Annotated in this window: 108 protein-coding genes, 2 tRNA genes and 1 pseudogene (2 of these 111 running past the window's edge); 55 read left to right on the top strand and 56 right to left on the bottom strand. The window is 64.9% G+C overall.

The genetic code is table 11. The features are described 5' to 3' along the window. From CAG33_RS06130 to recX, 9 genes are all read left to right on the top strand, one after another. On the top strand, positions 1-332 hold the final stretch of the coding sequence (locus CAG33_RS06130) for a phage tail protein (protein WP_085637361.1). It extends 565 nt beyond the left edge of the window; only the last 332 of its 897 coding nucleotides appear in the window; its start codon lies off the left edge, out of view; its stop codon occupies positions 330-332. After that, positions 333-779 (top strand): phage tail assembly chaperone, encoded by a 447-nt coding sequence (locus CAG33_RS06125; RefSeq protein ID WP_085581512.1) that lies wholly within the window; start codon positions 333-335, stop codon positions 777-779. Between the two features lie 14 nt (positions 780-793). Next, positions 794-1,996, top strand: a complete 1,203-nt coding sequence (locus CAG33_RS06120) for a carbohydrate-binding protein CenC (RefSeq protein ID WP_085637357.1) — start codon at positions 794-796, stop codon at positions 1,994-1,996. Positions 1,997-2,004: 8 nt separating this feature from the next. Continuing rightward, positions 2,005-2,202, top strand: a complete 198-nt coding sequence (locus CAG33_RS06115; protein ID WP_085632121.1) for a hypothetical protein — start codon at positions 2,005-2,007, stop codon at positions 2,200-2,202. A 106-nt stretch (positions 2,203-2,308) separates the two neighbouring features. Further along, a complete protein-coding gene (locus CAG33_RS06110) occupies positions 2,309-2,872 on the top strand; it encodes a glycoside hydrolase family 19 protein (RefSeq protein WP_085581518.1) in 564 nt (187 codons plus the stop codon). Continuing rightward, positions 2,854-3,390 (top strand): lysis system i-spanin subunit Rz, encoded by a 537-nt coding sequence (locus CAG33_RS06105; RefSeq protein ID WP_085581520.1) that lies wholly within the window; start codon positions 2,854-2,856, stop codon positions 3,388-3,390. Before CAG33_RS06110 ends, CAG33_RS06105 begins: the two co-directional genes overlap by 19 nt. Positions 3,391-3,458: 68 nt before the next feature. Then, positions 3,459-3,959, top strand: a complete 501-nt coding sequence (locus CAG33_RS06100; protein ID WP_085581522.1) for a CinA family protein — start codon at positions 3,459-3,461, stop codon at positions 3,957-3,959. A gap of 83 nt (positions 3,960-4,042) precedes the next feature. Beyond that, positions 4,043-5,104 carry a recombinase RecA gene (gene recA, locus CAG33_RS06095; protein WP_085581524.1) on the top strand — a complete coding sequence of 354 codons (1,062 nt, stop codon included), beginning with the start codon at positions 4,043-4,045 and terminating at the stop codon, positions 5,102-5,104. Between the two features lie 8 nt (positions 5,105-5,112). Beyond that, positions 5,113-5,583: a recombination regulator RecX gene (gene recX, locus CAG33_RS06090; protein ID WP_085632123.1), complete on the top strand. Its 471-nt coding sequence runs from the start codon at positions 5,113-5,115 to the stop codon at positions 5,581-5,583. 47 nt (positions 5,584-5,630) lie between these two features. Here recX and CAG33_RS06085 read toward each other — a convergent pair whose 3' ends face one another. Further along, complete coding sequence (locus CAG33_RS06085; protein WP_085581527.1) at positions 5,631-6,746, bottom strand: TIGR00730 family Rossman fold protein; 1,116 nt, start codon at positions 6,744-6,746, stop codon at positions 5,631-5,633. Between the two features lie 350 nt (positions 6,747-7,096). On the opposite strand from CAG33_RS06085, the gene CAG33_RS06080 reads away from it, so the two are divergent. After that, positions 7,097-7,291, top strand: a complete 195-nt coding sequence (locus CAG33_RS06080; protein WP_085581529.1) for a hypothetical protein — start codon at positions 7,097-7,099, stop codon at positions 7,289-7,291. Here CAG33_RS06080 and CAG33_RS06075 read toward each other — a convergent pair whose 3' ends face one another. Next, a complete protein-coding gene (locus tag CAG33_RS06075) occupies positions 7,292-7,717 on the bottom strand; it encodes a PA3611 family quorum-sensing-regulated virulence factor (protein WP_085581531.1) in 426 nt (141 codons plus the stop codon). A 189-nt stretch (positions 7,718-7,906) separates the two neighbouring features. Between CAG33_RS06075 and CAG33_RS06070 the strand changes: the two genes are divergently transcribed. The 3 genes from CAG33_RS06070 to CAG33_RS06060 all read left to right on the top strand — a co-directional run bounded on the left by CAG33_RS06070 (position 7,907) and on the right by CAG33_RS06060 (position 9,963). Then, entirely contained in the window at positions 7,907-8,650 is a 744-nt protein-coding gene (locus CAG33_RS06070; RefSeq protein WP_085581533.1) for a tRNA-uridine aminocarboxypropyltransferase, read from the top strand. A 224-nt stretch (positions 8,651-8,874) separates the two neighbouring features. Continuing rightward, entirely contained in the window at positions 8,875-9,525 is a 651-nt protein-coding gene (erdR, locus tag CAG33_RS06065; RefSeq protein ID WP_085581536.1) for a response regulator transcription factor ErdR, read from the top strand. A gap of 75 nt (positions 9,526-9,600) precedes the next feature. Next, positions 9,601-9,963, top strand: a complete 363-nt coding sequence (locus CAG33_RS06060) for a diacylglycerol kinase (RefSeq protein WP_085581538.1) — start codon at positions 9,601-9,603, stop codon at positions 9,961-9,963. Here CAG33_RS06060 and CAG33_RS06055 read toward each other — a convergent pair. Then, entirely contained in the window at positions 9,960-10,886 is a 927-nt protein-coding gene (locus tag CAG33_RS06055; RefSeq protein ID WP_085581540.1) for a LysR family transcriptional regulator, read from the bottom strand. The genes CAG33_RS06060 and CAG33_RS06055 overlap by 4 nt on opposite strands. 147 nt (positions 10,887-11,033) lie before the next feature. Between CAG33_RS06055 and fpr the strand changes: the two genes are divergently transcribed. Next, positions 11,034-11,813 (top strand): ferredoxin-NADP reductase, encoded by a 780-nt coding sequence (fpr, locus tag CAG33_RS06050; protein ID WP_003222277.1) that lies wholly within the window; start codon positions 11,034-11,036, stop codon positions 11,811-11,813. A 91-nt stretch (positions 11,814-11,904) separates the two neighbouring features. Here fpr and tsaA read toward each other — a convergent pair whose 3' ends face one another. The 5 genes from tsaA to rimO form a co-directional block, all read right to left on the bottom strand. Beyond that, positions 11,905-12,603 carry a tRNA (N6-threonylcarbamoyladenosine(37)-N6)-methyltransferase TrmO gene (gene tsaA, locus CAG33_RS06045; RefSeq protein WP_085581542.1) on the bottom strand — a complete coding sequence of 233 codons (699 nt, stop codon included), beginning with the start codon at positions 12,601-12,603 and terminating at the stop codon, positions 11,905-11,907. 3 nt (positions 12,604-12,606) lie between these two features. Beyond that, positions 12,607-13,074, bottom strand: a complete 468-nt coding sequence (locus tag CAG33_RS06040) for a DUF1456 family protein (RefSeq protein WP_085581544.1) — start codon at positions 13,072-13,074, stop codon at positions 12,607-12,609. Between the two features lie 69 nt (positions 13,075-13,143). Beyond that, the gene (locus CAG33_RS06035) at positions 13,144-13,854 is read right to left on the bottom strand and encodes an rRNA pseudouridine synthase (protein WP_085581546.1); all 711 of its coding nucleotides are present in this window, start codon (positions 13,852-13,854) and stop codon (positions 13,144-13,146) included. Between the two features lie 216 nt (positions 13,855-14,070). Beyond that, entirely contained in the window at positions 14,071-14,544 is a 474-nt protein-coding gene (locus tag CAG33_RS06030; protein ID WP_085581548.1) for a GNAT family N-acetyltransferase, read from the bottom strand. Between the two features lie 123 nt (positions 14,545-14,667). Further along, on the bottom strand, positions 14,668-16,005 hold the full coding sequence (gene rimO / locus CAG33_RS06025; protein WP_085632127.1) for a 30S ribosomal protein S12 methylthiotransferase RimO: 1,338 nt from the start codon (positions 16,003-16,005) through the stop codon (positions 14,668-14,670). Between the two features lie 347 nt (positions 16,006-16,352). Here rimO and CAG33_RS06020 point away from each other — a divergent pair, with 347 nt between their 5' ends. From CAG33_RS06020 to CAG33_RS06010, 3 genes are all read left to right on the top strand, one after another. Further along, positions 16,353-18,194, top strand: coding sequence for a potassium transporter Kup (locus CAG33_RS06020; RefSeq protein ID WP_371856103.1), 1,842 nt, complete (start codon positions 16,353-16,355; stop codon positions 18,192-18,194). Positions 18,195-18,368: 174 nt separating this feature from the next. Further along, on the top strand, positions 18,369-18,659 hold the full coding sequence (locus CAG33_RS06015) for a Phd-YefM (protein WP_085581554.1): 291 nt from the start codon (positions 18,369-18,371) through the stop codon (positions 18,657-18,659). Between the two features lie 11 nt (positions 18,660-18,670). Next, on the top strand, positions 18,671-18,958 hold the full coding sequence (locus CAG33_RS06010; protein WP_085581556.1) for a type II toxin-antitoxin system RelE/ParE family toxin: 288 nt from the start codon (positions 18,671-18,673) through the stop codon (positions 18,956-18,958). 55 nt (positions 18,959-19,013) lie between these two features. Here CAG33_RS06010 and CAG33_RS06005 read toward each other — a convergent pair whose 3' ends face one another. The 4 genes from CAG33_RS06005 to CAG33_RS05990 all read right to left on the bottom strand — a co-directional run bounded on the left by CAG33_RS06005 (position 19,014) and on the right by CAG33_RS05990 (position 23,574). Then, a complete protein-coding gene (locus CAG33_RS06005; protein WP_085581558.1) occupies positions 19,014-20,309 on the bottom strand; it encodes a virulence factor family protein in 1,296 nt (431 codons plus the stop codon). Beyond that, positions 20,309-22,948, bottom strand: a complete 2,640-nt coding sequence (gene mprF / locus CAG33_RS06000) for a bifunctional lysylphosphatidylglycerol flippase/synthetase MprF (protein WP_085581560.1) — start codon at positions 22,946-22,948, stop codon at positions 20,309-20,311. Before mprF ends, CAG33_RS06005 begins: the two co-directional genes overlap by 1 nt. Positions 22,949-23,226: 278 nt before the next feature. Then, positions 23,227-23,303, bottom strand: a tRNA-Met gene (locus tag CAG33_RS05995). 194 nt (positions 23,304-23,497) lie between these two features. After that, positions 23,498-23,574: transfer RNA gene (locus CAG33_RS05990), tRNA-Met, on the bottom strand. A 281-nt stretch (positions 23,575-23,855) separates the two neighbouring features. Between CAG33_RS05990 and dinB the strand changes: the two genes are divergently transcribed. Further along, entirely contained in the window at positions 23,856-24,917 is a 1,062-nt protein-coding gene (gene dinB / locus CAG33_RS05985) for a DNA polymerase IV (RefSeq protein WP_085581562.1), read from the top strand. Positions 24,918-24,983: 66 nt separating this feature from the next. On the opposite strand, the gene CAG33_RS05980 is transcribed toward dinB, so the two are convergent. From CAG33_RS05980 to CAG33_RS05965, 4 genes are all read right to left on the bottom strand, one after another. Further along, positions 24,984-25,937 (bottom strand): hypothetical protein, encoded by a 954-nt coding sequence (locus CAG33_RS05980; protein WP_085632129.1) that lies wholly within the window; start codon positions 25,935-25,937, stop codon positions 24,984-24,986. Positions 25,938-25,954: 17 nt separating this feature from the next. Further along, entirely contained in the window at positions 25,955-27,670 is a 1,716-nt protein-coding gene (locus CAG33_RS05975) for a proline--tRNA ligase (RefSeq protein ID WP_085581566.1), read from the bottom strand. 130 nt (positions 27,671-27,800) lie between these two features. Next, positions 27,801-29,360, bottom strand: coding sequence for an AmpG family muropeptide MFS transporter (locus tag CAG33_RS05970; RefSeq protein ID WP_085581568.1), 1,560 nt, complete (start codon positions 29,358-29,360; stop codon positions 27,801-27,803). 43 nt (positions 29,361-29,403) lie between these two features. Beyond that, positions 29,404-29,757, bottom strand: a complete 354-nt coding sequence (locus CAG33_RS05965; RefSeq protein ID WP_085581570.1) for an MGMT family protein — start codon at positions 29,755-29,757, stop codon at positions 29,404-29,406. 178 nt (positions 29,758-29,935) lie between these two features. Between CAG33_RS05965 and CAG33_RS05960 the strand changes: the two genes are divergently transcribed. Beyond that, on the top strand, positions 29,936-30,943 hold the full coding sequence (locus CAG33_RS05960; RefSeq protein WP_085637354.1) for a DUF481 domain-containing protein: 1,008 nt from the start codon (positions 29,936-29,938) through the stop codon (positions 30,941-30,943). A gap of 115 nt (positions 30,944-31,058) precedes the next feature. Here CAG33_RS05960 and CAG33_RS05955 read toward each other — a convergent pair whose 3' ends face one another. Continuing rightward, positions 31,059-31,268 carry a cold-shock protein gene (locus tag CAG33_RS05955; RefSeq protein ID WP_017902777.1) on the bottom strand — a complete coding sequence of 70 codons (210 nt, stop codon included), beginning with the start codon at positions 31,266-31,268 and terminating at the stop codon, positions 31,059-31,061. A gap of 353 nt (positions 31,269-31,621) precedes the next feature. Between CAG33_RS05955 and dcd the strand changes: the two genes are divergently transcribed. Further along, positions 31,622-32,188 (top strand): dCTP deaminase, encoded by a 567-nt coding sequence (dcd, locus tag CAG33_RS05950; protein WP_085581574.1) that lies wholly within the window; start codon positions 31,622-31,624, stop codon positions 32,186-32,188. Positions 32,189-32,295: 107 nt separating this feature from the next. After that, complete coding sequence (locus tag CAG33_RS05945) at positions 32,296-32,505, top strand: hypothetical protein (RefSeq protein WP_085581576.1); 210 nt, start codon at positions 32,296-32,298, stop codon at positions 32,503-32,505. A gap of 79 nt (positions 32,506-32,584) precedes the next feature. On the opposite strand, the gene CAG33_RS05940 is transcribed toward CAG33_RS05945, so the two are convergent. The 8 genes from CAG33_RS05940 to CAG33_RS05905 all read right to left on the bottom strand — a co-directional run bounded on the left by CAG33_RS05940 (position 32,585) and on the right by CAG33_RS05905 (position 42,606). Further along, positions 32,585-33,349 (bottom strand): ABC transporter ATP-binding protein, encoded by a 765-nt coding sequence (locus CAG33_RS05940; protein ID WP_085637351.1) that lies wholly within the window; start codon positions 33,347-33,349, stop codon positions 32,585-32,587. Positions 33,350-33,362: 13 nt separating this feature from the next. Further along, positions 33,363-34,481, bottom strand: coding sequence for a succinylglutamate desuccinylase/aspartoacylase family protein (locus CAG33_RS05935; RefSeq protein WP_085581580.1), 1,119 nt, complete (start codon positions 34,479-34,481; stop codon positions 33,363-33,365). Between the two features lie 12 nt (positions 34,482-34,493). Continuing rightward, complete coding sequence (locus CAG33_RS05930; RefSeq protein WP_085581582.1) at positions 34,494-35,204, bottom strand: ABC transporter permease; 711 nt, start codon at positions 35,202-35,204, stop codon at positions 34,494-34,496. Then, the gene (locus CAG33_RS05925; protein ID WP_085581584.1) at positions 35,201-35,929 is read right to left on the bottom strand and encodes an ABC transporter permease; all 729 of its coding nucleotides are present in this window, start codon (positions 35,927-35,929) and stop codon (positions 35,201-35,203) included. The genes CAG33_RS05930 and CAG33_RS05925 overlap by 4 nt, the downstream gene beginning before the upstream one ends. A 56-nt stretch (positions 35,930-35,985) precedes the next feature. Next, entirely contained in the window at positions 35,986-36,768 is a 783-nt protein-coding gene (locus CAG33_RS05920; RefSeq protein ID WP_085581586.1) for a transporter substrate-binding domain-containing protein, read from the bottom strand. A 227-nt stretch (positions 36,769-36,995) separates the two neighbouring features. After that, positions 36,996-38,648 (bottom strand): ATP-dependent DNA ligase, encoded by a 1,653-nt coding sequence (locus CAG33_RS05915; protein ID WP_085637348.1) that lies wholly within the window; start codon positions 38,646-38,648, stop codon positions 36,996-36,998. Beyond that, positions 38,645-39,667, bottom strand: a complete 1,023-nt coding sequence (locus tag CAG33_RS05910) for a ligase-associated DNA damage response exonuclease (protein ID WP_085581590.1) — start codon at positions 39,665-39,667, stop codon at positions 38,645-38,647. Before CAG33_RS05910 ends, CAG33_RS05915 begins: the two co-directional genes overlap by 4 nt. Before the next feature lie 488 nt (positions 39,668-40,155). Continuing rightward, complete coding sequence (locus CAG33_RS05905; protein WP_085637345.1) at positions 40,156-42,606, bottom strand: penicillin acylase family protein; 2,451 nt, start codon at positions 42,604-42,606, stop codon at positions 40,156-40,158. 188 nt (positions 42,607-42,794) lie between these two features. Here CAG33_RS05905 and CAG33_RS05900 point away from each other — a divergent pair, with 188 nt between their 5' ends. Continuing rightward, positions 42,795-43,352: a cysteine hydrolase family protein gene (locus CAG33_RS05900; RefSeq protein WP_085637342.1), complete on the top strand. Its 558-nt coding sequence runs from the start codon at positions 42,795-42,797 to the stop codon at positions 43,350-43,352. 254 nt (positions 43,353-43,606) lie between these two features. Here the strand turns inward: CAG33_RS05900 and CAG33_RS05895 are convergent, their stop codons facing one another. From CAG33_RS05895 to CAG33_RS05880, 4 genes are read right to left on the bottom strand one after another with little or no spacing between them, the layout of a single operon-like run. Then, entirely contained in the window at positions 43,607-43,807 is a 201-nt protein-coding gene (locus CAG33_RS05895; protein ID WP_085581598.1) for an SEC-C metal-binding domain-containing protein, read from the bottom strand. A gap of 5 nt (positions 43,808-43,812) precedes the next feature. After that, the gene (locus CAG33_RS05890) at positions 43,813-44,298 is read right to left on the bottom strand and encodes an LEA type 2 family protein (protein WP_085581600.1); all 486 of its coding nucleotides are present in this window, start codon (positions 44,296-44,298) and stop codon (positions 43,813-43,815) included. Positions 44,299-44,338: 40 nt separating this feature from the next. After that, positions 44,339-44,815 carry a YchJ family protein gene (locus CAG33_RS05885; RefSeq protein ID WP_085632142.1) on the bottom strand — a complete coding sequence of 159 codons (477 nt, stop codon included), beginning with the start codon at positions 44,813-44,815 and terminating at the stop codon, positions 44,339-44,341. A gap of 4 nt (positions 44,816-44,819) precedes the next feature. Further along, positions 44,820-45,317 carry a DUF6231 family protein gene (locus CAG33_RS05880; RefSeq protein ID WP_085581604.1) on the bottom strand — a complete coding sequence of 166 codons (498 nt, stop codon included), beginning with the start codon at positions 45,315-45,317 and terminating at the stop codon, positions 44,820-44,822. 199 nt (positions 45,318-45,516) lie between these two features. Here CAG33_RS05880 and CAG33_RS05875 point away from each other — a divergent pair, with 199 nt between their 5' ends. The 4 genes from CAG33_RS05875 to CAG33_RS05860 all read left to right on the top strand — a co-directional run bounded on the left by CAG33_RS05875 (position 45,517) and on the right by CAG33_RS05860 (position 48,213). Beyond that, positions 45,517-46,212 (top strand): OmpA family protein, encoded by a 696-nt coding sequence (locus CAG33_RS05875; protein WP_085581606.1) that lies wholly within the window; start codon positions 45,517-45,519, stop codon positions 46,210-46,212. A 90-nt stretch (positions 46,213-46,302) separates the two neighbouring features. Beyond that, positions 46,303-47,022 carry an OmpA family protein gene (locus tag CAG33_RS05870; RefSeq protein ID WP_085637339.1) on the top strand — a complete coding sequence of 240 codons (720 nt, stop codon included), beginning with the start codon at positions 46,303-46,305 and terminating at the stop codon, positions 47,020-47,022. Between the two features lie 161 nt (positions 47,023-47,183). Next, positions 47,184-47,462, top strand: a complete 279-nt coding sequence (locus CAG33_RS05865) for a DUF1145 domain-containing protein (RefSeq protein WP_085581610.1) — start codon at positions 47,184-47,186, stop codon at positions 47,460-47,462. Then, positions 47,455-48,213: a collagen pro alpha-chain precursor gene (locus tag CAG33_RS05860; protein ID WP_085637336.1), complete on the top strand. Its 759-nt coding sequence runs from the start codon at positions 47,455-47,457 to the stop codon at positions 48,211-48,213. Before CAG33_RS05865 ends, CAG33_RS05860 begins: the two co-directional genes overlap by 8 nt. A gap of 57 nt (positions 48,214-48,270) precedes the next feature. Here the strand turns inward: CAG33_RS05860 and CAG33_RS05855 are convergent, their stop codons facing one another. Beyond that, positions 48,271-48,735, bottom strand: a complete 465-nt coding sequence (locus tag CAG33_RS05855; RefSeq protein ID WP_085637332.1) for a CopD family protein — start codon at positions 48,733-48,735, stop codon at positions 48,271-48,273. A gap of 99 nt (positions 48,736-48,834) precedes the next feature. Here CAG33_RS05855 and dinG point away from each other — a divergent pair, with 99 nt between their 5' ends. From dinG to pdxH, 5 genes are all read left to right on the top strand, one after another. Next, positions 48,835-50,979 (top strand): ATP-dependent DNA helicase DinG, encoded by a 2,145-nt coding sequence (gene dinG / locus CAG33_RS05850; protein ID WP_085637329.1) that lies wholly within the window; start codon positions 48,835-48,837, stop codon positions 50,977-50,979. A 95-nt stretch (positions 50,980-51,074) separates the two neighbouring features. Further along, the gene (locus tag CAG33_RS05845; protein ID WP_085637325.1) at positions 51,075-53,435 is read left to right on the top strand and encodes a beta-galactosidase; all 2,361 of its coding nucleotides are present in this window, start codon (positions 51,075-51,077) and stop codon (positions 53,433-53,435) included. Between the two features lie 210 nt (positions 53,436-53,645). Beyond that, the gene (locus CAG33_RS05840) at positions 53,646-54,791 is read left to right on the top strand and encodes a serine hydrolase domain-containing protein (RefSeq protein WP_085637322.1); all 1,146 of its coding nucleotides are present in this window, start codon (positions 53,646-53,648) and stop codon (positions 54,789-54,791) included. Positions 54,792-54,904: 113 nt separating this feature from the next. Next, positions 54,905-56,005 (top strand): OmpA family protein, encoded by a 1,101-nt coding sequence (locus CAG33_RS05835; protein ID WP_085632152.1) that lies wholly within the window; start codon positions 54,905-54,907, stop codon positions 56,003-56,005. Positions 56,006-56,029: 24 nt separating this feature from the next. Beyond that, positions 56,030-56,677, top strand: a complete 648-nt coding sequence (pdxH, locus tag CAG33_RS05830; protein WP_085637319.1) for a pyridoxamine 5'-phosphate oxidase — start codon at positions 56,030-56,032, stop codon at positions 56,675-56,677. Positions 56,678-56,682: 5 nt separating this feature from the next. Here the strand turns inward: pdxH and CAG33_RS05825 are convergent, their stop codons facing one another. Further along, complete coding sequence (locus tag CAG33_RS05825) at positions 56,683-56,919, bottom strand: hypothetical protein (RefSeq protein WP_085581626.1); 237 nt, start codon at positions 56,917-56,919, stop codon at positions 56,683-56,685. Positions 56,920-57,087: 168 nt separating this feature from the next. On the opposite strand from CAG33_RS05825, the gene CAG33_RS05820 reads away from it, so the two are divergent. Further along, positions 57,088-57,552 carry a glycine zipper 2TM domain-containing protein gene (locus CAG33_RS05820; protein WP_085581628.1) on the top strand — a complete coding sequence of 155 codons (465 nt, stop codon included), beginning with the start codon at positions 57,088-57,090 and terminating at the stop codon, positions 57,550-57,552. A gap of 90 nt (positions 57,553-57,642) precedes the next feature. On the opposite strand, the gene CAG33_RS05815 is transcribed toward CAG33_RS05820, so the two are convergent. The 3 genes and pseudogenes from CAG33_RS05815 to nhaA all read right to left on the bottom strand — a co-directional run bounded on the left by CAG33_RS05815 (position 57,643) and on the right by nhaA (position 60,389). Then, positions 57,643-57,852 carry a hypothetical protein gene (locus CAG33_RS05815; RefSeq protein ID WP_170929959.1) on the bottom strand — a complete coding sequence of 70 codons (210 nt, stop codon included), beginning with the start codon at positions 57,850-57,852 and terminating at the stop codon, positions 57,643-57,645. Between the two features lie 11 nt (positions 57,853-57,863). Beyond that, positions 57,864-59,048: pseudogene (locus tag CAG33_RS05810) on the bottom strand (S-type pyocin domain-containing protein). 159 nt (positions 59,049-59,207) lie between these two features. Then, the gene (gene nhaA / locus CAG33_RS05805; RefSeq protein ID WP_085637316.1) at positions 59,208-60,389 is read right to left on the bottom strand and encodes a Na+/H+ antiporter NhaA; all 1,182 of its coding nucleotides are present in this window, start codon (positions 60,387-60,389) and stop codon (positions 59,208-59,210) included. A gap of 246 nt (positions 60,390-60,635) precedes the next feature. Here nhaA and CAG33_RS05800 point away from each other — a divergent pair, with 246 nt between their 5' ends. Then, on the top strand, positions 60,636-61,730 hold the full coding sequence (locus CAG33_RS05800; protein WP_085632160.1) for a PLP-dependent cysteine synthase family protein: 1,095 nt from the start codon (positions 60,636-60,638) through the stop codon (positions 61,728-61,730). Between the two features lie 126 nt (positions 61,731-61,856). Here CAG33_RS05800 and CAG33_RS05795 read toward each other — a convergent pair whose 3' ends face one another. The 3 genes from CAG33_RS05795 to CAG33_RS05785 all read right to left on the bottom strand — a co-directional run bounded on the left by CAG33_RS05795 (position 61,857) and on the right by CAG33_RS05785 (position 64,877). After that, positions 61,857-63,470, bottom strand: coding sequence for an NAD(P)/FAD-dependent oxidoreductase (locus CAG33_RS05795; RefSeq protein ID WP_085581635.1), 1,614 nt, complete (start codon positions 63,468-63,470; stop codon positions 61,857-61,859). Between the two features lie 94 nt (positions 63,471-63,564). Further along, the gene (locus CAG33_RS05790) at positions 63,565-64,218 is read right to left on the bottom strand and encodes a COG3650 family protein (protein ID WP_085581638.1); all 654 of its coding nucleotides are present in this window, start codon (positions 64,216-64,218) and stop codon (positions 63,565-63,567) included. 59 nt (positions 64,219-64,277) lie between these two features. Next, the gene (locus CAG33_RS05785) at positions 64,278-64,877 is read right to left on the bottom strand and encodes a short chain dehydrogenase (protein WP_085581640.1); all 600 of its coding nucleotides are present in this window, start codon (positions 64,875-64,877) and stop codon (positions 64,278-64,280) included. Positions 64,878-64,981: 104 nt separating this feature from the next. Between CAG33_RS05785 and CAG33_RS05780 the strand changes: the two genes are divergently transcribed. Beyond that, positions 64,982-65,890: a LysR family transcriptional regulator gene (locus CAG33_RS05780; protein WP_085581642.1), complete on the top strand. Its 909-nt coding sequence runs from the start codon at positions 64,982-64,984 to the stop codon at positions 65,888-65,890. A gap of 115 nt (positions 65,891-66,005) precedes the next feature. Here the strand turns inward: CAG33_RS05780 and CAG33_RS05775 are convergent, their stop codons facing one another. From CAG33_RS05775 to CAG33_RS05735, 9 genes are all read right to left on the bottom strand, one after another. Further along, positions 66,006-66,479, bottom strand: coding sequence for a DoxX family protein (locus tag CAG33_RS05775; RefSeq protein ID WP_085581644.1), 474 nt, complete (start codon positions 66,477-66,479; stop codon positions 66,006-66,008). Continuing rightward, the gene (locus CAG33_RS05770) at positions 66,476-67,234 is read right to left on the bottom strand and encodes a DUF2063 domain-containing protein (protein ID WP_085637313.1); all 759 of its coding nucleotides are present in this window, start codon (positions 67,232-67,234) and stop codon (positions 66,476-66,478) included. The genes CAG33_RS05775 and CAG33_RS05770 overlap by 4 nt, the downstream gene beginning before the upstream one ends. Beyond that, on the bottom strand, positions 67,231-68,118 hold the full coding sequence (locus CAG33_RS05765; protein ID WP_085637310.1) for a DUF692 domain-containing protein: 888 nt from the start codon (positions 68,116-68,118) through the stop codon (positions 67,231-67,233). Before CAG33_RS05765 ends, CAG33_RS05770 begins: the two co-directional genes overlap by 4 nt. A 25-nt stretch (positions 68,119-68,143) precedes the next feature. Then, positions 68,144-68,449: a DUF2282 domain-containing protein gene (locus CAG33_RS05760; protein WP_085581650.1), complete on the bottom strand. Its 306-nt coding sequence runs from the start codon at positions 68,447-68,449 to the stop codon at positions 68,144-68,146. Between the two features lie 374 nt (positions 68,450-68,823). Continuing rightward, positions 68,824-69,525, bottom strand: coding sequence for an ABC transporter ATP-binding protein (locus tag CAG33_RS05755; RefSeq protein ID WP_085581652.1), 702 nt, complete (start codon positions 69,523-69,525; stop codon positions 68,824-68,826). Continuing rightward, complete coding sequence (livG, locus tag CAG33_RS05750) at positions 69,526-70,293, bottom strand: high-affinity branched-chain amino acid ABC transporter ATP-binding protein LivG (protein WP_085581654.1); 768 nt, start codon at positions 70,291-70,293, stop codon at positions 69,526-69,528. It lies immediately after the preceding gene. Beyond that, positions 70,290-71,543 (bottom strand): high-affinity branched-chain amino acid ABC transporter permease LivM, encoded by a 1,254-nt coding sequence (locus CAG33_RS05745; RefSeq protein ID WP_085581656.1) that lies wholly within the window; start codon positions 71,541-71,543, stop codon positions 70,290-70,292. Before CAG33_RS05745 ends, livG begins: the two co-directional genes overlap by 4 nt. Next, entirely contained in the window at positions 71,540-72,463 is a 924-nt protein-coding gene (gene livH / locus CAG33_RS05740; protein ID WP_085581658.1) for a high-affinity branched-chain amino acid ABC transporter permease LivH, read from the bottom strand. Before livH ends, CAG33_RS05745 begins: the two co-directional genes overlap by 4 nt. Before the next feature lie 228 nt (positions 72,464-72,691). Beyond that, positions 72,692-73,819: a branched-chain amino acid ABC transporter substrate-binding protein gene (locus CAG33_RS05735; RefSeq protein ID WP_085581660.1), complete on the bottom strand. Its 1,128-nt coding sequence runs from the start codon at positions 73,817-73,819 to the stop codon at positions 72,692-72,694. A 351-nt stretch (positions 73,820-74,170) separates the two neighbouring features. On the opposite strand from CAG33_RS05735, the gene CAG33_RS05730 reads away from it, so the two are divergent. Then, entirely contained in the window at positions 74,171-74,476 is a 306-nt protein-coding gene (locus CAG33_RS05730) for a DUF2288 domain-containing protein (protein WP_085581662.1), read from the top strand. Between the two features lie 318 nt (positions 74,477-74,794). Here CAG33_RS05730 and CAG33_RS05725 read toward each other — a convergent pair whose 3' ends face one another. Further along, complete coding sequence (locus CAG33_RS05725; RefSeq protein WP_085581664.1) at positions 74,795-76,999, bottom strand: hypothetical protein; 2,205 nt, start codon at positions 76,997-76,999, stop codon at positions 74,795-74,797. Between the two features lie 196 nt (positions 77,000-77,195). Between CAG33_RS05725 and CAG33_RS05720 the strand changes: the two genes are divergently transcribed. Beyond that, on the top strand, positions 77,196-78,092 hold the full coding sequence (locus CAG33_RS05720; RefSeq protein ID WP_170929958.1) for an NAD(P)-dependent oxidoreductase: 897 nt from the start codon (positions 77,196-77,198) through the stop codon (positions 78,090-78,092). Here CAG33_RS05720 and CAG33_RS05715 read toward each other — a convergent pair. Both CAG33_RS05715 and CAG33_RS05710 read right to left on the bottom strand, forming a co-directional pair. Beyond that, positions 77,983-80,265 carry a bifunctional diguanylate cyclase/phosphodiesterase gene (locus tag CAG33_RS05715; protein ID WP_085581666.1) on the bottom strand — a complete coding sequence of 761 codons (2,283 nt, stop codon included), beginning with the start codon at positions 80,263-80,265 and terminating at the stop codon, positions 77,983-77,985. The two genes, CAG33_RS05720 and CAG33_RS05715, sit on opposite strands and share 110 nt — an antisense overlap. A gap of 219 nt (positions 80,266-80,484) precedes the next feature. After that, complete coding sequence (locus CAG33_RS05710) at positions 80,485-80,853, bottom strand: YkgJ family cysteine cluster protein (protein ID WP_085581668.1); 369 nt, start codon at positions 80,851-80,853, stop codon at positions 80,485-80,487. Between the two features lie 301 nt (positions 80,854-81,154). On the opposite strand from CAG33_RS05710, the gene CAG33_RS05705 reads away from it, so the two are divergent. After that, a complete protein-coding gene (locus CAG33_RS05705; protein WP_085637307.1) occupies positions 81,155-82,501 on the top strand; it encodes an MFS transporter in 1,347 nt (448 codons plus the stop codon). Between the two features lie 164 nt (positions 82,502-82,665). Here the strand turns inward: CAG33_RS05705 and rapA are convergent, their stop codons facing one another. Then, positions 82,666-85,512 (bottom strand): RNA polymerase-associated protein RapA, encoded by a 2,847-nt coding sequence (rapA, locus tag CAG33_RS05700; protein WP_085632172.1) that lies wholly within the window; start codon positions 85,510-85,512, stop codon positions 82,666-82,668. Positions 85,513-85,753: 241 nt separating this feature from the next. Between rapA and CAG33_RS05695 the strand changes: the two genes are divergently transcribed. The 3 genes from CAG33_RS05695 to ccoM all read left to right on the top strand — a co-directional run bounded on the left by CAG33_RS05695 (position 85,754) and on the right by ccoM (position 86,653). After that, positions 85,754-86,095 (top strand): aspartate-semialdehyde dehydrogenase, encoded by a 342-nt coding sequence (locus tag CAG33_RS05695; RefSeq protein ID WP_085581675.1) that lies wholly within the window; start codon positions 85,754-85,756, stop codon positions 86,093-86,095. 132 nt (positions 86,096-86,227) lie between these two features. Then, a complete protein-coding gene (locus CAG33_RS28475; RefSeq protein WP_008016476.1) occupies positions 86,228-86,389 on the top strand; it encodes a hypothetical protein in 162 nt (53 codons plus the stop codon). Positions 86,390-86,536: 147 nt separating this feature from the next. Then, a complete protein-coding gene (gene ccoM, locus CAG33_RS28895; protein ID WP_302471303.1) occupies positions 86,537-86,653 on the top strand; it encodes a cytochrome c oxidase subunit CcoM in 117 nt (38 codons plus the stop codon). A gap of 835 nt (positions 86,654-87,488) precedes the next feature. On the opposite strand, the gene CAG33_RS05690 is transcribed toward ccoM, so the two are convergent. Together CAG33_RS05690 and CAG33_RS05685 are read right to left on the bottom strand one after the other, a co-directional pair. Then, complete coding sequence (locus tag CAG33_RS05690; RefSeq protein WP_085632174.1) at positions 87,489-88,964, bottom strand: inorganic phosphate transporter; 1,476 nt, start codon at positions 88,962-88,964, stop codon at positions 87,489-87,491. A 375-nt stretch (positions 88,965-89,339) separates the two neighbouring features. After that, positions 89,340-89,540 carry a hypothetical protein gene (locus CAG33_RS05685; RefSeq protein WP_007986337.1) on the bottom strand — a complete coding sequence of 67 codons (201 nt, stop codon included), beginning with the start codon at positions 89,538-89,540 and terminating at the stop codon, positions 89,340-89,342. A 641-nt stretch (positions 89,541-90,181) separates the two neighbouring features. Between CAG33_RS05685 and pcaR the strand changes: the two genes are divergently transcribed. The 11 genes from pcaR to pcaC all read left to right on the top strand — a co-directional run bounded on the left by pcaR (position 90,182) and on the right by pcaC (position 101,211). Next, positions 90,182-91,024: a pca regulon transcriptional regulator PcaR gene (gene pcaR, locus CAG33_RS05680; protein ID WP_085581679.1), complete on the top strand. Its 843-nt coding sequence runs from the start codon at positions 90,182-90,184 to the stop codon at positions 91,022-91,024. A 293-nt stretch (positions 91,025-91,317) separates the two neighbouring features. Then, positions 91,318-92,664 carry an MFS transporter gene (locus CAG33_RS05675; protein ID WP_085581681.1) on the top strand — a complete coding sequence of 449 codons (1,347 nt, stop codon included), beginning with the start codon at positions 91,318-91,320 and terminating at the stop codon, positions 92,662-92,664. Between the two features lie 254 nt (positions 92,665-92,918). After that, positions 92,919-93,779, top strand: coding sequence for a CoA transferase subunit A (locus CAG33_RS05670; RefSeq protein WP_085581683.1), 861 nt, complete (start codon positions 92,919-92,921; stop codon positions 93,777-93,779). Next, entirely contained in the window at positions 93,776-94,555 is a 780-nt protein-coding gene (locus tag CAG33_RS05665; RefSeq protein WP_085581685.1) for a CoA-transferase subunit beta, read from the top strand. The genes CAG33_RS05670 and CAG33_RS05665 overlap by 4 nt, the downstream gene beginning before the upstream one ends. Then, the gene (pcaF, locus tag CAG33_RS05660; protein ID WP_170929961.1) at positions 94,552-95,757 is read left to right on the top strand and encodes a 3-oxoadipyl-CoA thiolase; all 1,206 of its coding nucleotides are present in this window, start codon (positions 94,552-94,554) and stop codon (positions 95,755-95,757) included. The genes CAG33_RS05665 and pcaF overlap by 4 nt, the downstream gene beginning before the upstream one ends. 37 nt (positions 95,758-95,794) lie before the next feature. Beyond that, complete coding sequence (gene pcaH, locus CAG33_RS05655) at positions 95,795-96,499, top strand: protocatechuate 3,4-dioxygenase subunit beta (RefSeq protein ID WP_085637301.1); 705 nt, start codon at positions 95,795-95,797, stop codon at positions 96,497-96,499. Position 96,500: 1 nt separating this feature from the next. Beyond that, positions 96,501-97,067, top strand: coding sequence for a protocatechuate 3,4-dioxygenase subunit alpha (gene pcaG, locus CAG33_RS05650; RefSeq protein ID WP_085581692.1), 567 nt, complete (start codon positions 96,501-96,503; stop codon positions 97,065-97,067). Between the two features lie 231 nt (positions 97,068-97,298). Beyond that, on the top strand, positions 97,299-98,594 hold the full coding sequence (locus CAG33_RS05645) for an MFS family transporter (RefSeq protein ID WP_085581694.1): 1,296 nt from the start codon (positions 97,299-97,301) through the stop codon (positions 98,592-98,594). A gap of 46 nt (positions 98,595-98,640) precedes the next feature. Then, positions 98,641-100,005: a 3-carboxy-cis,cis-muconate cycloisomerase gene (locus CAG33_RS05640; RefSeq protein ID WP_085637298.1), complete on the top strand. Its 1,365-nt coding sequence runs from the start codon at positions 98,641-98,643 to the stop codon at positions 100,003-100,005. An 11-nt stretch (positions 100,006-100,016) separates the two neighbouring features. Further along, positions 100,017-100,808: a 3-oxoadipate enol-lactonase gene (gene pcaD / locus CAG33_RS05635; protein WP_085581698.1), complete on the top strand. Its 792-nt coding sequence runs from the start codon at positions 100,017-100,019 to the stop codon at positions 100,806-100,808. Between the two features lie 10 nt (positions 100,809-100,818). After that, entirely contained in the window at positions 100,819-101,211 is a 393-nt protein-coding gene (pcaC, locus tag CAG33_RS05630; protein WP_085637295.1) for a 4-carboxymuconolactone decarboxylase, read from the top strand. Between the two features lie 96 nt (positions 101,212-101,307). On the opposite strand, the gene CAG33_RS05625 is transcribed toward pcaC, so the two are convergent. Both CAG33_RS05625 and CAG33_RS05620 read right to left on the bottom strand, forming a co-directional pair. Further along, positions 101,308-102,114, bottom strand: coding sequence for a methyltransferase domain-containing protein (locus CAG33_RS05625; RefSeq protein ID WP_085581703.1), 807 nt, complete (start codon positions 102,112-102,114; stop codon positions 101,308-101,310). Positions 102,115-102,299: 185 nt separating this feature from the next. After that, complete coding sequence (locus CAG33_RS05620; RefSeq protein WP_085581705.1) at positions 102,300-103,559, bottom strand: OprD family porin; 1,260 nt, start codon at positions 103,557-103,559, stop codon at positions 102,300-102,302. 590 nt (positions 103,560-104,149) lie between these two features. Here CAG33_RS05620 and CAG33_RS05615 point away from each other — a divergent pair. The 4 genes from CAG33_RS05615 (at position 104,150) to CAG33_RS05600 (ending at position 108,127) form a co-directional block, all read left to right on the top strand. After that, positions 104,150-104,410, top strand: coding sequence for an Os1348 family RiPP precursor (locus tag CAG33_RS05615; protein WP_085581707.1), 261 nt, complete (start codon positions 104,150-104,152; stop codon positions 104,408-104,410). Positions 104,411-104,508: 98 nt separating this feature from the next. Next, positions 104,509-104,985 carry a GNAT family N-acetyltransferase gene (locus CAG33_RS05610; RefSeq protein WP_085581709.1) on the top strand — a complete coding sequence of 159 codons (477 nt, stop codon included), beginning with the start codon at positions 104,509-104,511 and terminating at the stop codon, positions 104,983-104,985. A 192-nt stretch (positions 104,986-105,177) separates the two neighbouring features. Further along, positions 105,178-106,161: an HEXXH motif-containing putative peptide modification protein gene (locus CAG33_RS05605; protein WP_256576717.1), complete on the top strand. Its 984-nt coding sequence runs from the start codon at positions 105,178-105,180 to the stop codon at positions 106,159-106,161. Positions 106,162-106,177: 16 nt separating this feature from the next. Next, on the top strand, positions 106,178-108,127 hold the full coding sequence (locus CAG33_RS05600) for a DUF692 family multinuclear iron-containing protein (protein WP_085637289.1): 1,950 nt from the start codon (positions 106,178-106,180) through the stop codon (positions 108,125-108,127). 60 nt (positions 108,128-108,187) lie between these two features. Here CAG33_RS05600 and emhC read toward each other — a convergent pair whose 3' ends face one another. Together emhC and emhB are read right to left on the bottom strand one after the other, a co-directional pair. Then, a complete protein-coding gene (emhC, locus tag CAG33_RS05595; RefSeq protein ID WP_085581715.1) occupies positions 108,188-109,648 on the bottom strand; it encodes an efflux RND transporter outer membrane subunit EmhC in 1,461 nt (486 codons plus the stop codon). Next, positions 109,645-111,068: the final stretch of an efflux RND transporter permease subunit EmhB gene (emhB, locus tag CAG33_RS05590; protein ID WP_085581717.1), read on the bottom strand. 1,741 nt of this gene lie beyond the right edge of the window; 1,424 of the gene's 3,165 nt are visible here — the last part of the coding sequence; its start codon lies off the right edge, out of view; the stop codon is at positions 109,645-109,647. The genes emhC and emhB overlap by 4 nt, the downstream gene beginning before the upstream one ends.

Here is a 111,068-nt window from a genome sequence, read left to right as displayed (position 1 = left end):
GGCGCCTGTACGGCGGTTCGGTCAGCGACCGGTACGCCACGGCCCATTTCGGCGTCTACGGCAATGTCGGGTATCAGCGCTATCCCAGCGGCAACATCGAGCAATGGGGAGTCGGCACCTCAAATGCCGACGGCAACGTTTTCGTCACCTTTCCCATTTCGTTCCCGACGGCGTTTTCGTCCCTCGTGGCCACTCACTCGGGCGGCGATGCGGCGATGGTCGCCCTGGTCGGCGGCAGCGTCACCCAGCAGGGCTGCACGCTGAGAATCCGCAACAGCGCAGGGCAAGTGCAGCAGGGCTGGAGCGTGAATTACTTTGCGAAGGGGTATTGAATGAACGCGTTCAAAGTGTTGTTCAGCGCCAGCACCCGGGGCGTCTATGTACCGGGCATCAACTCGTCGGACATTCCCGGCGATGTCATCGAGATTCCCCAGGACTACTGGATTTCCCTGCTGCAGCAGCAGGCGGTCGTGGCGAAGGTCATCGGCGTCAATCCCAACAACGGCTTTCCGGTGCTGACCGATCCGCCGCCGCTGACGCCCGACGAGGCCGCCGACGCCGAACGCCGCTGGCGCGACGCGCAGTTGGCCGCCACCGACGGCCTGGTGGCCCGTGACCGCGACGAGCTGGAGGACGGCGGCGGCACCACCCTGACCACCGAGCAATACACCGAACTGCAAACCTACCGGCGTGCGCTGCGGGACTGGCCGCAGGGCTCGTTCTTTCCGTTCAGCGAGCATCGTCCGGCAGCGCCGCGCTGGTTGGCTTCGGCGATCTGACCCAGGAGATTCACATGGACTATCCCAAGCGCATTCCCGGCTCAGGGCTGGTGAACGGCCGATTCGTCGACGAAGACGCGATCGCCGGAACGCCGGGTTCCCTGATTCCGGCCAGTTGGGGCAACAGCGTCACTGAAGAGATCCTCAATGCGATCACCGCTGCCGGACTGACGCCGGACGAGGAGCAGACCGATCAGTTGGCCAGGGCCATCCGCCAGCTGGCCAAGCCGGATCCGCTGCAGCAGTTTCCGGTGCAGGTGTACCGCAAGAACGTGCTGATCAACGGCGGTTTCGATATCTGGCAACGCGGGACCGCCAACCCGGCACCGAACATCGGCGGCTTCGTGGCCGACCGTTTCCGTTGCGACTGGAACGGCAATGCCGGTGTCGCGATCAGCCGGCAAAGCTTCGTTCCCGGTCAAGGCGAAGTCGCGGGCGAGCCTCAGGCATTTTTGCGTTGGCAGCAAACGGCGGCCGGCACCGGCTCGACCGTGCATCGCATTTCCCAGAACGTCGAATCGGTCAGGACGTTGGCGGGCAGGACGGCGACCGTTTCGTTCTGGGCCCGTTCCGACGCGGCCCGGCAACTGCGGGTCATGATCTTCCAGAACTTCGGCGCGGCCGGTTCGGAAACGGTCGAGCGAGCGGTCGGCGACGTTCAGGTCGGCACTGCCTGGGCCCAGTACAGCGTTTCATTTCAGGTGCCGGGCCTCGCCGGAAAGATGCTGGGGGCGAACCATCACCTGAGGCTGGCCTTCGACCTGCCGCTCAATGTGCTGCAGACCGTGGACCTGGCCCGGATCCAGCTGGAGGAGGGGCCGGTGCCGACGCCTTTCGAACGCCGCACCGAAGCGCAGGAACTGAGCGACTGCCAACGCTATTTCGAGCGCTCGTTCACGGGGGGACTGCCGATCCGGGCGAACAACGGCTCCGGCACCTGCATCTCGACATTCACTCAAGTCCCGGCCGCCAACACCGGCCAGTACGGCATGACGATCGGCATGCTGGTGCAGAAGCGCGTCCTGCCGACGGTCGTGGCCTACTGTCCAGGTGAAAACAGCGCTCAGGTCTGGAACCAGTCGATCGGCAAATCCTGCACCGGAACGTTCCTGCAGGGCCTGACGGACCGTGCGATCTCGTTCGCCACCGTCACGCCCGTCGGCAGCGCCCCCGGACAGACCCTGCAGATCGAATGGACGGCCGATGCCGAAATCTAGGAGGAACGATGGACTATCGACTGACCGCACAAGGCGTGATGCGCCTGAGCGACGCGGCCTACATTCCGCAGGATCCGGGCAACCGCGACTGGCTCGAGTATCAGGCGTGGCTGGCGGCGGGAGGGCAGGTGCTGCCCCGGCTTGACGATCCCGACGCAGAGGAACCGCAGCGCGGCGTCCTGGGCTTTTTCAAGCGCATCATTTAAACCCTTCATTAAAGGATCAAGCGTGAAAACTCTGGAAAACAACTGGTTGGCGAGTTTCTCCCGCCAACCGTGATTCAATCGCAGTATCCAGGGAGGATCGAACATCATGCCAATCACCGAAAACCAGCTTGTCAGCATCATGCCGAACGCCCGCTCCCAAGCGGGCGTTTTCGTTCCGGCGCTCAACGCCGCCATGGCCCGTCAGCGCATCGACACGCCCAAGCGCATTGCCGCATTCCTGGCCCAGGTCGGCCATGAGTCGGGCCAGTTGCGCTACGTGCGGGAACTGGGCAGTCAGCAGTACCTGAGCAAATACGACACCGGCGCCCTCGCGGCCCGGTTGGGCAACACCCCCGAAGCCGACGGCGACGGGCAGAAATACTGCGGCCGAGGGCTGATCCAGATCACCGGCCGCGCCAACTATCGGCAATGCAGCCTCGGGCTGTTCGGCGACGAACGCCTGCTGGCCCTGCCGGAACTGCTGGAGCAGCCGCAATGGGCGGCCGAGTCCGCCGCGTGGTTCTGGGCGCAGAACGGCTTGAACGAACTGGCCGACCGCGACCAGTTCAACACCATCACCCGGCGCATCAACGGCGGGCTCAACGGCCTGCAGGACCGTCTGGAGCTCTGGGGGCGGGCGAGGGCGGTGCTATGCCCGGTCTCGGCCTGAACCTCTGGCGGCTGGCCGGCATCGCGCTGCTGGCCGTCGCGGCGGCGGCGCTGGCCTGGCGGTTCCAGGACTGGCGCTACGGCCGGCGACTGGCCGAACAGGCCCTTGAACATGCCCAAGTCCTCAATCGACTCACCCTGACGGCCGCCGCCGCGCAACAGGCCGAACAGGACAAGCGCCTGGCCCTGGAGCAACGGCTCCAGGCCAGCGAACAGACCCACTACCGAGCGCTCAATGATGCCCAACGTGATCAGGCTCGCCTGCGCGACCGCCTTGCCACTGCTGATCTGCGCCTGTCAGTCCTCGTCGATGCCGGCGACGTTGCCCATGGCTGCGACCTGCCCGCCGCCCCCGGCGCCGGCGGCGTGGATCATGCAGCCCTACGCGCCCGACTTGACCCGGCGCATGCTCAACGAATTGTCGCCATCACCGACGAAGGCGACCGCGGACTGATCGCCCTGCAGGCCTGCCAGGCCTATGTCAGGACCCTGGCGCCCGCACCTTCACATCTTGAATGAGCCTGCGCCTTGCATGCGCCATGGGCTCGTGTACGGTGGTGCACATCCCATCCGATCCGGAGTGCGCCGTGAAAGAAATCACCCAACTGGCCGCTGAACTTGGCCGGCGCCTGCAGTTGCTCAACGCCCACGTCACCACCGCCGAGTCCTGCACCGGCGGCGGGATCGCCGAGGCGATCACCCGCATTCCCGGCAGCTCGGCATGGTTCGAGGCCGGCTACGTGACGTATTCCAACCGGCAGAAGACCTTGCAGCTGAATGTGCCGGCGGAGCTGTTCCCGACCGTGGGCGCGGTCAGCCGCGAAGTGGTCGAGGCCATGGTGCGCGGTGCCCAGGCCAACAGCCGGGCGCGCTTCGCCGTGGCGGTCAGCGGCGTGGCCGGGCCGGACGGCGGTTCGCCGAACAAACCGGTGGGCACGGTGTGGCTGGCCTGGGGCGCGGGCGATACGGTGTGCAGCGAGGTGCAGCACTTCCCCGGCACCCGTGACGACGTCCGCCGACAAACGGTGAAGGCCGCGCTAGAGGGGTTGCTGCGACTGACGGCACGAGAAATCGAAAATCAGGGGTAGGCGATCCTCGAACGCTGTGGAATAATACTGGCTACTTATACAGGTGTTGGCCGTCAGGCCTTATTGATTACGTGAGGACTTTAATGGACGACAACAAGAAGAAAGCCTTGGCTGCGGCCCTGGGTCAGATCGAACGTCAATTCGGCAAGGGTGCCGTAATGCGTATGGGCGATCAGGACCGTCAGGCGATCCCGGCCATTTCCACCGGCTCTCTGGGTCTGGACATCGCACTGGGCATCGGCGGCCTGCCAAAAGGCCGGATCATCGAGATCTACGGCCCTGAATCGTCCGGTAAGACCACCTTGACGCTGTCCGTGATCGCCCAGGCCCAGAAGGCCGGCGCGACCTGCGCCTTCGTCGACGCAGAACACGCCCTGGATCCCGAGTACGCCGGCAAGTTGGGCGTCAACGTCGACGACCTGCTGGTCTCCCAGCCGGACACTGGCGAGCAGGCCCTGGAAATCACCGACATGCTGGTGCGCTCCAACGCCGTTGACGTGATCATCGTAGACTCCGTGGCCGCGCTGGTGCCGAAGGCTGAGATCGAAGGCGAAATGGGTGACATGCACGTGGGCCTGCAAGCCCGTCTGATGTCCCAGGCGCTGCGCAAGATCACCGGCAACATCAAGAACGCCAACTGCCTGGTGATCTTCATCAACCAGATCCGCATGAAGATCGGCGTGATGTTCGGCAGCCCGGAAACCACCACCGGCGGTAACGCGCTCAAGTTCTACGCTTCGGTTCGTCTCGACATCCGCCGTACCGGCGCGGTGAAGGAAGGCGACGAAGTGGTCGGCAGCGAAACCCGCGTCAAGGTCGTGAAGAACAAGGTCGCTTCGCCGTTCCGTCAGGCTGAGTTCCAGATCCTGTACGGCAAGGGCATCTACCTCAACGGCGAGATGATCGACCTGGGCGTGTTGCACGGCTTCGTCGAGAAGTCCGGCGCCTGGTATGCCTACAACGGCACCAAGATCGGTCAGGGCAAGGCCAACTCGGCCAAGTACCTGGCGGACAACCCAGACGTCGCCGCCGCGCTCGAGAAGCAACTGCGCGACAAGCTGCTGTCTTCGTCGGCCGTTGCAGATGCCAAGGCTGGCGCTTCGGTCACCGAGACCGAAGACGACATGGCTGACGCCGATATCTGATTGCAGCGATGACAACCGCCGTACTCGATACCCTCGTCGCGGTGCGGCGAACCGCCATGGATCTGCTCGCACGACGCGAGCACGGTCGGGTTGAACTGACGCGCAAGCTGCGTCAGCGCGGCGCTCCGGATGAAATGATCGAATCCGCCCTCGACCGTTTGACGGAAGAGGGTCTGCTCAGCGAAGCACGCTACCTCGAAAGCTTTGTCTCCTACCGCGCCCGCGCCGGCTACGGCCCGATGCGGATTCGTGAAGAGTTGAGCCAACGTGGTTTGCAGCGTGCCGACATCGACCTCGCCCTGCGCGAGAGCGGCATCCCTTGGCAGGCGCAACTGGAGGATACGTGGCGACGCAAGTTCTCCGGGCAACTGCCTGCAGACGCCAAGGAACGGGCCAAACAAGGCCGTTTCCTGGCCTACAGGGGATTCTCGATGGAGATGATCAACCGCTTGTTCAGCGGTCGAGGGATGGACGATTAAATGAAAACGGCCCGCTATTTCGATAGCGGGCCGTTTTTTTTTTGCCCTCACGTTGCCTTCGAGGGCTCCCGGCTGCGTTGTGGGGTTTGCGGTCTGGACCGGGCCCAGTTTTCCGGCAGGTTGATGTAGTCCACCAACTCACGCAGCCGTCCGTGGTTCCGGGCGTTGAACGCGAACGTCAGCCGCGCGAGATGGCTGAACTGGGCCTCGTCTTCTTCGCTGTTGAAGGTGTGCTGGTGGAACCGGTCGCTCAGGCACAGGTCGGCGAAGGCGTCCTGCATGTGGGCCAGGGCCTGGTCGCTGAGCCTGTGGTTCATGCGGATCAGGAACTGGCGCTTGAGCCAGCGGCTGGAGTGGAAGTTGCCGTAGAACTGCTGGATCTGCTCCACCGCCTCCTCGGCGCTGAAGACCAGGCGCATCAGTTTCAGGTCGGTCGGCAGGATATAGCGGTTGTCCTCCAGTTGTTGGCGGATGAAGTCCAGTGCGCTCTGCCAGAACGTGCCGCCCGGTGCGTCCAGCAGCACCACCGGCACCAGCGGGCTTTTGCCGGTCTGGATCAGGGTCAGCACTTCGAGCGCTTCGTCCAGGGTGCCGAAGCCCCCCGGGCACAGCACCAGCGCATCGGCTTCCTTGACGAAGAACAGCTTGCGGGTGAAGAAAAAGTGAAACGGCAGCAGGTTGCCGGTGCCGCCCACGGTCGGATTGGCATGCTGCTCGAAGGGCAGGGTGATGTTGAACCCCAGGCTGTGGTCGCGGCCGGCGCCTTCATGGGCGGCGGCCATGATCCCGCCGCCGGCGCCGGTGATGACCATCATGCCCGAGCGGGCAAGCCCGGCGCCCAGTTCACGGGCCAGGGCATACAGCGGGTGCTCCACCGGCGTGCGCGCCGAGCCGAACACCGTGACCTTGCGCCGTCCCTTGAACTGTTCGAGGGTGCGGAACGACTGCTCCAGTTCGCGCAGGGCCTGCAGGGTGATCTTGGCGTTCCAGCGGTTGTGGTCGTCCTGGGCCATGCGCAGCACGGTCAGGATCATGTCGCGGTAGATGGGGAGGTTGGGGCTGTCGGGTGAAACCAGGTTGAGTTGTTCTTCGACCTTGCCGACGAGGTCGTGGCCGCTTTCCTGAAAATGCCGGCTGAGCAGGTCATTCGGTTGGTAAGGCATTCAACGTCTCCTTCTGCACAGAGCCCTTGTGCCCTGACGAGCGGCGTCAGTGCCGCGCTGCAAAACAATGTGGCGGGCAGCTCCTTCCTGCCGCGGAAAAGTGAACGGGAAACACATTCAATCTAGACCGTCGCAAGACAGTTCGTCGACTTCATCATTGCGCCGCAAAGTCTTTGCCGGCAACCGCTTATTGTCGCTTTGCAAGGTGCTTTCACCGCTCGTCCGAAGCCGTGCCGGACGGCCGATGCTCTGATTTACTAAGTTACAGGCGCGGTGCGACAGGTTTGCGTCAGCGGCCGTACACGGGGCGCATGCGATTCAAGGATTTGCGGGTGGCAAGGAGGCGGAACATGGCCAGAGTCATTCTGGAGATCGATACGCAGCTGTATCGGTTGCTCAAAGCGTCGGCCGAGACCAATCATGTGAGTCTCGAGGAGGAGTGCTGCCGACGCCTGGCGGGAGGGGAGCGCCGCTCGCGCTACCTGCAGGCCTTGCTGGCCGAACTGCGCGCCGAGGATGAGCAGCGGCGCGCCAATTCCAGGTGATTACTTCTTCTTGGCCGGGCCGGGTTTCGGGCAATCCGACTCTTGGTAGCTGGCGGAACCGACCGGACGGTTGGTCTTCACTTCGGTGAAGTCGTAGCGCATGACCGCGCCCTTGGCCATCAGCTTGCGGTAGGACGGGTTGTTGCACACCGAGGCGCCCAGCTGGAAATACACGGCCTTGGGGTCGGCGCGCATCTGGTCGGCGTGGCTCTTCTGCACGCTCAGGTGGTTGATCAGCGTGGTGCCCTCGACGGTGTAGCCCTGATCGAGAATGTCTTCGTTGATCGCCCGAGGCGTGCCGACGCTGCTCTGCGTGGCGACGTTGCGCAGCTCTCTGTTCAGGTTCTGCTCACTCAGGGAGGCGGCCTGGGCGCTGAGGGAAGACGCCAGCGCAATGGCAGCGACGGGAACGGTAAGGCGCAGCATGAAACTCTCCTGGTTCAGTGACTGGTGGTTCGACCCGCCACGGGGCTGTGCGTTCAGTGGCGGCGAATTATAGGGGAGCCGGTCGGGAGGGTACAGGCTTGCGCCCACCGCTCTGGTAGACTGCCGGCCTTTATCGCCTTGCCGAGTGCTGTTCGTGTCGAGTTCCCCTGTCTGCCGGCGTCGCCCGCAATGACCCATGCCCCCAACGCCGTGGCCCGCCTGCGCGACCAGCGCGAAGACGAAGGCATCAAGCCGATCCAGGCCCGTGGCTGGCGCGCGCCCCGTTGCCGCGATTGCCGGGTGATCCAGAGCCATTGCCTGTGCGCGTGGCGCCCGAAGGTCGAATCCCGTTCCGGGGTCTGCCTGATCATGACCGGCAAGGAAGTGTTCAAACCCAGCAACACCGGCTGGCTGATCGCCGACGTGGTGCGCGACAACCATGCCTTCATCTGGTCGCGCACCGACACCGACGAACAGCTGCTTGCGCTGCTCAACGATCCGCAGCGGCAACCGTACCTGGTGTTCCCCGGCGAGTACGTCGAGCCGTCCCGGGTGACGCACACCGTGACGCCCGACGGCGGCAAGCGCCCGCTGTTCATCTTGCTGGACGCGACCTGGACCGAGGCCCGCAAGATCTTCCGCAAGAGCCCGTACTTCGACCGGTTGCCGATCCTCAGCCTGCTGCCCGACCGGCTGTCGCGCTACCGCCTGCGCCGCTCCACCCGCAGCGAGCACCTGTGCACCGCCGAAGTCGCGGCGCTGTGCCTGGAGCTGGCGGGCGATTCGGACGCCGCTTCGGCGCTGGACGCCTATTTCGACGTGTTCAGCCAGCATTACCTGGGCGCCAAGCAGCAGCGGGAGGTGAATGTGTCCACCCCGGCCCACGCCGAACTGCTGCCGTTCATTGACGCCGCGCCAGCGGTGCCGGCCTGATACTGGCCCATACTGCTAAAGCAGGGGGCGTTGCGCTTGACCACCCCGTCTTCGCTGGGCATGCTTGGCGCCGGTTCGGGGGCGGCCAAGGTCTGAAACGCCGTTTTTTCCGTGATTGGCGTTGAACGTGCCCCTGTGGATACCGCTGCCTGGCGTTATCTTGAGTTGCCTTGGCATGGCCCGAATGCATCGGGCCAGCCATCAAGAACAGGATCATTTGAAAAATGGCCACATACGACATCCTGATTGCCGATGACCACCCGTTGTTTCGCAGCGCGCTGCATCAGGCGCTGACCCTGGGCCTCGGCCCGGATGTGCGGCTGGTGGAGGTGGCGAGCATCGCCGAACTGGAGGCCCGCCTGACCGAAAAGGCCGATTGGGACCTGGTGCTGCTGGACCTGAACATGCCGGGCGCCTACGGATTCTCCGGGCTGGTGCTGCTGCGCGGCCAGTACCCGCAGATTCCGGTGGTCATGGTGTCCGCCCAGGAGGAGGCCTCGGTGATGGTCAAGTCCCGGGAGTTCGGCGCCAGCGGCTTCATTCCCAAGTCCAGCGACCTGAACGTGATCCAGGAAGCGGTGCGCAAGGTGCTGGACGGCGATGTGTTCTGGCCGCCCCAGGCGTTCGAGGCCGTCAGCGTCTCCAAGGAAGCCAAGGCCGCCAGCGATGGCCTGGCCAGTCTCACGCCGCAGCAGTTCCGGGTGCTGACGATGGTCTGCGAAGGGCTGCTGAACAAGCAGATCGCCTATGAGCTGAACGTGTCGGAGGCGACCATCAAGGCTCACGTCACGGCGATCTTCCGCAAGCTGGACGTGCGCACCCGCACCCAGGCGGCGTTGCTGCTGCAACAACTTGAGTCAATTCCCAGCCAGTGAGGGCTGGCGCCTTCACGCTTTTTTGACTTTCGTTGATCTAGCTTTCCCACTTCTTTTTGGTCGGTTATCTACTTTATGTCACCTTTCAAGGGCCAGACGGGCCTCAAACGCATCCTCAACGCCTCCGGCTACTCGCTGGACGGCTTGCGCGCAGCCTTCAACGGCGAAGCGGCGTTCCGTCAACTGGTGCTGCTCAACGTAGTGCTGATTCCGCTGTCGTTCTTCCTCGACGTCAGCCGGGTCGAACAGGCGCTGCTGATCGCCGTGTGCCTGCTGGCGCTGATCGTCGAACTGCTGAACTCGGCGGTGGAGGCGGCCATCGACCGCATTTCCCTGGAACTGCACCCGCTGTCCAAGAACGCCAAGGACATGGGCAGCGCCGCGCAGTTCGTGGCCCTGAGCATGATCGCCCTGGTCTGGGCGGTGATCCTGCTTTAAGCGATGCTGGGCAGCACGATCTCGTCGCTGCGCTGCACCCCGGCGGTGAAGGCGCGGCACAGTTCGAGGAATTCGCGCATGGCGGAGGTCTGGTACTTCTGCTTGTGCCAGATGAAGTAGAACTGCCGGGCCAGATCCAGGTCCGGTGTCTCCACCGGCACCAGGCTGCCGCGCCGGAAGGCGTCGCGCAGCGCCAGGCGCGAGATGCAGCCGATCCCCAACCCCGACTCCACCGCGCGCTTGATCGCCTCGGTGTGCTCCAGCTCCAGCCGGATGTTCAGCGCGCTGCGGTGATGACGCATGGCCTGATCGAAGGTCAGGCGCGTGCCGGAGCCTTGTTCGCGCAGGATCCACGCTTCCTGGGTCAGTTCGTCCATGGTCACGCTGCCGCGCTGGGCCAGCGGATGCTGCGGGGCGCAGAACACCACCAACTCATCCTCGACCCAGCTCTGCACTTCGATGTCCGGGTGGCTGCAATCGCCTTCGATTAGACCCAGATCAATTTCGTAGTGGGCGACCTGTTGCACGATGTTGGCGGTGTTCTGCACATGCAGCTTCACTTGGCTTTCCGGGTGGCGCTGCATGAAGCCGCCGATCAGCAGGGTCGCCAGGTAATTGCCGATGGTGAGCGTCGCGCCCACCGACAGCGAGCCGAAACCGGACTTGCCGTTGAGCAGGTCCTCGATTTCCTTGGCCTGGTCGAGCATCGCCACCGCCTGCGGCAGCAGTTGCTTGCCCAGGGCGTTGAGGCTCAGGCGCTTGCCGGCGCGGTCGAACAGCTGGCAGCTGGACTGACGCTCCAGTTCAGTGATCGAGGTGCTCGCCGCCGATTGCGACAGGTTGAGCAGCCCGGCAGCCCGGGAAACGCTTTCCTGCTGGGCCACGGCGACGAAGACTTGCAGTTGACGGAGTGTAAATCGCATATCGATATAACCGATAACCGTTATCTTGATAATCCAGTTAACAGATATTGTCGGCGCTATTAGAATGCGATGCAATTGCGCACCGTCGGCGCTCTTCGAGAGCAGTGCAGAGCAAGGCGCAGATCAATCTCCAGGAGTCCCCCGTACATGAGCAACATGAACCACGAGCGTGTCCTCAGTGTTCACCACTGGAACGACACTCTGTTCAGCTTCAAGTGCACCCGCGATCCGGGCCTGCGCTTCGAGAACGGTCAGTTCGTGATGATCGGCCTGCAACAGCCCAACGGCCGCCCGCTTATGCGCGCCTACTCGATCGCCAGCCCGAACTGGGAAGAGCATCTGGAGTTCTTCAGCATCAAGGTGCCGGATGGCCCGTTGACCTCCCAGCTGCAGCACCTGAAGGAAGGCGACGAGATCATCATCAGCAAGAAGCCGACCGGCACCCTGGTGCTGGACGACCTGAACCCGGGCAAGCACCTGTACCTGCTGAGCACCGGCACCGGCCTCGCCCCGTTCATGAGCGTGATCCAGGATCCGGAAACCTACGAGCGCTTCGAGAAAGTGATCCTGGTTCACGGCGTTCGCTACGTCAACGAAGTCGCCTACCGTGAGTTCATCACCGAGCACCTGCCGCAGAACGAGTTCTTCGGCGAAGCGCTGCGCGACAAGCTGATCTACTACCCGACCGTGACCCGCGAGCCGTTCGAGAACCAGGGCCGCCTGACGGACCTGATGCGCAGCGGCAAACTGTTCAGCGACATCGGCCTGCCGCCGATCAACCCGCAGGACGACCGCGCGATGATCTGCGGCAGCCCGAGCATGCTCGACGAGACCAGCGAAGTGCTCGACAGCTTCGGCCTGAAGATCTCGGCCCGCATGCGCGAGCCTGGCGACTACCTGATCGAGCGCGCGTTCGTCGAGAAGTAAGCCTACCCCCTGCAGGAGCGAGCACGCTCCCGCAGACATGAAAAAGCCCGCGTTGCCTTCACCGGCAGCGCGGGCTTTTTCGTTTCCGGGCTCAGGCGCCGGCGGGAACCACTTCCAGGACGCGGATCCGCTCCGGCGTCGGATAATGCCAGCGCACGTCCAGGTCCCAGAACTGCGCACCGTACTCGCGCTCAGGCTGGGGCGTCTGGTAGGCCGGGCGCGGATCCTGGGCCAGGCATTGCCCGATCAGCTCGACCAGCGGTTCGCCGAGGCGCTGGGCATGCCCGTGGGCCTGTTGCAACGCCGCCTCTGCCCATTCCACGTCAATCAGCACCGGCGCGGCGCTGGCGATGCCGTTGCAGGCTTCGGGGACGATGTCGGCGTAGGGCACGTAAGGCTTGATGTCGAGTACCGGCGTGCCGTCCAGCAAGTCGATGCCGGAGATGAACAACCTGCCGGCCTCGACCTTGTCCAGTTTCACCACGGACTGGCCGATGCCGTTGGGCCGATGGGTGGCGCGGGTGGCGAACACCCCCATGGACTTGTTGCCGCCCAGGCGAGGCGGGCGCACCTTCAGCCGTGGCGTGTCCTCCAGCGCCTGATGGAACAGGAACAGCAGCCACACGTGGCTGACCTGCTCAAGGCCCTGCACCGCATCGCCCTGGTCGAACGGCGCCACCAGTTCCAGCACGCCGCGGGCGGCCGGGGCCAGTTGCGGCTGACGGGGAATGGCGAACTTCTCCTTGAAGCAGGAGCGCACGAAGCCGATGGGGGAGACGCTGTAGGCCATGGCTCAGCCGCGCACGCGCAGGGTCAGGCCCTTGAGGAAATTGCGCAGCAACTGGTCGCCGCACGGGCGGTAGTTGTTGTGGCCGACCTTGCGGAACAGGGCGCTCAGCTCAGGCTTGGACACCGGGAAGTCGACGGACTTGAGGATCACATGCAGGTCGTCTTCCTTCAGCTCGAAGGCCACGCGCAGTTTCTTCAGGATGATGTTGTTGGTCACCGGCAGTTCGACCGGCAGCGGCGGGCGGCTGTCGTCCTTGCCGCGCTTGAGGATCACCAGGCCGTCGAGGAAGTGGGCCATGACGTCGTCCGGGCAGCGCACGAAGCCTTCTTCGTCCTCTTCCTTCTTGTCGAGGTAGGCCACCACGTCTTTCAGCGCCACGTCCATGCCGCCCATCTTGGTGATCTCGACGACCTTCTTGTCGCTGATGTCGAGCATGTAGCGCACGCTGCGCAGTACGTCGTTGTGAATCATGTGTGCAATCCTGAGGGTTCGTTGTGGGCACCGCGCAGGCGATGCCGGATGTCGGGAGGCGGCCGGGCGTCAGAACTTCTCTTTGCCGGACAGGTAGCGCCACTGGCCCGCCGGCACCTTGCCGATGGACACGCCGCCGATGCGGATGCGACGGATGCCCAGCACCTTCAGCCCGACCGCTTCGCACAGCCGAGCGAGGAGCCCGGGCTGCGGGTTCTTCATGGCGAAGCGCAGGCGGTTTTCGCTCTGCCAGCTGGCCTTGACCGGCGGCAGTTCGGTGCCCTTGACGCGCAGGCCGTGCTGCATGCGGTTCAGGCCGTGCTCGGTCATTTCGCCCTCGACCTCGACCACGTACTCCTGCTCGATCTTCGCGGCGTCGGCGGTGAGTTTGCGCAGCACTTTCCAATCCTGGGTGAACACCATCAGGCCGCTGGCGCCCGGCTGCAGGTCGGCGCCGGCGGTCAGGCGCAGGAAGTGCCCGCGCAGCGGCCGTTTGCCGAACCGGTGCTCTTCGCTGAGGGTGTCGGCGCCGAGCGAGCGCATGGCGGTCTCGGTGTCCATGCCGGCCGGTACGTTGAGCAGCAGGGTCACCGGCTCCGGCGCGGTGGCCTTGGCGTCCTTGTCGAGCTCGACTTTCTGGTCGCCGACCTTGAACTGCGGTTCGTCGACGACTTCGCCGTCCACGGTGACCCAGCCGCCCTCGATGAACAGTTCGGCCTCACGGCGGGAGCAGCCGACCAGTTCGATGAGGCGTTTGGAAAGGCGGATCGGGTCAGTCATGGCAGGGTCGCAATAAAAAAGGGGTCGGCATTGTACCTCCATGGGGGCGCCAAGGCCCGGATCCATTTCGGTTCGCTGCGTTTCCTGTGCGGATTTGACGCGGGAGCGAGCCTGCTCCCGCCTGGGTCTTGCGGTGCAGCCAAACCTGTGGGAGCCAGCCTGCTGGCGATGGCGTCATTGACGGCGCCGCAAAGCCTGAGCAAGGCAGCCGCTCCTCTAGCCAGTGCTCGAGCGCTGGCGGTTCTGGCGCAGCCGCATGTGCAGCAACGGGTAGGGCTGGCCCATGCCGTCGACGTCCGAACGGCCGATCACCTCGAAACCTTGCTTGAAATAGAAGCCCAGGGCCTGAGGGTTCTGCTCGTTGACGTCCAGTTCGTCGGCGTTCAGGTGTTCCAGGGCGTAGCGCAGCAATTGCTTGCCCAGGCCTTGCCCGCGATGGTCCGGATCAATGAAGAGCATTTCCACCTTGCCCGCCGCCACGCCCGCGAAGCCGGTGATGCGCTGGCGGTGGTCCTTGGTGCAGATCAGCATCACGGCATCCAGGTAGCGGGTCAGCACCAGATCCTTGAGCAACAGGATGTAGCTGTCCGGCAGAAAGTCATGGGTGGCGCGCACCGAGGCTTCCCAGACCCGGGTCAGTTCCGGGTAGTCGCTCAGTTTCGGCGTGTGGATGACCGAAAGATGACGCATGTCCGTTTGCCTCCTCATCAGTGGATTCACCAACAATAGCCGTAAAAAAGCCCCGCATCTCGGCAAAGAGAGCAGGGCTTGGCTTTCAGCGGGCAATTCCCTGCGGGAGCAGGGTTTGCCGAATCAGATCTGTTCGGCCCAGAGGTCGTACTCGTCGGCGTCGGTCACCTTGCACCAGACCTTGTCGCCCGGCTTGAGGTTGCTGCCGTTGTCGATGAACACGTTGCCGTCGATTTCCGGGGCATCGAAGAAGCAGCGGCCGACCGCGCCTTGCTCGTCGACTTCGTCCACCAGCACTTCGATCTCGCGGCCGATGCGCAGTTGCAGGCGCGCCGAGCTGATGGCCTGCTGGTGCGCCATGAAGCGCTCCCAGCGGTCTTGCTTGACGTCGTCCGGCACGATGTCCAGGCCCAGGTCGTTGGCCGGGGCGCCTTCGACCGGCGAGTACTGGAAGCAGCCGACGCGGTCGAGCTGGGCTTCGGTCAGCCAGTCCAGCAGGTACTGGAAGTCTTCTTCGGTTTCGCCGGGGAAGCCGACGATGAAGGTCGAGCGGATGATCAGGTCCGGGCAGATCTCGCGCCAGTTCTTGATCCGCGCCAGGGTCTTGTCTTCGAACGCCGGGCGTTTCATCGACTTGAGGACCTTGGGGCTGGCGTGCTGGAACGGGATGTCCAGGTACGGCAGGATCTTGCCGGCGGCCATCAGCGGGATCAGCTCGTCGACGTGCGGGTACGGGTAGACGTAGTGCAGGCGCACCCAGACGCCGAGGGTGCTGAGGGCTTCGCACAGCTCGGTCATGCGGGTCTTCACCGGCGCGCCGTTCCAGAAGCCGGTGCGGTACTTCACGTCGACGCCGTAGGCGCTGGTGTCCTGGGAGATCACCAGCAGTTCCTTGACGCCGGACTTGACCAGGCGCTGGGCCTCGTCGAGCACATCGCCCACCGGACGGCTGACCAGCTTGCCGCGCATCGACGGGATGATGCAGAAGCTGCAGCTGTGGTTGCAGCCTTCGGAAATCTTCAGGTAGGCGTAGTGGCGCGGGGTCAGCTTGACGCCTTGCGGCGGCACCAGGTCGATCAGCGGGTTGTGGTCCTGCTTGGGCGGCACGACTTCGTGCACGGCGCTGACCACTTGCTCGTACTGCTGCGGGCCGGTCACGGCCAGCACGCTCGGGTGCACGTCGCGGATGTTGCCTTCTTCCACGCCCATGCAGCCGGTGACGATCACCTTGCCGTTTTCCTTGATCGCTTCGCCGATGACTTCCAGCGACTCGGCCTTGGCGGAGTCGATGAAGCCGCAGGTGTTGACCACCACGACATCGGCGTCCTGATAGGTGGACACCACGTCATAGCCTTCCATGCGCAGCTGGGTCAGGATGCGCTCGGAGTCGACCAGTGCTTTGGGGCAACCCAGGGATACGAAGCCAACCTTGGGATTGGCCGGCGCAGGAGTGGTGGACATGTCTAACCTCGGTGTCTGTGACGTCGCTTGCCTGATGCATGAGCCGACGGACGGGCGCTTGAACTGCGCCTCTGATCAAAAAGTGCGCAATTCTAGCGACGAGCAGCGCACTTGACCAGCTTTATACGGGGAAATGCGACGAGTGCTGCGCTATGCTTCGCGCCAATGCGCTTTACCGCTTTTTTATAGTCAACCAATCGACTGTAACAACAGGTAATAAGGGCGCAGGCTGCATCAAAAAGCAAAGTGCTTCGTTCAGAGGCCGGTCTGGGAATCAGGAGTGTTGGATGGGTCACGCAAGTAGTCATGCGGCGGGCGCCGAAGGTTCGGCAACCAAGCCGCTGAGCATGCTGGTCGCGGCGGTCGGGGTGGTTTACGGCGACATTGGCACAAGTCCGTTGTACACCCTGAAAGAAGTGTTTTCCGGCGCCTATGGCGTGCCCGTCAATCACGACGGGGTGCTGGGCATCCTGTCGCTGATTTTCTGGTCGCTGATCTGGGTCGTGTCGATCAAGTACATGATGTTCGTGCTGCGCGCCGACAACCAGGGCGAAGGCGGGATCATGGCCCTCACCGCGCTGGCGCGGCGGGCGGCGGGGCAGCGGGCCAGGCTGCGCACGCTGCTGGTGGTCTGCGGGCTGATCGGGGCGGCGCTGTTCTACGGCGACAGCATGATCACCCCGGCGATTTCCGTGCTCTCGGCCATCGAAGGCCTGGGGCTGGCGTTCGAGGGCATCGACCACTGGGTGGTGCCGCTGTCGCTGGTGGTGCTGGTGGGCCTGTTCCTGATCCAGAAGCACGGCACGGCGCGGATCGGCATTCTCTTCGGGCCGATCATGGTCACCTGGTTCCTGGTGCTCGGCGCCCTCGGGATCTACGGCATCAGCCACTACCCGGAAGTGCTGCACGCGCTCAACCCGGTCTGGGCCGTGCGTTTCTTCATGGTGCATGCCGGCATGGGCGTGGCGATCCTCGGCGCGGTGGTGCTGGCGCTGACCGGCGCCGAAGCGCTGTACGCCGACATGGGCCACTTCGGCCGCAAGCCGATCGCCCGCGCCTGGTTCCTGCTGGTGCTGCCGGCCCTGGTGCTCAACTACTTCGGCCAGGGCGCACTGCTGCTGGAGAACCCGGACGCCGCGCGCAACCCGTTCTACCTGCTGGCGCCTAGTTGGGCCCTGATCCCGCTGGTGGGCCTGTCGACCCTGGCCACGGTGATCGCGTCCCAGGCGGTGATTTCCGGCGCGTTCTCCCTGACCCGTCAGGCGATCCAGCTCGGCTACATCCCGCGCATGTACATCCAGCACACCTCCAGCGACGAGCAAGGGCAGATCTACATCGGTGCGGTGAACTGGTCGCTGATGGTCGGCGTGGTGCTGCTGGTGATCGGCTTCGAGTCCTCCGGCGCCCTGGCCTCGGCCTACGGCGTGGCCGTGACCGGCACCATGCTGATGACCACCATCCTGGTGTCGGCGGTGATGCTGCTGCTGTGGAAGTGGCCGCCGGTGCTCGCTGTGCCGGTCCTGCTCGGCTTCCTGCTGGTGGACGGCCTGTACTTCGCCGCCAACGTGCCGAAGATCGTCCAGGGCGGCGCATTCCCGGTGATCGCCGGCCTGGCACTGTTCATCCTGATGACCACCTGGAAGCGCGGCAAGCAACTGCTGGTCGAGCGTCTGGACGAAGGCGCGTTGCCGCTGCCGATCTTCATCAGCAGCATCCGCGTGCAGCCGCCGCACCGAGTGCAGGGCACCGCCGTGTTCCTGACCGCCCGCTCCGACGCCGTGCCCCACGCCCTGTTGCACAACCTGCTGCACAACCAGGTGCTGCATGAGCAAGTGGTGCTGCTGACGGTGGTCTACGAAGACATCCCGCGCGTGCCGCCGTCCCGGCGCTTCGAGGTCGAGGCCCACGGCGAAGGCTTCTTCCGGGTGATCCTGCATTTCGGCTTCACCGACGAGCCGGACGTGCCCCAGGCGCTGAAGCTGTGCCATCTGGACGACCTGGACTTCAGCCCGATGCGCACCACCTACTTCCTCAGCCGCGAAACGGTCATCGCCTCCAAGCTCGAAGGCATGGCCCGTTGGCGCGAGGCGCTGTTCGCCTTCATGCTGAAGAACGCCAACGGCAACCTGCGCTTCTTCAACCTGCCGCTGAACCGGGTGATCGAGCTGGGGACGCAGGTGGAGATGTAACCCCGGCGTAAAGCGAAAGCCCCGTCGGCCTTGCGGCTGGCGGGGGCTTTTTTGTGGGCGGCGGGAGCGTTCGGTTGCGGGGTGCACGACGGAAGCATCAAGTTGCACTGTGTTTAATACAACGCAATACTCTGTGCATTATCGTGCGCAACAGCAACTGAGCAAGAGGTGAATATGACGGCATTACTAGAGCGTGCTGAACAGGCTATCTCCGTGACTGCCATGGTCCGGGGCTTCAGCGCGAGGCTCAAGGAGATTTCCAGTCGTGCCACCGAACGTCTGGTCATCTTCAAGGACAACCAGCCGGCAGCGGTCATCATCAATGTGCAGGCCTATCAGGAAATGCTGGACGAGCTTGAGAACCTGCGCATCGAAGCGGCAGCCCGTGAGCGTCTGGGCAGCTTTGATCAGACCCGCGCAGTCAGTCATGAGGATATGCGGGCAAGGTACGCCCGGAAGGATTAAGGGAGCGCTGGATGGTTTGGGGAGTGGTTTATCATCCGGAAGTCCAGGGCGATCTGGATCAGCTGGGAGCGGCAGCGGCCAACCGGATTCTCGATGTCATTGAAGAGCGGATCATCCATGGCGAGCCGGACAAGATCGGCAAACCGTTGAGGGCCAGCCTTGCCGGCTGCAGGCGGATCCGAACCGGCGACACGCGGATTGTCTATCGGGTCGACGGTAAGGCCATCCAGGTTCTGATCGTCGCCGTCGGCGCGCGACGCGACGAAGAGGTCTACGACGCCGCAGAGCGTCGCCTTTAAACGAAAGCCCCCGGAGCCTTGCGGCTGCGGGGGCTTTTCATTGAGGCCGCTCAGGTTACTCGGCGGCGGTCTGCTCGCTCGCCTGACGCTTCTCGATCAGATCCACCAAGCGCTTGGCCAGCGCCGGGTAGTTCTCGTCGAAGTGGTGGCCGCCGGGCAGCTTCACCGCTTCGCCCACGGCGGTCTTGTCGGTGCAGCCGCTTTCGTCGGTCTCTTCCTCGCCGTAGATGCACACCACCTTGGCGGCCGGCAGCTTGGCCATTTCCGGGCCGGTGGCGGCTTCCTTGCCGGCGTTGCCGAGCCAGCCTTCGACTTCGATCTCGAAGCTGCCGGTGCGGGCGAAGGCCAGCAGGATGATGGCGTCGACCCGTTGCTGCTCGGTCTCCGGCAGGCGGTTGTAGATCGCCGGCAGCACGTCGGCGCCGAACGAGTAGCCGGTGAGGATGAAGCGCTTGGTGCCCCATTTCTGCCGGTAGTGCTGCATCAGTTCGGTCAGGTCCAGCGCACTCTGCTCGGGGCTCTTGTGCTGCCAGTAGTAGCGCAGGGTGTCGATGCCCACCACCGGGTAGCCGATCTTGGCCATTTCCCCGGCCACGTCGCGGTCCAGGTCGCGCCAGCCGCCGTCGCCGGAGAGGAACAGGGTGACGGTGTCCCGGGCCTGGCCGGCCGGGACTTCCACCACCGGAATCTGCAGGCCGCCGTTGGCCTTGTCGCCGCCGACGAGGAGCTTGCGCAGTTCGTTGTTCAGCACCTGCGGCAGGTTGATGTCGTAGTCGCTGATGCTGGTTTCGGCGTTCGGCTGGTCGCGCACGAAGCCGGCGCTGGTGTCGTCCGGGTTGTCGTTCCACGCCACCAGCCAGTGGCCGTGGGCGGCGGACTTGGGCAGCAGGTGAGTGCAGCCGCCCTTTTCCAGTGCCAGGTCGACGGACACGGCCTGGGCCTTGTCGTCTTTCTGCTCGGACAGCCAGCGCCAGGCCAGCACCGCGCCCGGGCCGATGCCGCTGACCAGGGTGGCCGGCCCGTTCAGCTGGCGCAGGCCGGTCTGCAGGGCACGGCTTTGCTGCAGGCAGTCCTTGGGCAGGATCACCTGAACGATCTGCGCCGAAGCGCTGCGGCTCAGGGTGCTCAGTTGCTTGTCGCTGAGCTTCTGGTCGTCGTTGACCGCCACCAGCACCTGGGCCTTGGGCTTGGTGCCGGGAATGACCCGGGTCATGGCCGGGCCGTCGGCGGGCGTCAGTTGTTCGAGGGTCGGTTCCGGTGCCGGGCGTTTGAGGTACCAGAATCCGCCGCCGGCAATCACGGCCAGCACGATCAGCGTGGCCAGGATGTACTTCAGGGAGCGTTGAATCATCAGCGTTTCACCAATCCAGTCAAGCCGCCCGCGATCAGGGCGGCAGTGTCGGCCAGCGCCACCAGGGGATCGAGTCCGGCGGGCACGGCCATGTAACGGGGTTCCCAATCAGGCTGGAACTTGTCTTTGAAACGGCGCAAGCCTTGGAAGTTGTACAGCTGCTCACCACGGCGGAATACCATCGAGCCCAGGCGCTGGGTCAGCGGTGCCCCGCGCCGGGGCTGCAACCCCGACAGCGGCACCATGCCCAGGCTGAAGCGCGCGTATCCGTGACTCTTATAGTGTTGAATCAGGCCGACCATCAGAAACTCCATGGTCAGCTTCGGCGCATCCGGGTGCGAGCGCATCAGGTCGAGGCTGGCCAGGTCATGGCTGTAGGTCTCGAGCAGGTTGGCGAACGCCACCGGACGGCCTTCGAAGCGGATCACCGCAATGCGGAAATGCTTCAGGTAATCGTCGCTGAAACGGCCCAGGGAGAAGCCTTTCTCGCGCACGTTCTTGCCGGTCAGCCAGGCATCGGAGATGACCTTGAGCTCGTCCATCGGCGCCTGGCCCGGCTCATGGATCTCCAGCGACAGGCCGTCGCGGGTGCCGCGGTTCCAGGTGTAGCGCAGGTCCTTCATCTCCTTGCCCTTGGCGTCCAGGTCAAAGCGATGCAGATCGACCCGGGCCTCTTCGCCGAGCTTGATCGCGGTCAGGCCGATGTCCATGTAGTACGGCAGGTTCTCGGCGCGCACCTGGTAGAACACCGGGCGGGCGTGATGGATGTCGCACAGGTCGCGGAACTGCCAGATCATTTCCGCCCGCTGCTGGCCGGGGCCGATCGGGTCGTACAGGGCCACCAGACTGCGGCCGCGGCGGGCGTACATCAGGAACGCTTCATCGTTGGGGTGGAACAGCAGCGCCTTGTCGCCGGTCAGGGCCAGGCCGCCGTCGGGCTGCGACGAGGCCATGAGGATTTTCGCGGCGCGGTCGAGTTCGTCGGCGGTCGGCAGGTGGATCACCGGGCGCGCGGTGCGCAGCAGCCAGGTCAGGGCGATCACCAGCAGCAGGACGGCGGCGCCGAGCAGCGAGCGCAGGCCGCGCGGGGCATCGGCGTCGAGGGTGAACTGCCACCACAGCTGATGGCTGTACGGCACGTCCTGGTAGGCGAACAGCAGCAGCCAGGTCGATGCGCCCAGCACGCACAGGCTGGCCACCAGGTACAGCGGCGAGAACGGCAGCTCGGTCAGGCGGCTCGGACGATAGAAGGAACGGCGGAACACCCCCAGCAGCGCGGCGGTGAGGGTCATCAGGGTGGCTTCTTCCCAGTCGAACCCCTTGAGCAAGGAGAGCAGGGCGCCCACCAGCAACAGGATGGTGGTCAGCATCCACGCCGCCGACAGCCGGCGGCGCAGGCCCTGGGCGAGCATCAGGCACAGCACGCCGATCAGGCTGGCGCCGAAGTGCGAGGCATCGACCAGGCGGTGGGGAATCAGGAAACCGATGTGTTCCAGGCGCGTGTCGATCTCCGGGGTCGCGCCGGAAAACAGCAGCACCACGCCGGACAGGAACACCAGCACCGCCAGGATCGGCGCCGCCAGGCCGGAGGCCGCACGCAGGGTCTGGGACTGGAACAGGCGCTGGCCTTCGTTGATCAGCAGCAGCACGCACGCCACCAGCATCGGCAGCACCACGTAGATCAGGCGGTACAGCAGCAGCGCGGCGGCCAGCGGCGCGGCGCCGAGCTTGTCGGCGAAGGCGGCCAGCAGGATGGCTTCGAACACGCCGACGCCGCCGGGCACATGGCTGAGCACGCCGGCGGCCAGGGCCAGCAGGTACACCAGCAGGAAGGCGCCGAACGGCGGGGCTTCCGGTAGCAGCAGGTACAGCACGGTGGCGGCGGCGGCGACGTCGAGGGCGGTGATGACCAGTTGCAGGACGGTCAGGCGCCGGCCCGGCAGGCGCAGGGTGCGGCGGCCGGCCTTGACCAGCAGGTTGTCCGGGTAGGGCTGCTCCGGCAGGCGCCGGCGGTAGATGCCGATGACCAGGATCGAGCCCAGCAGCAGCACGGCGCCGGCGATCGTCCCCAGCAGGCCTTCGGACAGGCCCAGGGCCTGCGAGGCGGCGGGCAGGTCGCTCAGGGTGGCGAGGGCGGCCAGCGGCGGCAGGGCGCAACCCAGCGACAGGCTGGCGAACAGGGTCATATGCGCGACTTCCGTCGCGCCCAGCCCGTGGCGCGCATACAGACGGTAGCGCACCGAGCCGCCGGACAGCAGCGACAGGCCGATGGCGTTGCCGATGGCGAACGCGGTGAAGCCGCCGAGGGCGAGGGTGCGCGGCGCGAGTGTCACGCCGGCGTAGCGGCTGGCGGACCACTCGTAGCCCAGCAGGATGATGAAGCCGGCGACCGTCGCGCCGAAGGCGCCGAGCAGGGCCGGTTTCGGTACGTCCAGGATCGAGTCGTGCAGGGCGTCGAGATCGAGCTCGCTCAACAGGTGGCGGCACGCGATCAGCGCGATGGCGAACAGCAGCAGCGTAACCGCCAGGCCGATCGGCTGGCGGTACTTGCTCAGGCGATCCAGCAAGCGCAGGCGCTCGGTCTTGATCGGTTGGGTCGCTGTGACGGTGTCTTGTGGATCAGACGAGTTGGCGCGCATCAATCACCTCGTGGATTGTGCGCGACAGGATGGGGGTATCCAGCCAAGTTACCAATCCCTGTAGAAAAAAATAATCACAAAATACTACGCCTCCCGCCGGATGGCGGCGAGGGCGGTTTCCGGATCGCAGGCACCGGCCCGCGACTCAAGCATAGTCGCTGTGCGGCGGGTCTGAGGATCCTGAAGGGTTCACTGCACGATGACAGATCATTGTTGCGAAAGGACTTTTTCCACAGATACAAAAAAGGCCACTCTTTCGAGTAGCCTTCTTTGATGTTTGGTTGCGGGAGCCGGATTTGAACCGACGACCTTCGGGTTATGAGCCCGACGAGCTACCAGGCTGCTCCATCCCGCGTCTGTGAGGCGGCATTCTACAGACCGGCGGCGCAGTGTCAACCGCTAATCCTGATAAGGGTCAAATTAGTGTGGATTTTGGACAAGCAGTCGCGGGTGGAGCGCTAAGTGGCTCAACCGCAAGGATTTCTGTTGTGCGCGAAAAACACGCGCGCACAAAAAAGGCCACTTTTTCAAGTGGCCTTTTCTGATGTTTGGTTGCGGGAGCCGGATTTGAACCGACGACCTTCGGGTTATGAGCCCGACGAGCTACCAGGCTGCTCCATCCCGCGTCTGATGTGGCGGCATTCTACAGAGGATTGCCGGGGTGTCAACCGGCAATGTGGAAAAAATCTGTTGAGCTTCAACCGCTTAGCGGAATTTCACGGTGGCCTGGAAGGCTGCGGGGCAGGCAGGGCAAGGGTTTCAGCTCTATTGCCCGGCTAATCTCGATTGAAGAAATAAATTCGGTTCGGATTTCCTACGGGTGAAAAAGAACCTTCTGAGTACTGGTGCTATATACAGGTGTCAGTGAGATACTGCCGATCCGGCTTGCCATGTTTTCCTTTCTGTCATGACCCAGCGAAAAATCATCCACATCGACTGTGACTGTTTCTACGCCGCCATCGAGATGCGTGACGACCCGAGCCTGGCCGGCAAGCCTCTGGCCGTTGGCGGCTCGCCGGAGCGTCGCGGGGTGATCGCTACATGCAACTACGAGGCGCGTGCGTACGGCGTGCGTTCGGCCATGTCTTCCGGCCATGCACTGAAGCTGTGCCCGGATCTGACCATCGTCAAGCCCCGGATGGACGCCTATCGCGAGGCGTCGAAGGAAATTCACACGATCTTTCGCGACTACACCGACCTGATCGAACCGCTGTCGCTGGACGAGGCTTACCTCGATGTGTCGGACAGCGCTCATTTTGGCGGCAGCGCCACACGGATCGCCCAGGACATCCGCCGACGGGTGTCCAATCAGCTGCACATCACGGTGTCCGCCGGGGTGGCGCCGAACAAGTTTCTGGCCAAGATTGCCAGCGACTGGAAAAAGCCCAATGGTCTGTTCGTGGTCACGCCGGACCAGGTCGAGGACTTCGTCGCCGGCTTGCCGGTCGGCAAGCTGCACGGCGTGGGCAAGGTCACCGCCGACAAGCTGCACAAGCTGGGCATCGACGACTGCCGGCAGTTGCGCGAATGGGACAAGTTGACGCTGGTGCGCGAGTTCGGCAGTTTCGGCGAGCGTCTGTGGAGCTTGGCCCGCGGGATCGATGAGCGGCAGGTGCACAACGACAGCCGCCGGCAGTCGATCAGCGTCGAAAACACCTACGACGTCGATCTCCCGGATCTGCGTAGTTGCCTGGACAAGCTTCCGGAACTGCTGGAGACCCTCAAGACCCGCATGGCGCGGATCGACAGCAGCTACCGGCCGGGCAAGCCGTTCGTCAAGGTGAAGTTCCATGACTTCACCCAGACCACATTGGAGCAGGCCGGGGCAGGGCGGGATCTGGGCAGTTATCAGTTGATGCTGACCCAGGCGTTCAACCGGGGCGGCAAGCCGGTGCGGTTGCTGGGCGTGGGGGTGAGGCTGGAGGATCTGCGGGGCGGGTTCGAGCAGATGGAGCTGTTTGAGCGCTGATCCGGTGGTGGAGCCTGGCTAAGGCGGCCCGTCAGGCAGACCGCCATGGCCCCCATTGCTTTGTTCTCAGTTCGGCCCCGGATCCGCCACCAGGCGCCCGGCATCCCTGGTCAGGGACTTGAGGAATTCGGTCTGCAGTTCCGGATCGTTGCGGGTCAGCTCGATCAGGCTCTGTTCCAGCTCGCTGGCTTCCTCTTCCAGGCCCAGCTCCGACAGGCGCTTGACCCGGTGCACCCACTGGCTCACTTCGTCGTCTTCCAGATCGTCGTAGATCAGCGCGTGGGCCTCCAGCAGCTTGCCGCGCAGGTGGCCGCTGATCGCCAGCGACGAGTCGGTGTGCACGTCGTCCTTGGCGTCTTCCACGCTGATCTGCAGTTTGCCCAGGTGATTGAGGTCATGCTCGGCGAACGGGCTGTCCAGCAGGTTCAGGCGCAGCACGCCGTTGCGGTCGGTGGTCATGTCGAAGGTCTGCTTGCCGGCCTTGACCTGAACCGGGCGCTCGCTCCACGGCAGGCTTGAGTATTCCGTGCGCTTGTCGCGCTGGACTTCGTCGATGCCGGCCAGGTTCTGTTGCGCACGGCCGTGGGACTGTACGTTCATGAACGGGTTGAGCCCGGCGAAGCCGTAGCTCAGCCAGTCCTTGGTCACGCTGTCCGGCAGGTTGCCCAGGGCGAACACGTTGACCACGTTGGCGCCGACGCCGGCCACCACCGCCACCGCACCCAGCGGGATCTCGTAGATTTCCCGCCAGGGTTGGTAAGGCGTGTAGCGGTCGTAGTGACGGGTGACCTCGAACTCGGTGACCTCGAAGGTCTTCTGCTCGTGGATCTTCACGCGCCGCTGCGGCAGCTCAAGCACCTTGGGCTCGCCGACATCGATCTGCAGGCTGTGATCGAGCAGTTTGCGCTCGACCCGTTCCTCGTGCTCGCTGCGTTGCGACATGTGGTTGGCACAGCCGCTGACCAGCAGGGCGCCGCACAGGGCGGCGCCACCGAGGCCTAAGGTGTTTCGCTTGAACATGACGTCTCTATCTGGTGTCAGCGGCGGATGCGGGCCTGCAGGAAGGACAGCGCGTCAGCGACCGGCAGCGCTTGCGCCTCGGCCTCGGAACGGCTCTTGTATTCCAGGTTGCCGTCGGCGAGGCCACGGTCGCTGACCACGATCCGGTGAGGGATGCCGATCAGTTCCATGTCCGCGAACTTGATGCCCGGGCTGGTCTTCTTGTCGCGGTCGTCCAGCAGCACTTCGAAGCCGGCGGCGGTCAGTTCCGCGTACAGCTTGTCGGTGGCTTCGCGCACCAGGTCAGTCTCGTAGCGCAGCGGCACCAGGGCGATCTGGAACGGTGCCAGGGCGTCGCTCCAGATGATGCCGTTCTCGTCGTTGTTCTGCTCGATGGCCGCAGCCACCACGCGGGACACGCCGATGCCGTAGCAACCCATTTCCAGGGTGACCGGCTTGCCGTTCTCGCCCAGCACTTCGCACTTCATCGCCTTGCTGTACTTGTTGCCCAGCTGGAAGATGTGCCCGACTTCGATGCCGCGCTTGATCTCCAGGGTGCCCTTGCCGTCCGGGCTCGGATCGCCGGACACGACGTTGCGCAGGTCGGCCACGGTCGGAACCGGCAGGTCGCGTTCCCAGTTCAGGCCGAAGTAGTGCTTGTCGTCGATGTTGGCGCCGACGCCGAAGTCGCTCATCAGTTCGACCGAGCGGTCGATGATGATCGGCAGCGGCAGGTTCAGCGGGCCGAGGGAGCCGGCGCCGGCGCCGATGGCGTCACGCAGCTCCGCGTCGCTGGCCATGACCAGAGGGCTGGCCACGCCAGGCTGGTTGGCGGCCTTGATTTCGTTGAGTTCGTGGTCGCCGCGGATGATCAGGGCAATCAGCTTGCCTTTCTCTTCGGCGTGCACGATCAGGGTCTTGACGGTCTTTTCGATCGGCAGGCCGAATTTTTCCACCAGGGCCGCGATGGTCTTGGTGTCCGGGGTGTCGACCAGGCGCAGCTCTTCGGTCGGTGCAGGACGCGAGGTTTCGCGCGGCACGGCTTCGGCCTTCTCGATGTTGGCCGCGTAGTCGGAGCCGTTGCTGAAGACGATGTCGTCTTCGCCGGACTCGGCCAGCACGTGGAACTCATGGGAGCCGGCGCCGCCGATGGAACCGTTGTCGGCCTCCACAGGGCGGAACTTCAGGCCCAGGCGGGTGAACACGTTGCAGTACGCCTGGTGCATGCGGTCGTAGGTGACCTGCAGCGAGGCCAGGTCGGCGTGGAACGAGTAGGCGTCCTTCATGATGAATTCGCGGCCGCGCATCAGGCCGAAGCGTGGGCGGATCTCGTCACGGAACTTGGTCTGGATCTGGTACAGGTTGATCGGCAGCTGCTTGTAGCTGCTCAACTCGTTGCGCATCAGGTCGGTGATGACCTCTTCGTGGGTCGGGCCTGCGCAGAAGTCGCGGCCGTGGCGGTCTTTGATGCGCAGCAGTTCAGGGCCGTATTCTTCCCAGCGTCCCGACTCCTGCCACAGTTCGGCCGGCTGGGTGCCCGGCATCAACACTTCCAGAGAGCCGGCGGCGTCCATTTCTTCGCGGACGATGGCTTCCACCTTGCGCATTACCCGCAGGCCCATCGGCAGCCAGGTGTACAGGCCCGAAGCGAGTTTGCGGATCATGCCGGCGCGCAGCATCAGCTGATGGCTGATCACGACCGCGTCGGAAGGCGTTTCTTTCTGTGTGGCGAGCAAAAATTGACTGGTGCGCATGATTGGCCGTTGTCGGTTGCTGAGACTGGAAATAGACGGAGCATTGTACGGGCGAGATTTGCTGACGTACAGGCGTGCGGCCGGCGGCGGGGCAGAACGGCGGGATTCGTCCCGCCTTTGGCGAAATGCCCTACGACTCTTCCGCGACCGGCGCCTGCACGGGCTCGGGCGTCGGCGTCGGGCCTTCGCGGCGGCTTTCCTGGAACCAGTGCAGGGCGATCAGCACCAGGGTCGGCACACCGAGCATCGCGGTGATCAGGAAGAAGTTGTGGTAGCCGAACTTCTCGACCATCACCCCGGAATAGCCGCCGATCAGCCGCGGCAGCAGGAGCATGATCGAGCTGAGCAGGGCGTACTGGGTGGCGGAGAACTTGAGGTTGGTCAGGCTCGACAGGTACGCGACGAACGCCGAGGTGGCCAGGCCGGAGCTGAAGTTGTCCAGGGAGATGGTCAGCACCAGCATCTTCAGGTTCGGGCCCATGTCGGCCAGCATCAGGAACAGCAGGTTGGTGGCCGCCGAGGCCGCGCCGCCGATGAACAGGATCGGCAGGATGCCGAAACGCACGATCAGCAGGCCGCCCATGCCGGCGCCGACGAGGGTCATGATCAGGCCGAAGATCTTGCTGACGCTGGCGATCTGGTCCTTGGTGAAGCCCTGGTCGATGTAGAACACGTTGGCCATCACGCCCATCACCGTGTCGGACATCCGGTAGGTGGCGATCAGCCCAAGCAGCAGCAGGGCCTGCCAGCGGTAGCGCAGGATGAAGTCGTTGACCGGCGTCAGCACCGGCGCCAGGCCCCGGCGGCCCATGGCCGACAGGCACAGGCAGGTGAGGGTGGTGTAGAGGATCGCCCGCAGGAACGCGCGGTCCTCCAGCAGCAGGTCGAGCAGGCTGACGCCTTCGAACAGCACGCTGGCGAAGTCGGTGTTGTAGAGCTGGGTGAACATCGCCGGCACGGACACCAGCAGGATGATCAGCACGAACACCGACATCAGCTGGTGCATGAACGTGTAGCGGCCGGCCTGCAGTTGGGTGCGCAGCGGCACGGGCGGCTCGCGCATCAGCAGGGAGGTCAGCAGCGCCGGCACCATCAGGACGCCGAACAGGACGTAGGTGCCGGTCCAGGCTGAATGCTGGTAGTTGAAGCCGGTGGAGCCGAAGCCTTCGGCGAAGAACAGTGCACCGGCGGTCGCCAGCAGGGCTGCGACCCGGTAGCCGGACATGTAGCTGGCGGCGAGCGCGGCCTGGCGGTTGTCGTCCGCGATCTCCAGGCGATAGGCGTCCACGGCGATGTCCTGGGTGGCGGAGGCGAACGCGACGAGGACGGCGATGGCGATCAGCCAGGACAGGTGCTTCTGCGGATCGCAGAAACCCATGCCGACCAGGCCGAGGATCACCAGCGACTGCGACAGCACCAGCCAGGAGCGGCGACGCCCCAGTTTGCCCAGCAGCGGCAGGCGCCATTGGTCGAGCAGCGGCGACCAGACCCACTTGAACGCATAGGCCAGGCCGATCAGGCTCGCGTAGCCGATGGTTTCGCGGGCCACGCCGGCTTCGCGCAGCCAGACCGACAGCGTTGAAAACACCAGCATGTACGGCAGGCCGGCGGCGAAACCCAGCAACAACAGCACGAGCGTCGAAGGACTGGCATAGGCGGCGAGCGCGGCGCGCCAGGTTTTACGGGGCATGGGCTGAAGTCTGCCTCAAGATTGCGAAAACAAAGCGCGCACTCTAACCGCTGTGCTCTACCGGACGCCAGCCATGGCGCCGAATATCCACACGATTGTTCAGGACGGTGACCCCTTCCATGCGCAACCGCGCCCGTTGTTCGTCCCCCGATGGGCTGCCGGCCGGGAGGCTGATGCGGCCGCCGGCGCCGAGCACGCGGTGCCACGGCAGCCGGGTGTCGCCGGGCAGTTGGCTCAGGGTGCGGCCGACCCAGCGGGCGGCGCGCCCCAACCCGGCCAGTTCGGCCAATTGACCATAGCTGACGACCTTGCCTTCGGGCACTTGGGCCAGGGTCGAGTAGAGCGCCGTGCGTCGGATTTGCGCCTGGCTTTCGTCGGTTGGGTTCGGGTCTGTCACGTCTGCGGTTCCTGCGCGGTTGTGCAAAACAATCGCCTCGATGCCTTTAAGCCTAATCGGTGCAGGGCCAATTGAGAAATGAACTCAACAGAAATAGTCATGTCAGTCGTTGTCAGGGACTTATTCCTACGGATAATGCCGACCTTTTTTCCCGCAAACTCGAGCCCCCGATTCGCTTATGTTGTCCAGAACCCTGCTGTGCCTCGCTGTCTTCAGCGCATCCACCCCCCTGCTTGCCGATACCGTCTGGTTGAACAACGGCGACAAGCTGAGCGGCAAGATCACGCTGTTCGACGGCGGCAAGCTGTTGATCCAGACCCCGTACGCCGGTGCCGTCACGATCGACTGGAAACAGGTCAAGACCCTGGAGAGCGATCAGGAACTGCTGGTCAAGCAGGATGCCTACAGCGGCGAGAAGGCCAAGTCGCTGAGCGCCGCCGGCGACGGCAAGGTCACCCTGGCCAACGGCGAGGCGCCGAAGACCGTCGAACTGGCGAGCATCCAGCAGATCCTCAAGCCCAAGCCTGTGGTCGAGGATCTGGTGTGGAAGGGCAACGTCGACCTGGCCCTGGATTACCAGCGGGCCGAAAAGGACACCGACGACTACGACATCGGCTTCAAGACCTCTGCGCGCCACGGCCGCTGGCGGCACACCGGTGAAGGCGAATACAACCGCGAGTTGCAGGATGACGTCACCACCACCGACAACTGGCGCGCCGAGTACTCCCTCGACCGCTTCCTCACCGATCAGTGGTTCTGGCGAGGCCGCCTGAGCTACAAGCGCGACCACATCGAAGAGCTGGCGCGCCAGCGGGTGGTCGGCACCGGTCCAGGCTACCAGTTCTGGGACGACGAGCTGGGGGCGTTCTCCCTGGGCTCGCTGTTCAACCGCACCGACTATGAGTACCGCGACGGCAGCAAGGACAATTTCTACTCGGTGGCGGTGAAGTGGGACTACAACCGCTACCTGATCGGCAAGAAGGTGGAGTTCTTCACCAACGGCGAAGTCGGCAAGCCGTTGTCCGATGTCGCGAACTACGCCCTGGATGCGGAGATGGGCCTGCGCTACAAGGTCACCGACTGGGCCTCGCTGAACGTCAAGGCCGAGCGCGACATCATCAGCGGCACCAACGATGCGGATCTGAACAAGACCCGCTACACCGCCGGGTTCGGTGTGGCCTGGTAACGCCGCCCACAAAAAACGCAGCCGTCGGGCTGCGTTTTTTTGCCTGCGCCATAAGCAGGCGCCCACAAAAAAGCCCCGCTTTGAGGGCGGGGCTCTTTTTTGCTAAAGCGACAAGTTAGATAACTTGTACTTCTTCAGCTTGCATGCCTTTCTGACCGCGGGTAGCGATGAAAGAAACCTGCTGGCCTTCTTTCAGGGTTTTGAAACCGTCAGCCTGGATGGCTTTGAAGTGTACGAACAGATCGTCACCGGATTGTGGGGTGATGAAGCCGAAGCCTTTCTCATCGTTGAACCACTTAACGGTACCGGTTTGGCGATTGGACATGGTGAAACTCCTTGGACAAAGATTACTGCGACTCAGGAAGAACCCTGGCCGAGACTGAGTGCAAAGAGCAGGAAAAATTCTTGTAGACGGTTGGATCGAAATTCAACATATCGTGGAGAGATTCTCAGTGACACAAGCAGCACAGTGGCGCCACCTTAACCCTTTTTCATGAACGTGCCAATGCTTCTTGCGAAGGTTTCTCCGTTTTCGGGATCGGCGGTGTGACGGTTCGTCGCCAGGCCCCGTGAAACCTGGCGATGGGGGGATAATCGCGCCCCGGACTTTGAACCCGGCGACGCGCCCGGTAAGATGCCGGACAGATTTTTTCCACCTCGCTATTCAGGACACCCGCCATGAGCATCAAATCGGACAAGTGGATTCGCCGCATGGCGCAGGAACACGGCATGATCGAACCGTTCGTCGAGCGCCAGATGCGCGGCAGCGACGACAGCCGAGTGATTTCCTACGGTGTGTCGAGCTACGGCTACGACGTGCGTTGCACCAATCATTTCAAGGTGTTCACCAACATCAATTCGGCCATCGTCGATCCTAAGAACTTCGACGCCGGCAGCTTCGTCGACATTCACAGCGACGTGTGCATCATTCCGCCGAACTCCTTCGCCCTGGCCAGCACCGTCGAGTACTTCCGCATTCCGCGCAACGTGCTGACCATCTGCCTGGGCAAGAGCACCTATGCCCGCTGCGGCATCATCGTCAACGTCACGCCGCTGGAACCCGAGTGGGAAGGCCACGTGACCCTGGAATTCTCGAACACCACCAACCTGCCGGCGAAGATCTACGCCAACGAAGGCGTGGCGCAAATGCTGTTCCTGGAATCCGACGAGCAATGCGAAGTCTCCTACAAGGATCGCGGCGGCAAGTATCAGGGCCAGCGCGGCGTGACCCTGCCGCGCACCTGATCCGCCCGTCCGGCATTTGCCGGGAATTCTTCGGCGGGTGGACACTCTATGGGGTGTACCGCCCGTTTTGCCTTGCGCAGAGCGGGCCTTCGCCGAGGAGGGCCCCCATGAAGATCGATCCGCGAATCACCGCCGAACTGGCAAGGCTCGAGCCCAATCAGGTCGGGGTATTGGCCTGGTCGTTGCTGGCGCAACCGCCCGTCGGCATGGCCGGGGGCATTCCCGGTCAACCCGACCCCGATACGCCCAACGAACAGCCGACCGAACCCGGTGAGCCCACCTTGCCGGACGAACCGCCGCCGGCGCCTGTCGCTTGAACCGTCGCCCGAATGAACGGCCGGTCAACGGAAGCCGAAAAGGTTTCCGCTGACCGGCCGTTGCGTTTTCAGGGACGGTTCACTTGAGGTTGCCGCTGAGGAACTGCTTCAGCCGCTCGCTCCTGGGGTTGCCCAGCACGTTCTCCGGCGCGCCTTCTTCCTCCACCAACCCTTGGTGCAGGAACAGCACCTGGCTGGACACCTTGCGCGCGAAGCTCATTTCGTGGGTCACCATGATCATGGTGCGGCCCTCGTCGGCCAGGCCCTGGATCACCTTGAGCACCTCGCCGACCAGTTCCGGGTCGAGGGCCGAGGTCGGCTCGTCGAACAGCATCACCTCCGGCTCCATCGCCAGCGCCCGGGCGATGGCCACCCGTTGCTGCTGGCCGCCGGAAAGGAACGCCGGGTACTGGTCGGCCACCCGCGCCGGCAGGCCGACCTTGTCCAGGTAGCGGCGGGCGCGGTCTTCGGCCTCGGCCTTGGCGCAGCCCAGCACCCGGCGCGGGGCCATGGTGATGTTCTCCAGCACGGTCATGTGGCTCCACAGGTTGAAGTGCTGGAACACCATGGCAAGGCGGGTGCGCAGGCGCTGCAGTTCGTCCGGGTCGGCGACGTGCATGCCGTGGCGGTCGGTGGCCATGCGGATCGGCTGGCCGTCGAGGCTCATCGCGCCGCTGTTGGGCTGTTCGAGGAAGTTGATGCAGCGCAGGAAGGTGCTCTTGCCCGAGCCACTGGCGCCGATCAGGCTGATCACGTCGCCGGTCTTGGCCTTGAGCGAAACGCCTTTGAGCACCTGATGGTCGCCGTAGCTCTTGTGCAGGTCTTCAACAGTCAGTTTGTACATGGAACAGGCATCCTCAAGGCGAAAGCAGATAGCCGCTGCGGTAGGCTTCGGCGCCGGCCACATGGGCGACGACCATGCCGGCGGTGGCCATGCGGCGCAGCGAGCGCGCGTACAGCAGGCCGGCGACGGTGCAGTGGACGGGGGTCACGCGGTCGGTGATCGGGTCGATGATGTCGGCGATCTGTTGGCCGGCCTCCAGGTACTGGCCCGGCGTGGCGGTGAACACCAGCAGCCCGCCGACCGGCGTGGCGACCGGCTCGACCCCGGCCAGCGGCGTGGCCGGGAAGGGCAGCGGCGGCAGCGGCGCCGGTTCGCCGGCGATCGCGCCGAAGTGGGTCAGGTAATCGATCAGCGCCTGGCTGTCCTGTTCGGCCAGCGGATGGCTGACGTCGCCCTGGCCGCGCAGTTCGACGGTCACCGAAAAGCTGCCGGGCGGAATGTCGAAGCGTTCGCCGAAGCGCTCTTGCAGCTGCCACCAGAGCAGCGTGAAGCATTCGTCGAACGACTGGCCGCCGGAATCGGTGGCCAGCAGGCTGGCCTGGGAGCCGATGGAGCGCGCCAGCGGTTCGACCTGCGGCCAGGCCTCGGGCGTGGTGTAGAGGTGGGTGACGGCCTCGAAGTCGCAGTGCAGGTCCAGCACCATGTCCGCATCGCAGGCCAGCCGCTGCAGGGTCAGGCGCTGGGATTGCAGCTGGGTGGCGGGGGTCTGGCGATCAAGGGCTGCACGCAGGCTGGCGCGGATCAGTTCGAGGTTGCGCCGGGGATCGTCGCCCAGCCGCTCGGCGATGTCGTTGCCGATCTCTTCGCTGAGGTCGACGAACCAGCGGTTGAAGTTCTGCCCGCTCTCCAGCTCGTAGCGGCCCAGCGGCACGTCCATCAGCACCTGTTCGAGGCCGACCGGGTTGGCCACCGGCACCAGCACGATTTCGCTGCGCAGGCGGTCGGCGGCCTCCAGCTCCGTCAGCCGTCGCTTGAGGTGCCAGGCCACCAGCATGCCGGGCAGTTCGTCGGCGTGCAGCGAGGACTGGATGTAGATCTTGCCTTGGCCCTTCTGCGGGCCGAAGTGGAAGCTGTGGATCTGGCGCGCGGTCCCCGGCAGCGGGGCCAGCAGCTCATGTATCTGATGGCGCATTGCAAAGGTGTCCTAGTGGGTCGGCCCGAGGAAGGCCAGCCATCGGCGTTCGGCGAGGCGGAACAGGCCGACCAGCGCAAAGGTGACGGTCAGGTAGATCAGGGCGGCGATGCCGAACGACTGGAAGGTCAGGAAGGTCGCCGAGTTGGCGTCCCGCGCGACTTTCAGGATGTCCGGGATGGTCGCGGTGAAGGCCACGGTGGTCGAGTGCAGCATCAGGATCACTTCGTTGCTGTAGTACGGCAGCGAACGGCGCAGGGCCGACGGCATGATCACGTAGGCGTACAGTTTCCAGCCGGTCAGACCGTAGGCCTTGGCCGCTTCGACTTCGCCGTGGTTCATGCTGCGGATCGCCCCGGCGAAGATCTCCGTGGTGTAGGCGCAGGTGTTCAGGGCGAAGGCCAGGATCGTGCAGTTCATCGCATCGCGGAAGAAACTGTCGAGCACCGGCTGGGCGCGCACGGCGGCCAGGCTGTAGATCCCGGTGTAGCAGATCAGCAGCTGGATGTAGAGCGGCGTGCCGCGGAACAGGTAGGTGTAGAACTGCACCGGCCAGCGGATGTAGAAGTGCGGCGAGACCCGGGCGATGGACAGCGGGATCGAGGTGATGAAGCCGATGAAGATCGAGGCGCTGAGCAGCCAGAGGGTCATGGCCAGCCCGGTGATGTTGTTGCCGTCGGTATAAAGGAAGGCTTTCCAGTAGTCCTGCAGGAGTTCGATCATCGGATGGCCTCCCGGGCCCCGGCGGCGTAGCGGCGTTCAAGCTTGCGCAGGATGAAGTTGGAGGCGCTGGTGATCAGCAGGTAAATCAAGGCGGCCAGCACCAGGAAGTAGAACAGCTGATAGGTGCTCTTGCCGGCGTCCTGGGCGGCCTTGACCAGGTCGGCCAGGCCGATGATGGACACCAGCGCGGTGGCCTTGAGCATCACCATCCAGTTGTTGCCGATGCCCGGCAGGGCGAAACGCATCATTTGCGGGAACACCACGAAGCGGAAACGCTGGCCGCGCTTGAGGCCGTAGGCGGTGGCGGCTTCGACCTGGCCCCGGGGCACCGCGAGGATCGCGCCGCGGAAGGTTTCGGTGAAATACGCGCCGTAGATGAAGCCCAGGGTCAGCACGCCGGCGCTGAACGGGTCGATCTCGATGTATTCCCATTCCATGTAATCGGTGAGGGAGGTCAGCCAGGTCTGCAGGCTGTAGAAGATCAGCAGCATCAGCACCAGGTCCGGCACCCCGCGGATCAGCGTGGTGTAGAGCTGGGCGGGCAGGCGCACCAGCTTGACCTTCGACAGTTTGGCGCTGGCGCCGATCAGGCCGAGCAGCACGGCCACCAGCAGCGACAGCGCCGACAATTTGATGGTCATCCAGGTGCCTTCCCACAGCAACGGGCCGAAGCCCTTGAGGCTGAAGGCGGAAAGCCCCAGATTCTGTAATAGGTTTTCGAACATGAATCAGCAACCTGAACGGATGAGAAAGGCGCCCATCCGGGATGGGCGCCGTGGCATTACTTGCCGCTGTACAGATTCAGATCACCGAAGTGTTTCTTTTGAATCTCTGCGTATTTGCCATCATCGTGTAACGCTTTGATACCTTTATCCAAAAGCGCTTTCAGCTCGGTGTTACCTTTCTTAATACCGACAGCGGTCTTGGACGGCAGCAGTTTGTCGTCCACCGGCTTGCTCACTTCATAGTCGGCGCCCTGCGGCGACTTCAGGAAACCCAGCTCGGCCTGCAGCATGTCCTGGATCGAGGCGTCCAGGCGACCGGAGACCAGGTCGGCGTACACCTGGTCCTGGTTGGCGTAGGCCTGGGTCTTCACGCCGGCCTTGTCCAGCACGGCCTTGGCGTAGGCTTCCTGGATGGTGCCTTGCTCGTAGCCGACGGTCTTGCCCTTGAGCGACGCGGTGTCGGTGGTGATGCCGGCGCCTTTCTTGTACACGAAGGAGGTCGGGCCGGAGAACAGCTCGTTGGAGAAGTCGATGACCTTCTCGCGGGCCTCGGTCACGGTCATCGACGAGATCACGCCGTCGAACTTGTTGGCCTTGAGGCCCGGGATCATGCCGTCGAAGTCGCTTTCGACCCACTTGCACTTGACCTTGAGCTCGGCGCAGATCGCGTTGCCCAGGTCGATGTCGAAGCCCACCAGGCTGCCGTCGGCCGCTTTCGACTCGAACGGCGCGTAGGAAGGGTCAACGCCAAACCGCAGCTCCTTGTACTCCTTGGCCAGCGTGGAACCGGCAGCCATGCACAACGCCAGTGCAGAAAGGGTCAGCAATGCTTTTTTCATTATTCAATCCCTAAGAACCAATAAGAGCGCTTGTGGGCGCAGAAGTATTGTTACTGGAACGCTTACGACCTATAGAAAGTAGCAATTTCCGAACCAGAGTCCCGAACAAGTGTTTTAAAAGGTGTAGGAAGGGACGGCGCGGGGGATCGGTGCACGGAATCGGGCAGGTGCGATGCGCCGCACCGTTTTGTGACAGCCGTGGTGAGTGATGCAGGTGTGGCGAGGGATCAGGTCAGCAGGTTCTGCAAGGTGGCCAGGTCGTCGGCCTCGTCCACGCTCTTGTCCTGGCGCCAGCGCAGCATGCGCGGGAAGCGCACGGCGATGCCGCTTTTGTGCCGGCGCGAGAGGGCGATGCCTTCGAAGCCCAGTTCGAACACCAGGCTGGGCGTGACGCTGCTGACCGGGCCGAACTTCTCCACGGTGGTCTTGCGCACGATGATGTCGACCTGGCGCATTTCCTCGTCGGTCAGCCCCGAGTAGGCCTTGGCGAACGGCACCAGCGAGCGCTGGCCGGCGCCGGACGGGCCGTCCCACACCGCGAAGGTGTAGTCGCTGTAGAGGCTCGCGCGCCGGCCCTGGCCGCGCTGGGCGTAGATCAGCACCGCATCGACGCTGAACGGATCGACCTTCCATTTCCACCACACACCCATGTCCTTGGTGCGGCCCACGCCGTACAGCGCATCGCGGGCCTTGAGCATCATGCCTTCCACCCCCAGGCGCCGCGACGCCTCGCGCTGGCGAGCCAGGCCTGCCCAGTCGTCGGCGGTGAGGATCGGCGAGAGCCGCAGAACCGGATCGGCGCAGCCTGCGATGACCTGCTCCAGCTGTTCGCGCCGTTGGCTTTGCGGCCGATTGCGCCAATCCTCGCCCTGCCACTCCAGCAGGTCATAGGCGATCATCGCCACCGGGGCGTCCTCGAGGATTTTCTTGTCCAGGCGCTTGCGGCCGATCCGTTGCTGGAGCAGGGCGAACGGCTGCACCGACGGCGACCCCGGGGTGTCTTTCCAGACCACGATTTCGCCGTCGATCACAGTGCCGTCGGGCAAGCCGCGGAGCAGGCCGCCCAGTTCCGGGAAGCGTTCGGTCACCAGTTCCTCACCCCGCGACCAGATCCACAGCCGGCCGTCGCGCCGCACCGCCTGGGCGCGGATGCCGTCCCACTTCCATTCCACCTGCCAACCGGCGGGCGGGCCCAGCAGCGCCTCGAACTGCTCCGGCGGCTGCGACAGGGCATGGGCAAGGAAGAACGGATAGGGCTGGCCGCCGCGCCGGGCGTGCTCTTCGCTGGATTCGGGGGCGATCAGTTGCAGGTAGCGCGCCGCGTCAGGCCGGTTGGCGAGGTCGGTGTAGCCCACCAGCCGCTGCGCCACGCGTTTGCTGTCGAGCCCGGCCAGGGCGGCCAGGGCACGGGTCACCAGCAGCTTCGAGACGCCGACCCGGAAGCTGCCGGTGATCAGCTTGATGCACAGCATCAGGCCCGGCCGGTCCAGCTGTGCCCACAGCGCCGGCAGTTGCCGGGCCAGGTACTCCGGGGTTTCGCCGCGCAGCGGCAAGAGCTTGCGTTCGATCCACTCGGCCAGGCCCTCCTCGGAGATGTCCGGGTTCTGCGGCAGCACCAGCGAGAGGGTTTCCGCCAGGTCCCCGACCGCCTGATAGCACTCTTCGAACAGCCACGGCGCCAACCCCGACCGCTCCACCGCCAGATCCCGCAGGGTCCGCACCGGCACCAGCTGCCGGGGACGTCCGCCGGCGAGGAAATACACGGCCCAAGCCGCATCCTGCGGCGCCGCCCGGGTGAAATACGCTTGCATGGCGGCGAGCTTGGCATTGCTGGAGGTGCTGGTGTCGAGCTCGGCATACAGGCGGGCGAAGTCTTTCATGGCTGCACCTGGGCGATGGCCGGGCTGTCGTCTTCGTCGTCGCCGTATTCCGTGCTGAAGGCTTGGGCGTCCAGCCCTTGTTCGCGCAGGTGCCGCACCAGTGTGCCGACCGCGCCGTGGGTGACCTTCACGCGTTCGGCGCCGGTCTGGCCGATGGCCCAGAGCAGGCCGGGCCAGTCGGCGTGGTCCGACAGCACGAAGCCCCGGTCCACGCCGCGCCGCCGCCGGGGGCCCCGCAGGCGCATCCAGCCGCTGGCGAAGCCGTCGCTGTAGTCGCCGAAACGGCGCATCCAGCTACTGCCGCCGGCCTGGGGCGGAGCGATGATCAGGGCCTGGCGCAGCAACGGGTCGTTCTTCTGCACGTCACCGGCGTAGCGCGTCGGCGGCAGATGAACGCCGGCCTCGCGGTAGACCCGGTTCAGCGGCTCGACCGCGCCGTGGCAGAGGATCGGCCCGAGCGACGGGTCGATGCCGTGCAGAATCCGCTGCGCCTTGCCGAACGCATAGCACAGCAGCACGCTGGCCTTGCCGGCGCAGGTGTTCGCCTGCCACCACCGGTTGATGTCGGCGAACACCTCGGCCTGCGGCTGCCAGCGGTAGATCGGCAGGCCGAAGGTCGATTCGGTGATGAAGGTGTGGCAGCGCACCGGTTCGAACGGGGCGCAGGTGCCGTCGGCCTCGATCTTGTAGTCGCCGGAGGCGACCCAGACTTCGCCGCCGTATTCCAGCCGGATCTGCGCCGATCCCAGCACATGGCCGGCGGGATGGAAGCTCAAGGTGACGCCGTGGTGGGTCAGGCGCTGGCCGTAGGGCAGGGTCTGCAGGTTGATGTCCGGGCCCAGGCGTGCGCGCAGGACTGCGGCGCTGGCGCTGCTGGCCAGGTAATGCCGGTTGCCGGTGCGGGCATGGTCGCCGTGGGCATGGGTGATCACCGAGCGTTCGACCGGCCGCCACGGGTCGATATAGAAATCCCCGGCAGGGCAGTACAAGCCTTCCGGACGCGCGATGACAAGCTCCATGTCGTTACCTCGATAGAGGGGCCTGTCAGCTATGAGGTGAGCGCGGGTCCGAAAGTTCTATCGATTTTGCGGGCGCCGAAAAAGCCGTTTCGGGAGCGTGGTGCGCACAGGCTGCGGGCGTGACAGCGCGGCCCTGCGGCGTCTTGGCGGGACGCCATCGCCAGCAGGCTGGCTCCCACAGTGAAGCGTGGGTGAATGCAGAATCTGTGGTCACGGCAGAACCCTGTGGGAGCAAGCTTGCTTGCGATGACGGCGGCACATCCGGCCTCGATGGACCAGACCGGCCGCCATCGCCAGCAGGCTGGCTCCTACAAGGGAATTTGGGTGGATGCAGAGTTTGTGATCACTGCAAATCCTGTGGGAGCAAGCTTGCTTGCGATGACGGCGGCACAGATGGCCTCGATGGACCAGGCTGTCCGCCATCGCCAGCAGGCTGGCGCCTACAGGGGCCGTGCCCGCCGCCGAGCGGATGCGGCGGCGGGCGGCGTTCATTTGCCTGGGGTGAGGGTCAGGCGGGTCTTGCCGTAGACCCGGTCGAAGTTCTGCGGCTGCATCGGCAGGCCGATGTACTGCCCCTTGAGCCACGGTTCGATCCCGTTCAGGTAGTTCGGGCTGGCCGGGTTGCCGGACTGACCGGTGCCGTTCTGGGCCGACAGCGGTTCGCTTTGGCCGAAGTCGACGATGAAGCGCATCGACGGCGCGCGGCTGACGGCGGCGTCCTGGCCCCAGGCGAAGGCCGCCAGGTTGAGCGTGGTGTGGTCGCCGCCGGCGGCGAGCGGGCCGCGGATCGTCTGGCCGTTGGCGTTTTTCCACTCGTAGCGGTGCAGCTTGCCCCACTGCCAGGCTCTGCGGTCGCCGCCCAGCTGGCTGTCGCCGGCGCTGATGGCGGCGGCCAGGCTGCGGGCCAGGATCGCCGGTTTGTCTTCTTTCTGCGGGGTGCGGACATCGTCCCAGAACGGGCTGTCCTCGCGGCCCAGCAAGTGGTCGGCCTGGGCGGCGTAGGACAGGTCGCCGTTGGCGACGAAGGCTTTCCACGCCGGGCTGCTCTGCGGCCCGAGTTCGTCGAGGAAGATCTGCTTCATGCTTTCCTGCAGGAACAGCTCGTAGATCGCCGCATCGGCGGAGGTCGGGTTGAGCTTGCCGTCGAACGCCATCAGGCGCGTGTAGGCTTCGCGGGCCTTGGCGCGGTCGGCGTCCGGCAGGGCTTCGATCGCCCGCTTGAGCGGCTGGGCCATGCCCGGCGCTTCGAACATCTTCTTCAGTTTGGCGGCGAACAGGGTGGTCTGGTCGTACTGCATGGCAATCACGCTGCGGCTGTCGTGCTTGCCGCTGCCGGCCAGCTCGGCCAGGCGCTCGCCGCGCTCCGGCGCAGCCCAGGAGTTGGACAGCTGCATGCCGTAGCCATGGGGGATGACCCGCTGGTTGGCGGTGCCGAGCCAGCCCTGGGCCGGGGCCTGATCGTAGGGGTGCAGCATCGGGTCGGCGTAGCCGTCCCAATCGTAGCGGCCCTCCCAGCCCGGCGACGGCAACAGGCCTTCGCCCTCGCGGCGGTTCGGGAAGCGGCCGGTGACCTGCCAGCCGATGTCGCTGGCGTCGGCGAACACCAGGTTCAGCCCGATGGCGCGGATTTCCCGGCTGGCGTCCGAGGCGCGCTCGGCGTTCTGCGCGCGGCTCAGGTCGAACAGCGCATCGAGGGACTTGTCGTCGGTGAAGCTCGGCACTTGCAGCGCAAGCCCGAAACCCGAGCCCTGGGCCGCCGCCTGGGCACTGTTGAGCAGCGCACCGTGGCGGGTTTCGTACACCGCTTCGCGGATCGGCCGCTGGCCTTTGACGAAATAGGTTTCCTGGCGCACCGCCAACGGCTGCCATTTGCCGTTGACCTCGTAGGTCAGGCTGCTGCCCTGACGGCGGATCCTCTCCAGGAACAGATCCTGGTTGTCGCCCTGCACGCTGCTGATGCTCCAGGCCACTTTGCCGTTGAAGCCGCCGAGCACCATCGGCAGGCCGGCCACGGTCACCCCGGCGGCCTGGTATTTGGGAGCGCGGATCTGCACGAAGCTCCACAGCGACGGAGCGGCGAGCGGGCCGTGGCTGTCGCTGGCCAGCAGGCTCTTGCCGCTGCGGCTGCGTTGCGGGGCGATGGCCCAGTTGCTCGACGACCCGGCGCCGAGCAGGTTCAACGCCGCCAGTTGCTGGGTGGCGTTGCTCAGTTCGCTCAGGCCCGGCACCTGGCCGTTGAGCTTGATGCCTTGCAGCTTGTCGGCTTCGGCCAGCGGTAGGTTTTCGTCTGGCGCCGACGGGGTCAGCCAGGCCAGCTTGTCGGTGGTGACGGTCTGTGCGAGCACCAGCGAGGCGATCTCTTCCGGCAGGTTGGCCGACTGGCTGAAGTTCAGCAGGCAGAAGATCAGCGCCGAATCCTCAGGCTTCCAGTACTCCGGCTTGTAGCCGCTGGCGGCCAGGTCCCCCGGCAGCTTGTCGGCGTAGCGGAACAGGTAAGCGTTGACGCCCCGCGCATAGACTTCGAAGAAGCGCTTGAGCCGCGGCGACGAGGCCTTGTACAGCTCGTCGGCGCTTTTCTTCAGGTTGACCGCGCGCATGTAGCGGTCGGCATCGAGCAGGGCCGGGCCGGACATCTCCGCCAGACGGCCCTGGGCCAGCAGGCGCAGGGTCACCATTTGGTTGATCCGGTCGCCGGCATGGACATAGCCCAACGCGAAGAGCGCATCGTGGAAGCTGTTGCTCTCGATCAGCGGCATGCCCATGGCGTTGCGCCGCACCGAGACGTTCTGCGCCAGGCCCTTGAGCGGTTGCACGCCGGAGACGGGCGGGAGCGAATCCTGAGCGTTCCAGGTCTGGCAACCGGCCAGGCTCAAGACGCCGGCCACTGCTGCGGCAACGCCGAACCGGGGAAGAAATTGTGTGAGGGCTGGCGAGGCCATGGCAAGGCTCCTGCGGGGGGTAGCGTCAGTAAAGGCGCTACGTTAGTGAGCGGGAAGGGGCCGCGCAAGCGGGTGACACAGTTATTTCCGGGGCGGGGCGCTGCGTGCGACGGAACGGGGTGCTTGCTCTGCAGCGAACGGAGATGTTGAAGTGGTCGATCAACTGACCTTTCGAGGGAAACACCGCCATGGAGCTTCAGGCCAACGCTGCCCTGATCATCATCGACCAGCAGAAAGGCATCCTGCATCCGCGCCTGGGGCGACGGAACAATCCGCAGGCCGAGGCGCGGATCCTCGACCTGCTGGGGACGTGGCGCCGCAGCGGCCGGCCGGTGATCCATGTCCAGCACTTGTCCCGTTCACCGGACTCGGTGTTCTGGCCCGGGCAATCGGGGGTGGAGTTTCAGGAACGCTTCGCGCCGCAGGACGGCGAGCGGCTGGTCCAGAAGCAGGTGCCGGATGCGTTCTGCGCGACCGGGCTTGAAGCGATGTTGCGCGGGGCGGGGATCGGGCAACTGGTCATCGTCGGCGTGGCGACCCACAACTCCGTGGAGGCCACGGCGCGCACGGCGGGCAATCTGGGGTTCGAGGCCTGGGTGGCGGAGGATGCGTGCTTCACCTTCGACAAGGCCGATTTCTTCGGTGCCTTGCGTTCGGCCGAGGATGTGCATGCGATGTCGCTGGGGAACCTGCACGGCGAGTATGCGACGGTGGTCGGCAGCCGCGAGATTCTGGCGGCGGTCTGAGGGCAGAGGCGGTGAATGGGCTGACGTCATCGCTGGCAAGCCAGCTCCCACAGGAAATGTGCGCGACGCGGATTCAATCTGGGAACAGCAGTCTTCTGTCAGTCCTGCGGCGCTCGGTCTGACGCCATCGCCAGCAGGCTGGCTCCCACAGAATCTCGGTTGAATGCAGTGTTTGCGGTCACTGCCGAACAAGGTGGGAGCCAGCCTGCTGGCGATGGCGGTCGGTCAGGCGAAGGCGGTCTTCGCCCCAGGCGTCACGCGCCGTGGCACTTCTTGAATTTCTTGCCGTTGCCGCACGGGCAAGGGTCGTTGCGGCCGACGTCCTTCAGGGCGTTGCGCACCGGCTCCTGGTGGGCGTGGCCGCAGTTCGGGCCGTGGACATGGCCATGGTCGTGGTGGTGATGGTCATGATCGTGGTTGCAGTCAGGGCCATGGACATGAGGTTGCTGGGTCATCGGGGTCACTCCGGAATCAATTCGGCGGGGATTATCACGCCATTGCGCTCCAGGTGCACGTAGTGCGCGATGAATAAACCGGTTTCCATCTCGCCCTGCAGCCGGTAGGGGATCTGCTGGTTCGGGTTCTTCAGCAGTTTCACCACCTCTTTCACCTGGGGCCACAGGTTGGTGCGCACCGGCACCTTATAGAAAGCGCTGCGTTTGGGCCCCACCGTGATCCAGTGTTCGTGCTCGCCCTCGGTCAGCAGCAGGCCGGCCAGGTGCACGCGGTATTCGAGGCCGCGCACGGTCAGGTCGCTGTCGTTGGGGTTGTCGATGCGAAAGTGCAGGATGAACTTCTGTTCCAGCAGCTTGGCCCGCACCACTTCCACCTTCACCAGATGCACCGCCGGATCCGGCAAGTCGTCGGCGAACCACGAGGCGCAGCCGCCCAGGGCCAGAAACAGCAGCAGGCTGAGGAATTGCAGGTTGCGCCATCGACCGGGCATGGAGTCACTCCTTTTCGGCCCAGTCTAGACGCCGCTCACCTCACGCGCCGAAATACCCCGCGCAGCACTTCTTGAACTTCTGCCCGCTGGCGCAGGGGCACGCGTCGTTGCGGCCGGTCTTCATCGCCACGGTCGGGTCGATGAAGTACCAGCGGCCGGCGTTCTGCACGAACGACGAGCGTTCGCGGTGGCTGTGTTCGCCCTGGCTGTCGTGCCAGCGGGCGGTGAAGGTGACGAAGGCGTGCTCCGGCTGGCCGCCGAGCACTTCCGAGCTTTCCACCTCAAGGCCGAGCCAGGTGCTCTGGGCGCTCCAGTCGCTGATCGACTGGCGATCCAGCCCCGCTTGCTGGGCAGGCAGGGTGGTCGCCACCAGGTAGTCGACCAGGCCCAGCACATAGGCGCTGTAGCGCGAGCGCATCAGGGCTTCGGCGCAGGGGGCCGGATGACCGGCGTGATAATGGCCGCAGCAGGCTTCCAGCAGGTTGCCGCTGCCGCAGGGGCAAATGGCTGTACTCATTGCGTCACCACCAATATTTGCCGAAGTTTTCCGGGTTGGCCCAGAACTTCGAGTTGAGCCAGTCGGGGACTTGCTTGTAGTCAAGCAGATCGTAGGTGAACAGGGTCAGCACCTGCTCGTCGCGGGCAAAGCGCTCGCTGGCCTGCAGGGCCAGGGAGTAGAAGTCCGTCTCCTGCCAGCCGCTGGCCGCAAGGTCCGCCAGCACGGCGATGCGGCTGGCGTTGAGGTTGCGGATGCCGCCCAGCAGGTTCAGGCCGTCGCGCTTGGGCAGGTGCTCCAGGCAATCGACCACCAGCGCCAGGTCGAACCGCTGCGCGGCGAGCTCATCGGGCAAGGCGCCGGGAGCGGCGTGGGCGACGCGGGTGTCCGGGTGGGCCTCTTTGAAGGCGGCCAGGGCCGGGAACTCGCTGGCGCCGATCAGCAGCAGGCGGGCCGGCGCGTAGCGGTCGAGCAGGGCGGCCAGCGCCTGCTGCGGCGTACGGGGGGAAAGGGCGACGGTCATGGAAAATCCTCGGTCAGGCCGTCAAGACTAGCGTGCCGGGGCGCCGGAGCCTAGCGCCCTGTTTCGCGGGTTTGCGGCAAGTGCGGCGAAGTCCCGTGAACAGGCGCGCAAACAGCCATCACCTATTGCTGGCGGAGATTAAAACTCCGGTCTTTACTCCCTGAATCGGTTGCAAGCCGATCCCTCAGGAGAAAACTAGATGAGCATAGTTCGGACAGCATTGCCCTTGGTTCTGCTAACCAGTGTGTTGACTGGTTGTGCAGGTTTGCAGAAAACCGACTGGCCGACCTGTGCGGCAGTCGGCGGTGTCGTCGGCGCAGGTCTCGGGGCGACGGAAAGTTCGTCCTGGGCCGGTTACGGCGCGCTGTTGGTCGGTGGTACGGCAGCGGCCTACTGCTGGGTGCACGGTGACGGCGACGAGGACGGCGACGGTGTGCCGGACAGCCGCGACAAGTGCCCCCACACGCCTCGCGGCGTGAAGGTCGACGCCGACGGCTGCCCTCCACCGGCACCTGCGCCAGTGGTGGAAGAAGCGGTCGTGGTCAAGGAAGAAACCATCGTGATCCGCGATGTGCACTTCCAGTTCGACAAGGCCACGCTGACGCCATCCGATAAACAGGTCCTGGACAAGGTCGCCTCGCGCCTGAAACAGGAATCCTCCACCGCGCAGCTGACCGTGACCGGTCACACCGACAGCGTGGGCAGCGATGCCTACAACAAGAAACTGTCGGACCGCCGTGCGCACTCGGTGGTCGAGTACCTGATCCAGCAAGGCGTGCCTCGCGCAAGCTTCGTGTCGGTGACCGGTGCCGGTGAAAGCCAACCGGTGGCGGACAACAAGACTGCGGACGGCCGCGCGCTGAACCGTCGCACGGAAATCAAAATCGTGCGTTGAGCCCCCTCGCATCCGCGGCTTGTGCAGTCGCGGATGCGGGTCTTTACTCCTGTGTAACCGGTATGGGCCGGTGACACAGGAGCTTTCACGATGAGTGTTCTCACAAGGTCCGTCTTGCCGGTTCTGCTGCTGGGCAGCCTGCTGACCGGTTGCGCCACCCACAGCGATGGCACCGCTCCCCTCAATCAACGCACGTGGCCGATCTGCAGCCTCATCGGCGGGCTGGTCGGCGGCGGTCTCGGCGCGCTCGAAAACGGCGGTTGGGCGGGCGGCGGCGCGGCGTTGGGGATCCTCACCGGCGGACTGATCTGTTACACCCAGGACGGCGATGAAGACGGCGACGGCGTGTTCGACCGCCGCGACCGTTGCCCCGACACACCGGCCAACACACCGGTCGACCACCGCGGCTGCCCGCTGCCGCAGTACCCGGCCACCGAGAAACCGGCCCCGGCCCCACAGACCGAAGTCATCACCCTGAGCGATGCCGGCAACGTGCTGTTCGATTTCGACAAGTCCGACCTGACCCCGGCTGCGAAAAGCCAACTGGATTCGTTGATGGACAAGCTGCGCAACGCCGACGTGGTAAGCATCAAGGTCATCGGCCACACCGACAGCAAAGGCACCGACGCCTACAACCAGGCCCTGTCGGAGCGGCGCGCCAGCAGCGTGGCGGCGTACCTGCTGAGCCAGGGGCTGGAGCCCGGCAAGCTCACCAGCGAAGGACGCGGCGAGCGCGAACCGGTGGCGGACAACAACACCGACGAGGGCCGTGCGCAGAACCGTCGCGTGGAACTGCACATCAATCGTTAGGAATTGTCTGTAGTCCGCAGGCTAGAGCTGTCGGCCGCCGAATCACGGCGTGCCGTCGGCCGTCCGGCGGGTGACAGGTTTTTTTCATTTTCCCCTCTGGCTAATCCATCACCGAAGCCGTTACTGTGCGCCCAAAGAATAATTCCGACACGGGGGAGCGTATGAAGCTGTTATGGGGGCTGGGGCGGTTGTTGACCCTGCTGTTCGTTTGCGTGGTGCTGGCCAATCAGTTGGTGCCGTTTGTCCGTCCGCTGCACCTGCTGGTCAACCTGGCCGGCGGTCTCTGGCTGCTGATCCACGTCCTGGAGGCGCTGCTGTGCAACCGCAGCCTCAAGGGGCGTCCGCACCCTTGGCGCGACCGTGGCCGCATCCTGCTGTTCGGCGTTTTCCACCTGCAAACCATCCCGGCCCCGGCCGCCCCGGAGGCTTCCCATGCGTAAACTCTGCCTGCTCGCTGCATTCATCAGTCCACTGGCCTGCGCCCAGGTGGTCAGCGTCGAGACCAACTCCCTGATGCGCCTGCCCAACACCGCCAGCACACTGCAGCTGGAACGGCTGGAGGTCGCCGACTACGGCACCTTGCTGGTGCCGTCCAACGTCACCGAACTGACCGTCAAGGAATTGCGCCTGGGCCACGAAGCGCGGATCGCCATCGTGCCGGGCGAACAGGCGCTGGACATGAAGGTCAGCCGTGCGGACCTGGCCGAAGGCAGCCGGATCACCGCGCGCGGGGCGCCGGGCACTTACGAAAAAGCGGCCCGCGCCGGGCGCAACCTGAACCTGCAGTTCAAGGCGCTGAACGCGCCGCAGCTGTCGGTCGATGCCCGCGGCGGCACCGGTGCGCCCGGGTTCGTCGGGCTGGACGGCGCCAACGGCCAGGATCCGGGCTGCACCTGGGGTCAGGCCGGACGCGGTTTCGACGGCAGCAACGGCAGCGACGGCCAGCCGGGCGCGCCGGGCGGCCTGGTGCGTCTTGAAGTGCCGCGGGACTTCCCGGCGCAGTTGATCAAGGTCGATGTGGCCGGCGGCGCGGGCGGCCCGGCGGGGCCTGGCGGCAAGCCAGGGGCGGGCGGCAAGTCCAAGGGCTGCCTGGTGTACCGCGCCGACGGCGGCAAGAGCGGCCGTCCGGGCGCCGACGGCCAGCCGGGGCCTGTGGGCGCGGCTGGCTCCTTGACCGTGCAGCATCTGTAAGCCATTGCGCTCAGGCCAGGGAGCCGGCTCCCTGGCCTGAGCGGTGTCGCGTGCGGCTCAGAACGTCGGCCGCGCCGCCGCCACCGCCACCAGCGCAATCCCGACCAGCAGGTTGATCCCCACCAGCCGACGGATCCGTCCCAACACCGCCGCGCCCGCCGGCCAGTCCTTCGCCTCCACCGCCGTGCGCAGCTCCGGCAGCATCAAGGCCTGAATCCGGATGAACAGCGCCGTCATGACCACGAACAGCCCCATCATCACCTGCACGTACCGCGGCGCGTTGTCGAAGCCGATCTGCTGAAGGTGCAGCATGCCCACGCCAGTGACGGGCAGCAGGATCACCGCACCCCACACCCAGCGGAAAAAACCTTGAAACACTTCCACCCACAGGGTCAGCCGGCCGGGGCCGTCCAGGGCCTTGACCGCGGCGGGGCGCAGCACCATCCAGGCGAAGAACATGCCGCCGACCCAGACCAGGGCGGCGAGCACATGCACGGGGTAAACGAGGCTAAAAGGTGTCATTGGGGCACTCCGTTCTGCGCGGGACTGATTAGCGGGGTATGATAGCGGCCGATCCGAACCACTGAAAATTTATCCAGCGCTTTTTGCGCCCGACACCCCATGATCAGCACCGAACTCAAAACCACGATCCAGGGCGCCTACTCGCGTTTCCTCGAGGCCAAGAGCCTCAAGCCGCGCTACGGCCAGCGCCTGATGATCGCTGAAGTCACCAAGGTCCTCGGCGACATCGACACCGACGACGAAGGCAAGCGCAGCGGCGACCCCGCGATCGTCGCGGTGGAGGCCGGCACCGGTACGGGCAAGACGGTGGCCTACAGCCTGGCGGCGATCCCCACCGCCAAGGCCGCCGGCAAGCGGCTGGTGATCGCCACCGCCACCGTGGCCCTGCAGGAGCAGATCGTCTACAAGGACCTGCCCGACCTGATGCGCAACAGCGGGCTGAACTTCAGCTTCGCCCTGGCCAAGGGCCGCGGCCGCTACCTGTGCCTGTCCAAGCTCGACATGCTGCTGCAGGAAGGCCACGCGCAGACCGCCACCGCGCAGCTGTTCGAAGAGGAAGGCTTCAAGATCGAGGTCGACGAGGCCAGCCAGAAGCTGTTCACCAGCATGATCGAGAAGCTCGCCGGCAATAAGTGGGACGGCGACCGCGACAGCTGGCCCAACGCCCTGGAGGACGCCGACTGGGCGCGCCTGACCACCGACCACAGCCAGTGCACCAACCGCCATTGCCCCAACTTCGGCCAGTGCGCCTTCTACAAGGCCCGCGAAGGCATGGGCAAGGTCGATGTGATCGTCACCAACCACGACATGGTGCTGGCCGACCTCGCGCTGGGCGGCGGCGCGGTGCTGCCGGATCCGCGCGACACGATCTACGTGTTCGACGAAGGCCATCACCTGCCCGACAAGGCCATCGGCCATTTCGCCCATTACACGCGCCTGCGCTCCACCGCCGACTGGCTGGAGACCACCGCCAAGAACCTCACCAAACTGCTGGCCCAGCATCCGTTGCCCGGCGACCTCGGCAAGCTGATCGAACAGGTGCCGGAGCTGGCGCGGGAGATCAAGGCCCAGCAGCAGTTCATGTTCAGCGCCTGCGAGCAGATCGCCGACTTCCGTCCAGGCGAAGACACCGAAGGCCGCGAGCGGCCGCGCCACCGCTTCGTCGGCGGGGTGATCCCCGAGCACATGCGCGAAATGGGCATCGAGCTGAAGAAGGGCTTCGCCCGGCTCAACGACCTGTTCACCCGCCTGACCGACCTGCTCAAGGAAGGCATGGACGGCGAGGTCAACATCGGCATCGCCAGCACCCAGGCCGAAGAGTGGTATCCGCTGTTCGGCAGCCTGCTGTCCCGGGCCTCCGGCAACTGGGAGCTGTGGACCGCGTTCACCGCCGAGGATCCGGAAGACAACCCGCCCATGGCGCGCTGGCTGACCCTGGCCGAAAGCGGTTCGCTGTTCGACATCGAGGTCAACGCCAGCCCGATCCTGGCGGCGGAGACCCTGCGCCGCAGCCTGTGGAACGTGGCGCACGGCTGCCTGGTGACCTCGGCGACCCTGACGGCGCTCGGCACGTTCGACCGTTTCCGCATGCGCGCCGGCCTGCCGAAGAAAGCCGTCACCGCCGTGGTGCCGAGCCCGTTCCACCATTCCGACGCCGGCGTGCTGCGGGTGCCGGACCTCAACGCCGATCCGCGGGACGCCGCCGGCCATACCGCCGCGATTATCCGCGACCTGCCGGATCTGGTCGAAGGCTCGCGGGGCAGCCTGGTGCTGTTCTCCTCGCGCAAGCAGATGCAGGACGTGTTCGACGGCCTTGACCGCGACTGGCGCAAGCAGGTGTTCATCCAGGGCAACCTGTCGAAGCAGGAAACCCTGAACAAGCACAAGGCGCGGGTCGACGGCGGCGATTCCAGCGTGCTGTTCGGCCTCGCCAGCTTCGCCGAGGGCGTGGACTTGCCGGGGGCCTACTGCGAGCACGTGGTGATCGCCAAGATCCCGTTCTCGGTGCCGGACGATCCGGTCGAGGCCGCGCTGTCGGAGTGGATCGAGGCCCGGGGCGGCAACCCGTTCATGGAGATCGCCGTGCCGGACGCCTCGCTCAAGCTGGTCCAGGCCTGCGGCCGCCTGCTGCGCACCGAAGAGGACCGCGGCATCATCACCTTGCTGGATCGGCGACTGGTCACCCAGCGCTACGGCAAGGCCATCCTCAATGCGTTGCCGCCGTTCCGGCGTGAAATTTCCTGAGGCACCGGTGGGCAGTTTTGCCCGCCGCGTTGTCTATCTCTCAGCCATCGCCTGTCCATTGGCCTTCACGGGTCGCTAGGGAGAATTCCGTTCTTATGATTCGCCGTTCGTTGCCTGCCGCTTTTGCCCTGATGTTCGCCGCCCCGTTGCTGGCGGCGCCAATCGGCCAGCAGACCCTGTTCAATTTCGTCCGTCCCGCCGACGTGGTGAAGGTGACCACCGAAAACGCCGACCTGCCCCAGGCCAACGCCGAGCAGACGCCCGAAGGCGAAGTGCTGCGCCGGGTGACGTTCAGCCCGGCCGCCCGTCCGACCCTGCGTCTGGCCCCGCAGACCGGCGCCTGGGACTGGTCGCAGTCCGGCATGATGAGCCTGCGCCTGCAGAGTGCCATGGACTGGGCCGTCACTGTCTACGTGCAGATCCAGAGCAACGACGGCAAGACCCTGACCAGCCGCGTCGACCTGCCGGCGGGCCCCGCGCAGACCCTACTGGTGCCGTTGACCGCGAGCTCGCCCCTGAGCCAGGGCATGAAGGCCGCGCCGCCGATGCCGATGACCGTCGACGGCCAGCGGATCCTGCTGGCCGGCAGCAGCGGCGAACTGGATCGCAGCCAGGTGGTGTCGGTCAGCCTGTCGCTGGATCGGCCCAAGGCTGCGCAAAGCCTGTTGCTGGAGCGCTTCGGCGTGCAGGACGGCGACGAGGCGGTCAAGGCCGCCTACGGCAACCTGGTGGATGCCTATGGCCAATCCACCCGGGGCAAGTGGCCGGAGAAGGTCGCCAATGACGAACAGCTCAAGGCCGCCGCCGCCAAGGAACAGCAGCAACTCAAAGGCTGGCTGGCGGAACGCGAGAAGGCGCCGCTGGACAGGTTCGGCGGCTCGACCGGCGGCCCGGCGTTCAAGGCCAGCGGTTTCTTCCACACCGAAAAACGTGACGGTCGCTGGTATCTGGTGACGCCGGAAGGCCATCCGTTCTACTCGCTGGGGGTGAACACCGTCAGCCCGGACGTGAACCCGACCTACGTCGCCGGGCGCGAATGGATGTTCGAATCCCTGCCCAAGCCCGACCAACCGCTGGCCAACCATTACGGCGAAGGCGACAACCGCGGCGGCAACGGCGCCGATCAGGGGCGCGGCTACAACGTCGGGCGCTGGTACGATTTCTATGGCGCCAACCTGCAACGCTTGAACGGCGATCCTTGCGCCACGCAGGTGCAGAGCCAACCCGATGCCGAGGCGGCCGCTGCCGCCGCCGTGCCGTGCAAGGCCACGATCGACGAGAAGCGCTGGACCGCCCACACCCTCGACCGCCTGCTGGCCTGGGGCTTCAACACCGTGGGCAACTGGAGCGCTTCTCCATTGGGCAACGCCCAGCGCATGCCTTACACGTTGCCGCTGTCCATCGTCGGCGACTACACCAGCATCAGCACCGGCAACGATTGGTGGGGCGGCATGCCCGACCCGTTCGACCCGCGTTTTGCCATGGCCACCGAGCGCGCCGTGGCCATCGCCGCCCGCGACCACCGCGACGATCCGTGGCTGATCGGCTACTACGCCGACAACGAACTGGCCTGGGCCGGCCCCGGCGACGACCCGAAGTCGCGCTACGCCCTGGCCTACGGCACCCTGAAAATGACCACCGACGTGCCGGCCAAGCGCGCCTTCCTCAAGCAGTTGCGGGACAAGTACCGCAACCAGGAAGGCCTGTCCAAGGCCTGGGGCATCGACCTGCCGGCCTGGGAACTGATGGAGGATCCGGGCTTCGTGCCGCCGCTGCCGAGCGCCGAGCACCCGGAGATCGAGGCCGACTTCAAGTACTTCCAGAAAGTGTTCGCCGACACCTACTTCAAGACCATTTCCGATTCGCTCAAATGGCATGCGCCGAACCAGATGCTGCTCGGCGGCCGCTTTGCCGTCAGCACCCCGGAAGCCGTGGCCTCCTGCGCGCAGTTCTGCGATGTGCTGAGCTTCAACCTGTACACCCTCAAGCCCCAGGACGGCTACGACTTCGCCGCGTTGCGTGAACTGGACAAACCGGTGCTGATCACCGAATTCAACTTCGGCTCCACCGACCGCGGCCCGTTCTGGGGCGGTGTGACGCCGCTGGCCAAGGAAGAGGACCGCGGCCCGGCCTACGCCAACTTCCTCAAGCAGGCCCTGAGCGAGCCGGCGATCGTCGGCGTGCACTGGTTCCAGTACCTGGACCAACCGGTGACCGGACGCCTGCTGGACGGCGAGAACGGCCACTTCGGCCTGGTGGGCGTGACCGACCTGCCGTTCCAGGGCTTTGTCGAGGCGGTGCGCAAGAGCAACCTGGCGACCGTCGGGCAGATCGGCAAAGAGGCTGCGCGACCTGTGAGCGACGCCGGGCATGAAGCCGAAGGCGGGCGCAAGGGCGAGGCCGGCAAGGGGCCGGGCGCCGGCCATGCCGGGGGGCACTCGGGCAACGGCCACTGACACCATCGCCAGCAGGCGGGCTCCCACAGGGATTGCGTTGCAGTCAACGGCTGTGGGAGCCGGCCTGCTGGCGGTGAGGCCGGCCGCAGCCGAAAACCTCCGATCCTCACTTCGGCCGCACAACCGCCCGGCCCGCAGCAGTTCCCAAAACCCTCAAGGGCTGGAACAATGCCGGCCACTTTGTAGAGCGTTTGGGCGGGGGAGTTGCGGGTGCAGATTCAGGGACATTACGAGCTTCAGTTCGAAGCGGTGCGCGACGCCTTCGCGGCATTGTTCGACGATCCCCAGGAGCGCGGCGCGGCGCTGTGCATCCGGGTCGGCGGCGAGACCGTCCTCGACCTCTGGTCCGGCACCGCCGACAAGGACGGCAGCGAAGCCTGGCACAGCGACACCATCGCCAACCTGTTCTCCTGCACCAAGCCGTTCGCCGCCGTCACGGCGCTGCAACTGGTGGCCGAAGGCAAGTTGCAGCTGGACGTTCCCGTCGCCCGCTACTGGCCGGAATTCGCCGCCGCCGGCAAGGAATCCGTCACCCTGCGCCAATTGCTCTGCCACCAGGCCGGCCTACCGGCCCTGCGCGAGCTGATGGCCCCGCAAGCCCTGTACGAATGGCAGACCATGGTCGACGCCCTCGCGGCGGAGGCGCCGTGGTGGACGCCGGGCACCGGCCACGGCTACGCCGCGATCACCTACGGCTGGCTGGTGGGCGAACTGCTGCGCCGCGCCGACGGACGCGGGCCGGGCGAATCCATCGTGGCGCGGATCGCCAAGCCGTTGGGGCTGGACTTCCATGTCGGCATGGCCGACGAAGAATTCCATCGCGTGGCCCATATCGCCCGGGGCAAGGGCAACGTCGGTGATGCCGCCGCTCAGCGCCTGCTGCAGGTGACGATGCGCGAGCCGACCGCCATGACTACCCGCGCCTTCACCAACCCGCCGTCGGTGCTCACCAGCACCAACAAGCCGGAGTGGCGGCGCATGCAGCAGCCGGCGGCCAACGGCCACGGCAATGCGCGCAGCCTGGCCGGGTTCTACGCCGGCCTGCTCGACGGCAGCCTGCTGGAAGGCGAAATGCTCGACGAGCTGACCCGCGAACACAGCCTCGGCGAGGACAAGACCCTGCTGACCCGCACCCGTTTCGGCCTCGGCTGCATGCTCGACCAGCCCGACGTGCCGAACGCCACCTACGGCCTCGGCCCGCGCGCCTTCGGCCATCCGGGGGCGGGCGGTTCCGTCGGTTTTGCTGATCCGGAGCACGATGTCGCGTTCGGTTTTGTGACAAATACCTTGGGGCCGTACGTCTTGATGGATCCGCGCGCGCAGAAGCTGGCGCGGGTGCTAGCCACTTGTCTGTAAAGCATTGCCGGAGGTTCCAGGGCCGGAACCTCATCCGTTTTTTCGATTCAAAGCGTCTGTTTATCCGGGCCGACCCGTGCCGGTTGTTCATCACTTCATTTTGTGGGTTTCCAATGTCTTCCAAACCAACTCTCGCCCTGGCCCTGTGTTTTGCGATCACCGGTTGCGCTCAGACCCCGAAAAGCGACGCCGACGGCGGCAGCTGGTGGCCGTTCGGCTCCTCCGACAAGGTCGCGGCGAAAGAGCCGGCACCGGCCCCGGCACCGCTGAAGCCCGCCGTCACTGCGCCTGTGGCCAAGTCCGAAAGCGGCAGCCATTGGTACTGGCCGTTCGGTTCCGACGACGCCAAGGCCGACGTCAAGGCCGAGGCCAAGCCTGAAGCGAAACCCGAAGCCAAACCGGTCGCCGTGGCCAAGGCCGACGCCGACAAGGGCGGCAAGTGGTGGTGGCCGTTCGGCGGCAAGGATCAGGACACCAGCGCCAAGGCCGCGCCGATGCCTGACCCGAAAGTCACCCAGGCCTGGCTCGACGACTACGAGCCGCGCCTGCGCGAGGCGATCAAGGAAAGCAACCTGCAACTGGAGCGCCGCGAAAACGTGCTGGTGGTGACGGCGCCGGTGGAAGGCTCGTTCAACCCGGATCGTCCGGCGATGCTGCTGCCGGTCACCCTCGGTCCGTTCACCCGCGTGGCGAAGATCCTCGAAGCGGATCCCAAGACCGCCGTGCTGGTGCTCGGCCACAGCGACACCACCGGTGCCGCCCCGGCCAACATCAAGCTGAGCCAGGAACGTGCCCAGGCCGTGGCGGCGATCTTCCGCCTCAGCGGCCTGCAGCGTGACCGCCTGATGCTGCGCGGCATGGGTTCCGAAGCGCCGCGTGCGGCCAACGACAGCGCCGAAGGCCGTGCCCTGAACCGTCGCGTCGAGCTGCTGGTGACCCCGCAGAACACCATGGTCGCGCTGCTGAGCAAATACAACATGCCGGCGCCGAAGCCGGTGACCATGGTCGCCGCGCAAGACGTCAAGCCAGCCGCCAAACCGGTGACGCCGGCCCCGGCCGCCAAGAAAGCCGCCGTGCCGGCCACCAAAAAGGCCCCGGCCAAGAAAGCCGCCGCCAAGGCTCCGGCCAAGAAAACCCCGGTGAAGAAGACCGCACCGGCCAAAGCCGCCACGGCCGACAAGAAAGTCGCCGCGGCCGATACTTCAAAGAAGTGATCCGTTAACGAAAAGGAATGCGCCATGACCCAGGCTCTGGCAGATATGCGTCGTGATTACACCCGTGACGGCCTGACCGAGGCGCAAGCCCCGGCCGAGCCGTTCGCGTTGTTTCACCAATGGTTCGCCGACGCGGTGAAAACCGAACAGGCGCCGGTGGAGGCCAACGCCATGACCCTGGCGACGGTCGATGCGGACGGCCGTCCGCATTGCCGCATTCTGCTGCTCAAGGGCCTGGACGAGCAGGGGTTCACCTTCTTCACCAACTACGACAGCGCCAAGGGCCAGCATCTGGCGGCGAACCCATTCGCCGCCATGACGTTCTTCTGGCCTACCCTGGAGCGCCAGGTGCGGATCGAAGGCCGGGTGGTCAAGGTCACGCCGGCCGAGTCCGACGCGTATTATCAGGTGCGCCCGCTGGGCAGCCGCCTGGGCGCCTGGGCGTCGCCGCAGAGCCGGGTGATCGACGGGCGGGGGGAACTGGAGGATCTGCTCAAGGCCACCGAGCAGCGCTTCAGCGACACCCAGCCGGACTGCCCTGAACACTGGGGCGGTTACCGTCTGCTTCCCGAGCGCATCGAGTTCTGGCAGGGCCGTCCGAGCCGTCTGCACGATCGCCTCAACTATCGCATGCAGGGCGCCGGCTGGATTCTGGAACGTCTGGCGCCGTAGGCAGTCTACCGCTCGGGATAGTCTGCCGCGGCGGCCTTGAGCCACTGCGGCAGATCCCGACGCTTGATCTTCTGTTTTTGAGCCTGTGCCAAGCGTTCAAGCATGAAGGCGCGTTTGCTTTCGTCCTTGCCGGCCAGCGACAATGCCAGATCGCGATCCATCCAGCGTTTGATTCGCACGTACAGCCACCCATGGAAGTACAGACCGGCAACGGTTGTGGCGACGATGATGAAGTAATCCATGAAAATCCTTGGGGCTGTGGCGCGGTTTTCCGATTTTGGCGCTACTGTTGGGTGAATCGTTTGAGGCGCCTGTACCGGGCCTGAATGAAACCAATTTAATCCGGGCGGCGCCGTGACAGGCGTCAAGCTGCGGAGTTTAATGAATACCTGTCCTTTGGAGTTGATCCTATGCGTAAGTCTGTCCTGCTGGTTGCTTCCTTTTCCACGATGGCGATGCTGCTCACCGGCTGCCAGTCGAGCCTGACCGGCGACACCTACTCCCGTGACGAAGCGCGTCGCGTGCAGACGATTCGCATGGGCACCATCGAATCCTTGCGTCCGGTGAAGATCGAAGGCACCAAGACCCCGATCGGCGGCCTCGCCGGTGCAGCGGTGGGCGGCGTCGGCGGCAGCGCCATCGGCGGCGGCAAAGGCAGCATCGTGGCGGCGGTCATCGGTGCCGTGGCCGGCGGCCTGGTCGGCTCCGCCGCCGAAGAAGGCCTGACCCGCACCCAGGGCGTCGAGATCACCGTTCGCGAAGACGACGGCAGCATGCGCGCCTACGTGCAGGAAGTGCAGCCGAACGAAGTGTTCCGCGTGGGCGAGCGCGTACGCATCTCCACCGTGGGTGGCACCAGCCGCGTTTCGCACTAAGCGGATTGCAGTTGAAGAAAACCCCGACCGGGTGACCGGTCGGGGTTTTTCTTTGTGTGCTGATTGTTCACGAAGCGGCCGGGCTCAGCCTTACGACTCTGAGGTCAAATACAAATCGAGATTTCTCGGCAGAGTCAGGGCGGTCGCTTTCTCAATGTCACACATTTGCTGCTCTGTCAGTCGATAGTCATGCATGCTCTCCTCCTGATTGATCCAGCCCATGATGATTTTCAGTTCTGCAGCACCAATTGAAATGCTCTTTTCATACTCCGGGAAATCCTCCCCCTTTTTGACGCCCATTATCCGATGTCTCATGGTTCTACCTTTCTGGTTGGATCTGCAGGTTTGGTCTGAGCACCCGTTTCATGGTTGAACTCACCAAGATGCTTCCCCCGCTTTGTATATGTTTCAACCGCTCCATGCTGGAAGTCTCATTCGTAAATGGTGCCGTCTCTATCTTTCCAACGTGGACGTAACCCTCCACCTCCCTTTATCGGGGTTTTTGGGGTCGCCCAGCGCGCATCGGGAAAGGCAGGTAGAAAACTTGGCTTTTGATGGTAGTTGCCGTGCGGAGCGCTCACCACAATGTAAACCGGCCTGACCCCAGAATCCGCCGGAAACACCAGAATGAAATCCCGATATTCCGGCGGATAGACCGGGTTCACCAGAATGCTGTCCGCCGCTTCCGTCGGCGGGTACACCCAGATGTGCGGCGCCTGCGGGGCGGCTTCCAGGGCCGGGATGCCGAGGGTGTCGGCGCCGTCGTTGGCCGGTGTCCAGATCAGTTCAATGCCTTCGCCAAGGTCTGCGGTGTACTGGTTGCCGCGCGGAGCGAACTGCACGACGTCGACCATTTCCCAGTCGCGGTGCTTGCCGGTGTAGAAGCCGTAACCCTTGAGGTTGCCGTCCTCCTGCTGTTCGATTCGCAGGCGCACGCGGGTGCGGGCCTGTTTGAGGGCGCGCAGTTGGTCGTCGGTGTAGAGCGCGCTGTCGCCCAGGCTCAACGGCATCAGCAATGCCACCAGTCCCGTCAGCGTGGCCGCAGCGGTGCCGGCGGCCACGGTCGGCAAGGCTTCGAACAGGGAACCGGCGAGGGCGAACGTGCCCAGGCCTGCGGGGATGGCCGCGCCGCTGATTTTCCTGAGGGGCACGCCGCCGCTGGCATCGGCCTCGCGGGCGCCGAGCAGGATCAGGTCGCCGTAGTCCTTCAGGCTGTCGGTCGGCACCATGCCGGAGGGATTGGCGTAGTCGATGACCGCGTCCGGCAATTTGCAGGACTTGGCGAACACGCAACCGGCGCGAACCGGTTCAGGCTTGTCGGCGGCTGTCTCGCGGCTGCGTTCGAAAGCCGCCTGCCGCGCAAGCATGGCGTCGTAGGCGCTCTGCCGGGCCTCGCGCTCGGCCAGTTCGGTGGCCGTCATGTAGCGGTGGGTGATGAGATGTCCGTCGCCCGACGGCGGGTTGGGAATCTTGGGGATGTCCTTTCTGCCAGCCACTGATCGTCCTTTCGTTCATGCATCGACAGCCCCGACGAAGGGGCTGCACGACGTTAGCGAAGGGAACAAAGCGTGGCTGTAGGACGTATCTGCGATGAAGTGGGGATTGTTCGCCGTGAGCGTGTAACGAGGGAGCAGGCTCCCTTGTTACAGGTGGGCTCAGGTGAGCGCGGTCTTCCTGCTCGCCGCCGCCGTCACGGCGTAGCCGATCAGCGCCGCGAGGATCGAGCCGGTCAGGATGCCCATCCGGTCCATGCCGACGTAGTCGCTGGCGCCCGGCACGAAGGCCAGGGAGCCGACGAACAGGCTCATGGTGAAACCGATGCCGCAGAGGATCGCCACGCCCAGCACCTGGCCCCAGTTGGCGCCCTGGGGCAGGGCGGCGAGGCCGGTCTTGACCGCCAGCCAGGTCAGGCCGAACACGCCGACGGTCTTGCCCAGCAGCAGGCCGACCGCGATGCCCATCGGCACGTGGTGGGTGAAGCTTTCGACGGTGACGCCGCTCAGGGACAGGCCGGCGTTGGCGAAGGCGAACAGCGGCAGGATGCCGTAGGCCACCCAGGGATGCAGGGCGTGTTCAAGGCTCAGCAACGGCGACGGCTCGGCGTTGCGGGTGCGCAGCGGAATGCAGAAGGCCAGGGTCACGCCGGCCAGCGTCGCATGGACGCCGCTCTTCAGCACGCACACCCACAGGATCAGCCCGACGATCATGTACGGCCCCAGCTTGACCACGCCGAGCCGGTTCATCGCCACCAGCGCCGCGATGCACGCGGCCGCCAGGGCCAGCGACAGGGTCGACAGCGCGCCGGAGTAGAAGATCGCGATGATCACGATGGCGCCCAGGTCGTCGATGATCGCCAGGGTCATCAGGAACAGCTTCAGCGACACCGGCACTCGCTTGCCCAGCAGGGCCAGCACGCCGAGGGCGAAGGCGATGTCGGTGGCGGTCGGGATCGCCCAGCCGCCCAGGGCCGCCGGGTTGTCGCGGTTGAGTAACCAGTAGATCAGCGCCGGCACCACCATGCCGCCAATGGCCGCCGCGCCGGGCAGGACGATCTGCGACGGTTTCGACAGCTGGCCGTCGAGCACTTCGCGCTTCACTTCCAGGCCGATCAGCAGGAAGAACAGCGCCATCAGGCCGTCGTTGATCCACAGGAGCAGGGGCTTGGCGATCTTCAGCGCCCCGACCTGCGCCACCACCGGGGTGTCGAGCAGGCCGGCGTACAGCCACGACAACGGCGAGTTGTTGATGATCAGGGCCAGGACGGCTGCAGCGATCAACAACAGACCGCTGGCAGCTTCCAACTGAAAGAAACGCGTGAAAGTGCTACGCAGAGGCAAGGTCGCTCTCCATCGGATTCGTCAAAAAGGTGGGACACCCTAACCCGTACCGTTAGTTGTTAAAACAAAAGTTATATTCTTTTTTGTTATATGTCGTTACAGAGCGGGATACGGTGCGGGCTGAGCCTAGCAGTTGCCAAAGGTATTGGCGGTCAGCTGTATCTGTTGATCGTGAGGGATTTTTCCTAAGCTTGCGGACTGAGCCTGCGAAGGCGATTCCTGCCCGATTCAACGAGAACGACAGCCATGAGCGACAACCGACAGTGGGCCCGCGAAGCCATCCGGATCATCGAAGCGGACTTCCAGCGCAGCGCCGACACTCACCTGATCCCCTTGCCGCTGCCGGGGTTCCCGGGCATCGAGCTGTACTTCAAGGACGAGTCGAGCCACCCCACCGGTAGCCTCAAACACCGCCTGGCCCGTTCGCTGTTCCTTTACGCGTTGTGTAACGGTTGGCTGAAGCCCGGGGCGCCGGTGATCGAGGCGTCCAGCGGTTCGACGGCGATTTCGGAGGCGTATTTCGCCCGCATGCTGGGCCTGCCGTTCATCGCGGTGATGCCGGCGACCACGTCGAAGGAGAAAATCGCCCAGATCGCCTTCTACGGCGGCCAGAGCCATCTGGTGGACGACCCGACGCAGATCTACGCCGAGTCCGAGCGTCTGGCCCGCGAGCACGACGGCCACTTCATCGATCAGTTCACCTACGCCGAGCGCGCCACCGACTGGCGGGCGAACAACAACATCGCCGAATCGATCTTCCAGCAGATGCGCTACGAGCAGCACCCGACGCCGGCCTGGCTGATCTCCAGCCCCGGCACCGGCGGCACCACCGCGACCCTGGGCCGTTACGTGCGCTACCGTCAGCACTGCACCCGCGTGCTGTGCGCCGATGCCGAGCGTTCGGTGTTCTTCGATTTCTACCGGACCGGCGACGCGAGTCTGCGCCTGAGCCACGGTTCGCGGATCGAGGGCATCGGCCGGCCGCGGGTCGAGGCGTCGTTCCTGCCCAAGGTGATCGATGCGATGGTCAAGGTGCCGGACGCCCTGTCGCTGGCGGCCATGCATTACCTGGCCAAGCGTCTGGGACGGCATGTGGGCGGTTCGAGCGGCACCAACCTGATCGGCGCGCTGATGGCGGCCCAGCAGATGAAGGCGGCGGGGGAGACGGGGTCGATCGTGGCGATCCTGTGCGACGGCGGCGAGCGCTATGCCGACACCTATTACGACCCGGCCTGGCTCAAGGCCCAGGGGTATGCGCTGGACGGGCTGATCGCGGCAGTGGCGGCGAGCGCCGAGCGGGGCGAGGCGCTGCCGGAATCGGTGCTGCGCGCCAACATCTGAGGCAGTCGCACCAAACAAAGTGGGAGCGAGCCTGCTCGCGATGACGGTACATCAGCCAACTCATCCATTGACTGATGCTCCGCCATCGCAAGCAGGTTCGCTCCCACAGGTTTTGCGGTGGCTCCGTCAGGCCTCCAGGCCCAGGATGTCGCGGGCCACGGCTTCGGCGATGCGGATGCCGTCGACGCCCGCCGACAGGATCCCGCCGGCATAGCCTGCGCCTTCGCCGGCCGGGAACAGCCCCTTCACGTTCAGGCTCTGCAACGACTCGTTGCGGGTGATGCGCAGCGGCGACGAGGTGCGGGTCTCGATCCCGGTCAGCACCGCGTCGTGCAGCGAGTAGCCGCGGATCTGCTTCTCGAACGCCGGCAGGGCTTCGCGGATCGCCTCGATGGCGAAGTCCGGCAGCGCCAGGGCCAGGTCGCCCAGCGAAATGCCCGGCTTGTAGGACGGCTCGACCTCGCCCAGTTCGGTGGACGGCTTGCCGGCGATGAAGTCGCCGACCAGTTGCGCCGGTGCCTTGTAGTCGCTGCCGCCGAGGATAAAGGCGTGGGACTCCAGGCGTTCCTGCAGCTCGATCCCCGCCAGCGGGCCGCCCGGATAGTCGACCTCAGGGGTGATGCCGACGACGATGCCGGAGTTGGCGTTGCGCTCGTTGCGCGAGTATTGGCTCATGCCGTTGGTGACCACCCGGTTCGGCTCGGAGGTCGCCGCCACCACAGTGCCGCCCGGGCACATGCAGAAGCTGTAGACCGAGCGGCCGTTCTTGGCGTGGTGCACCAGCTTGTAGTCGGCGGCGCCGAGTTTCGGGTGGCCGGCGTACTTGCCCAGCCGCGCGCGGTCGATCAGCGACTGCGGGTGCTCGATGCGGAAACCCACCGAGAACGGCTTGGCCTCCATGAACACGCCACGGCTGTGGAGCATGCGGAAGGTGTCGCGGGCGCTGTGGCCCAGGGCCAGAACCACGTGTTTCGAGTGCAGGATCTCGCCGCTGGCCAGTTCGACGCCGACCAGTTGGCCGTCTTCGATCAGCACGTCGGTGACGCGTTGCTGGAAGCGCACTTCGCCGCCCAGGGCACGGATCTCTTCACGCATGGTCTCGACCATGCCGGTCAGGCGGAAGGTGCCGATGTGCGGCTTGCTGACGTAGAGGATCTCTTCCGGCGCGCCGGCCTTGACGAACTCGTGCAGCACCTTGCGGCCGAGGAACTTCGGGTCCTTGATCTGGCTGTACAGCTTGCCGTCGGAGAACGTGCCCGCGCCGCCTTCGCCGAACTGCACGTTGGACTCGGGGTTGAGCACGCTCTTGCGCCACAGGCCCCAGGTGTCCTTGGTGCGCTGGCGCACTTCGGTGCCGCGCTCCAGGATGATCGGCTTGAAGCCCATCTGCGCCAGCAGCAGGCCGGCGAAGATGCCGCACGGGCCGAAGCCGACCACGATCGGCCGTTCGCTCAGGTCGGCCGGCGCCTGGCCGACGAACTTGTAGCTGACATCCGGGGCCTCGTTGACGTTGCGGTCGTCGGCGAAGCGCGCCAGCACCTTGGCCTCGTCGCGCACGTTGAGGTCGATGGTGTAGATGAAGCTCAGTTCGGAGGATTTCTTGCGCGCATCGTAGCTGCGCTTGAACAGGGTGAAGTCGAGCAGGTCATCGCTGGCGACCCCCAGGCGCTGCACGATGGCGGTGCGCAGGTCTTCGTCGGGATGGTCGAGCGGCAGCTTGAGTTCGGTGATTCGTAACATGGCAGGATCCGGTTCGCGGGGCGCACAACTGCGCCAGGGCGTTTGAAGGCGGCGATTATACGCCGCATCGGCCGGATCCCGTGAGGTTAAACGATCAGTCGTCGCGGGAGCCGCCGAAATACGCGCAACCGCGCTCGGCCTTGCCGTCGATGCGCAACTCGGCGCTCATGGGCTGCACGCTGCCGGTGCGGCCGTCGACGCAGCGCTGCGGCGCCACCCACAGCTCGATCCGACGGTTGTCGGCCTCGCTGCTGAGGTTGAAGCGGCCGTCGCCCAGTTGCTCCTCGACGTAAGGCACGGCCAGGGGCGGTTGGCCTTCGCGGTCGATGGCCATGCCCTTGCCGCTGACTTTCACGCTCCACTCCGGGCCATGGCCGGCCGCGCGCAGGATCAGCAGCTTGAAGTTCGGATCGTCGCACGCAGTGCCCGAGCGCTCGACGCGGTACAGTCGGGCCAGGTCGAGCCGGTCGCCGGCGACCTTGCCGCGCACGTCGGCGAACAGCTTGCCCTGCTCGTCGGCGAGGGTGGCGGCCTCCTGCAGGACGCTGGTGCCGCCGACGTCGTTGACCTCATAGCGGCGCCGGTCCTGGCAGGACTCGAACATCAGCTTGCCGTCGGCGGCGATCAGTTGGCCCTGCATCCGAACCTGGCCGACGTGCGAGGCGCTTTGCCGCGCCCCGTCGAACAACTGGCACGCGGCAAACAACGGCAGCAAGGCAACAACGATCAACGAACGGGCGACACGCATCTTTGGCTCTCCAGTCAGGTGCCGCCACGTTACGCAGCCTGACCGTTCATCACAAGGGGTCAGCCCACGTGAAAGGTCTGACCTGTCTGCAAGCCCTCGACGCTTTTGGCGTAGGCCAATGCCACGTCCACCGCAGGAACCGGCTTGTAGCCCCGGAAGTATGGGGCGTAGCTGCCCATGGCTTCCACCAGCACGGTCGGGCTGACCGAGTTCACCCGCAGGCCGCGCGGCAGTTCGATCGCGGCGGCGCGCACGAAGCTGTCGAGGGCGCCGTTGACCAGCGCCGCCGAGGCGCCGGTGCGGATCGGGTCATGGCTGAGCACGCCGGAGGTGAAGGTGAACGACGCGCCGTCGTTGGCGAACTCGCGGCCGATCAGCAGCAGGTTCACCTGGCCCATCAGCTTGTCTTTCAGGCCCAGCGCAAAGCTGTCTTCACTCATTTCGTTCAGCGCGGCGAAGGTGACGTTGCCGGCCGCGCAGACCAGCGCGTCGAACTTGCCGGTCTTTTCGAACAGTTGGCGGATCGACGCGCTGTCGCTGATGTCGACCTGGAAATCGCCGCTGCTGCGGCCGATGCGGATGATTTCATGGCGTTGCGACAGTTCTTTGTCCACGGCCGAACCGATGGTGCCGCCGGCGCCGATCAACAGGATTTTCATCGTGGGTTGCCTCAAGTGATTGAACGAGCCTTGAGTCTAGAGTGGTTTTTTCCGCAGATAAGCGCACTAATGGGCAACCTTTGGTTTTCAGGTGGAAACAATCCATGAGCGAAATGGATGATCTGGCGGCGTTCGCCGTGCTGATCGAGGCCGGCAGCTTCACCCTGGCGGCGCAGCGGCTGGGCTGCAGCAAGGGGCAGTTGTCCAAGCGCATCAGTCAGTTGGAGGCGCAGTTTTCCGTGGTCTTGCTGCAGCGCACGACCCGACGCCTGAGCCTGACGGCGGCGGGCGCGGCGCTGTTGCCGCAGGCCCAGGCGCTGGTCGCCCAGGCGGAGCGCGCGCGTCAGGCGCTGGCGCGGCTCAAGGACGACATGGCCGGCCCGGTGCGCATGACGGTGCCGGTGTCCCTGGGAGAGACGTTCTTCGACGGCCTGTTGCTGGAGTTTTCGCAGAAGTACCCCGACGTGCAGATCGAACTGGAGCTGAACAACAACTTCCGTGACCTGGCCCGGGACAGCTTTGACCTGGCCGTGCGCACCGACGTGGCCAACGACGAGCGGCTGGTGGCCAGGCCACTGTTGGCCTGGCAGGAAATGACCTGCGCCAGTCCGGCCTACCTGGAACGCTACGGCGAGCCGGCGACTCCGCAGGCGCTGGCCGAGCACCGTTGCCTGCTCAACAGCCACTACAGCGGCCGCGAGGAATGGCTGTACCACCAGCGGCACGAACTGCTTCGGGTGAAGGTGTCCGGGCCGTTTGCCAGCAACCACTACAACCTGCTGAAGAAGGCGGCGCTGGCTGGCGCCGGCATCGCCCGGCTGCCGTCGTACCTTTTGCCGACGGAATTGGCTGACGGTCGGTTGCGATGGCTCCTGCGGGATTTCCAGACCCGGCGTATGCCCATGTACCTGGTGCATCCGTATCAGGGCGGGCTGCCCAAGCGCACCCAGGTGCTGGCGGACTACCTGGTCGGCTGGTTCAAGCGCAGCGGCGAGGCGCTGGACAGGCTTTAGCGGCCAGGCCGCCATCCCTGTAGGAGCGAGCCTGCTCGCGATGGCGCTGTGTCAGCCGACGCATGTACTGACTGACCCGCCGCCATCGCGAGCAGGCTCGCTCCCACACAGGCAGTCATTTGTTCAGCCGGGCAATCAGGTGGTCGATTGACAGCTTGCCAGGCCCCGTCGCCATCAGGTACAGCAACAGCGCCGCCCAGGTGCCGTGGGTCGGGTAGGCGTCCGGGTAGACGAACAACTGGATGGTCAGGGTCATGCCCAGCAGCGCCAGCGCCGAAAAGCGGGTGGCGAAACCGAGCAGGATCAGGATCGGGAAGAAGTGCTCGGCGAACGCCGCCAGGTGCGCGGCGAGTTCCGGCGACAGCAGCGGCACGTGGTATTCGCTCTGGAACAGCGGCACCGTCGAGTCCGCCAGGTGCGGCCAGCCGGGTTCGAAGGTGCCGTCGATCAGGTCGATGGCCAGGCCTTCGACCTTGGTCTGTCCGGATTTCCAGAACACCGCGGCAATGGAAAAACGCGCGATGAAGGCGATCAGGCTGTGGGGAATCCGTTCCAGCAGCGCGATGGCGCGGGCGATCAAGTGGCTCATGGCGACACCTTGGGGTTCAAGTGGGTGATGGCGTTTCGGCTGATCAGCAGGGCCAGGGTCTGGCTGAGGTCGAAGGCCGGAAGGTCCGCCAGTGCCTGCCCCAGCGGTTGGCCGTGAAGCAGGCGGCGGATGAAGCGGCTTGCGCCGGGCTCGAGGGCGAACACCTCGACGTCAAGGCCGTGGCGCAGGATCAGCGCGTGCTGCGCACAGGCCAGGTCGATCCCGGCTAGCGTTGCGTCCTGCTGGTGCGCAGCCCAGATGTCCACCACGGCGAAGGCCGAATCGAGCAGGTGCAGCGAGGGATGCAGGCCGATGCACAGATCGTTGACGGTGCCGGGATCGGCGAAGGCGTCGGCGATCCGCTCATGGGGCAGCGGCGGGGCATCGGCGGCGTGATAGGCGACGGTGCGCAGGCGTTCCAGCCGGGCGACATCCGCCAGATAAGGCACACCGGCGGCGGGTTCGAAACCCTCGATGAAGTCCGCCAGGCCTTCGCCGTACTCGCTCATGACCGGGCTGCGGGGCGGTTGATCCTGCAGGAACAGCGCGGCCATGGCCCGGAAGAAATCGTCGCCGACCAGTTCGGCCACCACCGGGTAGCTGTCGGCCAGGGCACTGATCAACGAGCTCTGCACGTTGTTGCGGTACACCGCGAAACGGCTCGCCGGGTCGGCGCCGTTGGCGCTGCACAGGCCTTCGGGGCAGGGCCGGCGGCTATCGAGCAAGGCTGCGCTGAACACAGCTTGATCGCTCATGGGTGCCCCCCTGCGGCCAGCAGCATCTCATCGGCCTGGCGCGCCTCGGCCAGCAACACATTGAAGGCCGGGACGTGATTGTCCCGTTCGATGAGGGTCGCCACCGGGCCGGTGCGTTGCAGCGCTTGCCGGTACAGGGCCCAGACTGCCTGGTCGACGGGGGCGCCATGGTCGTCGATCAGCAGGCGGTCGCCGAGGCTGTCGGCATCTTCGGCGAAACCGGCCAGATGGATCTCGCCGACCGCGTGCAGCGGCAGCGCCTCAAGGTAGGCCAGCGGATCGCGCTGATGATTGATGCAGGAAACGTAGACGTTGTTGACGTCCAGCAGCAGGCTGCAGCCGCTGCGCCGGATGATTTCGTGGAGGAAGTCCGCTTCGTCGAAGGTCGAGTGCCGGAAGGCCAGGTAGGTGGCGGGGTTTTCCAGCAGCATCGGCCGCTTGAGGGCGTTTTGCACCTGGTCGATGTGGTCGCAGACGCGGTTCAGCGTCGGTGTGTCGTAGGCCAGGGGCAGCAGGTCGTTGAGGAACACCGGGCCGTGGCTCGACCAGGCCAGGTGTTCGGAAAAGGCATGGGGTTGGTAGCGTTCGATCAGCGCCGCCAGACGCTGGAGATGCCGGGCGTCCAGCGGGCCTTCGCCGCCGATGGACAGTCCGACGCCGTGCAGCGACAGCGGATGGCGTTCGCGGATCAGCCCCAGGAAGTGATGGAACGGGCCGCCGGCCACCATGTAGTTTTCGGCGTGGACCTCGAAGAAGCCGATGTCCGGGCGGGTGTCGAGCACTTCATCGAAGTGCCCGGTCTTGAGCCCCAGGCCGGCACGGGCCGGGAGCCCGGTGAGGGCTGCCCGAGTGCGGGGGAGGGCATGGTCGCAGGATGTGATCATGATCGACACTCGGGCAGCCGTCGGATCAGGCCTTGGCCTTGAACGCTTCGAGCTGGCCGAAGCCGGTCGGCGAGGTCTTGCTCTCGGTGGTGGTGCAGGTGCCCTTCGGCACCAGTTTCCAGGCGTTGGACTGGTAGTCCATCTTGGCGGTGCCGGCGCAGGTGGTGCCTGGGCCGGCGGCGCAGTTGTTCTTGCCTTTCATGGCCACGCCGAAGCATTTCTCCATGTTGTCGTCGGCGGCGTGGGCGGTGGAGACAGTGGCCAGGCTCAGGGCGGAACCGAGGGCCAGGACGAGGGCGGTGGCGGACAGGGTGCGGGTGGTGGCGGTCATGGTGTTTCTCCGGTTGGGTTTGGGTTCTGCAAGCGAAGTGCGCTTGCTTGCCCCACTAGAGAAACGACCTCGCGATGCGTTACACGCGATCCCGAATTTTTTTCGAAAAATCTTCGATGCGCCGATTTTTCCTGTGGGAGCGAGCCTGCTCGCGATGGCGTCGCGTCAGTCGGCGAATTCGTTGGCTGACCCACCGCCATCGCGAGCAGGCTCGCTCCTACAGTGGATTTGAGTCGTATAGAGCACCCGGGCATAAGCGCCGGGCGGTCATCGTGAACGGATCTAGGTACCTGTAATTTCTGACAGTCAAGCACGGTAAATGACAGGCACAAAAAAACGGCCCCGAAGGGCCGTTTCCTGTTCACCGCAACCGCTTACCCCCCCAGATACGCCTCGCGCACCTTAGGATCGGTCAGCAGCGCCTCGCCGGTTCCCTGCATCACTACCCGGCCGTTCTCCAGCACGTAGGCGCGGTCGGCGATCTTCAGCGCCTGGTTGGCGTTCTGCTCGACCAAGAACACCGTCACCCCGTCCTTGCGCAGCTGTTCGATGATGTCGAAGATCTGCTGGATGATGATCGGCGCCAGGCCCAGCGACGGCTCGTCGAGCAGCAGCAGCTTGGGCTTGCTCATCAGCGCGCGGCCGATGGCGAGCATTTGCTGTTCGCCGCCGGACATGGTGCCGCCGCGTTGGGTGAAACGCTCTTTCAGGCGCGGGAAAAGTCCGAGGACCTTGTCCATCTGTTCCTGATAGTCGCCCTTGTCGGTGAAGAATCCGCCCATGGACAGGTTCTCTTCCACGGTCAGGCGGGCAAACACCCGGCGGCCTTCCGGCACCACGGCGATGCTCTTGCGCATGATCTGCGACGAGTCCAGACCGACCAGTTCCTCGCCCATGTAGCGGATGCTGCCGCTGTGGGCCCGGGGCGAGCCGCACAGGGTCATCAGCAGGGTGGACTTGCCGGCGCCGTTGGCGCCGATCAGGGTCACGATCTCGCCCTGGCGGACTTCGACGTTGACGCTGTGCAGGGCCTGGATCTTGCCGTAGAAGGTGGAAACGTTTTCGAACTGCAGCATTTACGCTTCCCCCAGGTAGGCTTTGATCACTTCGGGATTGTCGCGGATCTGTTCCGGCGTGCCGTTGGCCAGGGGCGTGCCCTGGTTGATCACGACGATGTGGTCGGAAATGCTCATGACCAGCTTCATGTCGTGTTCGATCAGCAGCACGGTGACGTTGTGCTCTTCGCGCAGCACGCTGATCAGCGCCTTGAGGTCTTCGGTCTCCTTGGGGTTCAGGCCGGCCGCCGGTTCGTCGAGCATGAGGATCCGCGGACGGGTCATCATGCAGCGGGCGATCTCCAGGCGGCGCTGCTGACCGTAGGCCAGGGTGCCGGCGGGACGGTTGGCGAACTCCTTGAGGTTGACCTTGTCCAGCCAGTAGCCGGCGTACTCCATGGCTTCCTGCTCGCTCTTGCGGAACGACGGGGTCTTGAACAGACCGGACAGGAAGTTGGTGTTCAGGTGGCGGTGCTGGGCGATCAGCAGGTTCTCCAGGGCCGTCATTTCCTTGAACAGCCGCACGTTCTGGAAGGTGCGCACCACGCCCTTGAGCGCGATCTTGTGGCCCGGCAGGCCCTGGATCGGCTCGCCGTCCAGCAGGATGCTGCCGCCGGTGGGCTGGTAGAAGCCGGTCAGGCAGTTGAACACGGTGGTCTTGCCCGCGCCGTTCGGCCCGATCAGCGCCACCACTTGTTTCTCTTTCACGGTCAGGGCCACGCCATTGACCGCCAGCAGGCCGCCGAAGCGCATGCTCAGGTTTTCGACTTTCAGGATCTCGCGGCTCATTTGCGCAACTCCATGTGTGGGCGTTGCATCGGCAGCAGACCTTGTGGACGCCAGATCATCATCAGCACCATCAGGGCACCGAACATCAGCATCCGGTACTCGCTGAACTCACGCATCATTTCCGGCAGCAGGATCATCACCACGGCGGCGAGGATCACGCCCAACTGCGAGCCCATGCCGCCCAGCACCACGATGGCGAGGATGATCGCCGACTCGATGAAGGTGAACGACTCCGGGGTCACCAGGCCTTGGCGCGCGGCGAAGAAGCTGCCGGCGAAACCGGCGAAGCTGGCGCCCAGGGTGAAGGCCGAGAGCTTGATCACGGTCGGGTTCAGGCCCAGCGCGCGGCAGGCGATCTCGTCTTCGCGCAGCGCTTCCCACGCGCGGCCGATCGGCATGCGCAGCAGGCGGTTGATGATGAACAGCGCGCCCAGGGCCAGCAGCAGGGCCACCAGGTACAGGAACACCACTTTGCTCACCGGGTTGTAGGTCAGCCCGAAGAACTCGTGGAAGGTCTGCATGCCTTCGCTGGCCGAGCGTTCGAAGCTCAGGCCGAAGAAGGTCGGCTTGGGGATGTTGCTGATGCCGTTCGGGCCGCCGGTGAGGTCGGTGAGGTTACGCAGGAACAGACGGATGATCTCACCGAAGCCCAGGGTCACGATGGCCAGGTAGTCACCGCGCAGGCGCAGCACCGGGAAGCCCAGCAGGAAGCCGAAGGTGGCCGCCATCAGGCCGGCGATCGGCAGGCACAGCCAGAAGCTCCAGCCGAAGTAGTGCGACAGCAGCGCGTAGCTGTAGGCGCCCACGGCGTAGAAGCCCACGTAGCCCAGGTCGAGCAGGCCGGCCAGGCCCACCACGATGTTCAGGCCCAGGCCCAGCAGGACGTAGATCAGGATCAGGGTGGCGATGTCCACCGCGCCGCGCGAGCCGAAGAACGGCCAGATCAGCGCGACCACGATCAGGCCGACGATGATCCAGCGCTGGGTGCGCGGCAGGGTCAGGAACTGACTGACCTTGGGCGAGACCAGCGGGCCGCGGTCGGTGCGCATCAGCGCACTGAACTGTTCGCTGAACAGCACCCGCAGGAACATCAGCACCGAGCACAGGGCGATGACGGTCAGCGTCAGCGGGCCGGTGCCGTGCACTTCGAGGTTGATGCCGACGATGCTCAGCTTGAGGCCGAGGACAGGGAAGGCGACGGCCCAGACCAGCAGGGCGCTGAACAGCGCTTGTTTAAGATGTTTGCTCATACTTTCTCAACCTCCGGACGGCCCAGGATGCCGGTCGGCCGGAACAACAGGACCAGGACCAGGAGACCGAACGCCACCACGTCCTTGTATTGGTCGCCGAAGATGTCGGCGCCGAACGCTTCGGCCACACCCAGCACCAGCCCGCCGAGCATCGCGCCCGGAATGCTGCCGATGCCGCCCAGGACCGCTGCGGTGAAGGCCTTCAGGCCCACCAGGAAGCCGGCGTTGGGGTTGATCACGCCGTACTGCATGCTCAGCAGCACGGCGGCGACCGCGGCCAGCGCGGCACCGATGACGAAGGTCAGGGCGATGATGTTGTTGGTGTTGATGCCCAGCAGGTTGGCCATCTTGATGTCCTCGGCGCAGGCGCGGCAGGCGCGGCCCAGGCGGGAACGGGAGATGAACGTGGTCAGGCCGAGCATCGCGATCAGCGTCACGACGAAGACCAGGATCTGCATGTAGGAGATCAGGACTTCCTCGGCGCCGCCCGGACCGAAGGAGAAGCTCCCCGGAATCAGGTTGGGGATGGATTTGTCCTTGGAGTCCTGGGACAGCAGCACGGTGTTCTGCAGGAAAATCGACATGCCGATGGCGGAGATCAGCGGGATCAGACGGTTGCTGCCGCGCAGGGGGCGGTAAGCGACGCGTTCGATGCTGTAGCCGTAGGCACTGGTGACGACGATCGACGCGATGAACGCGGCGGTCATGAGCAGCGGCAGTGAGTGGATGCCCATCATGGCCAGCCCGGCAAGGGCGATGAAGGCCACGTAGGAACCAATCATGTAGACCTCGCCATGGGCGAAGTTAATCATTCCAATGATGCCGTAAACCATTGTGTAGCCAATGGCTATCAACGCATACGTGCTGCCAATGGTCAGTCCATTAACCAGCTGTTGGAAAAAATGATAGATCTCAGGCATTACAGCGCTCCTAAAAACCCGATACGCATTTCACTGGTGGAGTCATGTTCCGGCCCTGTGCTGTGTTCTGTGGCCACATTTGCACGGAGCGTTTGCCAGCGAACCGCTGGTGACGGTTTTAAGATTTTCAGGTGAACCAGCGCCCGGATCGCGGGCGACTGGCCCATAAACCTCGTAAAACAAAGCCCACTGCTCGCACAGTGGGCTCACTGACCAGTAATGCCAGGCTTACTGAGGGGAAACTTCGGTCTTGGGCTTGCCGAAGTGCCACTGGTAGACCACGAACTTGAAGTCCTTCAGGTCGCCCTTGGCGTCGTAGGACAGCTCGCCGGTCGGCGTCTTGAAGGTGCCGGCGTGGATGGCTTCGGCCACCTTGGCGGTGTCTTCGGACTTGGCGGCCTTGATGCCTTCGGCGATCAGTTCGACGGCGGAGTAGGCCGGGAACACGAACGGACCGCTCGGATCCTTGCCGTCAGCCTTGATGGCGTCGACGATGGCCTTGTTCGCAGGGTCGGCGTCGAAGGACTTCGGCAGGGTCACCAGCAGGCCTTCGGAAGCGTCCTGGGCGATCTGCGAGATGGAGTCGTTGCCGACGCCTTCCGGACCCATGAACTTGGCGTTCAGGCCCTTTTCCTTGGACTGGCGCAGGATCAGGCCCAGCTCAGGGTGGTAGCCGCCGTAGTAGACGAAGTCGACGTTGTTTTGCTTGAGTTTCTGGATGATCGAGGAGAAGTCCTTGTCACCGGCGTTCAGGCCTTCGAAGACGGCAACCTTGATGCCTTTCTTCTCCAGGGTCTGTTTGACGGCGGTGGCGATGCCTTCACCGTACTGCTGCTTGTCGTGCAGGACCGCGACGACCTTCGGCTTGACGTGGTCGGCGATGTAGTTGCCGGCCGCAGGGCCCTGGGCGCTGTCCAGACCGATGGTGCGGAACACCAGCTTGTAGCCACGGGTGGTGATGTCGGGGCTGGTGGCCGCCGGGGTGATCATGATCACGCCTTCGTCTTCGTAGATGTCCGAAGCAGGCTGAGTGGAGCTGGAGCACAGGTGACCGACCACGAACTTGACGCCGTCGTTGACCACTTTGTTGGCTACGGCCACGGCTTGTTTAGGGTCGCAGGCGTCGTCGTATTCCTTGGCTTCGAGCATCTTGCCGTCGACGCCGCCCTTGGCGTTGATGTCCTTGATGGCTTGCTTGGCGCCGACGAACTGCATGTCGCCGTACTGGGTCACCGGGCCGGTCTTGGGACCTGCGATACCGATCTTGATGGTGTCGGCGGCGAACGAATGGCTGGCCACCCCGGCCAGAACCATAGCGGCAAACAGTTTGGAAATCTGCTTAGTAGCCTTAGTCATAGTGCTCCACTCTTGCTGTTGTATTTTTTAGAGTCCTGGCGCCGTAGCAGCAGAACCGGGTCCGATATCTTTGCGATACCTTCCGGAAATGCCCCCGGCAACTGTACCGGTACAGTGTAGAGCGCCGGTCGTTGGCCTGGGAAGCTGGCGCCAGGGGGCAAATCCTGAGGGTGTCGCTTTGATGAAAGAAAAAGACAGAATTGCGGCGGGGCGTTCAGGGGGCTTATGCCCCAATCATCGGCATTCCTTGGCGTTCCTGCTCTTTTCGTTCGGTACAGCCGTTTCCTACCGGGTTTTTCTGCCGGACCACCGACGTTATCATTCGCGCCGATTTCTTTTCCGGACAGTCCCATGAATCAAGAACCTAGCACCCTCTATGCCAAGCTGCTTGGTGAAACCGCATCGATCCGCTGGAAAGAGCTGGAGCGCTTCTATGCCCAGGGTGCCCTATTGTGGGTCGATCCCGGGCTGGATCTGATCGCGGTCGCCGAGGCCGTGGCGTCGGACGAGGGGGAGAAAGTGGCCGCCTGGCTGGCCGCCGAGAAGGTCGCCAAGCTCTCTGAAACGCGGGCGCTGGACATTTTCGGGCGCGACCCCGAGATGTGGGCAGTGGTGGTGCGGCCGTGGATTCTGATCCAGGAAAGGGCGACGGAGTGACAGCGTGCACCGATTGTGTGCGTGATGTCGTCGGCGAAAAGTGTGTAGCCGAGTAGCGTGATGGCACGTTGCCGTAGAGAAATGCCACAAGCGGAGGTGGCATCACGGTGACGTAAACGTAACGGGAACAGTTCATCGGGCAGCCTGAGGGCTGCTCAATTGTTTCTGGATGTTTGAAGGGCTGAAATTTTGAGGGTGTTGTCTGGCCCCATCGCTGGCAAGCCAGCTCCCACAGGTTTGGTGGCGCTCACAATAATGGTGTTCACCTGGATCTTGTGGGAGCCGGCTTGCCGGCGAAGGGGGCAACTCGGTCTGTAGTCAGGCCGAGTAGGTGCGCCCGGTGTGGCTGTTGAGCGAGATGACTTTGGTCTTGCCGATCCGGTGACGGTAGATCTCGCGCAGGTACTTGATCGCTTTCTTCACGCAATCGCGGGAAAGGCGGATGTCGTTGATCGAGACGAACTTCTCTTTGTCGTTGATCAGCTCGCGGTACTTCTTCTCGTACATCGGTTTGATCGCGTACCAGTTGGTGTCGAGGATCTTCGCCGGGTTCTCGAATTCGTTGAGCAGGTCATCGATCCGGTCTTCGTCGAAGTCCTCGTGGACGATGAAGTCCAGGATCGAGTTGTCCAGGGTCTCGTCGAAGCGGTACGGGTTCTTCGCGAAGCAACGCTTGATGAACGCCACGATCAGGGTCAGGAAGTCGTCCGACAGGCACGGGCTCTTGGCGATCAGGGTGGTCAGCGACAGGTTGGCCGAGGCGCCGATCACCAGCGCGTAGCGTTTGAGCGTGGTGTTGGGGAACAGGCTGTTGAGGTGGGTCTTCAACCGGTTCAGGTCCATGTACGACAGCTTGTAGTCCTTGGGCAGCGAGACGATCGAGACCACCGACGAGCAGTTCTTGAAGAAGTGCAGGTCGTGCAGGGCCGCCGCGTCGTAGCCGGAGTTCTTGTACTGCTCCAGCGAGGCGCGGTAGCGCTTGGACTCGATCGGCAGCAGGCTGATGCCTTCGATGGCCTGGGTGACCTTGTTGAAGTGCGGCAGGTCGATGGAGCGGAAGAACAGGTCGTCGATGTTCAGGCGCTGCGGCTCCTTGTCGAAGACCTTGAACTTGTCGCTGCTCGGCGGCGGGGTCTCCGGCACCACGGACTCGGCGTAGGCGATGGCCACAGGGCCCGCCAGGCTCATGAACAGGTCGTTGGCGTCCAGGCGGATGGTCTCGCCGATGTCGATGCCGGCGCGGCGGAAGTAGTTCTGGTCGTAGTCGGTGGTCACCGCCTGCGCCGTCAGGATGTTGAATATCTGCTGCGAGATGTACTGGTTGGCGTGCTTCTCCATCGCATTGACGTCAATGTTCTGGATATTGCCGTCATCGTTCTCTTCGGCGTAACGCATGATGTCGTTGGAGATCAGCATCATGGCGTTCCAAGGGCGGATGCGGCCCATGACGCTGGCTTCGCTGCTGTCTTCGTTGGCGAAGTTGTACGAGAAATCCCATTCTTCCGACAGGTACTTGCACAGCAGGCGGCCGGCGTTGATGTGCAACGCTTCGGACATCTCGCTGCGGTGGTCGGAGATGTTCGGCAGCACGCAAATGCCGCTGGTGAAGATCGGCTCGAACACGAACGAGTGGCCGCTCTTGCCGTCGTGCTCGTCCATCGGCTTGGTGTCGAACGTCTTGTTCATGTACGAGTGCTGCTGGGCCAGGCCGAATTCCGAGGCCATGCCGGAGCCTGTGCCGCCGCCGGCGCTGAAGATCGAGAAGTACAGGCGCGACTGGTTGGCCTTGATGCCGCAGCTGTCGATCAGGTACGAGTGGATCATTTTCCAGTCGGGGCTGGAGAAGCGCTGGGTGTCCTTGTTCAGGATGATCTTGGCCAGGTACTGGCCCAGGATCGGTGCGTTGCCCGCGCCGCCGGCGTGGACTTCGGACAGGTCCATGATCTTCATCTTGCTGTAGTCGCGCAGGAACCCGGTCTTCTCGCCCTTGCGCGAGAAGCGGATGCGCCCGGCGATGTCCTTGTCCAGGTCGCCGAGCATCACCAGCGGCTCCACCAGGAACACCGGTTTGCTGGCCTTGTTCGGGCCGATCCGCAGGTTGGTGCGGATCCACTGGGCCGGGCTGTAGCCCTTGTCGGCCAAGCGGCGGTCGACGGCCCGGTCCTCGTTGTTGAATTCGTTGAGGTAGAACTTGCGCGCGTTGTACACCAGCTCCGCCACGTCCAGGGCGATGTTGGAGCCGCAGCGGCCCAGGCCGATCAGGCACACCGACGGGAATTCCTGGTCGTTGTGCTGTTCGTTGTCGCCTTCCAGGTGCGGCGGGCGCGGGAACACCAGGTCACGCAGGCCGTCGAGGTTGTCGAGGATTCGGTCGGTGTTGGTTTCGGTGAAGTACAGGTACTGCTGGGTGCCCAGCGGACGCGAGGGTGGCAATGGCTTCGACGGCGATGGCGACGGGCTGTTCGCCGCCGGGCTCAGGGTCAGATCGGATACCGCAGTGGCCGGATTGTTCTTGGAAGTCATTGGGCGCCATTTACCTGGACTGGTTGGCCCGGCGACCGCTGTCGCCGAACCTCACGGAATGGAATCTCGCGTCTGTTTGCTGCGCGTGTTTGGCCCGGATTCCGGGCCGTTGGCCTGGGTGTCGTCCGGGGGAATCCTTTCCTGATTGATGATGGATCGGCCATGATTCGGCGATCTTTAATAAAAAGGAGGCTAAATGATGTCAACGCTACCTTCGTTGGGGTTCGCCGGGATCGGCCTGATGGGCCTGCCGATGTGCCGGCGGCTGCTGGCCGCGGGCTATCCGCTGACGGTGTGGAACCGCAACCCGGCCAAATGCGCGCCGCTGGTGGAAGCCGGCGCCCGGCAGGTGGCGACCCCCGCCGAACTGTGCGCTCAGGCCGATGTGGTGATGCTGTGCCTGGCCGACACGGCGGTGGTGCGCGAGGTGGTGTTCGGCCCGGCGGGCATCGCCGAAGGCGCGAAGGGCGGTCAGTTGCTGGTGGACTTCTCCAGCCTGGAGCCCACCGCCACCCGCGAGATGGCCGCCGAGCTCCGTGGCCGCACCGGCATGGGCTGGCTCGATTCGCCGGTGTCCGGCGGGGTGGCCGGCGCCGAGGCCGGCAGCCTGGCGATCATGGTCGGCGGCGAGGCGGCGGACCTTGAGCGGGTGCGCCCGGCGCTGATGAGCCTGGGCCAGCGCGTGACCCATATGGGCGGCGTCGGCGCAGGCCAGGTGACCAAGGCCTGCAACCAGATGATCGTGGCCTGCAATGCCCTGGTGATCGCCGAAGTGGTGGCGCTGGCCGAAAGTGCCGGGGTGGATGCGGGCCTGATCGCCGAAGCCCTGGCCGGCGGGTTCGCCGATTCCAAGCCGTTGCAGATCCTCGCCCCGCAGATGGCCGCCAGCCGCTTCGAGCCGGTGAAGTGGCACGTGCGCACGCTGCTCAAAGATCTGGACACGGCAGTGAAGTTTTCCCGGGAGACCGGTTCGGCCACGCCGCTCAGCGGATTGGCCGCACAACTGATGCGCCTGCATGGGAGCCAGGGCTTTTTGCAGCAGGATCCAGCGACACTGGTGCAGATGTACCGTGGGCCCGACTCAGCGGATTGACCGTGTGGGCGTGCTTGCGCTGGTCGATTTCCTCCAGCACCGGCCGCAGTTCGCTCAGCGGCACCGGGCGGCTGAGCAGGTAGCCCTGGATGAAATCGCAGCCCGAGCGCTCCAGGAATTCGTATTGCTCCAGGCTTTCCACGCCTTCGGTGACCACCTGCAAGTGAAGGGTGTGGGCCATGACGATGATCGCCTGGACGATCTCCATGTCGGCGGTGGCCTTGGGGATGTCGAGGATGAACGAGCGGTCGACCTTCAGGGTGTTCAGCGGCAGGCGCTTGAGGTAGGCCAGCGACGAGTAGCCCGTGCCGAAGTCGTCGATCGACAGCGACACGCCGAGGGCGCGGATCTGGCGCAGCAGCACCAGGGTGTTGGCGATGTTGCCCATCAAGGCATTTTCGGTGACCTCCAGCTCCAGCCGTTCGGGTGAGACCCCGGCGGTGCGCAGGGCGGTTTCGATCTCGTCGGCCAGCTCTTCCCGCGCCAGGTTCAGCGGCGAGCAGTTCCAGGCGATCTTCAGTTCGTCGCAGCCGTGGCGGGACAACTCGCCCAGGTCTTCGCAGGCCTTGCGCAGCACCCAGTTGTCCAGCTCGGCGATCAGACCGTTGGTCTCGGCGATGGCGATGAACCGGTCCGGGGTCAGTAGGCCGTGCACCGGATGTTGCCAGCGCACCAGCGCCTCAAGCTTGGTGACCCGGCCGCTGCGCAGCTCGAGGATCGGCTGGTAATGCAGGGTCAGGCCGTTCTCCTCGCGCAGGGCCAGGCGCAGTTCCTCTTCCAGCTGCAGTTCCAGGGTGGCGCGGTTCTTCAGGTTGGCGTTGAAGAAGTGCAGGCCGTTGCGCCCGGCGCCCTTGGATTGGTACAGCGCCAGGTCCGCGTGCTTGAGCAGCTCTTCGCAGGTGGTGCCGTCCTCCGGGAACAGGCTGATGCCGATGCTGGTGGTCATCACCATCCGCCGCCCGGCCAGTTCGATCGGCTCCTTCATCTTGTGCATGATGCGCTGGGCCAGGTTGCGCGCCTCCTCACGGTCGCGCAGGCCGATGAGGATGCAGAATTCGTCGCCGCCGAACCGGGCGACCACGTCCTCATGGCTGCGCACCGATCCTTTTATGTGCCGGGCGATGACCTTGAGCAGCTCGTCGCCGGCGTCGTGGCCGAGGCTGTCGTTGATGCGCTTGAAATGGTCGATGTCGAGGAACATCACCGCCAGCATTCCGCCTTCCTTGGTCTTCTGGCTGAGCTTTTCGGCGAAGATCTGATTGAAGCCGCGGCGGTTGATCAGGTTGGTCAACGCGTCGTAGTTGGCCACCTGCTGCAATGACATGCGCGCCTGGTCCAGCTGGGTGAGCAGGGTGTTGACCCGGCGCAGGTCGTTTTCCTTGTGCTGCAGTTTCTTGTCGGCCAGCGCCGCGCTGATGGCGCTGCCGAGGATCAGCAGGGTGATCAGCGCCACCGTGAGACCCAGTTGCATGTGCCCGGACTGCGGCGGCAACGCCGGCAGGCTGTTCTCCGGCAGCACCAGTTGCAGGGCGGCCATGCCGGTGAAGTGCATGCTCAGGATGCCGGCGCCGAGGATCAGCGCCGCCGCGTACTTGAGCAGTTGCAGGTACAGGCCGGCGCCGTCGCGCAGGCGGCCGGCCACCCACAATGCGGCGAAGCTGGCGCCGATGGCGATCAGGATCGACACCGTGAACAGGGTGGGGTCGTACCAGGCCGTGGCGGCGGAGCGCATGGCCGCCATGCCGACGTAATGCATGCCGGCGATGCCCAGGCCGATGACGACGGCGGTCTTGAGGTATTGCAGCAGGCTCGGTTGCGCCTCGCTCAGGGTGTGCATCGCCAGCCACGAGGCGAAGAGCGCGATCAGCAGGGAAAACAGCGTGACGGGCAGGTCGTACTGGATGTCGATCGGCGCCTGGAACGCCAGCATGCCGATGAAGTGCATGGCCCAGATGCCGCCGGCCAGGCACAGGGCGCCGATCCAGCGCCAGAAGCGCTGCGAGGCCGGATCTTCGGCGTGCCCGACGCGTTCGGCCATGTCGAGGGTGGCGAAGCTCGCCGCGCAGGCGACGAGGTAGGCCACCAGCACCAGCAAGGCGTCATGTGTGCAATTGAGGATGACCTGCCCGCTCTGCGGCAACTCGGCAACGAACTGTAAACCAAGCCACTCCATAGCATGCCCCGTCTCTGAGTGCGTCCCGAGTGCGTTCCGGCCGCGTCATGAACGCAGACGAACGACTGGAGTATAGAGGCCGAATGTGGGGCGAATGCGGTAGTGGCACATTGGCGCTAATGATTTCGGCATTAGCGTCATAGCGAACGGAACTATAGCCAACGGAACAATAGCCAACGGAACAATAGCCAACGGAGCGATAGCGAGCGGGACTGAGGCTCAGGCGCTCTGTTCGTAAGGCGTCTGCGCCCAGTGCGGCTCCAGCGGCGGCAGGCCGAAGCGGGCGCGGGCCTTGTCGCAGTCGGTGTTCTGTTCGCCGTTTTCCCAGGACGACTCGAACTCCCGGCAAGGGCTGGAGCGCTGCTCGTAGATCGAACAGTGCACCGTGCTGCCCACCTCGCCGACCAGCGCGGTGCAGCGGGGCGACTTGCAGTCCGTGCCGTTCATCGCCACCCGGCTGGGGCTGATCTGCGTCACCAGCTCGTCAGGCACCGTTCCGCCGGCCGAGGCGCACTCGCCCCAGAAAAAGGACACGCGGAAATGGGAACAGCAGGCACCGCAATTCAGACACGGACTGGCTTCGGACATGGTCAGGCATCAAAGGAGGGATGGGAAGGATCCGGACGGATCCGGCGGCTATTCTAGGCTTCGCCGCAGACTTGGGAAGGGGGGCGCAAAAGTATTTTTTCGTTGCCGGATTTTGCCGCAAAAGCCCCGGTTTCCGGGGGATTCCAGGCAATTCAAGGGCTTACGTTTCGTAACATCGCCATGGCCCGGTATCAGGCCGGCGAATGATCACAGACATCCGCCGAACGGCTGACTAGATTGCAGGTTCCGGGCTCGAACGCGTCGGCCGTGCAGCCCACATAACAATAAAAGAGGCGGACCCATGCAGCACTCGACCCAAGCGGCGAATGCCTGGCGCATTCTGTTCCTGCTGTTCCTGGCCAACCTGTTCAACTTCTTCGACCGCACCATTCCGGCGATCATCATCGAACCGATCCGCATGGAATGGCACCTCAGCGATTTTCAGCTGGGGATCGTCGGCACCGCCTTCACCATCGTTTACGCCATCGCCGGCCTGCCGCTGGGGCGCATGGCCGACACCGGCTCGCGCAGCAAACTGATGGGCTGGGGCCTGGCGGCCTGGAGCGCGTTGACGGCGGTCAACGGCATGGTCGGTAGCTTCTGGAGTTTCCTGCTGGTGCGCATGGGCATCGGCATCGGCGAGGCCAGCTATGCGCCGGCCGCCAACTCGCTGATCGGCGATCTGTTCCCTGCCCACCGCCGGGCGCGGGCCATGGGCATTTTCATGCTGGGCCTGCCGCTGGGGCTGCTGCTGGCGTTCTTCACCATCGGCGCGATGGTCAAGGCCTTCGACAGCTGGCGCGCGCCGTTCTTCATCGCGGCGGTGCCGGGGCTGGTTCTGGCGGTGTTCATGTTCTTCATCAAGGAACCCAAGCGCGGCGCGGCGGAGACCGTGCAGGTGTCGCAGGCGCCCGTCGACAGGCCGATCCGCCGGGTGCTGGCGGTGCCGACCTTCCTGTGGCTGGTGATGGCCGGGCTGTGCTTCAACTTCGCCACCTACGCCTGCAACTCGTTTCTGGTGCCGATGCTGCAGCGCTATTTCCTGATGCCGCTGCAGGAGGCGGCGGTCGCCACCGGGCTGATCGTCGGCGTCACCGGGCTCATCGGCCTGACCCTCGGCGGCTGGGTCGCCGACAAGATCCACCAGCGGGTGGCCAACGGTCGGTTGCTGTTCGCCGGGTTCAGCCTGATCGTTTCCACCCTGTGCACGGCCTGGGCGCTGCATGCCGGGCGCATCGAGATCGGCGTGTTCGTGGCGGTGTTCAGTGTCGGCTGGCTGTTTGCCTACAACTTCTACACCTGCGTCTACACAGCGATCCAGGACGTGATCGAACCACGCCTGCGGGCCACGGCGATGGCGCTGTTCTTCGCCGGACTGTACCTGTTGGGCGGGGGCCTTGGGCCGGTGGTGGTGGGAGCCTTGTCGGATCATTTTGCGCAGTCGGCGATGCTGGCGGCGGGCGCGGGGGAAATGAGCGAAGCGTTCAAGGCCGTCGGCCTGCATGACGCGATGTACCTGATCCCGGTGGCGTTGTTCCTGACGATGGTGTTCCTGTTCCTGGCGGCGCGGTGCTTTGTGCGCGACGCCCAGCGGATGAAGACGGGGCTGGCGGCGGTGGTGCCGCAGGGTGAGGCGGCGACGGCGTGATCGCTTTCGCCGGCAGGCGGGCTCTCCCATTGGAACGCCGTTCAGGCTGTGGGAGCCAGCCTGCTGGCGATGCGGCCGTCCGCAGCGCCTGAAAATCCGACAGGCAAACAAAAAGGCCCGCATCGCTGCGGGCCTTTTCGTTTTTTGCCGGAGGGCAGGGTGGATCAGCCCGCCACCAGCACCCGGATCGCTTCCAGGCGCAGGGCGGCCTTGTCCAGCATCGCCAGGCCTTCCTCGCGCTGCTTGCGCAGGGCGACCAGTTCGCTGTCGCGCACGCTCGGGTTGACCGCCTGCAACGCGGTCAGGCGCGCCAGTTCTTCGTCGGTGTCCGCCGCCAGGCGACGGCGGGCCTCGGCCACGCGCTCGGCGTGGCGCGGGGCGATCTTGTCTTCACCGGCGTTGATCCGTGGCGTCAGCTGGTCGCGCTGGGCCTGGATGAACTTGTTGGCGCTGGCGCGGGGCACGCTTTCCAGCTGGTCGTTGAGGGTGTTGAACGACACCCGCGCCGCCAGGTCGTTGCCGTTGGTGTCCAGCAGGCAGCGCAGGGCGGCCGGCGGCAGGTAACGGCCCAGTTGCAGGGCGCGCGGGGCGACGACTTCGCTGACGTAGAGCAGTTCCAGCAGCACGGTGCCGGGCTTGAGCGCCTTGTTCTTGATCAGCGCCACGGCGGTGTTGCCCATCGAGCCGGACAGCACCAGATCCATGCCGCCCTGCACCATCGGGTGTTCCCAGGTGATGAACTGCATGTCTTCGCGCGACAGCGCCTGGTTGCGGTCGTAGGTGATGGTCACGCCTTCGTCGTCGCCCAGCGGGAAGCTGGCGTCGAGCATCTTCTCGCTCGGCTTGAGGATCAGGGCGTTTTCCGAATGGTCTTCGCTGTCGATGCCGAAGGCGTCGAACAGGGTTTCCATGTAGATCGGCAGGGTGAACTGGTCGTCCTGCTCCAGGATCGCCTCGACCAGCGCCTCGCCTTCGCCAGCGCCGCCGGAGTTGAGCTCCAGCAGACGGTCGCGACCGGTGTGCAGTTCGGCTTCCAGGCGCTGGCGCTCGGTGCGCGCCTCGTCGATCAGGGCTTGCCACTGGCCGTCGTCGGCCTCTTCCAGCAGCGGCAGCAGGCGCGGGCCGAACTGATGCTGCAGGGCGTTGCCGGTCGGGCAGGTGTTGAGGAACGCGTTCAGCGCCTCGTGATACCACTGGAACAGGCGCTCCTGCGGGCTGGTCTCCAGGTACGGCACGTGCAGCTCGATGACGTGCTTCTGGCCGATCCGGTCCAGACGCCCGATGCGCTGTTCCAGCAGGTCCGGGTGCGACGGCAGGTCGAACAGCACCAGGTGGTGGGAGAACTGGAAGTTGCGGCCTTCGCTGCCGATCTCGGAGCAGATCAGCACTTGGGCGCCGAACTCTTCGTCGGCGAAGTAGGCGGCGGCGCGGTCACGCTCCAGGATGCTCATGCCTTCATGGAACACCGTGGCCGGGATGCCGGAACGCACGCGCAGGGCGTCTTCCAGGTCCATCGCGGTTTCGGCGTGGGCGCAGATCACCAGCACCTTGGTGCGTTTGAGCATCTTCAGCTGGTCGATCAGCCACTCGACGCGCGGGTCGAATTTCCACCAGCGTTCCTCTTCGCCGGCGTCCGGCTGGGCCTGGAAGCTGACTTCCGGGTACAGCTCGGCGTGTTCGCCCAACGGCAGTTCGAGGTATTGGTCCGGGCACGGCAGCGGGTACGGATGCAGCTTGCGCTCCGGGAACCCCTGCACGGCGGCGCGGGTGTTGCGAAACAGCACGCGGCCGGTGCCGTGGCGGTCGAGCAGCTCGCGCACCAGGCGGGCGCTGGCTTCGCTGTCGCCGTCGTTGACGGCGGCGAGCAGCGCTTCGCCCTCGGCGCCGAGGAAGTCATGGATGGTCTTGTGCGCGGCGGGCGAGAGGCGGCCCTTGTCGAGCAGTTCCTGCACGGCTTCGGCCACCGGGCGATAGTTGTCGCTCTCGGCGCGGAAGGCGGCCAGGTCGTGGAAACGGTTCGGGTCCAGCAGGCGCAGGCGGGCGAAGTGGCTGTCCTGGCCCAGTTGCTCCGGGGTGGCGGTGAGCAGCAGCACGCCGGGAATCACTTCGGCCAATTGCTCGACCAGCGCGTACTCCGGGCTGGCCTTCTCTTCGTGCCAGACCAGGTGGTGCGCTTCGTCGACCACCATCAGGTCCCAGCCGGCGGCGAACAGGGCGTCCTGGGCCTTTTCGTCGTCGACCAGCCATTCCAGCGCAACCAGCGCCAGTTGGGTGTCTTCGAACGGGTTGGCGGCATCGCTCTCGATGAAGCGCTCTTCATCGAACAGCGCGACCTGCAGGTTGAAGCGGCGGCGCATCTCCACCAGCCATTGGTGCTGGAGGTTCTCCGGCACCAGGATCAGCACGCGGTTGGCGCGGCCCGACAGCAACTGACGGTGGATCACCAGGCCGGCTTCGATGGTCTTGCCCAGGCCCACTTCGTCCGCCAGCAGTACCCGCGGCGCGATGCGGTCGGCGACTTCACGGGCGATGTGCAGCTGGTGGGCGATCGGTTGCGCCCGGGAACCGCCCAGGCCCCAAAGGGTGGACTGCAACTGGCGGCTGGTGTGTTCCAGGGTGTTGTAGCGCAGGGAGAACCACGACAGCGGGTCGATCTGCCCGGCGAACAGGCGGTCGCTGGCCAGGCGGAACTGGATGAAGTTCGACAGCTGGGTCTCCGGCAGGGTGACCGCTTCGTTCTGCCCGTTGAGGCCGTGGTAGACGAGCAGGCCGTTGGCGTCCTCGACTTCGCGCACGGTCATCTTCCAGCCTTCGAAGTGGGTGATGGTGTCGCCCGGCGAAAAGCGTACGCGGGTCAGGGGCGCATTCCTTAGCGCGTACTGGCGGGTGTCGCCAGTGGCCGGGTAAAGCACGGTCAACAAGCGGCCGTCCTGTGCCAGAACGGTGCCTAAACCAAGCTCTGCTTCGCTGTCACTGATCCAGCGTTGCCCCGGTTGATACTGCTGCGCCATGCTGCCTGACTCCCACCTTGAAAAAGCGGGCTATCTTAACGGAATGAGGCTCCGAGGCCAAAGGATTAGGAGCCGTGCCCGGCTTTTAGCTGCCAGCGGCAAACTGAGGGAAGCGTAGGTCATGCATCGGATTCGCGGACGCCGGCGGCACTGTTCGATGCCGATCCGGTCACAAGTTTTCGACCGGTGGCTCAAGGCGTGCCGGGTGCCGCCGATAGCCTGCTGACAGGAGACCCTTCATATGCTGCCACCGATGCTCCCCCTGAGCGCCGTGCCGATCACTTCCCAGCAGGATCCGATCCGCCAGCGGCCGGACATCCCTCCGGTGGTGCCGGTGCAGGAAAGCTCCAACGAAAGCACCATCGACCTGCAAAAGCGCGATCCGGAAGAGGACGGCCTGCTGCTGCGCGAGGAGCAGCGCCGCCAGCAGGAGCGCGACCGCCGCCGGCGCGAGGCCGACGAGGATCCTGAGGAGCACTTGGCCGTGCCCGGCACCGAACTCAACGCCGACAACACCGTGCCGGTGGTGCCGCTGATGGAAGACCAGCCGCGCCAGGGGCTGTGGGTCGACATCGAGATCTGACCCGGGCGGTACATCAATTGTCGAGGTTCATGCGCTGCGGGCTCTGGTCAGCGCCGACGCCAGGCCGCATCATGGGCGCAGTCCTGTCGTTGACGCGGCAGTTGCGATCCTTCCACCCATGCACCGAACGCCATGAGCCAAGACGACAAGCTGATCGACCTCAACGCCGAACGCGCCAAGCGGGTTCACGACCTCAACGACAAGCGCCTGAACGAAGTGCGCCAGGCTTTCGAACAGGCGATGCCGTTGGGCAAAGCCAAGAAAAAGCCGAAAAACAAACCGAAAAAGCGCTGATCTCCCCTGCATCCGTTGATGCAGGTCATTTATTCCCCTTCCTTCCCCCCGCGCATCGACCGGCATTGATCCCGGTCAATTTCTCCCCCCGTCCGATTGGTTAACTTAGCTCCATCGCAACAGAGCAGGGGCCAGGAGGCCAGTGTCATGTTTTTCGATAACGTGGTGTTTGCCGGCGTCCTGACCGTTGGCCTCATGGTTGTGTTTTTTGCAGGGTTTGGAATTTTTATCTGGAAGGATGCGAATAAACGCAAAAAACCGTAGGTCCTTTTGGATTGATGAGCACGCAAGGCATTTTGGGCAACTTCGGTTGCCCTTTTTTTTTGCCTGCGGTTTTTGGGGGTTGGTCTTGGCGGCTTTTGGGCCGACCAGGCTACGGTTTGGTTGAGTACATATCCGTTTCTGCGGTAACGGCGGCTTAGGGTTCCGCCCTTACGGCGGGTCACTTTTTTCAGACGCCAAAAAAGTAACCAAAAACGCTGGCCCCGGCGTTCGGCCCCTCGCTGAGGCTCGGGGTTCCTTCGCTCCGGGATTCATCCGGGGGCATCGGCTACGGTTTGCTTCGCTGCACCTCCTTCCGATGTGTTTGGCTGCGCCAAACGGCGCTGCGCGCCCACCCCCGGATGAACCCCTCCGCTCAGCCTTCCGAAGGGGCCGGCAGATCAAGATCAAAAGCTAGGCGAGCTGACACTCGGCCTTTTGATACGTGCGCGATGGCGGCCTGACAGCCGACCAACCTCTACCTGATTGCACCCGATCCAACTGTGGAAGCTGGCTTGCCAGCGATGGCGGCCTGATAGCCGACCAATCTCTCCCTGACTGCCCCCAATCCAACTGTGGGAGCCAGCCTGCTGGCGATGACGGCCTGACAGCCGACCTGTTTCTGACTGGCCGACACAATTCCCTGTGGGAGCTGGCTTGCCAGCGATGGCGGCCTGACAGCCGACCAATCTCTACCTGACCCCACCCGATCCAACTGTGGGAGCCAGCCTGCTGGCGATGACGCCCTGCCAGCCAACCCCCTCCACCTGACCGCCCCCTCAGGCAACAAAAAAGGCGTGACCCTCTCGGATCACGCCTTCTTCAACACCTGTGACGATCAACTGCCCAGCGCCTTGGACGCCAGCCAGAACAGTCCGGCCGACAGTGCCACGGTGGCCGGCAGGGTCAGTACCCAGGCCAGCAGGATGGTGCGCACGGTGCCGCTCTGCAGGCCGCTCTTGTTGGCGACCATGGTGCCGGCCACGCCCGAGGACAGCACGTGGGTGGTGGACACCGGCAGGCTGAAGATGTTGGCCATGCCGATCATGCACGCGGCGGTGATCTGGGCGGACATGCCTTGGGCGTAGGTCATGCCTTGCTTGCCGATCTTCTCGCCGATGGTCAGCACCACACGCTTCCAGCCGATCATGGTGCCCAGGCCCAGGGCCAGGGCGACCGCCAGGATCACCCAGAACGGGGCGTATTCGGTGGTGGTGGTCAGGTCCTTGCGCAGTTTGTCCAGGTCGGCCTTTTCACGGGCCGGCAGGCCTGGCAGCTTGGCGACCTTCTTCGCGGTGTCGTCCAGGCAGAGCAGGTAGCGGCGCACTTCGATGCGGCTTTCCGACGACAGCGAATGGTAGTCCGCCACGCCCTTGAGGGTGTCGAGCAGGGCGGCGATGGTCGGTTCGGTCTGCTGCGGGTTGCAGCGGAACTTCTCCGGCAGGTCGCCTTCAACGCTCTTGCCCAGGGCCAGGAACTCGCCCAGGGAATCGGCGTTGCGCTTGTAGAACTGGCTCAGGTGCAGGGTGGCGTCGCGGGTGCGCTCGATCTGGTAGGTGGTGCTGTTCAGGTCGAGCACGAACTGCGCCGGGACGATGCCGATCAGCACCAGCATGATCAGGCCGATGCCTTTCTGGCCGTCGTTGGAGCCGTGCACGAAGCTTACGGCCATGGCCGAGATCACCAGCACCAGGCGGTTCCAGAACGGCGGGTGCTTCTTGTCGTCGATCTTGCGGCGCTGCTCCGGCGTCTTGTGCATCTTCGACAGCGGGCGCCACCATTTCAGGCCGATCAGCACCAGGGCCGCGACCAGGAAACCGGCCATCGGCGAGAACACCAGCGAGGCGGCGATGTCGATCGCCTTCTGCCAGTTCACCCCGTCCGCGAGCGGAATGTCGTTGATCAGGGCATTGGCCAGGCCGACGCCGAGGATCGAACCGATCAGGGTGTGGGAGCTGGAGGCCGGGATACCGAAGTACCAGGTGCCCAGGTTCCAGGCGATGGCGGCGGCGAGCAGCGAGAACACCATGGCCAGGCCGTGGCCGGTGTTGACGTTGATCAGCAGTTCCACCGGCAGCAGGTGGACGATGGCATACGCCACGCCGACCCCGCCCAGCAGCACGCCGAGGAAGTTGAACACCCCCGAGAAGAACACCGCCAGGTGCGGCGGCATCGCTTTGGTGTAGATCACAGTGGCTACCGCGTTGGCGGTGTCATGAAATCCATTGATGAACTCGAAGGCGAGGACAAATGTCAGGGCGAGCAAGAGGCTCACAAGCACCCAGGCATCCAGTCCGCTGAATAAATCGATCATGAAGGTTTTCTGGCCCGGTCATAAGGGGGCGCGATTATGCCAGAAAAGACCGGAAATCGATCCCCTACCTGCTCATCGGTAACATTCTTCAACGAATTAATTTGTATCAGGCGGCAAAGTCCGAGCGTTTTGCAGGGTTTTGCAAGTGCTTGATTTGATTGAATAAATGGCTCATCGGCAAGCGTCAGGGCCAAGGCGCGGAGGCCTCGAACGCTTGTGTGAAATATCTCTGAAACGGGTCAGGCCCGTCGTTTCCGCTGTAGGACGGAACGGTTAGGCCGCTGCCCGCGGGTAGCGGGCGCGCAAGGCATCGTCGTGGCACCGCGCTTGTAACCGGTGTCGACGCAAACCCTTGGACAAGTCAATGCCAGAGGCTCATGGCTCTTCGGCTTTGAGTTCCTTTTCCATTTTCTGCAGTTCTTGCTGGAAGACCTGATCCTGAACGGTGGCGCGTTTGCGCCAGGGTTTGCGTTCCGGTTCGGGCTGGGCGGCGTAGGTGGTGACTTCCCCGCCGTAAACTTCCTTGTAACGTTGTTCCTGGCGCTCAAGTTCCGCGCGCAGTTCGTCTTTCGTCACAGTGCTACCTGTTTGAGTTGAGATGAATGTCTGGTGAAACGCACAGCAACGAATCACTCAAGCGAGTCCGCCGAGGGCAACCGGCCTGAACAGGCGACGGTGTTGTCGGCAGAACGCTCGGGACTTCCATGTTGCAGGCGGCTACGGCACCAGATTAAAACTGACGCAGCATCAGTTTCCGGGTTCAGCGAGCGCGCTGGCGGTGTATGGGTAACGGGCATCAGGCGCTGGCCGGGGCCGACGGCGATGGACATCGCGTCGGCGGGCGACGCCGTCGGCAACTAAAGGCGCGGCGTCACTGAGTTGCATTATAGCGGCCGATTCGGGATTGACTATCTTCGGCAAGTTAAAAACGGTTGCGCGGGCATGATTGTTTTGTGACTGACATTTTTTATCGGTAGTTGTCGCGGCGATGGCCGGCGGTGTGATTTTGGCGTCATTAAGCCGGACAACTAAGGTTCGCACTCAACGAGTGCTCCAAGTTCAAGGCGACCGTTGCGGCCGACCGGGGGCGCGCGGAGAGCGATTGCGATTATCGGTCGCCGGTTCGATAATCGCCCAATATTGACGACCCCCCGCTTGTGCATTGGCTGGCGGGCCGCTTGTATGGCCGTTGCCCCGCGAAATATTGAGAACCGGACATGAACGATCAAATGCGCAACTCCTTCACCTCGGTGGCACCGCCGATCGTCGCCTCGCCGGCCAAGCGCATCCAGGCCATGACCGGCGATCCGGATTTCATGACCTCGCTGGCCCGGGGCCTGGCGGTGGTGCAGGCGTTCCAGGAGCGCAAGCGCCATCTGACCATCGCCCAGATCAGCCACCGCACGGAAATCCCCCGCGCCGCCGTGCGCCGTTGCCTGCACACGTTGATCAAGCTCGGTTACGCCACCACCGACGGCCGCACCTACTCGCTGCTGCCCAAGGTGTTGACCCTCGGCCACGCCTATCTGTCCTCGACGCCGCTGGCGGTCTCGGCCCAGCCGTACCTCGACCGCATGAGCGAGCAACTGCACGAGGCCTGCAACATGGCCACGCTGGAGGGTGACGACATCCTCTACATCGCCCGGTCGGCCACCACCCAGCGGCTGATTTCGGTGGATCTGTCGGTGGGCGGGCGGCTGCCGGCGTACTGCACCTCCATGGGCCGGATCCTGCTGGCGGCGCTGGACGACACCTCGCTGCGCGAATACCTCGACCACGCGGAGCTGGTGGCCAAGACCAGCCGCACGCTGCACACCCCCGAAACCTTGCTCGAATGCCTGCAGGAAGTGCGGCGCCAGGGCTGGTGCATCGTCGACCAGGAACTGGAGCAGGGCCTGCGTTCGATCGCGGTGCCGGTGTACGACGCCTCGGGCCAGGTGGTGGCCGCGCTCAACGTCAGCACCCACGCGGGGCGCGTCAGCCGCACCGAGCTTGAGCAACGCTTCCTGCCAGGCCTGCTGAGCGCCAGCCGCGACCTTAGTGCGCAATTGTTCGCCTGAGGAAGCTGTTCGATAAACGCACAGAGTTGCGTTTATCGAATTGACGCTCATTCCCCCGGATCATTAATGTCGCGGCAGCGTCATCCGGCACAGGCCTTCTCCGGCCGGCCGTTGACGCCTCTGATAATAATGACAAGAGGCAACCTCCCATGCGCACGTTTCCCGACTGTCGCCGTTCTCGCCCGTGTTGCCGGGCCTGACGCAACGCCCTGACTCCAGCCTTCTATTCTCATGACCGTGCCGCTCTTCGGCCGGCCTCCGTTCGACTGCGTTTTTTGCGTGGAATAAAAACAATGAACCAGCCTCAGTCCGCTGTGGGGCACTGCCTCGACGTGCAGTCCTTCATCAATGCCCAACCGATCTCGCGCTATCAGTGGCGGGTGGTGATCCTGTGTTTCCTGATCGTGTTCCTCGATGGCCTCGATACGGCAGCCATGGGCTTCATCGCCCCGGCCCTGTCCCAGGACTGGGGCATCGACCGCGCCAGCCTGGGTCCGGTGATGAGCGCCGCGCTGATCGGCATGGTGTTCGGCGCCTTGGGTTCGGGCCCTTTGGCCGACCGTTTCGGGCGCAAGGTCGTGCTGGTCGGGGCAGTGGCGCTGTTCGGCGCCTTCAGCCTGGCGTCGGCCTACAGCACCAACGTCGAGCAGTTGCTGGTGCTGCGCTTCCTCACCGGCCTAGGGTTGGGCGCGGGCATGCCGAACGCCACCACGCTGCTGTCCGAATACACCCCGGAGCGTAAGAAGTCGCTGCTGGTGACCAGCATGTTCTGCGGCTTCAACCTCGGCATGGCCGGCGGCGGATTCATTTCGGCCAAGCTGATTCCGGCGTTCGGCTGGCACAGCCTGCTGCTGATCGGCGGGATCCTGCCGCTGATCCTCGCGTTGGTGCTGATGGCCTGGCTGCCGGAGTCGGCGCGGTATCTGGTGGTGCGCAACCGTGGCACCGACAAGGTGCGCAAGGCCCTGGCGCCGATTGACCCCGCCCAGGTCGCCCAGGCGTCGGCCTTCAGCGTGCCGGAGCAGAAGACCGTCAAGGCGCGCAACGTGTTCGCGGTGATCTTCTCCGGCACCTACAGCACCGGCACGCTGCTGCTGTGGCTGACCTATTTCATGGGCCTGGTGATCGTGTACCTGCTGACCAGCTGGCTGCCGACCCTGATGCGCGACAGCGGCGCGAGCATGGAGCAGGCCGCGTTCATCGGCGCGCTGTTCCAGTTCGGCGGCGTGCTGAGCGCGGTGGCCGTCGGCTGGGCGATGGACCGGTTCAATCCGCACAAGGTCATCGGCACGTTCTACCTGCTGGCCGGGGTGTTCGCCTACGCGGTGGGGCAGAGCCTGGGCCACATCACGCTGCTGGCGACCCTGGTGCTGGTGGCCGGCATGTGCGTGAACGGCGCGCAATCGGCGATGCCGTCGCTGGCGGCGCGGTTCTACCCGACCCAGGGGCGGGCGACCGGGGTGTCGTGGATGCTGGGGATCGGCCGGTTCGGCGCGATTCTCGGGGCGTGGATGGGTGCCACCCTGTTGGGGCTGGGCTGGAACTTCGAGCAAGTGCTGACGGCGCTGGTGATTCCGGCGGCGCTGGCCACCACGGCGGTGCTGATCAAGGGCGTGGTCAGTCACGCGGATGCGACTTGAAACAGCACTGAATGATCCGGCTTTCGCGAGCAGGCTCGCTCCTACAGGAAAACGCATTTCTCTGTAGGAGCGAGCCTGCTCGCGATGCTTTTGGCAGTGATCGTTAGCGAGATAACAATCTGTTCGATAAACGAACACTCACTCGATTATCGGATTGTTTGGCGTTTTTCACGGGCTTAATCTTCAGTGACTCCGGCGCCGAACCTCGCGCCTTTTTATCACTGGCGATTCACTACAGAACGGGAGCCAGCTCCATGGCCGAGATCCTTTCGCTGCACGACGCGGTGAAGCAATTCGTCAACGATGGCGACACCGTCGCGCTCGAAGGCTTCACCCACCTGATTCCTACGGCGGCGGGTCATGAAATCATCCGGCAGGGCAAGAAAGACCTGACCCTGGTGCGGATGACGCCTGACCTGATCTACGACCAACTGATCGGTGCCGGTTGCGCCCGCAAGCTGATCTTTTCCTGGGGCGGCAACCCTGGCGTGGGGTCGCTGCACCGTCTGCGCGACGCGGTCGAGAAGCAATGGCCGCACGCGATCGAGATCGAAGAGCACAGCCACGCCGACCTGGCCAACGCCTACGTGGCTGGCGCGTCCGGCCTGCCATTCGCGGTGCTGCGCGCCTACGCCGGTTCCGACCTGCCGAAGGTCAACCCGCTGATCAAGAGCGTGACCTGCCCGTTCACCGGTGAGGTGCTGGCGGCGGTGCCGTCGGTGCGCCCGGACGTGACCGTGATCCACGCGCAGAAGGCCGACAGAAAGGGCAACGTGCTGCTGTGGGGGATCCTCGGGGTGCAGAAGGAAGCGGCGCTGGCGGCCAAACGCTGCATCGTCACCGTCGAGGAAATCGTCGATGACCTCAACGCACCGATGAACGCCTGCGTCCTGCCGACCTGGGCCCTGAGCGCGGTCTGCCATGTGCCGGGCGGCGCGCACCCGTCCTACGCCCACGGCTACACCGAGCGCGACAACCGTTTCTACCAGGCGTGGGATCCCATTGCCCGCGACCGTGGGACGTTTACCGCGTGGATCGACGAATACATCCATGGCTGCGCTGACTTCGGCGCGTTCCAGGCCAAGTTGGCCGCGGCTTCGGAGGCCCAGCAATGACTTACACCACTAACGAAATGATGACCGTGGCTGCGGCCCGTCGCCTGAAGAACGGCTCGGTGTGCTTCGTCGGCATCGGCCTGCCGTCGAAAGCCGCCAACCTGGCGCGCCTGACCTCGTCGCCGGACGTGGTGTTGATCTACGAATCCGGCCCGATCGGCGCCAAGCCGAGCGTGCTGCCGCTGTCCATCGGCGACGGCGAGCTGGCGGAAACCGCCGACACGGTGGTGCCAACCGGCGAGATCTTCCGCTACTGGCTGCAGGGCGGGCGCATCGATGTGGGCTTCCTCGGTGCGGCCCAGGTCGACCGTTTCGGCAACATCAACACCACAGTGGTGGGCGATTACCACCAGCCGAAAGTGCGCTTGCCGGGGGCCGGCGGTGCGCCGGAAATCGCCGGCTCGGCCAAGAGCGTGCTGATCATCCTTAAACAGTCTGCGCGCTCGTTTGTCGACAAGCTCGACTTCATCACCTCGGTCGGCCACGGCGAAGGCGGCGATTCGCGCCAGCGTCTGGGGCTGCCGGGCGCCGGGCCGGTGGGCATCATCACCGACCTGTGCATCATGGAACCGGAGGCCGGCACCCACGAGTTCGTGGTGACGGCGTTGCATCCGGGCGTGACCCGCGAGCAGGTGAGCGCCGCCACCGGCTGGCCGATCCGTTTCGCCGAGCAGGTGGCCACCACCGCCGAGCCGACCGCCGTCGAGCTGACCGCCCTGCGCGACCTGGAAGCCCGCACCGCCGCGGCCCACGGCCAAGCCCCGGGAGAAGCCTGATGCGCGACGTGTATATCTGCGATGCGATCCGCACCCCCATCGGCCGGTTCGGCGGCGGCCTGTCCGCCGTGCGCGCCGACGACCTGGCCGCCGTGCCGATCAAGGCCCTGATGGAACGCAACCCGTCGGTGGACTGGACGGCCCTGGACGAGGTGTTCCTCGGCTGCGCCAACCAGGCCGGCGAAGACAACCGCAACGTGGCGCGCATGGCGCTGCTGCTGGCGGGCCTGCCGGACAGCGTGCCGGGGGTGACCCTCAACCGTCTCTGCGCCTCGGGCATGGACGCCATCGGCACCGCGTTCCGCGCCATCGCCAGCGGCGAGATGGAACTGGCCATCGCCGGCGGCGTCGAGTCGATGTCCCGTGCGCCGTTCGTGATGGGCAAGGCCGACGCGGCGTTCTCGCGCAACCTGAAACTGGAGGACACCACCATCGGCTGGCGTTTCATCAACCCGCTGATGAAGGCCCAGTACGGCGTGGACGCGATGCCGCAGACCGCCGACAACGTGGCCGACGACTATAAGGTGTCCCGCGCCGACCAGGACGCCTTCGCCCTGCGCAGCCAGCAGCGCACCGCTGCGGCCCAGGCCGCCGGTTACTTCGCCGAAGAGATCGTCGAAGTGCGGATCGCCCACAAGAAGGGCGAAACCGTGGTCAGCGAGGACGAGCATCCCCGCGCCGACACCACCCTTGAGGCCCTGGCCAAACTGAAACCGGTCAACGGCCCGGACAAGACCGTCACCGCCGGCAACGCCTCGGGTGTCAACGACGGTGCGGCGGCCCTGATCCTGGCCTCGGCCGAGGCGGTGAAGAAATACGGCCTGACCGCCCGCGCCAAGGTGCTGGGCATGGCCAGCGCCGGGGTGGCGCCGCGGGTGATGGGCATCGGCCCGGTGCCGGCGGTGCGCAAGCTCACCGAACGCCTGGGGCTGGCGGTCAGCGATTTCGATGTGATCGAACTCAACGAAGCGTTCGCCAGCCAGGGCCTGGCGGTGCTGCGCGAACTGGGGCTGGCGGACGATGCGCCGCAGGTCAACCCGAACGGCGGCGCGATCGCCCTCGGCCATCCGCTGGGCATGAGCGGCGCCCGGCTGGTGCTGACGGCGCTGCATCAGCTGGAGAAGGGCGGCGGCCGCAAAGGTCTGGCGACCATGTGCGTCGGCGTCGGCCAGGGTCTGGCCCTGGCCATCGAACGCGTCTGACCCTGCGCCCTGACGAACAAGAACCGAGGAAAGCGAAATGACTGACAAGCCTGGCTACCGCCGTCCGCAGGAAGGCACCCAGCCGCCGTACCTGCACCCGACCTATCAATCCACCAACCTGCGTGCGCCGTCCAAACCGTTGGTGTTCCTGCCGCATTCGCTGTCGGAGATCACCGGCCCGACCATCGGTGCCGAGCGGGTCGGCGACAACGATCACGACCTGACCGCGCAGCACGCCGGCGAGCCATTGGGCGAGCGGATCATTATTCACGGCCGTGTGCTGGACGAAGACGGCCAGCCGGTGCCGGGCATCCTGGTGGAAATCTGGCAGGCCAACGCCGCCGGCCGCTACAACCATGCCCGCGACCTGCACGACGCGCCGCTAGACCCGAACTTCACCGGCACCGGCCGCACCGTGACCGACGCCGACGGCCGCTACGAATTCCAGACCATCAAGCCCGGCGCCTACCCGTGGGGCAACCACCACAACGCCTGGCGCCCGGCGCACGTGCATTTCTCGCTGTTCGGGCCGAGCATCCTCACGCGCCTGGTCACCCAGATGTATTTCCCCGGCGACCCGCTGCTGGCCTACGACCCGATCTACAACTGCGTGCCGGACACGAGCGCCAAGGAACGCCTGATCGCCGCTTTCGATCTGGAAAAAACCATTCCGTCCTACGCCCTCGCTTACCGCTGGGACATCGTGCTGCGCGGCCGCGAAGCCACGCCGATGGAGAAATGAGATGACCCTGACCGCGACCACGTCCCACACCGTCGGGCCGTACTACCACATCGGCCTGACCTGGCTGAACCGTGAGCAACTCGCCGACGAACTCGCCCTGGGCGAGCGCGTGGCGATCACGGGGCAAGTCGTCGACGGCAACGGCGACACCGTCAATGACGCCATGCTCGAAGTCTGGCAGGCCAACGCCGCCGGCAAGTACGCCCACCCGGAGGACGAGCAGGACAAACCGCTGGATCCGCACTTCGAAGGTTTCGGCCGGGTGCCGGTGGACGCCGAGGGGCGCTTTCGCTTCACCACCATCAAGCCGGGCACCGTGCCGGGCCTCAAGGGCACGACCCAGGCGCCGCATCTGGTGGTGCTGGTGTTCGCCCGTGGCCTGGTCAAGCATCTGCTGACCCGGATCTACTTCGAGGGCGATCCGGCGAACGTGAACGATCCGCTGCTCGAATGCGTGCCGGCCGAACGCCGCGCGACGCTGTTGGCCAGGCCGGACGCGAGCGGCGTTCACCAGTGGAACGTGGTCCTGCAGGGCACCGAGGCCGAGACGGTGTTCTTCGACTACTGAATCCGCCGCAGCTTCTGTAGGAGCCAGCCTGTTGGCGATGGCGGTGTGTCATTCAACGGTTTGGGGCCTGATTCACCGCAATCGCCAGCAGGCTGGCTCCCACATGGGTAAGGCATGACTGATCCGTCACCGAGATTTCCCATCAGGAAACCCGGTGACGGATGTAGGTGTGGAACGGGGCTGTTACGAAGTGTGTCTAGACTTTCACCTGTCCCCTCAGAGTAAACAACAATGACAACATTGACCTCCCCTTACACGGGCGAAGAGCGCAGCAAGCGTATCTTCGCCATTGTCGGCGCATCGTCCGGCAACCTCGTCGAATGGTTCGACTTCTATGTCTACGCGTTCTGCGCGATCTATTTCGCCCCGGCGTTCTTCCCCTCCGACAACCCGACGGTGCAACTGGTCAACACGGCCGGCGTGTTCGCCGCCGGCTTCCTGATGCGGCCCATCGGCGGCTGGATCTTCGGCCGCGTGGCGGACAAGCACGGGCGCAAGAACTCGATGATGATCTCGGTGCTGATGATGTGCTTCGGCTCGCTGCTCATCGCCTGCCTGCCCACCTACAACAGCATCGGCGTCTGGGCGCCGGTGCTGCTGCTGTTCGCCCGCCTGCTGCAAGGCCTGTCGGTGGGCGGCGAGTACGGTACCACCGCCACCTACATGAGCGAAGTGGCGCTCAAGGGCCAGCGCGGGTTCTTCGCCTCGTTCCAGTACGTGACCCTGATCGGCGGGCAACTGCTGGCGGTGCTGCTGGTGGTGATCCTGCAGCAGTTCCTCAGCGAAGATGAATTGCGCGCCTACGGCTGGCGGATCCCGTTCGTGGTCGGCGCGGCGGCGGCGCTGATCTCGCTGTTCCTGCGCCGTTCTCTGAAGGAGACCACCAGCAAGGAGGGCCGCGAAAACAAAGACGCCGGCAGCATTCGCGCGTTGTTTCGCGACCACAAGGCCGCGTTCATCACCGTGCTCGGCTACACCGCCGGCGGCTCGCTGATCTTCTACACCTTCACCACGTACATGCAGAAGTACCTGGTGAACACCGCCGGCATGCACGCCAAGACCGCCAGTTACATCATGACCGGCGCGCTCTTCCTATATATGTGCATGCAGCCGCTGTTCGGCATGCTGGCGGACAGGATCGGCCGACGCAATTCGATGCTCTGGTTCGGCGCCCTCGGCACGCTGTTCACGGTGCCGATCCTGTTGAGCCTCAAAAGCGTCAGCAGCCCGTTCCTGGCCTTCGTGCTGATCACCGTGGCGCTGGCCATCGTCAGTTTCTACACCTCGATCAGCGGCCTGGTGAAGGCCGAAATGTTCCCGCCGGAGGTCCGCGCCCTCGGCGTCGGCCTGGCGTATGCGGTGGCCAATGCGATCTTCGGCGGTTCGGCCGAATATGTGGCCCTGAGCCTGAAGTCGGCGGGCTTGGAAAACTCGTTCTACTGGTACGTCACGGTGATGATGGCGGTGGCGTTCCTGTTCAGCCTGCGCCTGCCGAAACAGGCGGCATACCTGCACCACGATCTCTGAAACCCTGTGCGCGGGCCCCTGTGGCCCGCGCCGGCAAGGACTGTTTATGACGCAACGACCGGGCAATCAATTGTTCGATGCCTACTTCACCGCCCGCGACATGCGCGAGGTGTTCTGCGACCGGGGCCGGGTGCAGGCGATGCTCGACGTCGAAGCCGCGTTGGCCAGGGCCCAGGCCCGGGTGGGGGTGATTCCGGCCAGCGCGGTGCCGGCCATCGAAGCCGCGTGCCGTGCGGACCTGTACGACTTTGCGGCGTTGGGCGAGGCGATCGCCAGCGCCGGCAACTCGGCGATTCCGCTGGTCAAGGCGCTGGGCAAGCGGATCGCCGCGACGGACGCCGAGGCCGAGCGCCACGTGCACTTGGGTGCCACCAGCCAGGACGTGATGGACTCGGGGCTGGTGCTGCAACTGCGCCAGGCCCTGGCGTTGATCGAAGGCGACCTGGCGCAACTGGCCGATGCGTTGGCCACGCAAGCGCAGCGCCACGCCGCGACGCCGCTGGCCGGGCGCACCTGGCTGCAGCACGCCACGCCGGTCACGCTGGGCATGAAGATCGCCGGATGCCTCGGCGCCGTGACCCGCAGCCGTCAGCGCCTGCGTGAGCTGAAGCCGCGCCTGTTGGCGCTGCAGTTCGGCGGCGCCTCCGGCACCCTCGCGGCGCTGGGCGAGCAGGCGCTGCCGGTCGCCCGGGCGCTGGCCGAAGAACTGCAACTGGCGTTGCCCGAACAGCCCTGGCACACCCAGCGCGACCGCATCGTCGAGTTCGGCGCCATGCTCGGGCTGATCGCCGGCAGCCTCGGCAAGCTCGGCCGCGACATCAGCCTGCTGATGCAGACCGAGGCCGCCGAAGTGTTCGAGCCGTCGGCGCCGGGCAAGGGCGGTTCCTCGACCATGCCGCACAAGCGCAACCCGGTGGGGGCGGCGGTGCTGATCGGCGCCGCGACGCGGGTGCCGGGGCTGGTCTCGACGCTGTTCAGCGCCATGCCCCAGGAGCACGAGCGCAGCCTGGGGCTGTGGCACGCCGAATGGGAAACCCTGCCGGAAATCTGCTGCCTGGTGTCCGGCGCGCTGCAACAGGCGCGGCTGCTGACGGACGGCATGGAGGTCGATGCCGAGCGCATGGGCCGCAATCTTGAGTTGACCCAAGGACTGGTGCTCGCCGAAGCGGTGAGCATCGTCCTGTCGCAGCGGGTCGGGCGCGACGCCGCCCATCATCTGCTGGAACAGTGCTGCAAACGGGCGGTGGCCGAGCGGCGCCACCTGCGCGCCGTGCTCGGCGACGAGCCGCAAATCACCGCCCGGTTGAGCGGCGCTGAACTGGATCACCTGTTGGACCCCGCCCATTACCTCGGCCAGGCGCGTGCCTGGGTCGAGCGGGCGGTGGCCGAACATCACGCGTTGTCTGTCTGAAGGAGAGGGCTGTGGCTTTCGTACCACTCGCCGATGGCGAACTGCATTACCAGATTGAAGGCCCGGTCGATGCGCCGGTGCTGGTGCTGTCCAACTCGCTGGGCACCGACCTGCACATGTGGGACGTGCAGATGCCGGCGTTCACCGGGCATTTTCGCGTGCTGCGCTTCGACACCCGCGGCCACGGCCGCTCGCTGGTGACCCCGGGCCCGTACAGCATCGAACAGTTGGGCCGCGACGTGCTGGCGCTGCTCGATGCGTTGAACATCGAGCGCGCGCATTTCTGCGGGCTGTCGATGGGCGGGCTGATCGGCCAGTGGCTGGGGATCAACGCCGGCCAGCGGCTGAACAAGCTGATCGTCTGCAACACGGCGGCGAAGATCGGCGATCCGTCGGTGTGGGATCCGCGCATCGACACCGTGCTGCGCGACGGCCCGGCGGCGATGGTCGCCCTGCGCGATGCGTCCATCGCCCGTTGGTTCACCCCGGACTTTTCGGCGGCCAACCCGGCGGCAGCGAAGCAGATCACCGACATGCTCGCGGCCACATCGCCCCAGGGCTACGCGGCCAACTGCGCGGCGGTGCGCGATGCCGATTTCCGTGACCGGCTGGGCGAGATCAAGGTGCCGCTGCTGGTGATCGCCGGCAGCGACGACGCGGTGACGCCGCCGTCCGGCGGGCTTTACATCCAGGCGCGTGTGCAGGGCGCCGAGTACGCCGAGTTCCATGCCGCGCATCTTTCCAACGTCCAGGCCGGCCACGCGTTCAGCGACCGGGTGCTGGCATTCCTGAAGGCCGATTGAGGAAGACACCGTGGACGAGAAGCAACGTTACGACGACGGCATGCAGGTGCGCCGCGCGGTGCTGGGCGATGCCCACGTCGACCGCAGCCTGAACGCCCTGACCGAGTTCAACGCCGAGTTCCAGGAGATGATCACCCGTCATGCCTGGGGCGACATCTGGACCCGCCCGGGCCTGCCGCGCCACACCCGCAGCCTGATCACCATCGCCATGCTGATCGGCATGAACCGCGAAGGCGAACTCAAGCTGCACCTGTGCGCCGCCGCCAATAACGGCGTGAGCCGGGGCGAGATCAAGGAAGTGATCATGCAGAGCGCGATCTACTGCGGGATCCCGGCGGCCAACGCGACGTTCCACCTGGCCGAGTCGGTGTGGGATGAACTGGGGGTCGAATCCCGCGGTTGAGCGGCGTCTGGACTGACGCCATCGCCAGCAGGCTGGCTCCCACGGGGATCTCGGGTGGATGCGGGGATTGTGGACACAGCCTTCGGCAGAGTGAGCTCAAACCCTGGCGACCATGAACACCCGCTTGAACGGAAACAGCGTCAGCCCGTCGTCCTCCGGGGGGTAGTGCGCATGCAGCCTGAGCAGGTAGTGGTAGATGAACCGTGCCTGCTCCCCGGCGTCCAGCCCTTGCAGCACCGGCCGCAGCGCCGAGACCTTGACCCAGTCGTAGACCGGCGACTGGCCTTGCACCGCCTGCAGTTGCTCGGTTTCCCAGATGTCCAGCGAGCGGGTCAGCGGCGCCAGCAGGCGGTAGTAGCCCTCCAGCGACAGCAGCGGCCGCGCCGCCATGCGCTGGCGCAACTGCGCCGAGCCCAAGGGTTTGCCGCCGGGGCCGGCATCGTCGAGGGTGTCGAGCATCAGCCGGTACCACAGCGCGTCGCGCCAGTTCGGCAAGTGTGCCGCCAGGCAGCCGCCGGGGTTGAGATGGCCCAGCAGATGCGGCAGCAACTGTTCGTGGTCGTCGAGAAAGTGCAGCACCGCCGCCGCGAACAACAGATCCGCCGGCCGGTCGGGTCGCCAGTGCAGCAGGTCGCACTGCTGCCAGTGCGCCGTGATCGGCAGGCGCCGCGCCTCCTCAAGCATCTGCGCGGAGCTGTCGATGCCGCACAGGTACGCACGGGGCCAGCGCCTGGCGAGCAATCGGGTGGCGATGCCGGTGCCGCAGCCCAGGTCGTAGAGGCACTGGGGCTTTTTCAGCGTGATGCGGCTGAGCAGTTCGTTGACCGGTCTTTGCCGGTGCAGCGCAAACCGCTGGTAAGCCTTGGCGTCCCAGTCGGGTGTCGCGTCGAGTCGGGCGACCATGAGGGTGTCCTCCGGTGATCGGTGGTGTCTTCCGATGACAGCCTGGCTCGAACTTCAACAGATAACGGAAGCGGAAAAGGGGAGTCACCTGAGTCTGTCAGGTGCACTCACTTTACTGGATTGCGCACGCCGCACAGGGCTTTCTGACGGAAGGGAAAGCGGGGCGGGCCCGCTCCCGCAACGGATCACAGCAGGCTGATCGGGTAACTGACGATCAGGCGGTTCTCGTCGAACGCGTTGTTGCTGTAGTCCCGGCGCATGGTCGAGTTGCGCCAGCGCACGCTCAGGTCCTTGAGCGTGCCGCTCTGCACGGTGTAGCCCAGCTCCGACTCGCGGCCCCATTCCTTGCCGTCGGAGGTGGTGGCGGTGTGCACGTTGTCGCCTTTGATGTAGCGGTTCATCAGGGTCAGGCCGGGGACGCCGAGGGCGGCGAAGTTGTAGTCGTGGCGCACCTGCCAGGAACGTTCCTGGGCGTTGTCGTAGCTTGAGTTGTAGCTGTCGTTGGCCAGGGTGCCGCCGCTGGTGCCGTTGACCCGCATCCAGGCGCTGTCGCCGGTGAGCTTCTGCAGGCCGACGTAGAAGGTGCTGGCGCCGTACCTCGCCGAGAACAGGCCCGACCAGGTCTTGTTGTCGAGGTCGCCGGCCCGGGCGCTGCCGTCGTCCTTGCCGTAGAAGAAGCCGAGGTTGGCCCCCAGCGTCCAGTCGCCCAACGGCTGGCTGTGGGTCAGGTTGACGTACTGCTGGCGGTAGATGTCCTTGAGCTGGGCGTTCCACACGCCGATCTGGGTGCGCTTGCCGTTGAACGCGTATTCGCCGCCCTGGAAGTTGAAGCGGTCGGAGGTGAACGCCGGTTTGCCGGTCATCGACAGGTCGCCCATGCTGCTGTCGTCGCGGGGGCTGTTGGCGCGGAACTGACCGCCGTAGAGGGTCAGGCCGTCGATTTCCTTGGAGGTGAGTTGCCCGCCACGGAAGGTCTGCGGCAGCGAGCGGCCGTCGTCCGAGCGCAGGATCGGCAGCACCGGCATCCATTCGCCGACCTTGATCTCGGTCTGCGACAACCGGGCCTTGAACGCGACGTTGGTGCGGCCGAAGGTGTCCGCCGGGCGGCCGTCATGGTCCAGCGGCAGCAGTTGCGTGCCGCCGGTGCCCTTGCCGCCGTCGAGCTTCACCGAGTACAGCCCCAGCACGTCGAGGCCGAAGCCGACGGTGCCCTGGGTGAAGCCGGACTTGGCGTCGAGGATGAAGTTCTGCGTCCATTCCTCGGCCTTGCCCTGGGCCTTGGTCGGGTCGGTGAAGTTGCGGTTGATGTAGAAGTTGCGCAGGTTCAGGCCGGCCTTGGCGCCTTCGATGAAACCCGGCTCTTCGGCGGCGGCGGGCAGGGCCGTGCCGGCCAGGGTCAAGGCGATCAGGCCGGGAAGGGCGAAAGGGGCAGGGGAACGGGTCATGGGCTCGGGTCTCTCTGATTGTTTTGTTGGGGATGAGGCAGGGCGCCGCCGCAACCTTGGGTTGCAGACAAAAAAAGCGGTCGTCATGGCGGAGGGGCGGATCAGCCCGAGCGGGGAGGGCGCGTGGTCATGGGGATGAACCTGTTTTTATTGGTTTTGTCGGTGCGGGCAATGGTGAAGGGGATCGGCGCGGGGATTCAATCGGGGTGAACCGGGTTGTGGGCGATTATCGAACGCAAATCGGCGGTGGTTGCCTCTGCCCCACGGGCGCCATTTCCAATCAAATCCCGTACTTATATTGCTTGTTTGCTGATTGTTTTTTTGCCGCTGAATTAATGGCGGAGTTTGAACTGTTTATTTCTTTGGTAGTAGGAAAGTTCTTACAGTAAATATGGCAATTAAAGGTGCCTGGATAATCGCCGGATAAACTTAATATTTGGTGTTGTCGCTTATCGTGAAAAGATTTAATGATATCCGTGCTTGTAACTGGCAAAGGAAAGCGGCGTTGCTATATTCAGGATTCCCGGAGGGGACAGGGAGTTTAATGTTTCGCCCGGGATGTTTCTTTATTGATGACAAGGAGAGAAAGCATGTCTGCAAAAGTGAATCAGGAACGTCTCGCGACAGTGGTGGGTCGTGCCCTTATTGATAAGGAGTTTGCGGAACAGTTGCATAAGGACGCCGAAGGCGCCGCCAAGAGGATCGGCGTGCACTTGAGTGCCACCGAACTCACGGCGGTGAAAAACATCGACTCCGCCAAACTGGTCAGCGCAGGGGCGGGCATTCGCGACAAGCTGGGCACTGCCGCGATCTTTGACCAGCAACAGCAGGTCCAGGCGCGGATGGACTGACGCCCGGGGGCCGTTTGGCGCGCTCCGGAGCGGCGATCCGGTTCCGAAGCACGCCAAACGGCCTGATCGAAAGCGCTTGGACAAGGAGTGAGCCGCTCATGCCTGTCACCTTGGTTCCCATGGACGATGCGGATTTTACGGTGTTCACCGAACGGGCGGTGGAGGAGTACGCCCAGGGCATGGCCGCTTCGGGAGAGTGGAGCGAGCAAGAGGCGCCGCAGCGCTCCAGCGCGGCGTTCACGCAGCTGCTTGAACACGGGCGGCAGACCGCCGGCCACCGGCTCTGGGTGATCAAGGACGGGGAACGGCGCATCGGCGAACTGTGGATCGCCCAGCGGCATGTCGGTACCCGGTCGATCGCCTTCATCCTGGATGTCTACATCGAGCCCGGCGAGCGCCGCCAAGGCTATGCCCGGCAATCGATGCTGGCCGCCGAGGACTGGGCGCGCCAGCACGGGTGCGAAGAAATGCGTCTGCATGTGTTCGGCCGCAATGCGCCGGCCCGTCGCCTTTATGAACAATTGGGGTATGACATCGCCAGCCTGAGCATGGCGAAGCCATTGCCGCCTGCCTGAAAAGGATGGTTGAACATGGATATTGCACACCACGGCCAACTTGATGCGGCTGTCGATGAACTGTTCAAGGGCACTACCTTTCTTCCGGATACCGATATGTCCCGGTTTGAAACATTGCTCGAACATGTCAGCCGGAACCGCTTCACGACGTTCACTGTTTTATATGCTGAGCTATACAAGTTGTTTGCCGAGGTGGCGCGCTTATCGGACTTCTTTGATCAGGCGGTCGAACTTATCGTCCTGCCGAAACGTGAACAGTATCCGATCGTCAATGATCCGGTGTTTCAGATCTGGGTCGGCCAGGCTTTCCGTGACACCAACCATATCCTGACCGGGAAGGTCGAAGGCACGGCGGAACTTGAAAAGACCGTGTCCGGGTTCGCCGACATGTTGAGCCGGGTCAAGGCCCGGCAGGCCTCTGGCGTTTTTCCGGAGGATCCGCCGGTGTACCGGTTCGATGCCGACCCGTTGATCATGCAGGCCACACCGCCCAGCTACGAGTTCCCGGAAGACGATGCGGCCCGCAAGCATCTGGAGCGCGGCGTGTTTTCCAGCCGGTTCTTTGCCGACGTGGTGAAGATCGCCCTGCTGCGGATCGAACACACCTGGCCGGACTGTCGGGAACAGATCAGGCACCTGATCAAATCCATCTGCTTCCTGCCCGACGGCACTTTCCGCAGTTGCTCGGCCTCGCGCTACACCGGGGTGGTCCTGCTGGCGAGCCGGGACGAGTCGATCCTCGACCTGGAGGAATCGCTGGTGCACGAGGCCACCCATCAGTTGCTCTACCACGTCGTCGAAGTGGCCCCGGTGGTCGAGCCGCAGACTTCGCAGGAGGCCACGTTCAGCCTGCCGTGGTCGGGGCAGAAGCGTGACCTGTATGGCTACTTCCATGCGTTCTACGTGTACATCGCGCTGGTCAAGTACATGGAGCGGGTGCGTTCGCGCTCCGCCGAGGAACTCAAGCGTGCGCAGAACCGCATGCTGTTCATCGTGCGCGGGCTGATCCGGGCCTTGCCGGACCTGGAAGGCAGCCCCGACTTCACCCGCCACGGGCGCCAGTTGCTGGACAACCTGGCGGCGGAGGTGCGGGCCATGGAAAGCCGCCACGCCGGCCTGCTCGCCATCACCGCCCCGTTGTCCGCCGCACTGCCGGTGCTGGGCGCCACCGCTTGACGCCAGGGAGGCGACCATGACGCTATTCGATGCTTCGCGGTTTCCCGAGGCAGGGGTGGGGCTGGAGTACCACTTGCCCAAGCGGCCGGATCCGGATCACGGCCTCGACCCGGTGCTTGAGCGGATCCTCGCCGAAGGGCTGCCGCATTTCGATTACCTGGAGTTCCAGCCGACCCACAGCATCCTGCAGCCGCGCCTGCTCGACGTCGGGGCGCAGACGCCGAGCCTGCTGCATTCCTCCAGCCTGTCGTTGGGCAGTGTGGGGATCGCGATGGACCGTGAGTTCCTGCGCATGACCCGGCGCCTGTGCGACGCGACCCGCTCGCCGTGGCTGGCCGAGCACATCTCCTGGTCGCGCTTCCATGGCGGCGACACCCAGCATTTCATCCTGCCGACCCTGGCCAAGGAGGTGGCCGACACCGTGGTGGCCAACGCCCTTGAGCTGCAGGCGCTGACCGCCACGCCGCTGGTGCTGGAGAACGCGCCGCGCCTGTTCGCGCTGGCCGACGCGGCGGAGCAGTCTGAGGGCGAGTTCATTTCGGGCGTGGTGGCGCGCAGCGGTGCGGGGTTCCTGCTGGATCTGGACAGCGCCCTGGCCACCGCCCGGGCCCAGGGCTACGACTTCAAGGATTACCTGCGTTCGCTGCCGCTGGACCGGTTGATCGAGATCCACACCGGCCATCCGAGACGGGACTGGGATCTGCTCAAGGAGCTGTTTGCGCGGTCTCCGGTCAGGGCGGTGACCCTGGAGTGGGACATCGACGACAAGGCCGGCGACGCGCAACTGGAGACACTGGTGCGCGACCTCAAGCGACTCAAGCCCAAGACGCTGTTCTGGCAGGGGCGGGAGCGGCCGGCCGAACCGCCGGCGCCGGCCCCGGAGCCCGGGGATCTGCTCAAGCTGCGCGACAGCGTGTGGTTCAGCGTCGGCGCGTCGACGTTCGTCGTGCATGACCGGCGCACCGGCCTGAGCCTGGAGTTCTGCCTGACCCTGCTGCCGCTGCTGAACCATTTCATGACCCCGCGGACGCTGGAGAGCGCCCTGATGCTGCCGGGCGTGCTGCGCAGCCCGGCGCAGGACAACAGCCTGGCGTTCCTCGGCGCCCTGGTCAGCCAGGGCATCGTGCAGCCGGTGGGGCGCCTGGCGGAGTCGGGGCGCAGGCAGGCGCACCGGCTGTGGTCGCGCTGGGAAGCGGCGTTGGAGTTCTACCTGAGCACCCGCACGGGGTTGCAGACGCCCTACGTCAGCGTCGTCGAGCTGGAGGCCGAGCTGGAGCAGAAAGCCTCGCAGCAACGCCAGCCCTCGTCCTTCAAGGACTATCACTCGCACCCGTTCATCGCCCTGGAGAACCCGCTGCTGGCGCCCGGCGAGGCCATCGCCGACGCCACGCTGCTGGATTCGCTGTGCGCCCGGCGCACGGCCCGGGCCTTCGGCGGCGCACCGCTGACGCCGACGCAATTGTCCCTGTTGCTCTATTACACCTGGGGCATGACGGCGATGGAGCCCAACGGCATGGGCGATTTCTTCCTGAAGAAGACCTCGCCTTCCGGCGGTTCGCTGCAAGTCACCGAGGTGTACGCGGTGCTGATGAACGTGCAGGGGTTCGAACGGGGGCTTTATCACTATTCGGTGCGCCGCCACGGGCTGGAGCTGATTTCGCGGGAGGATCCGCGGGCCTGGATCAGCGAAGCCTGCGGCGGGCAGCCCTGGGTGAAGGACGCGGCGGCGGTGTTCGTGTCCACCGCAAGGGTCGAGCGGCTGGCCTGGAAGTACGAGTTCAGCCGGGCGCTCAGGGTGGCGATGATGGACGCCGGGCACCTGAGCCAGACCTTCTCCCTGGTGGCCACGGCCCTGAACCTGGGCTGCTTCACCACCGCCGCGCTGCGCGACGAGATGTTCGAGAACCGCCTGGGGCTCGACTATCTGGAAGAGCCGGTGTTCCTGCTCAACGGCGTGGGTGGCTGAACAAGGCCCGGACAGCAAAAAGCCCACCGTTCGGTGGGCTTTTCGTTCATCGCGGCGCGGTCAGAACAGCTTCATCTTCGGCGCTTCTTCCTTGAGCGGCTCGTTCTGCGCGGTCTGCGCATTCCAGCCGCCGCCCAGGGCCTTGTACAGGTTGACCGCACTGGTCAACTGCGCGAGGCGGTCGGTGATCAGCGCCTGTTGCGCGCTGAACAGCTGACGCTGGGCGTCGAGGAAGGTCAGGTTGCTGTCGACGCCGATGCGGTAGCGACGCTCGGCCAGGCGGTAGTAGTCCTGGTTGGCGGCGACGAAGTCACGCTGGGCCTGCAGCTGCTCGGTGTAGGTCTGGCGGGCGGCCAGGCCGTCGGCGACTTCCTGGAAGGCCGTCTGGATGGACTTCTCGTAGTTCGCCACGCCGATGTCCTTCTGGATCTTGGCGGCGTCGAGGCTGGCGCGCAGGCTGCCGGCGTTGAAGATCGGCAGGTTGATCTGCGGCTGGAACAGCCAGGTGCCCGAGCCGCCCTTGAACAGGCCGGACAGGTCCGGGCTCAGCGTGCCCGCGTTGGCGGTCAGGCTGATGCTCGGGAAGAACGCCGCTCGGGCCGCGCCGATGTTGGCGTTGGCCGCCTTCAGGTTGTACTCGGCCTGAAGGATGTCCGGACGGCGTTGCAGCAGGTCCGACGGCAGGCCGGCCGGCACGTCGCTGAGCAGGTCATCGGACAGCGGCCGGGCCGCTTGCAGGTTGGCCGGGATGCCGGTGCCGAGCAGCAGGGTCAGGCTGTTTTCGTCCTGGGCCACCTGGCGGGTGTAGCGGGCCAGTTGCGCACGGGCGTTTTCCACCGAGGTGCGCGACTGGGCCAGGTCCAGCGCCGAGGCCACGCCGACCTCGTTGCTGCGGCTGGTCAGCTTGTAGCTTTCCTCGAAGGCGGCGAGCGTCTCCTGGGTCAGCTTGAGCAGTTCCTTGTCGGCCTGCCAGGTCAGGTAAGCGTTGGCCACGCTGGCCACCAGGCTGATCTGGGTGCTGCGGCGCGCCTCTTCGGTGGCGAAGTACTGCTGCAGCGCCTGTTCGCTCAGGCTGCGCACCCGGCCGAACAGGTCGAGTTCGTAGGCGCTGATGCCGACGGTGGCCGAGTAGGAACTGTTGATGGACGCTTCGCCGGTCTGCGAGGCCCGGGCCGGGACGCGCTGGCGGCTGCCGCTGGCGTTGGCCGAGACCGCCGGGAACAGGTCGGCGCGCTGGATGCGGTACTGGGCCGCATAGGCGTCGATGTTCAGCGCCGCGACGCGCAGGTCGCGGTTGTTCTCCAGCGAGACCTGGATCAGTTGCTGCAGGGCCGGGTCATGGAAAAACTGCTTCCAGCCCTGCTCGGCGGCGGCCTGCGCCGGCGCCTGGGCCGGCGAATATGCCGGGCCCTGCGGGTACTGGCCGGCAATCGGCGCTTCGGGTTGCTGATAGTCCGGTATCAGCGAGCAACCGCTCAGCACGAAGGCGGCGACTGCGATGGAGAGTAGCGACTTGCTCATTGGCCAGCCTCTTTAGGGGTTTCTGTGGCGTCGTCCTTGCCGGCGTTTTTGCGCTGGCCCATGGACGACACGGTGACGAAGAACAGCGGTACCCAGAAGATCGCCAGGATCGTTGCGGTGAGCATACCGCCGATCACGCCGGTACCGATCGCATGTTGACTGCCGGAGCCGGCGCCGGTGGAGATCGCCAGCGGCACCACGCCGAGCACGAAGGCCAGCGACGTCATGATGATCGGCCGCAGACGCATGCGGCAGGCCTCGATGGCCGCGTCGCGCAGACTGCGCCCTTGCTCGTGCAGCTCCTTGGCGAACTCGACGATCAGAATGGCGTTTTTAGCCGCAAGACCGATGGTCGTCAACAGACCCACCTGGAAGTACACGTCGTTGGACAGGCCGCGCAGGCTGGTGGCCATCAGCGCACCGATGATCCCCAGCGGCACCACGAGCATCACGGCGATCGGGATCGACCAGCTCTCGTAGAGCGCCGCCAGGCACAGGAACACCATCAGCAGCGACAGGGCGTACAGTGCCGGCGCCTGGGAACCCGACAGGCGTTCCTCGTACGACAGGCCGGTCCAGGAAATGCCCACGCCGGCCGGCAGTTTCTTGGCGATGGCTTCGACTTCGGCCATGGCTTCACCGGTGGAGTAGCCCGGCGCCGGGGCACCGAGGACTTCGATCGCTTCCACGCCGTTGTAGCGCGCCAGCTTCGGCGAGCCGTAGATCCACTGGCCCTTGGCGAACGCGGAGAACGGAACCATGGTGCCGGCGGCGTTGCGCACGTACCACTTCTTCAGGTCTTCGGGGTTCATGCGCGAGTCGGGACGACCCTGCACGTACACCTTCTTCACCCGGCCGCGGTCGATGAAGTCGTTGACGTAGCTACTGCCCAACGCGATCGACAGGGTGTTGTTGATGTCGGCGATGGTGATGCCCAGCGCGCTGGCCTTCTCGTCGTCGATCTCCAGCTGGAACTGCGGCTCGTCGTTCAGGCCGTTCGGACGCACCTGGGTCAGCACCTTGCTCTGCGCCGCCATGCCGAGGAACTGGTTGCGCGCTTCCATCAGTTTTTCGTGGCCGATGCCGGCGCGGTCCTGCAGGAACACGTCGAAACCGGTGGCGTTGCCCAGCTCCAGCACCGCCGGCGGGGCGAAGGCGAACACCATCGCATCGCGGAAGGTGAAGAAGTGCTGCTGGGCGCGGGCGGCGAGCTTGAACACGCTGTTGTCGGCGTTACGCTCGTGCCACGGCTTGAGCATGATGAACGCCATGCCCGAGCTCTGGCCACGGCCGGCGAAGTTGAAGCCGGTCACGGTGAACACCGACGCCACGGCGTCGCCTTCGCCGCCGTCCTTGCTCGGACGCAGCAGGAACTCACGCATTTCGTCCACCACCACCTGGGTGCGCTGGGCAGTCGAGC

This window comes from Pseudomonas sp. B3(2017), assembly GCF_002113595.1.
In the GTDB taxonomy this organism is placed as follows: domain Bacteria; phylum Pseudomonadota; class Gammaproteobacteria; order Pseudomonadales; family Pseudomonadaceae; genus Aquipseudomonas; species Aquipseudomonas ekonensis.
This window is presented reverse-complemented; position numbering and strand designations above follow the sequence as displayed.

Coding starts and splice junctions, on each gene's coding strand:
- CAG33_RS06125 (WP_085581512.1), top strand. CDS start 333: ATGAACGCGTTCAAAGTGTTGTTCAGCGCCAGCACCCGGGGCGTCTAT.
- CAG33_RS06120 (WP_085637357.1), top strand. CDS start 794: ATGGACTATCCCAAGCGCATTCCCGGCTCAGGGCTGGTGAACGGCCGA.
- CAG33_RS06115 (WP_085632121.1), top strand. CDS start 2,005: ATGGACTATCGACTGACCGCACAAGGCGTGATGCGCCTGAGCGACGCG.
- CAG33_RS06110 (WP_085581518.1), top strand. CDS start 2,309: ATGCCAATCACCGAAAACCAGCTTGTCAGCATCATGCCGAACGCCCGC.
- CAG33_RS06105 (WP_085581520.1), top strand. CDS start 2,854: ATGCCCGGTCTCGGCCTGAACCTCTGGCGGCTGGCCGGCATCGCGCTG.
- recA (WP_085581524.1), top strand. CDS start 4,043: ATGGACGACAACAAGAAGAAAGCCTTGGCTGCGGCCCTGGGTCAGATC.
- recX (WP_085632123.1), top strand. CDS start 5,113: ATGACAACCGCCGTACTCGATACCCTCGTCGCGGTGCGGCGAACCGCC.
- CAG33_RS06085 (WP_085581527.1), bottom strand. CDS start 6,746: ATGCCTTACCAACCGAATGACCTGCTCAGCCGGCATTTTCAGGAAAGC.
- CAG33_RS06080 (WP_085581529.1), top strand. CDS start 7,097: ATGGCCAGAGTCATTCTGGAGATCGATACGCAGCTGTATCGGTTGCTC.
- CAG33_RS06075 (WP_085581531.1), bottom strand. CDS start 7,717: ATGCTGCGCCTTACCGTTCCCGTCGCTGCCATTGCGCTGGCGTCTTCC.
- CAG33_RS06070 (WP_085581533.1), top strand. CDS start 7,907: ATGACCCATGCCCCCAACGCCGTGGCCCGCCTGCGCGACCAGCGCGAA.
- erdR (WP_085581536.1), top strand. CDS start 8,875: ATGGCCACATACGACATCCTGATTGCCGATGACCACCCGTTGTTTCGC.
- CAG33_RS06060 (WP_085581538.1), top strand. CDS start 9,601: ATGTCACCTTTCAAGGGCCAGACGGGCCTCAAACGCATCCTCAACGCC.
- CAG33_RS06055 (WP_085581540.1), bottom strand. CDS start 10,886: ATGCGATTTACACTCCGTCAACTGCAAGTCTTCGTCGCCGTGGCCCAG.
- fpr (WP_003222277.1), top strand. CDS start 11,034: ATGAGCAACATGAACCACGAGCGTGTCCTCAGTGTTCACCACTGGAAC.
- tsaA (WP_085581542.1), bottom strand. CDS start 12,603: ATGGCCTACAGCGTCTCCCCCATCGGCTTCGTGCGCTCCTGCTTCAAG.
- CAG33_RS06040 (WP_085581544.1), bottom strand. CDS start 13,074: ATGATTCACAACGACGTACTGCGCAGCGTGCGCTACATGCTCGACATC.
- CAG33_RS06035 (WP_085581546.1), bottom strand. CDS start 13,854: ATGACTGACCCGATCCGCCTTTCCAAACGCCTCATCGAACTGGTCGGC.
- CAG33_RS06030 (WP_085581548.1), bottom strand. CDS start 14,544: ATGCGTCATCTTTCGGTCATCCACACGCCGAAACTGAGCGACTACCCG.
- rimO (WP_085632127.1), bottom strand. CDS start 16,005: ATGTCCACCACTCCTGCGCCGGCCAATCCCAAGGTTGGCTTCGTATCC.
- CAG33_RS06020 (WP_371856103.1), top strand. CDS start 16,353: ATGCTGGTCGCGGCGGTCGGGGTGGTTTACGGCGACATTGGCACAAGT.
- CAG33_RS06015 (WP_085581554.1), top strand. CDS start 18,369: ATGACGGCATTACTAGAGCGTGCTGAACAGGCTATCTCCGTGACTGCC.
- CAG33_RS06010 (WP_085581556.1), top strand. CDS start 18,671: ATGGTTTGGGGAGTGGTTTATCATCCGGAAGTCCAGGGCGATCTGGAT.
- CAG33_RS06005 (WP_085581558.1), bottom strand. CDS start 20,309: ATGATTCAACGCTCCCTGAAGTACATCCTGGCCACGCTGATCGTGCTG.
- mprF (WP_085581560.1), bottom strand. CDS start 22,948: ATGCGCGCCAACTCGTCTGATCCACAAGACACCGTCACAGCGACCCAA.
- dinB (WP_085581562.1), top strand. CDS start 23,856: ATGACCCAGCGAAAAATCATCCACATCGACTGTGACTGTTTCTACGCC.
- CAG33_RS05980 (WP_085632129.1), bottom strand. CDS start 25,937: ATGTTCAAGCGAAACACCTTAGGCCTCGGTGGCGCCGCCCTGTGCGGC.
- CAG33_RS05975 (WP_085581566.1), bottom strand. CDS start 27,670: ATGCGCACCAGTCAATTTTTGCTCGCCACACAGAAAGAAACGCCTTCC.
- CAG33_RS05970 (WP_085581568.1), bottom strand. CDS start 29,360: ATGCCCCGTAAAACCTGGCGCGCCGCGCTCGCCGCCTATGCCAGTCCT.
- CAG33_RS05960 (WP_085637354.1), top strand. CDS start 29,936: ATGTTGTCCAGAACCCTGCTGTGCCTCGCTGTCTTCAGCGCATCCACC.
- CAG33_RS05955 (WP_017902777.1), bottom strand. CDS start 31,268: ATGTCCAATCGCCAAACCGGTACCGTTAAGTGGTTCAACGATGAGAAA.
- dcd (WP_085581574.1), top strand. CDS start 31,622: ATGAGCATCAAATCGGACAAGTGGATTCGCCGCATGGCGCAGGAACAC.
- CAG33_RS05945 (WP_085581576.1), top strand. CDS start 32,296: ATGAAGATCGATCCGCGAATCACCGCCGAACTGGCAAGGCTCGAGCCC.
- CAG33_RS05940 (WP_085637351.1), bottom strand. CDS start 33,349: ATGTACAAACTGACTGTTGAAGACCTGCACAAGAGCTACGGCGACCAT.
- CAG33_RS05935 (WP_085581580.1), bottom strand. CDS start 34,481: ATGCGCCATCAGATACATGAGCTGCTGGCCCCGCTGCCGGGGACCGCG.
- CAG33_RS05930 (WP_085581582.1), bottom strand. CDS start 35,204: ATGATCGAACTCCTGCAGGACTACTGGAAAGCCTTCCTTTATACCGAC.
- CAG33_RS05925 (WP_085581584.1), bottom strand. CDS start 35,929: ATGTTCGAAAACCTATTACAGAATCTGGGGCTTTCCGCCTTCAGCCTC.
- CAG33_RS05920 (WP_085581586.1), bottom strand. CDS start 36,768: ATGAAAAAAGCATTGCTGACCCTTTCTGCACTGGCGTTGTGCATGGCT.
- CAG33_RS05915 (WP_085637348.1), bottom strand. CDS start 38,648: ATGAAAGACTTCGCCCGCCTGTATGCCGAGCTCGACACCAGCACCTCC.
- CAG33_RS05910 (WP_085581590.1), bottom strand. CDS start 39,667: ATGGAGCTTGTCATCGCGCGTCCGGAAGGCTTGTACTGCCCTGCCGGG.
- CAG33_RS05905 (WP_085637345.1), bottom strand. CDS start 42,606: ATGGCCTCGCCAGCCCTCACACAATTTCTTCCCCGGTTCGGCGTTGCC.
- CAG33_RS05900 (WP_085637342.1), top strand. CDS start 42,795: ATGGAGCTTCAGGCCAACGCTGCCCTGATCATCATCGACCAGCAGAAA.
- CAG33_RS05895 (WP_085581598.1), bottom strand. CDS start 43,807: ATGACCCAGCAACCTCATGTCCATGGCCCTGACTGCAACCACGATCAT.
- CAG33_RS05890 (WP_085581600.1), bottom strand. CDS start 44,298: ATGCCCGGTCGATGGCGCAACCTGCAATTCCTCAGCCTGCTGCTGTTT.
- CAG33_RS05885 (WP_085632142.1), bottom strand. CDS start 44,815: ATGAGTACAGCCATTTGCCCCTGCGGCAGCGGCAACCTGCTGGAAGCC.
- CAG33_RS05880 (WP_085581604.1), bottom strand. CDS start 45,317: ATGACCGTCGCCCTTTCCCCCCGTACGCCGCAGCAGGCGCTGGCCGCC.
- CAG33_RS05875 (WP_085581606.1), top strand. CDS start 45,517: ATGAGCATAGTTCGGACAGCATTGCCCTTGGTTCTGCTAACCAGTGTG.
- CAG33_RS05870 (WP_085637339.1), top strand. CDS start 46,303: ATGAGTGTTCTCACAAGGTCCGTCTTGCCGGTTCTGCTGCTGGGCAGC.
- CAG33_RS05865 (WP_085581610.1), top strand. CDS start 47,184: ATGAAGCTGTTATGGGGGCTGGGGCGGTTGTTGACCCTGCTGTTCGTT.
- CAG33_RS05860 (WP_085637336.1), top strand. CDS start 47,455: ATGCGTAAACTCTGCCTGCTCGCTGCATTCATCAGTCCACTGGCCTGC.
- CAG33_RS05855 (WP_085637332.1), bottom strand. CDS start 48,735: ATGACACCTTTTAGCCTCGTTTACCCCGTGCATGTGCTCGCCGCCCTG.
- dinG (WP_085637329.1), top strand. CDS start 48,835: ATGATCAGCACCGAACTCAAAACCACGATCCAGGGCGCCTACTCGCGT.
- CAG33_RS05845 (WP_085637325.1), top strand. CDS start 51,075: ATGATTCGCCGTTCGTTGCCTGCCGCTTTTGCCCTGATGTTCGCCGCC.
- CAG33_RS05835 (WP_085632152.1), top strand. CDS start 54,905: ATGTCTTCCAAACCAACTCTCGCCCTGGCCCTGTGTTTTGCGATCACC.
- pdxH (WP_085637319.1), top strand. CDS start 56,030: ATGACCCAGGCTCTGGCAGATATGCGTCGTGATTACACCCGTGACGGC.
- CAG33_RS05825 (WP_085581626.1), bottom strand. CDS start 56,919: ATGGATTACTTCATCATCGTCGCCACAACCGTTGCCGGTCTGTACTTC.
- CAG33_RS05820 (WP_085581628.1), top strand. CDS start 57,088: ATGCGTAAGTCTGTCCTGCTGGTTGCTTCCTTTTCCACGATGGCGATG.
- CAG33_RS05815 (WP_170929959.1), bottom strand. CDS start 57,852: ATGGGCGTCAAAAAGGGGGAGGATTTCCCGGAGTATGAAAAGAGCATT.
- CAG33_RS05800 (WP_085632160.1), top strand. CDS start 60,636: ATGAGCGACAACCGACAGTGGGCCCGCGAAGCCATCCGGATCATCGAA.
- CAG33_RS05795 (WP_085581635.1), bottom strand. CDS start 63,470: ATGTTACGAATCACCGAACTCAAGCTGCCGCTCGACCATCCCGACGAA.
- CAG33_RS05790 (WP_085581638.1), bottom strand. CDS start 64,218: ATGCGTGTCGCCCGTTCGTTGATCGTTGTTGCCTTGCTGCCGTTGTTT.
- CAG33_RS05785 (WP_085581640.1), bottom strand. CDS start 64,877: ATGAAAATCCTGTTGATCGGCGCCGGCGGCACCATCGGTTCGGCCGTG.
- CAG33_RS05780 (WP_085581642.1), top strand. CDS start 64,982: ATGAGCGAAATGGATGATCTGGCGGCGTTCGCCGTGCTGATCGAGGCC.
- CAG33_RS05775 (WP_085581644.1), bottom strand. CDS start 66,479: ATGAGCCACTTGATCGCCCGCGCCATCGCGCTGCTGGAACGGATTCCC.
- CAG33_RS05770 (WP_085637313.1), bottom strand. CDS start 67,234: ATGAGCGATCAAGCTGTGTTCAGCGCAGCCTTGCTCGATAGCCGCCGG.
- CAG33_RS05765 (WP_085637310.1), bottom strand. CDS start 68,118: ATGATCACATCCTGCGACCATGCCCTCCCCCGCACTCGGGCAGCCCTC.
- CAG33_RS05760 (WP_085581650.1), bottom strand. CDS start 68,449: ATGACCGCCACCACCCGCACCCTGTCCGCCACCGCCCTCGTCCTGGCC.
- CAG33_RS05755 (WP_085581652.1), bottom strand. CDS start 69,525: ATGCTGCAGTTCGAAAACGTTTCCACCTTCTACGGCAAGATCCAGGCC.
- livG (WP_085581654.1), bottom strand. CDS start 70,293: ATGAGCCGCGAGATCCTGAAAGTCGAAAACCTGAGCATGCGCTTCGGC.
- CAG33_RS05745 (WP_085581656.1), bottom strand. CDS start 71,543: ATGAGCAAACATCTTAAACAAGCGCTGTTCAGCGCCCTGCTGGTCTGG.
- livH (WP_085581658.1), bottom strand. CDS start 72,463: ATGCCTGAGATCTATCATTTTTTCCAACAGCTGGTTAATGGACTGACC.
- CAG33_RS05735 (WP_085581660.1), bottom strand. CDS start 73,819: ATGACTAAGGCTACTAAGCAGATTTCCAAACTGTTTGCCGCTATGGTT.
- CAG33_RS05730 (WP_085581662.1), top strand. CDS start 74,171: ATGAATCAAGAACCTAGCACCCTCTATGCCAAGCTGCTTGGTGAAACC.
- CAG33_RS05725 (WP_085581664.1), bottom strand. CDS start 76,999: ATGACTTCCAAGAACAATCCGGCCACTGCGGTATCCGATCTGACCCTG.
- CAG33_RS05720 (WP_170929958.1), top strand. CDS start 77,196: ATGATGTCAACGCTACCTTCGTTGGGGTTCGCCGGGATCGGCCTGATG.
- CAG33_RS05715 (WP_085581666.1), bottom strand. CDS start 80,265: ATGGAGTGGCTTGGTTTACAGTTCGTTGCCGAGTTGCCGCAGAGCGGG.
- CAG33_RS05710 (WP_085581668.1), bottom strand. CDS start 80,853: ATGTCCGAAGCCAGTCCGTGTCTGAATTGCGGTGCCTGCTGTTCCCAT.
- CAG33_RS05705 (WP_085637307.1), top strand. CDS start 81,155: ATGCAGCACTCGACCCAAGCGGCGAATGCCTGGCGCATTCTGTTCCTG.
- rapA (WP_085632172.1), bottom strand. CDS start 85,512: ATGGCGCAGCAGTATCAACCGGGGCAACGCTGGATCAGTGACAGCGAA.
- CAG33_RS05695 (WP_085581675.1), top strand. CDS start 85,754: ATGCTGCCACCGATGCTCCCCCTGAGCGCCGTGCCGATCACTTCCCAG.
- CAG33_RS28475 (WP_008016476.1), top strand. CDS start 86,228: ATGAGCCAAGACGACAAGCTGATCGACCTCAACGCCGAACGCGCCAAG.
- ccoM (WP_302471303.1), top strand. CDS start 86,537: ATGTTTTTCGATAACGTGGTGTTTGCCGGCGTCCTGACCGTTGGCCTC.
- CAG33_RS05690 (WP_085632174.1), bottom strand. CDS start 88,964: ATGATCGATTTATTCAGCGGACTGGATGCCTGGGTGCTTGTGAGCCTC.
- pcaR (WP_085581679.1), top strand. CDS start 90,182: ATGAACGATCAAATGCGCAACTCCTTCACCTCGGTGGCACCGCCGATC.
- CAG33_RS05675 (WP_085581681.1), top strand. CDS start 91,318: ATGAACCAGCCTCAGTCCGCTGTGGGGCACTGCCTCGACGTGCAGTCC.
- CAG33_RS05670 (WP_085581683.1), top strand. CDS start 92,919: ATGGCCGAGATCCTTTCGCTGCACGACGCGGTGAAGCAATTCGTCAAC.
- CAG33_RS05665 (WP_085581685.1), top strand. CDS start 93,776: ATGACTTACACCACTAACGAAATGATGACCGTGGCTGCGGCCCGTCGC.
- pcaH (WP_085637301.1), top strand. CDS start 95,795: ATGACTGACAAGCCTGGCTACCGCCGTCCGCAGGAAGGCACCCAGCCG.
- pcaG (WP_085581692.1), top strand. CDS start 96,501: ATGACCCTGACCGCGACCACGTCCCACACCGTCGGGCCGTACTACCAC.
- CAG33_RS05645 (WP_085581694.1), top strand. CDS start 97,299: ATGACAACATTGACCTCCCCTTACACGGGCGAAGAGCGCAGCAAGCGT.
- CAG33_RS05640 (WP_085637298.1), top strand. CDS start 98,641: ATGACGCAACGACCGGGCAATCAATTGTTCGATGCCTACTTCACCGCC.
- CAG33_RS05625 (WP_085581703.1), bottom strand. CDS start 102,114: ATGGTCGCCCGACTCGACGCGACACCCGACTGGGACGCCAAGGCTTAC.
- CAG33_RS05620 (WP_085581705.1), bottom strand. CDS start 103,559: ATGACCCGTTCCCCTGCCCCTTTCGCCCTTCCCGGCCTGATCGCCTTG.
- CAG33_RS05615 (WP_085581707.1), top strand. CDS start 104,150: ATGTCTGCAAAAGTGAATCAGGAACGTCTCGCGACAGTGGTGGGTCGT.
- CAG33_RS05610 (WP_085581709.1), top strand. CDS start 104,509: ATGCCTGTCACCTTGGTTCCCATGGACGATGCGGATTTTACGGTGTTC.
- CAG33_RS05600 (WP_085637289.1), top strand. CDS start 106,178: ATGACGCTATTCGATGCTTCGCGGTTTCCCGAGGCAGGGGTGGGGCTG.
- emhC (WP_085581715.1), bottom strand. CDS start 109,648: ATGAGCAAGTCGCTACTCTCCATCGCAGTCGCCGCCTTCGTGCTGAGC.